General features: G+C 67.9%; 103 protein-coding genes and 2 tRNA genes (2 of these 105 cut by a window edge). 60 read left to right on the top strand and 45 right to left on the bottom strand.

Features of this window, described 5'->3' with window-relative positions:
- A protein-coding gene (locus tag ACFFGN_RS33810; RefSeq protein WP_380056559.1) for an ATP-binding protein crosses the window boundary here: on the top strand, positions 1-2,008 show its 3' portion. It extends 755 nt beyond the left edge of the window; the window shows 2,008 of its 2,763 coding nt (coding positions 756-2,763); its start codon lies beyond the left edge, outside the window; the stop codon is at positions 2,006-2,008.
- Between the two features lie 23 nt (positions 2,009-2,031).
- Here ACFFGN_RS33810 and ACFFGN_RS33805 read toward each other — a convergent pair whose 3' ends face one another.
- A complete protein-coding gene (locus ACFFGN_RS33805; protein WP_380056556.1) occupies positions 2,032-2,889 on the bottom strand; it encodes an alpha/beta fold hydrolase in 858 nt (285 codons plus the stop codon).
- Positions 2,890-2,974: 85 nt separating this feature from the next.
- Here ACFFGN_RS33805 and ACFFGN_RS33800 point away from each other — a divergent pair, with 85 nt between their 5' ends.
- Positions 2,975-3,724: a ParA family protein gene (locus ACFFGN_RS33800; protein ID WP_380056554.1), complete on the top strand. Its 750-nt coding sequence runs from the start codon at positions 2,975-2,977 to the stop codon at positions 3,722-3,724.
- On the opposite strand, the gene ACFFGN_RS33795 is transcribed toward ACFFGN_RS33800, so the two are convergent.
- Entirely contained in the window at positions 3,694-4,605 is a 912-nt protein-coding gene (locus ACFFGN_RS33795; protein ID WP_380056551.1) for a DUF4349 domain-containing protein, read from the bottom strand. The genes ACFFGN_RS33800 and ACFFGN_RS33795 overlap by 31 nt on opposite strands.
- Before the next feature lie 81 nt (positions 4,606-4,686).
- The gene (locus tag ACFFGN_RS33790) at positions 4,687-6,723 is read right to left on the bottom strand and encodes a DEAD/DEAH box helicase (protein ID WP_380056548.1); all 2,037 of its coding nucleotides are present in this window, start codon (positions 6,721-6,723) and stop codon (positions 4,687-4,689) included.
- 191 nt (positions 6,724-6,914) lie between these two features.
- Here ACFFGN_RS33790 and ACFFGN_RS33785 point away from each other — a divergent pair, with 191 nt between their 5' ends.
- Positions 6,915-7,598: a ferritin-like fold-containing protein gene (locus ACFFGN_RS33785; RefSeq protein WP_380056546.1), complete on the top strand. Its 684-nt coding sequence runs from the start codon at positions 6,915-6,917 to the stop codon at positions 7,596-7,598.
- Positions 7,599-7,654: 56 nt separating this feature from the next.
- On the opposite strand, the gene ACFFGN_RS33780 is transcribed toward ACFFGN_RS33785, so the two are convergent.
- From ACFFGN_RS33780 to ligD (ACFFGN_RS33765), 4 genes are all read right to left on the bottom strand, one after another.
- Entirely contained in the window at positions 7,655-7,927 is a 273-nt protein-coding gene (locus ACFFGN_RS33780) for a GlsB/YeaQ/YmgE family stress response membrane protein (RefSeq protein ID WP_380056543.1), read from the bottom strand.
- A gap of 150 nt (positions 7,928-8,077) precedes the next feature.
- Positions 8,078-8,305 carry a DUF3107 domain-containing protein gene (locus tag ACFFGN_RS33775; RefSeq protein ID WP_380056540.1) on the bottom strand — a complete coding sequence of 76 codons (228 nt, stop codon included), beginning with the start codon at positions 8,303-8,305 and terminating at the stop codon, positions 8,078-8,080.
- A gap of 108 nt (positions 8,306-8,413) precedes the next feature.
- Positions 8,414-9,043: a TetR/AcrR family transcriptional regulator gene (locus ACFFGN_RS33770; protein WP_380056538.1), complete on the bottom strand. Its 630-nt coding sequence runs from the start codon at positions 9,041-9,043 to the stop codon at positions 8,414-8,416.
- 95 nt (positions 9,044-9,138) lie between these two features.
- Positions 9,139-10,056: a non-homologous end-joining DNA ligase gene (gene ligD / locus ACFFGN_RS33765; protein ID WP_380056536.1), complete on the bottom strand. Its 918-nt coding sequence runs from the start codon at positions 10,054-10,056 to the stop codon at positions 9,139-9,141.
- Positions 10,057-10,105: 49 nt separating this feature from the next.
- On the opposite strand from ligD (ACFFGN_RS33765), the gene ACFFGN_RS33760 reads away from it, so the two are divergent.
- The 12 genes from ACFFGN_RS33760 (at position 10,106) to ACFFGN_RS33705 (ending at position 27,688) form a co-directional block, all read left to right on the top strand.
- Positions 10,106-11,032: an alpha/beta fold hydrolase gene (locus ACFFGN_RS33760; RefSeq protein ID WP_380056533.1), complete on the top strand. Its 927-nt coding sequence runs from the start codon at positions 10,106-10,108 to the stop codon at positions 11,030-11,032.
- Positions 11,033-11,168: 136 nt separating this feature from the next.
- The gene (locus ACFFGN_RS33755; protein WP_380056530.1) at positions 11,169-13,952 is read left to right on the top strand and encodes an alpha/beta hydrolase; all 2,784 of its coding nucleotides are present in this window, start codon (positions 11,169-11,171) and stop codon (positions 13,950-13,952) included.
- A 27-nt stretch (positions 13,953-13,979) separates the two neighbouring features.
- Complete coding sequence (locus ACFFGN_RS33750) at positions 13,980-16,757, top strand: alpha/beta hydrolase (RefSeq protein WP_380056527.1); 2,778 nt, start codon at positions 13,980-13,982, stop codon at positions 16,755-16,757.
- 69 nt (positions 16,758-16,826) lie between these two features.
- A complete protein-coding gene (gene moeZ, locus ACFFGN_RS33745; RefSeq protein WP_380056524.1) occupies positions 16,827-18,017 on the top strand; it encodes an adenylyltransferase/sulfurtransferase MoeZ in 1,191 nt (396 codons plus the stop codon).
- Between the two features lie 191 nt (positions 18,018-18,208).
- A complete protein-coding gene (locus ACFFGN_RS33740) occupies positions 18,209-18,397 on the top strand; it encodes a hypothetical protein (RefSeq protein ID WP_380056522.1) in 189 nt (62 codons plus the stop codon).
- A gap of 48 nt (positions 18,398-18,445) precedes the next feature.
- The gene (locus ACFFGN_RS33735) at positions 18,446-18,712 is read left to right on the top strand and encodes a DUF2277 domain-containing protein (RefSeq protein ID WP_380056520.1); all 267 of its coding nucleotides are present in this window, start codon (positions 18,446-18,448) and stop codon (positions 18,710-18,712) included.
- Between the two features lie 309 nt (positions 18,713-19,021).
- A complete protein-coding gene (locus ACFFGN_RS33730; RefSeq protein ID WP_380056517.1) occupies positions 19,022-19,351 on the top strand; it encodes an SH3 domain-containing protein in 330 nt (109 codons plus the stop codon).
- Positions 19,352-19,365: 14 nt separating this feature from the next.
- The gene (locus ACFFGN_RS33725) at positions 19,366-19,896 is read left to right on the top strand and encodes a hypothetical protein (RefSeq protein ID WP_380056514.1); all 531 of its coding nucleotides are present in this window, start codon (positions 19,366-19,368) and stop codon (positions 19,894-19,896) included.
- Positions 19,893-20,861: a hypothetical protein gene (locus ACFFGN_RS33720; RefSeq protein ID WP_380056511.1), complete on the top strand. Its 969-nt coding sequence runs from the start codon at positions 19,893-19,895 to the stop codon at positions 20,859-20,861. The genes ACFFGN_RS33725 and ACFFGN_RS33720 overlap by 4 nt, the downstream gene beginning before the upstream one ends.
- A 4-nt stretch (positions 20,862-20,865) precedes the next feature.
- Positions 20,866-21,162, top strand: coding sequence for an MGMT family protein (locus tag ACFFGN_RS33715; RefSeq protein WP_380056508.1), 297 nt, complete (start codon positions 20,866-20,868; stop codon positions 21,160-21,162).
- Between the two features lie 32 nt (positions 21,163-21,194).
- Positions 21,195-24,422, top strand: coding sequence for an ATP-dependent helicase (locus ACFFGN_RS33710; RefSeq protein ID WP_380056505.1), 3,228 nt, complete (start codon positions 21,195-21,197; stop codon positions 24,420-24,422).
- Positions 24,422-27,688: an ATP-dependent helicase gene (locus ACFFGN_RS33705; protein ID WP_380056502.1), complete on the top strand. Its 3,267-nt coding sequence runs from the start codon at positions 24,422-24,424 to the stop codon at positions 27,686-27,688. The genes ACFFGN_RS33710 and ACFFGN_RS33705 overlap by 1 nt, the downstream gene beginning before the upstream one ends.
- Here ACFFGN_RS33705 and ACFFGN_RS33700 read toward each other — a convergent pair.
- From ACFFGN_RS33700 to ACFFGN_RS33690, 3 genes are all read right to left on the bottom strand, one after another.
- Entirely contained in the window at positions 27,685-28,233 is a 549-nt protein-coding gene (locus ACFFGN_RS33700; RefSeq protein WP_380056499.1) for a Uma2 family endonuclease, read from the bottom strand. The two genes, ACFFGN_RS33705 and ACFFGN_RS33700, sit on opposite strands and share 4 nt — an antisense overlap.
- Before the next feature lie 136 nt (positions 28,234-28,369).
- Positions 28,370-30,127, bottom strand: a complete 1,758-nt coding sequence (locus ACFFGN_RS33695) for an IucA/IucC family protein (RefSeq protein WP_380056496.1) — start codon at positions 30,125-30,127, stop codon at positions 28,370-28,372.
- A complete protein-coding gene (locus ACFFGN_RS33690; protein WP_380056493.1) occupies positions 30,127-30,723 on the bottom strand; it encodes a GNAT family N-acetyltransferase in 597 nt (198 codons plus the stop codon). The genes ACFFGN_RS33695 and ACFFGN_RS33690 overlap by 1 nt, the downstream gene beginning before the upstream one ends.
- 308 nt (positions 30,724-31,031) lie before the next feature.
- Between ACFFGN_RS33690 and ACFFGN_RS33685 the strand changes: the two genes are divergently transcribed.
- The 3 genes from ACFFGN_RS33685 (at position 31,032) to ACFFGN_RS33675 (ending at position 33,037) form a co-directional block, all read left to right on the top strand.
- The gene (locus tag ACFFGN_RS33685; protein WP_380056490.1) at positions 31,032-31,322 is read left to right on the top strand and encodes a hypothetical protein; all 291 of its coding nucleotides are present in this window, start codon (positions 31,032-31,034) and stop codon (positions 31,320-31,322) included.
- Positions 31,323-31,633: 311 nt separating this feature from the next.
- Positions 31,634-32,314, top strand: a complete 681-nt coding sequence (locus ACFFGN_RS33680) for a GOLPH3/VPS74 family protein (RefSeq protein WP_380056487.1) — start codon at positions 31,634-31,636, stop codon at positions 32,312-32,314.
- A 57-nt stretch (positions 32,315-32,371) separates the two neighbouring features.
- Positions 32,372-33,037: a GOLPH3/VPS74 family protein gene (locus ACFFGN_RS33675; protein ID WP_380056485.1), complete on the top strand. Its 666-nt coding sequence runs from the start codon at positions 32,372-32,374 to the stop codon at positions 33,035-33,037.
- A 3-nt stretch (positions 33,038-33,040) separates the two neighbouring features.
- Here the strand turns inward: ACFFGN_RS33675 and ACFFGN_RS33670 are convergent, their stop codons facing one another.
- On the bottom strand, positions 33,041-33,538 hold the full coding sequence (locus ACFFGN_RS33670) for a hypothetical protein (RefSeq protein WP_380056482.1): 498 nt from the start codon (positions 33,536-33,538) through the stop codon (positions 33,041-33,043).
- An 86-nt stretch (positions 33,539-33,624) separates the two neighbouring features.
- Positions 33,625-34,338 (bottom strand): purine-nucleoside phosphorylase, encoded by a 714-nt coding sequence (gene deoD / locus ACFFGN_RS33665; RefSeq protein WP_380056479.1) that lies wholly within the window; start codon positions 34,336-34,338, stop codon positions 33,625-33,627.
- Positions 34,339-34,375: 37 nt separating this feature from the next.
- Between deoD and nudC the strand changes: the two genes are divergently transcribed.
- Positions 34,376-35,296 (top strand): NAD(+) diphosphatase, encoded by a 921-nt coding sequence (gene nudC / locus ACFFGN_RS33660; protein WP_380056476.1) that lies wholly within the window; start codon positions 34,376-34,378, stop codon positions 35,294-35,296.
- 1 nt (position 35,297) lies between these two features.
- Here the strand turns inward: nudC and ACFFGN_RS33655 are convergent, their stop codons facing one another.
- Positions 35,298-35,537 carry a mycoredoxin gene (locus tag ACFFGN_RS33655; RefSeq protein ID WP_380056474.1) on the bottom strand — a complete coding sequence of 80 codons (240 nt, stop codon included), beginning with the start codon at positions 35,535-35,537 and terminating at the stop codon, positions 35,298-35,300.
- Between the two features lie 100 nt (positions 35,538-35,637).
- On the opposite strand from ACFFGN_RS33655, the gene ACFFGN_RS33650 reads away from it, so the two are divergent.
- From ACFFGN_RS33650 to ACFFGN_RS33630, 5 genes are all read left to right on the top strand, one after another.
- On the top strand, positions 35,638-37,749 hold the full coding sequence (locus ACFFGN_RS33650) for an ATP-dependent DNA helicase UvrD2 (RefSeq protein ID WP_380056471.1): 2,112 nt from the start codon (positions 35,638-35,640) through the stop codon (positions 37,747-37,749).
- A 254-nt stretch (positions 37,750-38,003) separates the two neighbouring features.
- A complete protein-coding gene (locus ACFFGN_RS33645; protein ID WP_380056468.1) occupies positions 38,004-38,216 on the top strand; it encodes a hypothetical protein in 213 nt (70 codons plus the stop codon).
- A 145-nt stretch (positions 38,217-38,361) separates the two neighbouring features.
- Positions 38,362-38,646: a WhiB family transcriptional regulator gene (locus ACFFGN_RS33640; RefSeq protein ID WP_380056465.1), complete on the top strand. Its 285-nt coding sequence runs from the start codon at positions 38,362-38,364 to the stop codon at positions 38,644-38,646.
- A gap of 29 nt (positions 38,647-38,675) precedes the next feature.
- Complete coding sequence (locus ACFFGN_RS33635) at positions 38,676-38,903, top strand: putative WhiB-interacting protein (RefSeq protein WP_380056462.1); 228 nt, start codon at positions 38,676-38,678, stop codon at positions 38,901-38,903.
- 112 nt (positions 38,904-39,015) lie between these two features.
- Positions 39,016-39,177: a hypothetical protein gene (locus tag ACFFGN_RS33630; protein WP_380056459.1), complete on the top strand. Its 162-nt coding sequence runs from the start codon at positions 39,016-39,018 to the stop codon at positions 39,175-39,177.
- 121 nt (positions 39,178-39,298) lie between these two features.
- On the opposite strand, the gene ACFFGN_RS33625 is transcribed toward ACFFGN_RS33630, so the two are convergent.
- Together ACFFGN_RS33625 and ACFFGN_RS33620 are read right to left on the bottom strand one after the other, a co-directional pair.
- Positions 39,299-40,618, bottom strand: coding sequence for an ABC1 kinase family protein (locus ACFFGN_RS33625; protein ID WP_380056457.1), 1,320 nt, complete (start codon positions 40,616-40,618; stop codon positions 39,299-39,301).
- A gap of 85 nt (positions 40,619-40,703) precedes the next feature.
- Positions 40,704-40,862, bottom strand: a complete 159-nt coding sequence (locus ACFFGN_RS33620) for a DUF5679 domain-containing protein (RefSeq protein WP_012922897.1) — start codon at positions 40,860-40,862, stop codon at positions 40,704-40,706.
- 498 nt (positions 40,863-41,360) lie between these two features.
- On the opposite strand from ACFFGN_RS33620, the gene ACFFGN_RS33615 reads away from it, so the two are divergent.
- Entirely contained in the window at positions 41,361-41,909 is a 549-nt protein-coding gene (locus ACFFGN_RS33615; protein ID WP_380056452.1) for a M48 family metallopeptidase, read from the top strand.
- A gap of 180 nt (positions 41,910-42,089) precedes the next feature.
- A complete protein-coding gene (locus ACFFGN_RS33610; RefSeq protein ID WP_380056449.1) occupies positions 42,090-44,315 on the top strand; it encodes an MMPL family transporter in 2,226 nt (741 codons plus the stop codon).
- Positions 44,316-44,396: 81 nt separating this feature from the next.
- Here the strand turns inward: ACFFGN_RS33610 and ACFFGN_RS33605 are convergent, their stop codons facing one another.
- From ACFFGN_RS33605 to ACFFGN_RS33595, 3 genes are all read right to left on the bottom strand, one after another.
- Positions 44,397-46,649, bottom strand: a complete 2,253-nt coding sequence (locus ACFFGN_RS33605) for an FdhF/YdeP family oxidoreductase (RefSeq protein WP_380056446.1) — start codon at positions 46,647-46,649, stop codon at positions 44,397-44,399.
- Between the two features lie 36 nt (positions 46,650-46,685).
- Positions 46,686-49,439: a glycosyl hydrolase gene (locus ACFFGN_RS33600; protein ID WP_380056443.1), complete on the bottom strand. Its 2,754-nt coding sequence runs from the start codon at positions 49,437-49,439 to the stop codon at positions 46,686-46,688.
- Between the two features lie 144 nt (positions 49,440-49,583).
- Entirely contained in the window at positions 49,584-50,456 is an 873-nt protein-coding gene (locus ACFFGN_RS33595; RefSeq protein ID WP_380056440.1) for a GNAT family N-acetyltransferase, read from the bottom strand.
- A 129-nt stretch (positions 50,457-50,585) separates the two neighbouring features.
- Here ACFFGN_RS33595 and ACFFGN_RS33590 point away from each other — a divergent pair, with 129 nt between their 5' ends.
- The 9 genes from ACFFGN_RS33590 to ACFFGN_RS33550 all read left to right on the top strand — a co-directional run bounded on the left by ACFFGN_RS33590 (position 50,586) and on the right by ACFFGN_RS33550 (position 59,260).
- A complete protein-coding gene (locus ACFFGN_RS33590; protein WP_380056437.1) occupies positions 50,586-51,557 on the top strand; it encodes a helix-turn-helix domain-containing protein in 972 nt (323 codons plus the stop codon).
- Between the two features lie 265 nt (positions 51,558-51,822).
- On the top strand, positions 51,823-52,185 hold the full coding sequence (locus ACFFGN_RS33585) for a type II secretion system protein (RefSeq protein WP_380056434.1): 363 nt from the start codon (positions 51,823-51,825) through the stop codon (positions 52,183-52,185).
- A 2-nt stretch (positions 52,186-52,187) separates the two neighbouring features.
- Positions 52,188-53,282, top strand: coding sequence for a type IV pilus twitching motility protein PilT (locus ACFFGN_RS33580; RefSeq protein ID WP_380056431.1), 1,095 nt, complete (start codon positions 52,188-52,190; stop codon positions 53,280-53,282).
- On the top strand, positions 53,279-54,856 hold the full coding sequence (locus ACFFGN_RS33575) for a GspE/PulE family protein (RefSeq protein WP_380056429.1): 1,578 nt from the start codon (positions 53,279-53,281) through the stop codon (positions 54,854-54,856). The genes ACFFGN_RS33580 and ACFFGN_RS33575 overlap by 4 nt, the downstream gene beginning before the upstream one ends.
- 1 nt (position 54,857) lies before the next feature.
- On the top strand, positions 54,858-55,559 hold the full coding sequence (locus tag ACFFGN_RS33570) for a type II secretion system F family protein (RefSeq protein WP_380056426.1): 702 nt from the start codon (positions 54,858-54,860) through the stop codon (positions 55,557-55,559).
- Positions 55,556-55,996, top strand: coding sequence for a type IV pilus modification PilV family protein (locus ACFFGN_RS33565; RefSeq protein WP_380056424.1), 441 nt, complete (start codon positions 55,556-55,558; stop codon positions 55,994-55,996). The genes ACFFGN_RS33570 and ACFFGN_RS33565 overlap by 4 nt, the downstream gene beginning before the upstream one ends.
- The gene (locus tag ACFFGN_RS33560; RefSeq protein ID WP_380056421.1) at positions 55,987-56,586 is read left to right on the top strand and encodes a PulJ/GspJ family protein; all 600 of its coding nucleotides are present in this window, start codon (positions 55,987-55,989) and stop codon (positions 56,584-56,586) included. The genes ACFFGN_RS33565 and ACFFGN_RS33560 overlap by 10 nt, the downstream gene beginning before the upstream one ends.
- Complete coding sequence (locus ACFFGN_RS33555) at positions 56,583-58,529, top strand: type IV pilus modification PilV family protein (protein WP_380056418.1); 1,947 nt, start codon at positions 56,583-56,585, stop codon at positions 58,527-58,529. Before ACFFGN_RS33560 ends, ACFFGN_RS33555 begins: the two co-directional genes overlap by 4 nt.
- Before the next feature lie 83 nt (positions 58,530-58,612).
- Positions 58,613-59,260, top strand: a complete 648-nt coding sequence (locus tag ACFFGN_RS33550) for a response regulator (RefSeq protein WP_380056416.1) — start codon at positions 58,613-58,615, stop codon at positions 59,258-59,260.
- On the opposite strand, the gene ACFFGN_RS33545 is transcribed toward ACFFGN_RS33550, so the two are convergent.
- Positions 59,234-60,175, bottom strand: a complete 942-nt coding sequence (locus tag ACFFGN_RS33545; RefSeq protein WP_380056414.1) for an NADP-dependent oxidoreductase — start codon at positions 60,173-60,175, stop codon at positions 59,234-59,236. The two genes, ACFFGN_RS33550 and ACFFGN_RS33545, sit on opposite strands and share 27 nt — an antisense overlap.
- Before the next feature lie 105 nt (positions 60,176-60,280).
- On the opposite strand from ACFFGN_RS33545, the gene ACFFGN_RS33540 reads away from it, so the two are divergent.
- Positions 60,281-60,697 carry a winged helix-turn-helix transcriptional regulator gene (locus ACFFGN_RS33540; protein ID WP_380056412.1) on the top strand — a complete coding sequence of 139 codons (417 nt, stop codon included), beginning with the start codon at positions 60,281-60,283 and terminating at the stop codon, positions 60,695-60,697.
- Complete coding sequence (locus tag ACFFGN_RS33535; protein ID WP_380056409.1) at positions 60,694-61,302, top strand: DUF2064 domain-containing protein; 609 nt, start codon at positions 60,694-60,696, stop codon at positions 61,300-61,302. Before ACFFGN_RS33540 ends, ACFFGN_RS33535 begins: the two co-directional genes overlap by 4 nt.
- A 159-nt stretch (positions 61,303-61,461) precedes the next feature.
- On the opposite strand, the gene ACFFGN_RS33530 is transcribed toward ACFFGN_RS33535, so the two are convergent.
- The 3 genes from ACFFGN_RS33530 to ACFFGN_RS33520 form a co-directional block, all read right to left on the bottom strand.
- Positions 61,462-62,262 carry a ferritin family protein gene (locus tag ACFFGN_RS33530; RefSeq protein WP_380056406.1) on the bottom strand — a complete coding sequence of 267 codons (801 nt, stop codon included), beginning with the start codon at positions 62,260-62,262 and terminating at the stop codon, positions 61,462-61,464.
- Positions 62,263-62,353: 91 nt separating this feature from the next.
- Complete coding sequence (locus tag ACFFGN_RS33525; RefSeq protein WP_380056403.1) at positions 62,354-62,962, bottom strand: NUDIX hydrolase; 609 nt, start codon at positions 62,960-62,962, stop codon at positions 62,354-62,356.
- Positions 62,959-64,374, bottom strand: a complete 1,416-nt coding sequence (locus ACFFGN_RS33520; RefSeq protein WP_380056400.1) for a zinc-dependent metalloprotease — start codon at positions 64,372-64,374, stop codon at positions 62,959-62,961. Before ACFFGN_RS33520 ends, ACFFGN_RS33525 begins: the two co-directional genes overlap by 4 nt.
- A gap of 189 nt (positions 64,375-64,563) precedes the next feature.
- Here ACFFGN_RS33520 and ACFFGN_RS33515 point away from each other — a divergent pair, with 189 nt between their 5' ends.
- The 5 genes from ACFFGN_RS33515 to ACFFGN_RS33495 are packed head-to-tail and all read left to right on the top strand — an operon-like array spanning position 64,564 to position 69,982.
- On the top strand, positions 64,564-64,995 hold the full coding sequence (locus ACFFGN_RS33515; RefSeq protein WP_380056397.1) for a molybdenum cofactor biosynthesis protein MoaE: 432 nt from the start codon (positions 64,564-64,566) through the stop codon (positions 64,993-64,995).
- 16 nt (positions 64,996-65,011) lie between these two features.
- A complete protein-coding gene (locus ACFFGN_RS33510) occupies positions 65,012-65,266 on the top strand; it encodes a hypothetical protein (RefSeq protein WP_380056394.1) in 255 nt (84 codons plus the stop codon).
- On the top strand, positions 65,263-66,300 hold the full coding sequence (locus ACFFGN_RS33505) for a YlbL family protein (protein ID WP_380056391.1): 1,038 nt from the start codon (positions 65,263-65,265) through the stop codon (positions 66,298-66,300). The genes ACFFGN_RS33510 and ACFFGN_RS33505 overlap by 4 nt, the downstream gene beginning before the upstream one ends.
- A complete protein-coding gene (locus tag ACFFGN_RS33500) occupies positions 66,288-66,950 on the top strand; it encodes a PPA1309 family protein (protein WP_380056388.1) in 663 nt (220 codons plus the stop codon). Before ACFFGN_RS33505 ends, ACFFGN_RS33500 begins: the two co-directional genes overlap by 13 nt.
- A complete protein-coding gene (locus ACFFGN_RS33495; protein ID WP_380056385.1) occupies positions 66,947-69,982 on the top strand; it encodes a UPF0182 family membrane protein in 3,036 nt (1,011 codons plus the stop codon). Before ACFFGN_RS33500 ends, ACFFGN_RS33495 begins: the two co-directional genes overlap by 4 nt.
- A gap of 137 nt (positions 69,983-70,119) precedes the next feature.
- Here the strand turns inward: ACFFGN_RS33495 and ACFFGN_RS33490 are convergent, their stop codons facing one another.
- Positions 70,120-70,698 (bottom strand): hypothetical protein, encoded by a 579-nt coding sequence (locus tag ACFFGN_RS33490; protein ID WP_380056383.1) that lies wholly within the window; start codon positions 70,696-70,698, stop codon positions 70,120-70,122.
- A gap of 122 nt (positions 70,699-70,820) precedes the next feature.
- A complete protein-coding gene (locus tag ACFFGN_RS33485; RefSeq protein WP_380056380.1) occupies positions 70,821-71,789 on the bottom strand; it encodes a GNAT family N-acetyltransferase in 969 nt (322 codons plus the stop codon).
- Positions 71,790-71,902: 113 nt separating this feature from the next.
- Between ACFFGN_RS33485 and ACFFGN_RS33480 the strand changes: the two genes are divergently transcribed.
- The 3 genes from ACFFGN_RS33480 to ACFFGN_RS33470 all read left to right on the top strand — a co-directional run bounded on the left by ACFFGN_RS33480 (position 71,903) and on the right by ACFFGN_RS33470 (position 73,736).
- Positions 71,903-71,979 (top strand) — tRNA-Met (locus ACFFGN_RS33480).
- A 270-nt stretch (positions 71,980-72,249) separates the two neighbouring features.
- Positions 72,250-73,503 carry a lytic polysaccharide monooxygenase auxiliary activity family 9 protein gene (locus ACFFGN_RS33475; RefSeq protein WP_380056377.1) on the top strand — a complete coding sequence of 418 codons (1,254 nt, stop codon included), beginning with the start codon at positions 72,250-72,252 and terminating at the stop codon, positions 73,501-73,503.
- A 159-nt stretch (positions 73,504-73,662) separates the two neighbouring features.
- Positions 73,663-73,736 (top strand) — tRNA-Met (locus ACFFGN_RS33470).
- Positions 73,737-73,781: 45 nt separating this feature from the next.
- On the opposite strand, the gene ACFFGN_RS33465 is transcribed toward ACFFGN_RS33470, so the two are convergent.
- The 3 genes from ACFFGN_RS33465 to ACFFGN_RS33455 form a co-directional block, all read right to left on the bottom strand.
- Positions 73,782-74,564, bottom strand: coding sequence for an MBL fold metallo-hydrolase (locus ACFFGN_RS33465; protein ID WP_380056374.1), 783 nt, complete (start codon positions 74,562-74,564; stop codon positions 73,782-73,784).
- Positions 74,565-74,650: 86 nt separating this feature from the next.
- Positions 74,651-75,136: a GNAT family N-acetyltransferase gene (locus ACFFGN_RS33460; RefSeq protein ID WP_380056369.1), complete on the bottom strand. Its 486-nt coding sequence runs from the start codon at positions 75,134-75,136 to the stop codon at positions 74,651-74,653.
- 120 nt (positions 75,137-75,256) lie between these two features.
- On the bottom strand, positions 75,257-75,433 hold the full coding sequence (locus ACFFGN_RS33455) for a hypothetical protein (RefSeq protein ID WP_380056366.1): 177 nt from the start codon (positions 75,431-75,433) through the stop codon (positions 75,257-75,259).
- A gap of 334 nt (positions 75,434-75,767) precedes the next feature.
- Here ACFFGN_RS33455 and ACFFGN_RS33450 point away from each other — a divergent pair, with 334 nt between their 5' ends.
- Entirely contained in the window at positions 75,768-76,754 is a 987-nt protein-coding gene (locus ACFFGN_RS33450; protein ID WP_380056364.1) for a hypothetical protein, read from the top strand.
- On the opposite strand, the gene ACFFGN_RS33445 is transcribed toward ACFFGN_RS33450, so the two are convergent.
- Both ACFFGN_RS33445 and ACFFGN_RS33440 read right to left on the bottom strand, forming a co-directional pair.
- Complete coding sequence (locus ACFFGN_RS33445) at positions 76,734-77,399, bottom strand: nucleoside/nucleotide kinase family protein (protein ID WP_380056361.1); 666 nt, start codon at positions 77,397-77,399, stop codon at positions 76,734-76,736. The genes ACFFGN_RS33450 and ACFFGN_RS33445 overlap by 21 nt on opposite strands.
- Positions 77,396-78,442, bottom strand: a complete 1,047-nt coding sequence (locus ACFFGN_RS33440; protein WP_380056358.1) for a LacI family DNA-binding transcriptional regulator — start codon at positions 78,440-78,442, stop codon at positions 77,396-77,398. The genes ACFFGN_RS33445 and ACFFGN_RS33440 overlap by 4 nt, the downstream gene beginning before the upstream one ends.
- A 120-nt stretch (positions 78,443-78,562) precedes the next feature.
- Between ACFFGN_RS33440 and ACFFGN_RS33435 the strand changes: the two genes are divergently transcribed.
- From ACFFGN_RS33435 to ACFFGN_RS33420, 4 genes are all read left to right on the top strand, one after another.
- Positions 78,563-79,582 (top strand): substrate-binding domain-containing protein, encoded by a 1,020-nt coding sequence (locus tag ACFFGN_RS33435; RefSeq protein WP_380056355.1) that lies wholly within the window; start codon positions 78,563-78,565, stop codon positions 79,580-79,582.
- 1 nt (position 79,583) lies between these two features.
- Positions 79,584-80,576: an ABC transporter permease gene (locus ACFFGN_RS33430; protein WP_380056352.1), complete on the top strand. Its 993-nt coding sequence runs from the start codon at positions 79,584-79,586 to the stop codon at positions 80,574-80,576.
- Positions 80,573-81,331, top strand: coding sequence for an ATP-binding cassette domain-containing protein (locus ACFFGN_RS33425; protein ID WP_380056349.1), 759 nt, complete (start codon positions 80,573-80,575; stop codon positions 81,329-81,331). The genes ACFFGN_RS33430 and ACFFGN_RS33425 overlap by 4 nt, the downstream gene beginning before the upstream one ends.
- Positions 81,332-81,741: 410 nt before the next feature.
- The gene (locus ACFFGN_RS33420; RefSeq protein WP_380056346.1) at positions 81,742-81,954 is read left to right on the top strand and encodes a helix-turn-helix domain-containing protein; all 213 of its coding nucleotides are present in this window, start codon (positions 81,742-81,744) and stop codon (positions 81,952-81,954) included.
- A gap of 1 nt (position 81,955) precedes the next feature.
- Here ACFFGN_RS33420 and ACFFGN_RS33415 read toward each other — a convergent pair whose 3' ends face one another.
- The gene (locus ACFFGN_RS33415) at positions 81,956-82,735 is read right to left on the bottom strand and encodes an ABC transporter permease (protein WP_380056344.1); all 780 of its coding nucleotides are present in this window, start codon (positions 82,733-82,735) and stop codon (positions 81,956-81,958) included.
- Positions 82,732-83,655, bottom strand: coding sequence for an ATP-binding cassette domain-containing protein (locus tag ACFFGN_RS33410; RefSeq protein WP_380056341.1), 924 nt, complete (start codon positions 83,653-83,655; stop codon positions 82,732-82,734). Before ACFFGN_RS33410 ends, ACFFGN_RS33415 begins: the two co-directional genes overlap by 4 nt.
- 106 nt (positions 83,656-83,761) lie before the next feature.
- Between ACFFGN_RS33410 and ACFFGN_RS33405 the strand changes: the two genes are divergently transcribed.
- Together ACFFGN_RS33405 and ACFFGN_RS33400 are read left to right on the top strand one after the other, a co-directional pair.
- Positions 83,762-84,517, top strand: coding sequence for a TetR/AcrR family transcriptional regulator (locus ACFFGN_RS33405; RefSeq protein ID WP_380056338.1), 756 nt, complete (start codon positions 83,762-83,764; stop codon positions 84,515-84,517).
- A 90-nt stretch (positions 84,518-84,607) separates the two neighbouring features.
- A complete protein-coding gene (locus ACFFGN_RS33400; RefSeq protein WP_380056335.1) occupies positions 84,608-85,081 on the top strand; it encodes a carboxymuconolactone decarboxylase family protein in 474 nt (157 codons plus the stop codon).
- Between the two features lie 45 nt (positions 85,082-85,126).
- On the opposite strand, the gene ligD (ACFFGN_RS33395) is transcribed toward ACFFGN_RS33400, so the two are convergent.
- The 3 genes from ligD (ACFFGN_RS33395) to ACFFGN_RS33385 form a co-directional block, all read right to left on the bottom strand.
- Positions 85,127-86,095, bottom strand: coding sequence for a non-homologous end-joining DNA ligase (ligD, locus tag ACFFGN_RS33395; RefSeq protein WP_380056333.1), 969 nt, complete (start codon positions 86,093-86,095; stop codon positions 85,127-85,129).
- Between the two features lie 40 nt (positions 86,096-86,135).
- Complete coding sequence (locus ACFFGN_RS33390) at positions 86,136-87,239, bottom strand: branched-chain amino acid aminotransferase (RefSeq protein ID WP_380056331.1); 1,104 nt, start codon at positions 87,237-87,239, stop codon at positions 86,136-86,138.
- A gap of 67 nt (positions 87,240-87,306) precedes the next feature.
- A complete protein-coding gene (locus ACFFGN_RS33385) occupies positions 87,307-88,605 on the bottom strand; it encodes a helix-turn-helix domain-containing protein (RefSeq protein WP_380056328.1) in 1,299 nt (432 codons plus the stop codon).
- Between the two features lie 631 nt (positions 88,606-89,236).
- On the opposite strand from ACFFGN_RS33385, the gene ACFFGN_RS33380 reads away from it, so the two are divergent.
- Genes ACFFGN_RS33380 through ACFFGN_RS33370 form a run of 3 tightly spaced genes read left to right on the top strand, consistent with a single transcriptional unit; the run spans position 89,237 to position 94,194 of the window.
- Positions 89,237-91,027 carry a chitinase gene (locus ACFFGN_RS33380; protein WP_380056325.1) on the top strand — a complete coding sequence of 597 codons (1,791 nt, stop codon included), beginning with the start codon at positions 89,237-89,239 and terminating at the stop codon, positions 91,025-91,027.
- 57 nt (positions 91,028-91,084) lie between these two features.
- Entirely contained in the window at positions 91,085-92,749 is a 1,665-nt protein-coding gene (locus ACFFGN_RS33375; RefSeq protein ID WP_380056322.1) for an NAD(P)/FAD-dependent oxidoreductase, read from the top strand.
- The gene (locus tag ACFFGN_RS33370; RefSeq protein WP_380056319.1) at positions 92,749-94,194 is read left to right on the top strand and encodes an ATP-binding protein; all 1,446 of its coding nucleotides are present in this window, start codon (positions 92,749-92,751) and stop codon (positions 94,192-94,194) included. The genes ACFFGN_RS33375 and ACFFGN_RS33370 overlap by 1 nt, the downstream gene beginning before the upstream one ends.
- 20 nt (positions 94,195-94,214) lie before the next feature.
- Here ACFFGN_RS33370 and ACFFGN_RS33365 read toward each other — a convergent pair whose 3' ends face one another.
- Positions 94,215-95,156 carry a sugar kinase gene (locus ACFFGN_RS33365; protein ID WP_380056316.1) on the bottom strand — a complete coding sequence of 314 codons (942 nt, stop codon included), beginning with the start codon at positions 95,154-95,156 and terminating at the stop codon, positions 94,215-94,217.
- Positions 95,149-95,772: a bifunctional 4-hydroxy-2-oxoglutarate aldolase/2-dehydro-3-deoxy-phosphogluconate aldolase gene (locus ACFFGN_RS33360; RefSeq protein WP_380056313.1), complete on the bottom strand. Its 624-nt coding sequence runs from the start codon at positions 95,770-95,772 to the stop codon at positions 95,149-95,151. The genes ACFFGN_RS33365 and ACFFGN_RS33360 overlap by 8 nt, the downstream gene beginning before the upstream one ends.
- Before the next feature lie 120 nt (positions 95,773-95,892).
- Between ACFFGN_RS33360 and ACFFGN_RS33355 the strand changes: the two genes are divergently transcribed.
- Positions 95,893-97,686, top strand: a complete 1,794-nt coding sequence (locus ACFFGN_RS33355) for an exo-alpha-sialidase (RefSeq protein ID WP_380056310.1) — start codon at positions 95,893-95,895, stop codon at positions 97,684-97,686.
- A gap of 141 nt (positions 97,687-97,827) precedes the next feature.
- Here the strand turns inward: ACFFGN_RS33355 and ACFFGN_RS33350 are convergent, their stop codons facing one another.
- Complete coding sequence (locus ACFFGN_RS33350; protein ID WP_380056308.1) at positions 97,828-98,520, bottom strand: hypothetical protein; 693 nt, start codon at positions 98,518-98,520, stop codon at positions 97,828-97,830.
- 231 nt (positions 98,521-98,751) lie between these two features.
- On the opposite strand from ACFFGN_RS33350, the gene ACFFGN_RS33345 reads away from it, so the two are divergent.
- The gene (locus tag ACFFGN_RS33345; protein WP_380056306.1) at positions 98,752-100,110 is read left to right on the top strand and encodes an alpha/beta hydrolase; all 1,359 of its coding nucleotides are present in this window, start codon (positions 98,752-98,754) and stop codon (positions 100,108-100,110) included.
- Positions 100,111-100,974: 864 nt separating this feature from the next.
- Here the strand turns inward: ACFFGN_RS33345 and ACFFGN_RS33340 are convergent.
- The 7 genes from ACFFGN_RS33340 to ACFFGN_RS33310 all read right to left on the bottom strand — a co-directional run bounded on the left by ACFFGN_RS33340 (position 100,975) and on the right by ACFFGN_RS33310 (position 109,476).
- Positions 100,975-102,405, bottom strand: a complete 1,431-nt coding sequence (locus ACFFGN_RS33340; RefSeq protein ID WP_380056303.1) for a GH1 family beta-glucosidase — start codon at positions 102,403-102,405, stop codon at positions 100,975-100,977.
- 54 nt (positions 102,406-102,459) lie between these two features.
- The gene (locus ACFFGN_RS33335) at positions 102,460-103,470 is read right to left on the bottom strand and encodes an ABC transporter ATP-binding protein (RefSeq protein ID WP_380056300.1); all 1,011 of its coding nucleotides are present in this window, start codon (positions 103,468-103,470) and stop codon (positions 102,460-102,462) included.
- Entirely contained in the window at positions 103,467-104,522 is a 1,056-nt protein-coding gene (locus ACFFGN_RS33330) for an ABC transporter permease (RefSeq protein WP_380056297.1), read from the bottom strand. The genes ACFFGN_RS33335 and ACFFGN_RS33330 overlap by 4 nt, the downstream gene beginning before the upstream one ends.
- Before the next feature lie 2 nt (positions 104,523-104,524).
- Positions 104,525-105,505: an ABC transporter permease gene (locus tag ACFFGN_RS33325; protein WP_380056294.1), complete on the bottom strand. Its 981-nt coding sequence runs from the start codon at positions 105,503-105,505 to the stop codon at positions 104,525-104,527.
- Complete coding sequence (locus ACFFGN_RS33320; protein ID WP_380056292.1) at positions 105,502-106,581, bottom strand: ABC transporter ATP-binding protein; 1,080 nt, start codon at positions 106,579-106,581, stop codon at positions 105,502-105,504. The genes ACFFGN_RS33325 and ACFFGN_RS33320 overlap by 4 nt, the downstream gene beginning before the upstream one ends.
- Before the next feature lie 93 nt (positions 106,582-106,674).
- Entirely contained in the window at positions 106,675-108,345 is a 1,671-nt protein-coding gene (locus ACFFGN_RS33315; RefSeq protein ID WP_380056289.1) for an ABC transporter substrate-binding protein, read from the bottom strand.
- Positions 108,346-108,474: 129 nt separating this feature from the next.
- The gene (locus tag ACFFGN_RS33310) at positions 108,475-109,476 is read right to left on the bottom strand and encodes a LacI family DNA-binding transcriptional regulator (protein WP_380056286.1); all 1,002 of its coding nucleotides are present in this window, start codon (positions 109,474-109,476) and stop codon (positions 108,475-108,477) included.
- 333 nt (positions 109,477-109,809) lie between these two features.
- Between ACFFGN_RS33310 and ACFFGN_RS33305 the strand changes: the two genes are divergently transcribed.
- Entirely contained in the window at positions 109,810-111,057 is a 1,248-nt protein-coding gene (locus tag ACFFGN_RS33305) for an ROK family protein (RefSeq protein ID WP_380056283.1), read from the top strand.
- A 121-nt stretch (positions 111,058-111,178) separates the two neighbouring features.
- Entirely contained in the window at positions 111,179-112,516 is a 1,338-nt protein-coding gene (locus ACFFGN_RS33300; protein ID WP_380056280.1) for a GH1 family beta-glucosidase, read from the top strand.
- Positions 112,517-112,596: 80 nt separating this feature from the next.
- On the opposite strand, the gene ACFFGN_RS33295 is transcribed toward ACFFGN_RS33300, so the two are convergent.
- Positions 112,597-113,028, bottom strand: coding sequence for a VOC family protein (locus tag ACFFGN_RS33295; RefSeq protein ID WP_380056278.1), 432 nt, complete (start codon positions 113,026-113,028; stop codon positions 112,597-112,599).
- A 76-nt stretch (positions 113,029-113,104) separates the two neighbouring features.
- Here ACFFGN_RS33295 and ACFFGN_RS33290 point away from each other — a divergent pair, with 76 nt between their 5' ends.
- Positions 113,105-113,147: the start of a GntR family transcriptional regulator gene (locus ACFFGN_RS33290; protein ID WP_380056275.1), read on the top strand. It continues 611 nt past the right edge of the window; 43 of the gene's 654 nt are visible here — the first part of the coding sequence; it begins with the start codon at positions 113,105-113,107; its stop codon lies beyond the right edge, outside the window.

Below are 113,147 nucleotides of genomic sequence, written 5' to 3'. Positions count from 1 at the left end.
GCTGGATGCCCCGAGCCGCGATCAGATCGTCGCCATCTGCGAGCGACTGGACGGAATGGCTCTGGCCATCGAACTGGCTGCCGCGAGGTACCACACGCTCGGGCTGGACGGCATCACCGCGGCCTTGTCCCACCCACTCCGCATGCTCACGGGCGGCTTCCGGGCCGACGAGCGCCACCGTTCCGTGCGGGCGGCGCTGGACTGGAGCCACGCTCTGCTCGATCCAGGCGATCGGGCGCTACTGCGCCGGTTGGCCGTGTTCGTGGCGCCGTTCACCGCGCGAGCGGCGGCAGAGGTCGCGGGGGATATCAGCGCCCCTGACGAGATCGCGGAGGGCCTAGCCAGGCTGGCCGAGCAGAGCCTGCTGGTGGTGACGGCGACCCCGGCCGGTACGGCGTACCGCGCGCTCGAGACCATCCGCCAGTACGCGGCGGAACAACTGGCCGAAGCCGGAGAGCTGCACGACGTCCGGTCCCGGCACGTTCGCTGGTGCCTGGCCCAAGCCGCCGAGCTCGCGGTGGTAGGACCGGACTGGCGGGCAAAGTTCGACGCGGTAGCCGACGACCTACGCGCCGCACTGGCCTGGGCGGCGCACAAACAGCAGCCGGAGCGCCAGCCGCAGCAGGACCAGCAGCAGCGCAGCGACGCGTACAAGCTCGCCCACAACCTTGCCGAGCTGACCTTCACCCGCAACCTGATCGGCGAATCCCAGCAGCGGTACGAGCAGGCCGCCTCCCTCACCCAAGACCCGGACCTGGTCGCGGAAGCCCTTCGCCAAGCTGCGGCCGTGGCGGGCTGTCGTATGCGGGGCGACGACCTCTACCGGCTCCATCACGCGGCAGCGGACGCGGCCCGCAGCGCCGGGAACAACCCTGGCGCCGCGCGGGACCTGGCGACCATCGCCACCACGGCGTACCGGTTCGCGGGCAATTTCGTGCGCAAGCTGCCCACGGAGGAAACCGACGCCCTCATCGCCGAGGCACGGGAACTGGCCGGGAACGATCCGGCGGCTCTCGCCACGGTGGCGGTGGCCGAGGCCGGGCAGGCGCTCAACGCCGCGGTGACCACCGTCGAGGGCCATCCCGGTAACACTGTCGCGGACACGATCGCACGCGCCGAACGATCGGTTGAGCTGACCCACGGTGGCGGCGATCCACTTGCGGAATCCGCCGCCCTCGACGTACTGACCGGTGCCTTGAGCTGGGCCGGGGACACCTTCGCGGCAACGGCGACTACCCAGCGCCGGGTCACTCTGCTGGCGTCCGCGCCGGTTACGCCGTCCGCGACGTACGAGCTGGTCGAGGCATTGGCGGAGGCGGCCGAGGCCAGCCTTGGTACGGGCGATCTCGCGGCGGCTCGTCGGTGGGCCGGGAAGCTGGCCGATCACCCGTTGCTGGCGGAGGTTGGACATCGCGCCACGAGCTGGCTGCTGGTGGCCGACGCCTTCGCGGGCAACGTGGACGAGGTGCTGGCGAACAGCGTCCGCTTCCTCGACGCGTGGCGCCGGGCAGGCAGTCCCGCCAGAGCATCACTCGGTCCAGCTGTCTCCGCGGTGGCGATGATCCACGGCCTTCGCGGCGACGAGGACGCCCGGCGGGAATGGCTGGAAGCCTTGGAACAGCTTGGTGCTCCGCCCGAGCACACGTACGGCTATGGCGCGGTTTTCGACACCATGCTGCTGTTGCACCGCGGAGAGGTGTCCGCGGCCGTGGAGCGGATCGCCCCCGAGCCCGAACAGGTGTGGAAGTGGGTCACCTGGATCTGGCACCACTGGTACGTCGCTCTGCGCGCCGAGGCCGCCGTACTCGCGGGGAGTCCGGACGCCCGCGAACAGGTGGCAGCGGCCAAGACGATCGTGGCGGGCAATCCGGTCGCCGGTGCGATGGTGGCGCGGGCCGAAGCCCTGCTCGACGGGGACCGGGAGGCGCTGCTCGCCACGGTGGACGCGTTCGACGCGGCCGGCTGTCGCTACCAGTCCGCGCGAACGAGGTCGTTAGCCAGCGACTAGCGGCGGAACCCGTACGGCCGCAGTCAGCGCGCGTGGAAGAACTCCGTCAGCAAGCGCGCGGTGGCCACCGGCTGGTCGATGGCGGGGGAGTGGCCGGCGTCCGGGACCACCTGCGCGCTGATACCGAGGGCCTCGGCCATCGTGTCCTGGACCGGCCGGGGCCAGCCGTCGTCGGTCTCGCCGTACACGACCTGGGTGCGGACACCGGTCTTCGCCAGCTCGTCGGTACGGTCTTCGGCGTCGAGCAGCCGACGGGTGATCGACGCCAGGCTGACCGGCACGTTCGCGGTGAACCGGCGGCGCAGCCACGCGGCGATCTCCTCCGGCGGCGCCACCCAGGACGGGTCCTTGCTGTCGTGGTCGAGCTTGAGGTCGTACACCTGCTCGATCGGCAGGTTCTCCAGGCCGAACGCGAGCATCTCCAAGCCCTGGCGCTTCGCCTCGTCAGAGAAGCCTGCCGGGCCGGAACACAGCAGCGTGATCGTGGAGAACACCGATGGGTCGATCAGCACCGCCTCGCGCGCGACCAGTCCGCCGAACGAGTGCCCGACCAGCTGGCTGTAGCCACCGAGCGCCTTGCTCATCGCGACCACATCCGCGCCGAGCTCGGCCAGCGTGTACGCCGCGGGGTCCTCCGGGCCGGGGGTTTCGTGCTGGCCGCGCTGGTCCACCGCGACCGCGCGCCAGCCGAAGGCGGCCAGTTCGGCGACCAGCGGAGTGAAGTCCTCCTTGCTGCCGGTCCATCCCGGCACCAGCAACGCGGTGCCCAGCGGGATACCGATATCGGGCACCGCCTGCAGGGTCGCGAACGAACCCCGGTCGGTTTCGAGCGTGGCGGGAACGACCCCGCCCGGCAAGGTCAAACTGCGCGGCGTACTCACAGCCACCACGGTAGCCGGTCGCGGCAGCCGACTGGCCGCGCCGGGTCGTGCACCGGGCCGCGTTCCGTACGGCAGAATGTGCGCGATGGCCCGGGTACTCGCGGTAGCGAACCAGAAGGGCGGCGTCGCCAAGACCACGACCGTCGCTTCGCTGGGTGCTGCGCTGTCGGAACTCGGCCAGCGCGTGCTCCTGGTGGACCTCGATCCGCAGGCCTGTCTGACGTTCTCGCTCGGGTTCGATCCGGAGGACCTCGACAGCTCGGCCTATCAGGTACTGCTCGGCTCGGCGCGTTTGCCCGAGGTGGTGGTCCAGTGCGAGGAAGGCCCCGACCTGGTGCCGGCGACGATCCAGCTGGCGACAGCCGAGGTCAAGCTCGCCGGGGAGACCGGTCGCGAGCACGTGCTGCGTACGGCGTTGCGGCCCGTCGCACCAGCGTACGACTGGATTATCGTGGACTGCCCGCCAACCCTCGGCCTGCTGACGATCGCCGGGCTTTCCACTGCCACCGACGTGCTGATCCCCTTGCAGTGCGAGACACTCGCCCATCGTGGCGTGGGGCAGTTGCTCGACACCATTCACGACGTGAAGCGCCTGACGAATCCCGGCCTGCGAGTGCTGGGCGTGCTGCCCACGCTGTACGACGGACGCACCAACCACGCCCGGGTGGTACTCGACACCATCTCCGAGTCGTACGGCCTGTCCGTGCTGGCCCCGGCGATTCCGAAGTCGATCCGGTTCGCCGAGGCCCCGGCGGTCGGCCGCAGCATTCTCAGTACGGCGAGCCGCTCCGCCGGGGCGGACGCCTATCGCAAGGTCGCGGCCGGTTTGCTCTGACGGCGCCGGATCAGGAACCACACCGGTACGCCGATCAGCGCGAGCGCGATCGCGAACGGCAGCAGCGCACCGGCGGCAGTGGCGAACGCGGAAACCGTGCTGCTGAAGGCGTTCCAGCCCTTACCGAGGCCGACGAGGAAGCCACGGTCGTCCGCCTTGGGCGGCGGCGCCTCCCCGGGCCGGACCAGGGTGACCGTGATGGTGGCGAGTTCGGTTTGACCTTCGAGGGCCTTTTGTTTGGCCAGCAGGGCTTCGAGATCGGCCTCGCGACGGGTCAGTTCGCTTTCCACCGAAACGATCTCGCCGATGGTGTTCGCCTTGGTGAGCAGGGCCCGCATCCGGTTCAGGGCGGCCCGCTGGGTGGCGATCCGGCTTTCGACGTCGACCACTTGTTCGGTCACGTCGGCCGATTCCTGCCGGATCTGCTTGACCGCGCCGATCTCGGCCGTCAGCCGCCGCACGGTCGTGTCGTACGCGGCTGAGGGCACGCGCAAGACGAGTTCCGCCGAGGCGGGCTTGTCGTCGCGACCGGAGCCGCCTTGCTCGGAGGCGATCAGGCCGCGTTGTCCGGCGACGATGGTGGCGATCTTGTCCCGGGCGCTCGTGAGGTCGGGTGATTCGATGGTGAGAAAGCCTGTCCGGACGATCGAGCGCGTCAGGGTGGGCTGGTTCGCGCCGGTCTTGCCGGGGGCGGCCTCGGGTTTGCCGGTGTTCGAGCTGCCGTCGGCGGCTCGATCGGACTGGTCGGATTCGCGGGTGGAGGCGGTGTCCGCGGCGCCGGAATCGCTCATCGGGCCGGACGAACCACTACAGCCGGACAGCAGAACGGCCGCGGTGAGCATCAGCCCAGCCACCGCGGCCGGATATCTCTTCAGGTACATGGCCGGACCTCCGGGTCTCACTCGAATGGTGCCTTCGAATGAGGACGCCCGGAGGACGCCATTCGTTGCAGTGCGGTACTACTACTCCGGAGCGGTGAAGGTGACCTCGGTCGCCGCGGCCTTCTTACGGGTCCGCTTCGGCTTCTCCACCGCGGGTTCCGCCGGTTCAGCGGCGGCGTCGGCGAACTCCGGCGCCTCGACCTTGGCGGCCCCGGCCTTGGCGGGCTCGGTCTTGGCGGGCTCGGTCTTGGCGGGCTTCGCCTTGGTTGCGGTCTTCTTCACGGCCTTCTTCGCCGCTTTCTTGACCGGCTTCTCGGCGGCCGGTTCGGCCGGCTGGGCCTCTGCCGGAGCCGTTTCAGCCGCGGGAGCCGCCTTCTTCGTGGCGCGCTTGGTGGCCTTCTTGGCCTTGGCCGGCTTCGGCTCTTCGGTCGGAGCGTCCACGGCAACCGGAGCCGCCTCGACCTGGGGCGTGTCCGCCTCGTTGGAGCGACGGCGAGTGCGCGTGCGCGTCTTACGAGCGGGCTTCTCCTCGGTCGCCGCGTTCTCCGGAGTCGCCGCGACAGCCTCGGTCGCCGGGACAGCCTCGGTCGCTACCTGCGGAGCTGCTTCCGTCGCTGCGTTAGCCTCGGCCGCATTCTCCTCCGTACGGCGGCGGGTGCGGGTGCGGGCGCGCTTGGCGGGACGCTGCGAGGTGGAGTCGGTGCGCACCTCGGCGGCCGGCTCGGTCCTGGTGTCGGGGCGAGCCTCGACCAGCGTCGTACCGGATGCGTCGGCCGAGGCCTGGGTAGCGCCTTCGAGCGGCTCGCCGGCGCGCAGGCGGCGGCGCGTGCGGTTGCGGTTCCGGCTGGGACGGCTGGACTTCTCGCCGCCCTCGGACTGCTCCGTGCGCACGGGCCGATCAGAGCGCTCAGAGCGCTCCTCGACCTTGGCGGGCTTGATCCGGCCCTTGGCCTCGGTGGGAATGCCGAGGTCGTGGTAGAGCTCGGGCGAGGTGGAGTACATCTCCTGCGGCTCGTCGTACGGCAGGTCGAGCGCCTTGTTGATCGTCTTCCAGCGCACCAGGTCGGCCCAGTCGACGAAGGTGACGGCGATACCGCTGGCGCCCGCGCGGCCGGTCCGGCCGATCCGGTGGACGTAGGCCTTCTCGTCCTCGGGGCAGGTGTTGTTGATGACGTGGGTGACGCCTTCGACGTCGATACCGCGGGCGGCGACGTCGGTACACACCAGTACGTCGATCTTGTCGCCGCGGAACCGGGTCAGCGCGCGCTCACGCGCCTGCTGGTTCAGGTCACCGTGAATGGCGGCGGCCTCGAAACCACGGTCGATCAGATCGTCGGTCAGCCGCGAGGCCTCCCGCTTGGTCCGGCAGAAGATCATCACCCGGCCGCGGTCCTCGGCCTGCAGGATGCGGGCCACGACCTCGGGCTTGTCCAGCTCGTGCGCGCGGTAGACGAACTGCGCGGTGGTCGGCACCATCTCGGTCGAGTCGTGCGACTCGGCGCGGATGTTGAGCGGGTGGCGCATGTGGGTCCGGGCCAGGCCGATCACGGCCGACGGCATGGTCGCCGAGAACAGCATCGTCTGGCGCAGCTCCGGCGTCTTGCGCAGAATGCGCTCCACGTCGGGCAGGAAGCCCAGGTCGAGCATCTCGTCGGCCTCGTCCAGCACCAGCACCTTGATGTGGCTCAGGTCGAGCACACCGCGATTGGCCAGATCGAGCAGCCGGCCCGGTGTACCGACGACCACGTCGACACCGGACTTCAGCTTGTCCAGCTGCGGGTCGTACGCGACGCCACCGTAGATGGTCAGGATGCGCACGGTACGGACGGTCGAAGCCGTCTCGAGGTCCTTGGCGACCTGGATGGTCAGCTCACGCGTCGGGGTGACCACCAGCGCCTGCGGCTTGCCGGGCGCGGCGAGCTGCTCGTAGTCCGGCTCGCCGGGGGAGATGGTGCGCTGCAGCAGCGGGATACCGAACCCGAGGGTTTTACCGGTACCGGTACGTGCCTGGCCGATCAGGTCGGTCCCCATCAATGCGATGGGGAGCGTCATCTCCTGGATCGGGAACGGCTCGACGATGTTGACGCGATCGAGGGCGTCACAGATCTCGGGCAACACCCCGAGCTCTCGGAAGGTGGTCAGGCTGATCGCCTCTCACATCTGATTTCGGGCCTGTCCAGCCCTTGTTTCGGATACAGCGTTCGGACACAAAAAACCATGGCCGGGAGCAGCCGCGCAGGCGCGTCACCGGCGAATCACCGTCCAGTGTACCGGGACCGGCGCCCGGCCAGACGACTAGTCTGCTGGTCATGACCGAAACGACGGCCTTCGACGACCCCGCCTACCGGGCCGCGGCGGTGGATCTCCTGGGTGTTCTCGCGTACGGCGAGCTGACCGCGTTCGAGCGGATCGCCGAGGACGCGAAACTGGCCCCGACCCTCGATGACAAGGCTCAACTGGCCGCTTTGGCGACCACGGAGTTCGGCCATTTCCAGCAGCTGCGCGACCGGCTGGTCGAGCTGGGGGTGGACCCGATGGAGGCGATGCGGCCGTTCCAGGTACCGCTGGACGCCTTTCACGATCACACCGCGCCGTCGGACTGGCTCGAAGGCCTGGTGAAGGCCTACGTCGGTGACGGTCTGGCCAACGATTTCTACCGCGAGGTCGCGGCGTACGTCGATGCCGGCACCCGCGCGCTCGTACTCGAGGTGTTCGCCGAGTCGGGGCAGGCCGAGTTCGTGGTGGACCGGGTGCGCGCCGCCATCGAGGAGGACCCGAAGGTGGGTGGCCGGCTGGCGCTTTGGGGCCGTCGGCTGGTCGGCGAGGCGCTCAGCCAGGCCCAGCGGATCGCGGCGGACCGGGATCCGCTCGCGGCATTGCTGGCCGGCAGCGTGGATCGCCCCGGGCTCGACCTGGCCGCCATCGGCCGGATGTTCACCCGGTTGACCGAGGCCCATACCGCCCGGATGAACGCGCTCGGCCTGCAGGCCTGAAAGCCGAACCGGCCGCCATCCCGAGGGACGGCGGCCGGTTCGGCTTTTCAGTGCGGTTAGACGCGGGGCTTGGATCGGCCCGTGATCGTGGCTGCGACCATGACCAGCACCGCTGCGGCCAGAACACTGATCACCCAGCGCCACCAGTCGATGCCCGGAGTGTCGGTCCCGCCCAGAGCACCCCACAGCCAGTACCCGATCAGGGCACCACCGATGCCGCAGATCAGCGTCAGCCAGATCGGGATGTTGTCCTTGTTCTTCGGCGCGACCCACTTGCCCAACAGCCCGATAATGAGGCCGAAGATGATGGTCCCGATGATCTCTCCCATAGGGAGCCTCCTCGCGAGTGAAGTTCAGGTCACCTTTACAGGTGGCCACTCAACTTCATCGTGCCCCTTTGGTGGCGGAGAGCAACAAGGACACGCCAACCGGTTTGGCGTCAATACGGCTCAGGTGGCGCCGTCTGGGCGATCCGCGGCTCAGGAGGCGCCGAAGCCCACCGGCCGCACCGTCTCCGCGCCGATCTCGACATAGGCCAGCCGGTCGGCCGGAACGATGATCCGGCGACCCTTGTCGTCGGTGAGCAGCAGCAGACCTTCCTTGCCGCTGAACGCGTCCCCTACCGCCTGCTCGATCTCCGACGCGCTCTGTCCGCTCTCCAGCACCAGTTCACGATTGCTGTGCTGGACACCGATCTTGACCTCCACGAAACCCTCCGGGCACGTCATCACCGGCGGCTCTCGCCGGTCCTGAATCGAGCCTATCCTCCTGCTGCGACGGATCCCGCACGCGTCCGCCCAGAGCAGAAGTTCGGGTCAGCCCTCGGTGCGCGGGAAGCCGCGGATGCCGCGCCAGGCCAGGGCCGAGACCAGGTCGGCCGCCTGCTCCTGGGCCAGCGTCGGGTTGTCCGAGGCGAGCCAGTAGCGCGCGCTGACCTGGGCCATGCCGACCAGGCTGACCGCGAGCACCATCGATTGCTCCTTGTTCAGCCCGGCGTCCGCGCTGATCACCTCGGAACAGGCCTCGGCGCACGCGTGCGTGACCCGGTCGACCCGCTCGCGCACGGCCGGCTCGTTGGTCAGATCGGACTCGAAGACGAGGCGGAACGCGCCTTGGGCGTTCGCGACGTACTCGTAGAAGGCGTGAATGGTCGCCGCCACCCGCTGCTTGTTGTCCTCGGTCGAGCGCAGCGCTTCCCGCACGGAGGCCACGACCGCCTCGCAGGAGGTGTCCAGCAGCGCGAGATAGAGGTCGAGCTTGCCGGGGAAGTGCTGGTAGAGCACCGGCTTGGAGACACCGGCGCGTTCGGCGATGTCGTCCATCGCGGCGGCGTGATAGCCGTTCGCGACGAATACTTCCTGGGCGGCCTCGAGCAGCTGAGCGCGGCGGGCCAGACGAGGCAGGCGGCTGCCGCGCCTCGGCGCAGTCTCCGGTGACGTCGACACGACGTGCTCCTTCAGTGGTCGGCACCGGCGAGGTCGGTCACCGGGTCGTTCCGGCGAATCCTACCTAGCGGTAGACGCCCGGTCACCCGCGCAGGTCATTTGGGCAGTGGCTTCGGGTCGTCGTACAGGCTCGCGAGCACATCTCCGTACTGCTCGATCCGGGCCAGTACGTCGGCCGGATAGAACACCAGATCGGCCGGATCCGCCGCCTGCGCCACCTCGTCCCAGTCCAGCGGCGTGGACACCCGCGGCTCGTCGCTGCCGCGCAGGGAGTACGGCGCGAGGGTGGTCTTCGCGGAGTTGTTCTGGCTCCAGTCGATGAACACCTTGCCCGGGCGCAAGGCCTTGGTCATCGTCGAGGTGACCGTCTCCGGAATGGCCTCGGCGAGCTGGTCGGCGATCAGCTTGGCGAACTCGCTGGTCCGGCGCGACGAGGCCGGCTCGATCGGCACGTACAGGTGCATGCCCTTGTTGCCGGAGGTTTTCGCCCAGCAGTCCAGGCCGAAATGCCCGAGCAGATCCCGCACGGTCTGGGCCACGTCGCAGCAGTCGATGATCGTCGCGGGCGCGCCGGGATCCAGGTCGAACACGATCAGATCGGCCGTCGGGGACTGGCCGGATTCGGAGTCGGCGATGCGCCATTGCGGTACGTGCAACTCCAGCGCGGCGAGGTTGGCCAGCCAGACGATGGTGGCCGTGTCGTCCGCGACCACGAAATCGGCCTCGTCCCGGCCGGTGGAACTGCCCGGCGTGGGCAGGGTGACCGTGCGCACCCAGTCCGGCGTACCGCGTGGCGCGTTCTTCTCGAAGAAGTACGACGCGCCGGTGCCGTCGGGCCAGCGCTTGCGTGTCAGCGGGCGATCGCGCAGATGGGGCAGCAGGACCGGAGCCGCCTGGAGGTAGTAGTCGATCACCTCGGCCTTCGTGAAGCCAGTCTCCGGATAGAGGACCTTGCCGAGGTTGGTGAGCTTCAGCAGTTGGCCGTCCACCTCGGTTGTGAGTTGCTGCGCCATGCCCCCAGTCTTGCCCACGCGGGCTTGGAAGTGGGGTTAACCTGGACAGGTGGCAAGTTACTCCGAGGTAGTGGGGCGCGAGTCCGTCGCCCTCGCAGCGCGGGAATGGCCGTCGCGAACGGTCCAGGTGGCCGACGTGCCGATGCTGGTCCGCGACGTTCCGGACGCGCGTCCGGATGCGGAGCCGGCGCTGTTCGTGCACGGCCTCGGTGGTTCCTCCACGAACTGGACCGCGCTCGGCCTGTTGCTGAGCGACGTGGTCCGCGGCGTGGCGATGGACCTGCCCGGCTTCGGGCATACGCCGCCGCGGAACGACCTCGGTGGCATCAACGAGCATGCCGACACGCTGCTGGAGTTCATGGCCGGCGAGTTCGACCGGCCGGTGCATCTGTTCGGCAACTCGATGGGCGGCTCGATCGCCGTCGTACTCGCCGCGCGCCATCCGGAGAAGGTCGCCTCGCTCACGCTGATCTCACCCGCCATGCCGAATCCGAGGCCCTCGGCCGTGGCCGCCTGGTTCATCGCGCTGTCCGCGCCGCGGATCGGGCCGGCCGTCATGCGGCGAAGCGCGATGCTGCCGTTCGACCGCCGGGTGAAGACCGCGATGTCGATGGTTTTCGGCGATCCGCGCTCGCTGCCACCGGAGTTCGTCGCGATGTACGAGGCCGAGTTGCACCGCCGCGAGGAACAACCCTGGATCGCGGACGCGGTACTGGCCGGGGCGCGCAGCATCGTGCAGTCCCAGCTCGTACCGGCCAAGCGGTCCTTGTGGGCCGAGGCGGCGCGGGTGACGTGCCCGACCCTGCTGGTGTACGGCGGCCGCGATCGGCTGGTCGACTCGGGAATCCGGAACCGCGCCCAGCAGACCTTCCCGAACGCCCGCCTGCTCTATCTGCCGCAGTCGGGTCACGTCGCGCAGATGGAACATCCGGACCAGGTCGCGACGGCCTTCCGTCAGCTCCTCCCCGGCCGGTAACACCGTCGAGCGCTAATCGACGGGCAACCGAGACGTTCGGCGGCAACTTTCACTCGACGCTAGGAGTCCCTTCTACGACCGGTCTGCGCCGGCTCGGGGGCAACTGAAGACGAAGAGCTGAAAGTGAGGCACACCTGTGGGTGTTTTCGGCAGATCCGCCGGCGGGGTGGCACTTGTTGCCGCCGCCCTGCTCGGCACTGCACTGACCAGTCCGGCCGCCGCCGGTACCGTCGCGGCGCCGGCCGCGGACAACTGGTCGATCGTTGCCGCCAGCAATGGATATCGGATCACCCTGCGGTTGCCGGAGGCGGTCGCGATGCGGTCGGCCCTGCCGCTGCTGGCGGTCGACGGGCGCCCGATCGGCGCGGCCCGCCAGTCCGCCGACGGTAAGACCCTGACCGTGGTCAGCACCGATTCCTCGGTGCTCGGCGGCAAAATGGTCGAGCTGGTCTGGTCGACGGAGCTCGGTCAGGACAAGTCCGCCCGCCGCTCGCTCGGCACCGGCGCCGATTGGTCGAAGGCCCTGCAGGGCAAGGCGCTGGCGACCGATCCCGGCTCCACCGGCAAGTACAAGGTCGCCACCTCGGAGTACAACCTCGGTGATCAGGCCGTCTACCTGTCCGGCATCAAGGAGAAGTCCGAGGTCCGCGGCAAGGTCTACACCCCGCGCGGTGCGACCGGGAAGCGTCCGCTGGTCGTGTTCCTGCACGGCCGGCACAGCTTCTGTTACGGCAGCTGGCCCGAGCCCGGCCCGCAGAAACCGTGGCCGTGTCCCGCCGGCATGAAGCCCGTACCGAGCTTCCGGGGGTACGACGCCCCGGCGAAGGCCCTCGCAAGCCACGGGTACCAGGTGGTCTCGATCAGCTCGAACTCGATCAACGCCTACGACGGTGACGCCTTCGATTCCGGGGCACTCGCCCGCGCGCAGTTGATCCTCGCCCACCTCGACCTGTGGAAGAGGTGGTCCACGCTCGGTGGCGGCCCGTTCGGCAGGGCGTACGTCGGCAAGGTCGACCTCGGCCGCGTCGGGTTGATGGGCCACTCGCGCGGCGGTGAGGGCGTCGTACGGGCTGCTCTGCTGAACGCCGAACGCGGCGGGAAGTACGGCATTCGCGCGGTTCTGCCGTTGGCGCCCGTCGACTTCGCGCGGACCACCCTGCCCGGAACAGCCATGAGCGTGATCCTGCCGTACTGCGATGGCGACGTGTCCGATCTGCAGGGGCAGCACTTCCATGACGACACGATGTACGCCGCCGGCGGAGACCGGGCCGCGCGATCGACCGTGCTGGTGATGGGCGCGAACCACAACTACTTCAACACCGAGTGGACCCCGGGCCTGTCCGAGGCGCCGTCCGGTGACGACTGGTGGGGCGAGGAGAAGGCCGAGCCCTGCGGCGAGAAGGCCGCGTCGCGGTTGAAGCCGACCGAGCAGCAGGCCGTCGGCCGGGCGTACATCGCCGGCTTCTTCCGGCTCGAGCTTGGTCGCGAGACCGCGTTGCTGCCGCTGCTGGACGGTTCGAGCAGCCGCGCCGCCTCGGCCGGGCGAGCGATCACCCGCGTCGTCGCGCAGGCCCCTGCCGCCAATCGGTACGACCTGTCCCGGCTCGATCGCGCCCTGCCGGCGGGCGCCGTCAGCGGGAAGGCGACGGCGAAGGTCTGCACCGGGATGGCCTTCCCGCTGTCCGCGCCGGGTCTGACCAACACCAAGGCTGCCGCCAGTCCGTGCGTGGTGAACGAGGACAGCTCGCGCTTCCCGCACTGGACGCCCGCGCCGTATGCGTCCGAGGCGCCGACCACTTCGGTCACCCAGCTCAAGTGGACCGGCACCGATGGCCTCGTGCGTTTCCCCCTGCCGGTCGGCAAGCGTGATGTACGGCGCTTCGCCGCGCTGAGCTTCCGGACGGCCCCTGGCGTGGAGGTCAAGCACAAGACCGACTTCACCGTGCGGATCGTGGACGGCAAGGGTAAAAAGGCCGACCTGCCCGTCTCCGCGCTGAGCGACGCGCTGGTTCAGCTGCCGAGTGGCGAGGGCCCGATCCCGAAGACGATGTTGCGAACGGTCCGGATCGCCCTGACGGGGTTGAAGGGCCTCGATCTGAAGGACGTGCGTGCCGTCGAGTTCGGTACGAACAAGGCCGCCACCGGTTCGGCGTACATCTCCAATCTGGCCTTCTCGAAGCCCGCGCTGAGCGTTTCGGCGCCGTCGGCCTTGCCACGCGTGTCGGTGAACGATCTGGGCGCGATCAAGGAAGGTGACGGAGCCGCGAAGCAGCTCACCTACACGATCAAGTTGTCACGGCCGAGCCTCGTGCCGGTCACGGTGTACGCCGGGACCACGAGTGACGAGATTATGCAGCGCTCGGCTGGTGCCCTGGCGGGCGTGCAGCCCGTGCACAAGAAGCTGGTGTTCAAGCCGGGCCAGCTGAGCCGGCAGGTGTCGCTTCGGTTCACCGGTAATACCCGCGACAGCTACGACAACCGGGTCAGCCTGGTGCTGTCGGTGCCGACCGGCGCGATCGTGGGCCACTCGTTCGGTCAGGCGACGATCCTCGACGACGATCCGGAACCGGCCTTCACCCTCGGCAATGGCGAGGGAACCGAAGGCGGCACGGTTCGTTTCCCGATGAAGTTGTCGGCGCCGAGCGACAAGTGGATCTCCGCGTACGGCGAACTGGAGAGCGGTACGGCGATTCTGGGCAAGGACTTCCGTAGCTCCCAAGATGATGGGCAGGGCCCGTTGGAGTCGTTCGAGTACGGCTCGCTGCAGGCAGGCGAGACCGAGGGCTGGGTGGAGGTACCGGCGCTGGCCGATACCGAGACAGAGCCGGATGAGCAGTTCACCTGGAACATCACCGAGCTGAACGGCAAGGCCCTGCCGAAGCCGATCGTGCTGACCGGGACCGTTCACAACAAGTCCTGAGTCCCGCCCAGAAAGAGAGGCACACCTGTGGGTGTTTTCGGCAGATCCGTCCGGGCAGTGGCGGCGGGCGTCGCCGTACTGCTGTCGACTTCGGCGCTGGTGCCGGTGGCGAGTGCCACTGGTGCGGAGTCACCGGGGCAGAACAGGCAAATGGCGCAAGGCGGTGACTGGACGGTGACACCGGCCAGCGGCGGCTTCCTGATCACCAAGCGCCTCGGCGAACCAGTGCGGATGCGCGCAGCGCTGCCGTTGCTGGCCGTTGACGGCGTACCGGTCGGGGTGGCCCGTCAGTCCCGCGACGGGCGCACCCTGACCGCACTCAGTACCGATCCGGCCGTGCTCACCGCCAAGTCGGTCGAGCTGGTCTGGTCCAGCGAGGTCAACGAGCAGACCGGGCGCTCCACCGCGACCACGCCCGGGCCCGACTGGTCCAAGGCGGCCCAGGGCAAACCGCTCGCGGTCGATCCAGGTTCCACCGGCCGTTACCCGGTCGACCTGTCCGAGTACAACCTCGGCAACGAGGCGATCCTGTTGTCCGGGATCAAGCACAAGAGCGAACTGCTCGGCAAGGTGTACACCCCGCGCGGGGCCACCGGGAAGCGTCCGCTGGTCGTGTTCCTGCACGGCCGCCACTCGGTCTGCTACGGCAAGCAGACCGGCCCCGATCCGGCGAATCCGTGGCCGTGCCCGAAGGGCCAGCAGCCCATCCCGAGCTATCGGGGGTACGACGCGCCCGCGAAGGCCCTCGCCAGCCACGGCTATCTGGTCGTCTCGATCAGCGCGAACGCGATCAACGCCTACGACGCCGAGGTCTTCGACGCCGGTGCGCTGGCCCGCGCTCAGCTCGTGCTGGCCCACCTCGACCTGTGGAACAAGTGGTCGACCACCGGCGGTGGTCCCTTCGGCAAGCGCTACGTCGGCAAGGTGGACCTGCGCCGGGTCGGCCTGATGGGCCATTCGCGCGGCGGCGAGGGCGTCGTACGGGCCGGTCTGCTGAACGTCGAGCGGGGCCGGAAGTACGGCATTCGCGCGGTGTTGCCGTTGGCGCCGGTCGATTTCGCCCGGGCCACCCTGCCCGGAACGGCGATGAGCGTGATCCTGCCGTACTGCGACGGCGACGTCTCGGATCTGCAGGGCCAGCACTTCTACGACGACACCCGCTACTCCGTCACTGGTGACCGGGCGGCCCGATCGACCGTGCTGGTGATGGGTACGAACCACAACTTCTTCAACACCGAGTGGACCCCGGGCCAGTCGGTCGCGCCTTCATGGGATGACTGGGGTGGCGAGAACAAGACCACGCCGTGCGGGTCGAAGGCCGCGCCGCGACTCAAGCCGGTTGAGCAGCAGGCCGTCGGCCGGGCGTACATCGCCGGGTTCTTCCGGCTTGAGCTTGGTGGCGAATCGGCGTTGCTGCCGTTGTTCGACGGCTCGAACTCCAGGGCGGTGTCGGCCGGACGGGCCGTGGTCCGCGTGGTGTCGCAGGCGCCCGCTACCCGGCGGTACGACCTGGCCCGGCTGGATCGCGCGCTCCCGGCCGGTTCGGTGACCGGTAAGGCTTCGGTCCGGCTTTGTGCGGGTTTGGCGTTCACCCAACCGCGTGGCCTGGCCGCGCCGCCGTCGGCCTGTCGCGCGACGGATGACCCGGCGCAGTTCCCGCACTGGACGCCGGCGGCCTTCGCGGCGGCGAGCCCGACGACGACGGTGACCAACCTGAGCTGGACCGGGACCACCGGGGTGATGAAGATCCACCTGGCGCCGAAGCTGCGGGATGTGCGCCGCTTCTCGGCGTTGTCCTTCCGGGCCGCGCCGGATGCAAGTGTCCGGCTGAAGACGGATCTGACCGTCCGGGTTCGCGACGGTCTGGGCCGCGTGGTCGACGTACCGGTGTCATCGGTGAGTGACGCGCTGGCCAAGCTGCCCGGGCAGAACCGCGGTGGCCTGCCGAAGATGATGCTGCGCACGGTCCGGATTCCGCTCACCTCGCTGGCGAAGCTGGATCTGCGCGACATCCGGTCGGTCGAGTTCGTCACGAACAAGGCCGCGACCGGCTCGGTCTTCCTGTCCGACGTGGTCTTCTCCAAGCCGTGGCTGAGCCGCCCGGAGCCGCCGAGCCAGCCGGTTGTCTCGGTGAACGAGGTGACGCTGAAGGAGGGCAACACCGGGACCAAGTCGGCCGGCTTCACGATCAAGTTGTCGAAGGCCTCGCGCGTGCCGGTGACGGTGTTCGCCGAGACCGCCGGGTACTTCACCGACGTGGTCGGCGCGACGGCCCGCCGGGTGGTCTTCCAGCCGGGAGTCACCTCGGTCAAGTTCGCCGTGCCGATCCGGGCGAACACTAGCGACGGTGAGGACCAGCGCTTCGAGGTGGTGCTGTCGAACCCGACCCAGGCGGTCGTCGGTGATTCCTTCGGCGCCGGCAAGGTGCTGGACGACGATCCGGCGCCGGCCGTGACGATCGGCCCGGGCGTGGGTACGGAAGGGCCGCAGAAGATGGTCAGCTTCCCAGTGCGGCTGTCGGCGCCGTCCGACCGGGGTGTGGTGCTGATGGGTGAGCTGATCAGCGGTACCGCGGTGCTCGGCAAGGACTTCAAGAGCACGGAGGACGACGGCTCTGGCGCCCCGGAGAAGGAGGTCTACGTCTACATCTCCGAAGGCACGGCCAAGGGCGAGATCCTGGTGCCGATCACCGATGACCGGGTTGCCGAGCCCACCGAGAGCTTCGTGCTGAAGGTGACCGGGGTCGATGGCGGAGTGCTGAAACTGCCGGCCGGCTATCCGGGGGTGATTCATGACAATGACTAGGAATTGTCCGCAGTGTGGACGATGTGGACGGCGGCTGGAGGGCTTGGCGAAGTGCGGGACTATGGGGGTATGACACTTCCACCCCTGGTTGAGCCGGCTGATGAGCTGACCATTGACGAGGTGCGGCGCTACTCGCGGCACCTGATCATTCCCGAGGTCGGGATGGCCGGGCAGAAGCGGCTGAAGAACGCCAAGGTGCTGGTGATCGGCGCCGGCGGGCTCGGCAGCCCCGCTCTGCTCTACCTGGCGGCTGCCGGGGTCGGCACGCTGGGCATCGTCGAGTTCGACACCGTCGACGAGTCGAACCTGCAGCGCCAGATCATTCACGGCCAGTCCGACGTCGGCAAGTCCAAGGCCCAGTCGGCCAAGGAGTCGATCCTCGAGACCAACCCGTACACCAACGTGGTCCTGCACGAGACCCGGCTGGACAACGACAACGTCTTCGAGATCTTCGAGCAGTACGACCTGATCGTCGACGGCACCGACAACTTCGCCACCCGGTATCTGGTGAACGACGCGGCGGTGCTGCTCGGCAAGCCCTACGTGTGGGGTTCGATCTTCCGCTTCGACGGGCAGATCAGCGTGTTCTGGGCCGAGCACGGTCCCTGCTATCGCTGCCTCTACCCCGAGCCGCCGCCGCCCGGCATGGTGCCGTCGTGCGCCGAGGGTGGCGTGCTCGGCGTGCTGTGCGCCTCGGTGGGCGCGGCCCAGGTGACCGAGGCGATCAAGCTGCTCACCGGTATCGGCGACCCGTCGCTGGGCCGGCTGAACATCTACGAGGCGCTCGACCTGAACTGGCGCACGCTGAAGGTCCGCAAGGACCCGAACTGCGCCATCTGCGGCGAGAACCCCACCGTCACCGAGCTGATCGACTACGAGAGCTTCTGTGGCGCGATCACCGAGGAGGCGGCCGACGCCGCGGCGGGCTCGACCATCTCGGTCAAGCAGCTGAGCGAGTGGATCAAGCTCAAGGACAACGGCGAGAAGGACTTCCTGCTGGTCGACGTCCGCGAGCCCAACGAGTACGAGATCAACAAGATCCCGGGCTCGGTGCTGATCCCGAAGGCCGACTTCCAGACCGGCGTCGCGCTGGAGAAGCTGCCGCAGGACAAGCAGCTCGTCTTCCACTGCAAGTCGGGCGTGCGCTCGGCCGAGGTGCTGGCCATCGCCAAGGGCGCCGGTTTCTCCGACGCCGTGCACGTCGGCGGTGGCGTGGTGGCCTGGGTCGACCAGATCGACCCCTCCCAGCCGTCGTACTGAGCCTGACAAGGAAGCGGGCGCCGGCACCCTGCCGACGCCCGCTTTCTCGTGTACGCCATACCGCGCACGCTGCTGTCACTCTTGTTGTTGGCTTGACCATCTGGTTCAAGGCAAACTGACGGTGAGGAGTTTTGGTAGTGGGGAACTCTGTGGGCATCTGTCGTCGCGGCGGTCGTGGGGAGCGCTAGAGCATGAGCACAACCCGTGCTGAGGTGGTCTTCTTCGTTGTGGTGCTTGCGGCGAGCCTCACGTTTACCGTCTGGAGCCTCATCGATGGTGATGTAAAGGCAGGAGTCATCATCTTCGTCGCCGGCAGTTTGACCAGCGCGGCGCGGCTCTACCTGTACTTCCGTCAGAGGCGGGTTCAGCCGTCGCGGTGAGGTGCCAATTGCGGTTGTGGTGTCGGTGCGGCCGCGTAATCTCGGAGCATGTGCAGAAACATCACCCCGCTTCGGGGCCTTGAGCCGGCGGCCACCCCGGAGGAGATCCAGGCGGCCGCGATGCAGTTCGTTCGCAAGGTGGCCGGCGTGAGCAGCGTCAGCGCGGCCACCCGGGAGCCGCTGGAGCGTGCCGCGGCCGAGATCGCCAAGATCACCGCCGCCCTGCTGGCGGAACTGCCCGAGCGGCGCGTGCCACCGCAGACCGTGCCGCCGCTGCGTCGTCCCGAGGTGCGGGCCCGGCTTGGCCTGAGCTGATTTTGGACCGGGTTCCACTGGGCGAGAGCGCGGTGACCGTCGACCTGCCGCCGTTGAAGGAGCGGTTCGACCGGTTCGACGAGGGTGTCGAGACGATCATCGGCCTGCTCAGCGACGCCGTGACGAACTACTTGGGCCCAGCAGTGGAACGTGATCGTGCCCGGCCCGGAGGACTGGCTGCCGCTGAAGGAGATCCTCGCCAAGGCGCTGGAGTCCGTGGGGTAGCGCAAGTTTTCGCTGCGGTGCAATAGGTGGTGGCGGCCGCAGGACGTTGACAGGATTCGTCGCTCCCGACGAAAGGATCCGTTCATGCGACGTCTTCTGGCTGGTTTCGCTCTCACCGGTGCATTGCTGTCGACCACCGCGCTGACCGCTCAGGCGGCGCCCGCCCGCGTGCACGGCGAGCAGGCTGCCGCAGCTTGTACCTCCTGGGCGACGGTCAACGGCGACTCGGTGCGGATCCGGGCACACCACTCGACCAGCTCGACGGTGCGGGGCCTGATTCACCGGGGGCAGCGGTTCTGCTTCGACGGGGCCCAGTCGTGGCCGCAGCAGGACGGGTACGTGTGGGCCTACGGTCACAGCGCCGTCAGTGGCATCACCGGATGGGTCGTTACGAGATACCTAAACCTTCCCTGACCTAGGCTCGGGCCGTGGAGATCAGCCGCGAGGACCTTGACCCCTGGCACCGGGCGTTGGCGGATTTGGCCGACGTGCGTGACTGGAACCGGCTGTGGGGTCCGGACGGCGATGTCCTGGTACTGCGCGACCGGGTGGCTGCGGCGACTGGGTGGGTTCCGATGCCACCTGGACCGGTAATCGACGATCGCCAGCGCTCCTGGGGCTTCGATACGCCCAGGGGCACGGTGGTCGACGTACATCCGCAGAGTGTGCTGGTACGGCTCAAGCAGGCGTGGGTGGCCCGGGACGTCAGCAACGAGCAGGAGTTCGTTGAGGCGGTTGGGGTGGCTCTTCCCCGGTGGGATCGGCTAGTCGCGGCGGGAGCCGCCGTACTGGGGGAGGAGCCTTCGCAGGCCGAGCCGGATCTCGAAGACACCAGGAAACTGGCGGTGTGGCATAGCCCGGGTGCGGAGATCCGCCTGGCTTGCAAGGCGCCGCTGCACTACGACGAGGAGCTTCCGGGTATCACCTTCGCTCTAACCGTGGAAGCCTCGAATCGATGACCACCCGGCTTGCCGACGTACTGGGCGACCACCAACGTCTGGTGGCCCTGGCGCGTGCGGATGCCTCGGCCGCTGCTGGCGCTCGCCAACCCGGCAAGCCGCGCGAGGCGTTTGACGCGTTGCGGGACGACCTGCGCTCTCGAGGTGCGCGATTGGCCGACGGCTCTGAGGTACGAACCCGCGCCAAGGCCTTGCAGTGGTTGGCCGAGGGGATCGAGGCGAGCCGGGCGGGTAATTCGCCGTTCGAGCTGGGAGCACCCGTTGGCACGAGGCGCCTGCTGTACTCGGGCAACGTGATCGACCCGGAGACGAACCAGACCGTCGCCCTCGATCCGTCCAGACCCGCCGAACCCGGGAACGAGCTGCACTCCGGCGCGGTCGCCCGGGCGATCACCACCGAACTACCCGACACCATGACGCTGGAGCAGACGCGCGACGGCGCTTTGATGGATGGCCTTCGGCTGTACGAGAACGGCACGCGCGAGCTGATCGCGGATCTACGCGCCACCGACTCCGGCCTGGATGCCGCGATCAGCCGGATCGAGGGTCCGGGCGAGGACCCGAACGCGTTCGCCGACGCGACCTGGAACTGCCTGTCCGGGCTGTACGCCGAAGGTGCCGCCGCGGATATGCGGGCCGATCCGGCGTTGGAGTGCGGAGTGGTGACGAGCCAGCTGCGAACCAGCACCGTCTACGCGCGCAGCGAGTATCCCGCGCTGGCGGGTATGCCGGACCAGATCGTCTACTCAGGACAGGTCCGTACGACGGACGGCGCGCATTCGCCGCTGCCAGGTGGTTTGACCGACTCGGACCTGCGCCGGTTCGGACGTGGCGTGGATGGCGGCCAGCTGCGGGTGCTCGACGGACTGGCGCGACCCGGTAGCGCCGTACAGGTGGGAGCCGGGGAGCACGCGGTCGCGCATCAGCGTGGTGGACAGGCACGGCAGCAGATCGAGAGAGACTAGGCGGGTGGATCGGGAGGAATACGTCGAGGCGGTACTGGTCGCGGTCGAGTCCATTCCGCCCGGCCAAGTGGCCACCTACGGTGACATCGCGGCGTACGTCGGCCAGGGCGGTCCGCGGCAGGTCGGCGCGATCATGCGCGAGTACGGCGGAGGCGTGCCGTGGTGGCGGGTGATCCGTGCCAGCGGCGTGCCGGCCGAGGAAGTCGGCGACGAGCAGATCCAGCGCCTGCGGGGCGACGGCGTACGCGTCACGAACGGCAAGGTGGACCTGAAAAGCACCCGCTGGCGGCCCGGCTGGTGAACTTTGTCGGTGGCAGGTGATGGGATGTCCTGGTGACCGCCCGAACCAGCTCCCGCTATCGCCTGGTCCGGCCGTCCGCGCGTCCGGCCGGCGGCCTCGTGCAGGCGCCCGTGCTCGACGACGATCAGCAGGCCGTCGTGAACCACCCAGGCGGTCCGTTGCTGGTGCTCGCCGGGCCGGGCACGGGTAAGACCACCACGCTGGTCGAGGCGGTTGTGGATCGGGTGGCCAACCGCGGGCTGAACCCGGACGAGGTGCTGGTGCTCACCTTCGGGCGCAAGGCCGCGACCGAACTGCGGGACCGGATCACCGCGCGGCTGGGGCGAACCACCCGGGTGATGCCGTCGCTGACGTTCCACGCGTTCTGTTATGCGCTGTTGAGGCGGTTCACGCCGGCGGACGCGTTCGACGTACCGCTGCGGCTGCCGTCCGGCCCGGAGCAGGCCTCCCGGCTGAGTGAGGCCCTTGGCGGTAGTCGCGAGGTGGGGCTGGTCCGCTGGCCACCGAGCCTGCATGCCGCGCTCAAGACCCGGGGGTTCACCGACGAGGTCCAGGCGGTGATCGGCCGGGCCCGCCAGCTCGGCCTCGACCCGGAGGACCTGTCCGCGATCGGCCGGTCGGCGGATCGGGCCGAATGGGTTGCGGTCGGCGACTTCTTCGAGGAGTACCTGCAGATCCTCGACCACGAGCAGGTGCTGGACTACTCCGAGCTGATTCACCGGGCGGTGATCCTGGCGCAGCAGCCGGAGGTGCAGGCGCGGTTGCGGCAGGAGTTCAAGGTCGTTTTTGTCGACGAGTATCAAGACACCGATCCCGGTCAGACCCAGTTGCTGCAGGCCATCGCGGGCGACGGCCGGGACCTGGTCGTGGTGGGCGATCCCGATCAGTCCATCTACACCTTCCGCGGCGCCGACGTGCGTGGGCTGATGCGTTTCACCGAGGAGTTCCGGACCGCCTCGGGCGCACCGGCGGCGCAGATCGCGCTGGGAACCACCCGCCGGTTCGGTACGACGCTGCAGCGGGTCTCGCGCAACGTGGTGAACCGCCTCGGCGTCCCGGGCACGCTGGATCGCGACACCTTCGAGCGGTTCCGTAATCCCGACGCGAGTGGCTGCGTCTACGGCCCGGGCAAGGTCGAGGCCAACCTCTACTCGACCAGTGGCGCCGAGCTCGAGCACATCGCGGACCTGCTGCGCCGGGCCCATGTCCAAGACGGCGTCGGGTGGAACGAGATGGCCGTGCTGGTCCGCTCCGGCAAGCACTCGATTCCGCCGTTGCGTCGGGCTCTCGCGGCCGCCGGAATTCCGGTCGACGTGGCCGGTGATGAGCTGCCGTTGTCCCGCGAGCCCGCCGTCCGGCCCATGCTGCTCGCGCTGCGGGCGGTCGCCGATCCGGCGACCCTCACCGTGGACGTTGTGCGGGCGCTTGCGTTATCGCCGTTGGGCGCGATGGACGCGGGGCAGCTGCGGCGATTGGCGCGCGACCTGCGCAAGTTCGACCGCGAGCGCGCCGCGGGGCAGCGCCTGCCACGGCCGTCCGACGACCTGTTGCGCGAGGCGTTGCTGGATCCGCTGTTGCTGGACGAGCAGTCCTCGACCGCGGCGGCGCGGTTTGTCGCCCTCGGCGAAAGGTTGCTCAAGGCAAGGAACATCGTGACCGCCGGTGCCGCGCCCGACGAGGTGATGTGGTCGCTGTGGTCCGAATCGCCCTGGCTGCGCAGACTTCGCGCCCAGTCGAACAGCGGTGGCGAGGTGGCCCGCGCGGCGAACCGGGATCTCGACTCACTCTGCGCGTTGTTCGACGCGGCCAGCCGGGCCGAGGAGCAGGTCGGCTTCAAGGGCGTCAGCGCCTTCCTGGCCGAGCTGGAATCCCTCGACATCGCCGGGGACAACCGCTACGACTCGACGTACCGCGAAGCGGGTGTCCAGTTGATGACGGCCCACCGCTCCAAGGGTTTGCAATGGCGGCTGGTCGTGGTCGCAAGCGTGCAAGAAGGTCAATGGCCGAACCTGCGCCGCCGTGGATCCCTGCTCGAGCCGGACCGCCTCGGCCGTGAGGGCTTGATCGATCCGCTGTCCGCGGGCGCCCTGCTCGCGGAGGAGCGGCGGTTGTTCTACGTCGCGATCACGCGCGCTCGTCAGCGGCTGATCGTGACGGCGGTTCAGGCGCCCGAGGCGGATGGCGAGCAGCCTTCGCGATTGCTGGCCGAGCTGGATATCCCGCTCAAGCTGGTTCCGGGCCGGCCGCGACGGCCGTTGTCGCTGTCCGGTCTGGTGGCGGACCTGCGCTGCGTGCTGGCGGATCCGGCCTCGTCACCGGCGCTTCGCCGCGCTGCCGCGGACCGCCTCGCCCACCTGGCCGGGTCCTTCGACGAGCGGGGCAACGCCCTTGTGCCGACGGCGGATCCCTCCCGCTGGTGGGGTGTGCGCGAGCGGACCGAGGCGGAGCGTCCGGTGGTTGATCCCGACCTGCCGGTGCCGTTGTCGGGCAGTGCCCTGACCACGATCGTGGACTGCCCGCTGCGCTGGTTCCTGGAACGGCGAGCCGGTGGCGAGGCCGCGGGTACGACGGCCATCGGTTTCGGCATGGTGCTGCACACGCTCGCGGACGCGGTCGCCACCGGCACGTTGCCGGCGGATGCCGCCGAGCTGAGTGGCTGGCTCGACAAGGTGTGGAGTCAGCTCGACTTCGAGTCCAGCTGGATCTCCGATCGCGAGCGCGGTGAGGCCGAGCTGGCGCTGCGCCGGTTCGTCGCGTGGCACAAGGCCCGTCCGGATCGCACGTTGCTCGGGACCGAGGTGCCGTTCGAGGTGCTGCTGCCGGACGCGGACAAGCCGGTGGTCTCGGTGAAGGGCCGGATGGACCGGGTGGAGGCGGATTCGGACGAGGCCATTCGGGTGATCGACCTGAAGACCGGCCGGACGATGCCGACCAAACCCGCGCTCGCGCGACATGTGCAGCTGGCGATCTACCAGCGGGCGATCGAGTCGCGCCAGCTCAAGCAGCTGCCGGAGGACGCGCGCAGCGGCGGCGCCGAGCTGGTCCAGTTGCGCCATGACGACAGCGGCCTGCCCAAGGTTCAGGGCCAGGCGCCGCTGGAGGCCGACGAGAACGGCAAGACCTGGCTCGACGAGGCGGTGGACGAAGCCGCCGCGATGGTTCGCAAGGAGGAGTTCGTGGCGCAGCGCAACGACGGGTGCGCCCGTTGCCAGGTGCGCGCGATGTGCCCGATTCAGCCCGAGGGCCGGGAGATCGTCTGATGCGGGTGACCCTGACGACGCCGGCGGATCTGTGCGACCTGCTCGGCATCCCCTTCAGTGACCAGCAGCTCGAGGCCATCACCGCACCGCTCGCGCCTGGCGTGATCGTGGCCGGGGCCGGTTCGGGTAAGACCACCGCGATGGCCGCGCGCGTGGTCTGGCTGATCTGCACCGGACAGGTCAAACCTGAGGAGGTGCTCGGACTCACCTTCACCAAGAAGGCGGCAAACGAGCTCGACGTGCGGATCCGCGACGACCTGACCAAGGCGGGTGTGCTCGGGTTGTCGGCCACCCGTTCCGACGTACCGCCGATCCTGGCCGCGCATCTGCGCAGCGGCCGGGACGAGCTGGAGGAAGCGGGCGAGCCGGTCGTCTCGACGTACCACGCCTTCGCCGGCACGTTGATCGCCGAGCACGGGCTCCGGCTGGGCCTTGAGCCGGATGTGCGGGTTCTTGCCGACGCCACGCGGTTCCAGCTGGCCGGCCGGGTGGTTCGGCGGTCCGACGGGCCGATCCGGTTCGCGTCGCACCACGTGCCCACCCTGGTGAACAGCCTGCTCGCGCTCGACGGCGAACTGGCCGACCACCTCGTTCGCGCGGAGGACATCCGCGCCCACGACGAGGCCGTTCGGGCGGAGGTGGCCGCGGCGCGGAAGCAGACCGTCGAGGTGAAGAAGCTGGCCGAAACCGCGTTGAAGCGCGGGGAGATCCTCCAGCTCGTCGAGGAGTACCAGGCCTACAAGAACGAGCGCGGCGTGGTCGACTTCGCGGACCAGATGGCGCTCGGGGCGCGGCTCGCCGAGCAGTGCCCGGAGGTGCCGGTGATCGAGCGGGCGCGGTTCAAGGTCGTGCTGCTCGACGAGTACCAGGACACCTCGGTCTCCCAGCGGCGCATGCTGACGGCCCTCTTCACCGGCGCGACACCGGAGACCGGCCGCGGGCATGCCGTCACGGCGGTGGGTGACCCGTGCCAGGCGATCTACGGCTGGCGTGGCGCCTCGGTCGCCAACCTGGACGAGTTCCCCGCGCACTTCCCCCTGGCGGACGGTTCGCCCGCCCATCGGTACGTCCTGAGTGTGAACCGGCGGTCCGGCAGCGCGATCCTCGCCGCCGCGAACCAGCACGCCGCCGAGTTGTACGAGCGCCACCCCGGCGTCATTCCGCTCGAGGCCCCGCCGACCGCGCCCACCGGGGCGATCACCGTCGGGCTGTTCGAAACCCGGTCGCAGGAGATCGAATGGGTCGCGGACTCGATCGTCGCGGCGCACAAAACGACGGGCCGCCGGTGGAAGGACATCGGCATCCTGATGCGAACGAACGTCGACCTGAGCGCGGTGCACGAGGCCCTCATCGCGCGACGAGTACCGGTCGAGGTTGTCGGTCTGGGCGGTCTGCTGGCCCTGCCCGAGGTGGTCGACGTGGTGGCCACGTTGCAGGCGGTCAACGATCTCACGGCGAACGCGGCGATGCTGCGGATCCTCACCGGCCCGCGCTATCGCATCGGCCATCGCGACCTGGCCCTGCTGGCGAGCCGCGCCCGCCGTCTGGCCGACTCCGGTGACCGCCCGGCCGCGGACGATTTGGTGGCGGCACTCGACGCGGCCGTCGCCGGGATGGACTCGACCGAGGTCATCTCGCTCGCCGAGGCCGTTGATGATCCCGGGCCGGAGGCTTGGGGCTACTCGAGCGAGGCGCTGATCCGGTTCAAGGAACTCTCGCTGGAGCTGCGCGAGTTGCGGGCGCACGCGGGGGAGCCGTTGCTGGACCTGGTCCGCCGGGTGATCTCCACGATCGGGCTCGACGTCGAGCTGACCGCCACCCCGGCACACGTGGACGCGGGCCGCCGGGACCACCTGGCCGCGTTTTTGGATGCCGTGGGCAACTTCGTCTCGACCGACTCGAGTGGTTCGCTGGACGGCCTGCTGGCTTATCTCGCGGCCGAGGAGGAGTACGCGGCCGGTCTCGATCTCGCGGTGCCGAGCGAGGCCGATTCGGTCAAGCTGCTCACCACCCACCGGTCCAAGGGCCTGGAGTGGCCCGTCGTCTTCGTACCGACCTTGGTGAACAAGGTGTTCCCGAGCGACCGAGGCCGGGAGAAGTGGACCACCAACGCGAAGGTGCTGCCCTGGCCCTTGCGCGGTGACGCCGACACCTTGCCCGATATCCACGACCTCTCGAACGCTGGGCTCAAGGAGTTCACCGAGGCCTGCAAGGAGGTCAACTCCCTGGAGGAGCGCCGCCTCGGTTACGTCGCGTTCACCCGTGCCAAGGAGATCCTGATCGCCACGGGCCACTGGTGGGGCCCGACGCAAAAACGCCCGCGCGGCCCCTCGTCGTACCTGGAGCTGCTCAAGCGGCACGCGGGTGATCGCGTTGTGGCCTGGGCGGACACACCCGAGCCCGAGGTGGAGAACCCGGAACTGGCCGAGCAGACCCGGGCCGCCTGGCCCGCGCCGTTCGACGAAGAGGCCCGGGTCCGTCGGCTCGACGCGGTGAAGATGGTCCGGCACGCGCAGGCGTATGGCCCGGATCTCGACAACGAGGCGGACCTGCTGCTCGACGAGGCCGCCACGGTGGCTCGCTGGGATTCCGAGATCGAGCGGTTGCTCTCGGAGGCGCGCGAAAGCCGCAGCCGGAAGGCCTACGACGTGGAACTGCCCGCGGCGTTGTCGGCGACCCAGGTGATGCGGCTCGCCAAGGACCCGGACGGACTGGCCGCCGAACTGGCCCGGCCGATGCCGCGAAAGCCCAACCGGGCGGCGCGCTTCGGCACCCGCTTCCACGCCTGGGTCGAGACCTACTTCGGGCAGCAGCTTCTGCTCGATCCGGACGACCTGCCGGGCGCGGCCGACGAGGACATCGTGGACGACACGGACCTGATCGAGCTGATGGACGCCTTCCGCGAAGGGCCATACGGCGAACGCGTGCCACACGAGATCGAAGCGCCGTTCGCCCTCGCCATCGGTGGCCGGATGATCCGCGGCCGGATCGACGCGGTCTACCGGGTCACCCGGCCGGACGGCTCCCGCGGCTACGACGTGGTCGACTGGAAGACCTCTCGTAGCGAAACGGCCGATCCACTTCAGCTGGCCATCTACCGGATCGCGTGGGCGGAGCTGGTCGGCATCCCGGTCGAACATGTCGGCGCGGCCTTCTACTACGTACGCACCGGCGACGTGATCCGCCAGGACAACCTGCCCACGCGCGCGCAGCTGGTCAAGCTGCTCGACGGCGAAGCAGCTCCCGAGGACCAGGCGGCCGGTTAACGCACCATCTCCGCCGGGATTATCCGCACGTCGTACGGCGTGGTGGTCTCGAACGCGTCCTCGCCCTTGACCGTCGCCCGCTCGACGTACACCCCGTTGTCGAGTTCCAGCACGGTCAGTTCCTCGCCGATGGGGTCGAACAACCAGTACGACGGCACGCCCGCTTCCTCGTAGAGGCTGCGCTTGAGCACGAGGTCCTTCGACCGGGTGGCGCGCGACAGCACCTCGATGACCAGCAGCGGTGGTTTGGTGATGTGCGTCAGGCCCACGTCGACGCGACGCACCAGCATCAGGTCAGGCTGCAGCGACCTTCGATCGGTCGGCCGGTAGTCCAATGGCGCGAAGAACAGCTCGAACTCGTCCGGCGGCAGGTTGCGGTCGAGACAACGGAACAGCTGTGAGACCGCCCGCTGGTGGAGCGGTATGGGCGAGGGCGTCATCATCAACATGCCGTCGACGAGTTCGTACTGCTTGCCGTCGTCGGGTAGCGCGTCGAGATCCGCGAGCGTGAAGTCGCCCGGCTCAAGTGTTTGCACGGTTTCCATGGTGCCTCCTTTGGTGTCACGCAGGAAGGATGCACGCGTTTCAGCCGCCATCAGAGGTTATCCACAGAGAATTTCGGGCAATCGACGATCTGCCCGCGCATTCCCCAGCATGCCCCTGCGCGGGCAGATCGTCGGGTCAGGTGGCGATCGGGTTTTCCAGCGTGCCGATGAACTGCAGGCTGCCGGCGATGTCGGTCAGGTCCACCATCTGCTGGTTGTTGCGCAGCTGAAGGCGGTTCAGGCAGGACAGGGCGAACTCCGGCGCGAACATGTCGTAGCGCGCGAACGCCTCGGCGAGTTCCGGATGGCCCTGCTGGTAGTCGCGGACCGACTCACCCACGACCGCCCAGAACTCGTCCGGCGTGAGCAGTCCTTCGGCGTCGAGCTGCGGGCCGAGGAACCGGAAGATGCAGTCGAAGACGTCGGTGAAGATGCTCAGCAGCTTCTCGTCCTCGGGTACGTCGGCGCGGACCCGCTCGGCCGCCTCGGGCAGCGGGGTGTCCGGGCTGAGGACGGCGATCTCCTCGGCGATGTCCTTCATGATCACGCGAGTGGGGACGGCGTCCTTGAGCACGAGGATCAGGTTCTCCCCATGCGGCATGAAGACCAGCTCGTAGCTGTAGAAGCAGTGCAGCAACGGCACCAGGTAAGCGTCGAGATAGGTCCGCAGCCACGCCCGCGGGGTCAGGCCCGACTCGCGGATCAACGCGGCGGCCAGCGAATGGCCGTGCCGGTCCACGTGCAGCAGGCTCGCCATCGTGGCGAGGCGCTCGCCCTCGCCGAGCTGGGGGATCGGGCTCTCGCGCCACAACGCCGACAGCATCTTGCGGTACGGCGAGGTCTTCGGCGTCGCGGCCTCGTAGTAACTGTTGTGGTAGCCGATGGCGGCGATCTCGCGCAGTACCGAGAAGCCGTACTGCTTGAGCACGAGGTCGTTCTCGACCACGCCGTACACCCAGTCGTTGATGGCCGGCGTGGCCTGCATGTACGTCGGGCTCAGGCCGCGCATGAAACCCATGTTGAGCACGGACAGCGCCGTCTTCACGTAGTTCCGCTCAGGGTGCGACCGGTTGAAGAAGGTCCGGATCGACTGCTGCGCCTGGTAGTCGTCGTCGCTGTCGCCCAGGTGGACGATGTGCCGCTGGGCCACGTCCGCCGCGAAGGTGATCGAGGTCTTGTTCTCCCACTGCCACGGGTGCACCGGCATCAGGTGGTAGTCGGCCGGATCGCCGCCGACCGCCGAGATGCGGGCCGCGAACCGGGCCAGCACCCCGGGCCCGAGCTCGGAACGTAACAGCTGCTCATAATCGAGAGCAGTGCTCACGGAAACGCTGGTCCGGTCCCGGCGTACGGCGATCCAGGTCAGCCGCACGGCCGCTCCGGCCTCGGGCGCGAACGCGCGATAGTCGGCCACGCCGAAACCGAGCCGCCCGTTGTTCGCGACGAAGCACGGATGGCCCTCGGTCATCGCGGACTCGATCGTCTGGAAGTCGGCCGTGGCCAGCTGTGCGGCGGTCAGATCCGCCTTCGACAGCTTGTACGCCGAACTGGCGAGCGTGCTGGAGATCTCCTCCAGGTACACCGGCAGCATGTCCGCGCCGATACCGAGCTGCTGGTGGAACTCGGTGATGAAGTCCAGCGCGTCGATCCGCGCCGCCGCGCCGTCGACCGTGCGGGTGATGCTCGGCGCCGAGACCTCCCAGTGGTTCAGCGGATACCGCCCGGCGCTGAACCGGTAGACGCTCACCGGCCCGGTCACGACGTACTCGTCGCCATCGGCAACAGGCTCGAACAGCCGCTCGTGAGTGAACTCGGCGAGCGCCTTGCGGACCAGGGCCCGGTTCGCGATCGCCCAGTGCTCCGGCGTCAGGTGGTCGGTCTCGCTGAAGGTCATCAACCTGCCTCGTTCATCCGTACGGCGTTCAGGTACTGCTCACGGGTACAGAAGCTCAGCCAGGCCTTCTTATCCCCCGGCAGCTCGACGATGCTGTCCTTGCGGAAGCCCATCCGGTCATTGAGGGCGTGGATCTTGGTGTTGTGCACGTCCGGCTCCACCACCACCCGGTCCACCGCCGGATCGCTGAAGAGGAACTCCATGATCGTGCCGAACACCGCCGTGGTGAAGCCGGCGATCGGCTGCTCGGCCGGACCGACCAGCACGTGCATGCCGACGTCCCCGGGCAGTGGTTCGTACGTCTGCCCGACCGGGTCGTGCGCGGGCGCGTACCGCTCCATCAGGAAGGCGGGCTCGCCGTCGTGCAGGCCGATGAAGGCCTCATGGTGGGCCGATCGCTCGATCCGCTCGTACTCCGCGCGCACGTCGGCGATGCTCGCGGTCAGCAGGCCCCAGTACTTCGCGTAGGGCTGGGTCACCCAGCTGTGCAGAAGTTCCGTGTGCTGGTCCAGATCGAACGGGCGAAGCCCCAGCGACCCGACCCCGGCCACGTAGTGGCGGAAATCCGGCTCGGGCAGGGCGGCAGCACGAGTCATCGTCTTCTGCTTTCGAGGTAGGCGGTACCCGGTTAGCTAAGGCTTACCTTAGTAGACACTCGCCACCCCGCCAAACCGCTGATCGGCTTCTTGCTTCTGTGATCTGGCCGGAACGCAATCTGAAGGTTCGGTGGGTACGTGTGGATGGCCCGGCAGTGAGGCAGCTGTACGGACGGGCGCGTTGAGCGTTGACCTAGTGCCTCAGAAGGGTGTTATCAATGACCGAGACAGCGTTCAGAACCCGGGCACGACCACGACGGCTGCACGGTCCGGCGGCACCTCAGCGCCCTCGGGGGTCGCTGAGCGTCGTGCCCACCACCGAGACACCGCCCGGGCCCGTGCTCGCGCCGCCGGCGGCCGAAGTGGTGACCGAAGTCATCGCGAGACCGGTATTCGATCCGCGCGCGTTCACCCGGCTGGAGCTACCGGCTCACGTGAGCGCCTGGGTCCGCGGCGCCTGGTGCCGCGGCTGGCTGATCGGCCGCGTGCACTGCGCCGACGGCTGGATCGGCCTGGTCCAATACGACGACGGCACCGGCCGCGAGATCACCACCCGAATCCCCGCCGACCTGATCACCCTGCCGGCCTCGCCGCGCTGACTGGTCGCGTGGACTGAGCGCTGCGTAGGTTCGCGGCCATGACGACAGTGCTCTGTGTGCCGCAGTGGCAGGGCTCAGGTCTGGGCGATTCGCCGAGGCTTGCCGACGGCGCCCGGGTCTAGACGACCTGGTCATCACGGCCGGGGCTGCGATCACAGAGCACCTGCCGACTGGAGTGCCGGGGATAGTCGTGATGCCGATGTCGTGAGGCAGTTGGCGTCCGCTCTCTGCGAGGTACTGCTTGAGGGTGAGGTGGGGGATCGGTCGTGGGGATGATGCCGGGCGTGGCGTGTGGGCGATAGCGTCGGGACATGTTGATCGCGGAAGACCTGCTGCTGCTGATTTACGACGACGAGACCGGCAAGCCGATGGTGGGCAATCCCGGTCTGGACTACGCGCTGGCCGGGGCCGTGCTGATCGAACTGACCATGCTCGGCAAGGTGGACTCGGCAGGTGCGGGCGAGGCCGTCAAGAAGGACCGGCTGATCGTCCGCGACGAAACACCCACGGGCGACTTACTGCTGGACAAGCGGCTGGCCCTGCTGGTCGGCCGCGAAGGCGCCAAGCCGAAGAACGTCATCGACAAGGTCTCGAAGAAGCTGCGGCCGGAACTCCTGGAGCGCTTGAACGCGAAGGGTGTTCTGACGGCGGACAAGGGCAAGGTGCTCGGCTTGTTCCCGGTAACGCGCTGGCCGGCTCAGGACGCGTCGCACGAACTTGAGGTCCGCGCGAGCCTCGAGAGTGCGCTCAAGCTCGGTATGCAGCCCGACGACCGTACGGCGGCGCTGATCGCGTTGCTGCACGCGCTGAACGTCGTACCGAAGGTGGTCACGGACGCGGTCGACAAGAAGGCCCTTAAGCGTCGTGCCAAGGAGATCGCCGAATCGGCGTGGGCAGCGGAAGCTGTGCGCCAGGCGGTCGCAGCGGTGCAAGCCGCGCTTACCGCCGCGATCGTGGCCAGCACGGCTGCAGGTGCTTCGGGCGGTTCCTGACGGCACACCCGGCTCAGACTGTTCGCTGAGGGACCCTTAGGCAGTAGCGTCTATCGCATGCTGATCGCCGAGGACCTGCTACTCCTGCTGCACGACGACACAAGCGGCGAGGCGGCCGCGGGATCACTCAGCCTGGATTACGCGTTGGCAGGCGCTGTACTGATCGAACTGACTCTGCTCGGCCGGTTGCGGGTGGTCGCTCACGAGACGGGGGACCGGCTTGTGGTGATCGACGACTCGCCGACCGGTGACGCCGTTCTCGACACCCGGCTCGCGTTGCTGACCGGCAAGCCGGTGAAGGGCAAGAACGGCGTGCGGCCGGTACGGATGGTGCCCAAGCTGGCAAAGGACCTCCGTGCGGAACTGCTCAACCGCCTGGAATGCAAGGGCATCGCGCACATCGACCGGGAGAACGTACTCAGCCTGTCCCCGGTCAGCCGGTGGCCCGCCCGCGACGCCAGTCACGAACTGGAGGTCCGGGCCGGGCTGGAAAGCGCGCTCAAGCTCGGCAATACGCCGAACGACCGGACCGGCGTTCTGATCACGCTGCTGCACGCGCAACACGTCGTACCGAAGGTGATCACCGGACCCATGGGCCGCAAGGCGCTGCGGCGCCGGGCCGAGCAGATCGCCACCGCGGCGTCCAGTACGCGCGAAGCGGTGGACGCGATTCAGACCGGCGTCAGCGCAGCCCTATCGCAGACCGCGCCGACGCCGGCATAGCAACTACTCCGCCTGGCAGTTCGCCGTGCAGAACTTGTCGGTGAGGGTGAGGTGGACGCCCGGCTCCTCGGAGTCGGCCTCCGCGTAGAGCTCGACCTTCCAGTCACCGATGGTCGTCTTCGCCGCGGTTTTGCCCGCCTGCTTGGCGAACCAGTCCGCGACCAGCCAGACCTCGTTCACGTGCGCGGTCTGCAGGGCCTTCGGCAGGGCCTTCTCGATCGCGGCGTGCGCCTCGGCCATCTTGCCGATCGAGTGCAGCGAGACGACCGGAACCCGCTTGTGCTTACCGGTGAGCACCCAGACCGCGACGGGACCCGACTCGCAGATCGCGTACGTCGAGTCCTTGCCGCAGGTGTAGCCGGCGCCGGTAAGAGCCGTCACGACCTGCGCCGCGCTGAGCTGCGCCATCGGCGGTGTCACCAGCGCGGGCTTACCGGCCGGCTTGGTGGTCGCCGCGTCGTCGGGCGCGATGCTGACCGAACTGGAGGCGCTGGCCGGCACCTTGGACGAGGCGTCGGGCTTGTCCTCGGCCGAACAGGCCGTCGCGGTGAGCAGGGCGACGCTCAGGCACGCGACGGCGACCCGCTTCAGACCGGCACCTCGATCGCCGCGTCGAGGGCGATCGTGATCATCTCCGAGAAGGTGGTCTGCCGCTCTTCGGCGGAGGTCTCCTCCTTGGTGATCAGGTGGTCCGACACCGTCATGATGCCGAGCGCGCGACGGCCGAACTTGGCGGCCAGCGTGTACAGCGCGGAGGCCTCCATCTCGATCGCGAGCACGCCGTACTGCGCGGTGCGGTCGACCAGGTCTGGCCGGTCGTTGTAGAACAGGTCACCCGAGAAGACGCCACCGACGTGCACGTTCAGCCCGGCGGCCTCGGCGTTGTCGACGGCGGCACGCAGCAGCTTGTAGTCGGCCGTCGGCGCGTAGTCGATGCCGTGGAAGCGCAGCCGGTTCATCTGCGAGTCGGTGCTGGCCGACATCGCGATGATGACGTCGCGAATCCGCACGCTCTCGGAGATGGCACCACACGTGCCGACCCGGATCAGCGTCTGTACGTCGTACTCGGCGAAGAGTTCGTTGGCATAGATCGCGGCCGACGGCTGGCCCATGCCGGAGCCCTGCACGGAGATCCGCTCACCCTTGTAGGTGCCGGTGAACCCGAACATGTTGCGGATCTCGGTGTAGCAGGTGACGTCGGACAGATAGGTCTCGGCGATCCACTTGGCCCGCAGGGGATCCCCGGGGAACAGCACTCGCGGTGCGATCTGCCCCTTCGATGCGGCGATATGAACACTCATGCCGCGATGCTCTCACGGCAGGGGATACGTTGAGCTCGTGCCGTATTCGATCACCCCTTCCTGTCTTGCCCTGTCCCGATCCGTGCTCGACCGTGCGGCCGACCGCCGCCGCGACACCGCGTGGCTGAAGCAGGCCTGGGCCGCGCCGGACACCCAGGTCGCGCTGGTCGCCGGTGACCGGGTCGCGGTCAGCGCCGATCGCACCGCGCTGGCCTTCGTCAGCCCGGACGAGGCGCCCGCGGGGGAGCGCATCTTCCTCGGTATCGACCGGGAGGCCGGGGCCGGCCGGACCGCCGATGGCCGTGCGGTGTTCGGGATCATGATGGAACAGGCCATCGACGGTTTTGCGACGCTGCGCGAGGCCGGGGTCGTCCTGGACGATCGGGAGGCGGGAATCGCCGTCAACCTGGTCGGGCTGTCGAACTGGCACGGCACCCACCCGCACTGTGCCCGTTGCGGCGCGCGGACCGACATCGTGGACGCGGGCCACGTCCGGCGCTGCCCGGTCTGCGGCGCGAGCCACTTCCCGCGCAGCGATCCGGCGATCATCGTCCTGGTCACCGACGACCAGGACCGCGCGCTACTCGGCCGGGGCGAGAACTGGCCCGAAGGCCGGTATTCCACGCTGGCGGGATTCGTCGAGCCGGGGGAGAGCCTTGAGGCCGCCGTACGGCGCGAGGTGCTGGAGGAGTCCGGCGTGGTGATCGGGGACGACGTCCAGTACGCCGGGAGCCAGCCGTGGCCGATGCCGTCCAGCCTGATGCTCGGGTTCTACGCCGTGGCCACGGGTACGGCGATCGACGTCGACGATGACGAGATCGTCGACGCGCGCTGGTTCAGCCGGGAGGATCTGAAGGCGGCCGCCGACACCGGGGAGGTGGTCATCCCCGGCTCGGTCAGCATCTCGCGGCGGTTGATCGAGGGCTGGTACGGCGACGATCTGCCGGGCTCCTGGTAGATCAGGCCGCGAGCTTGCCGGCGATCTGCGCCAGGCTCGGGTTGGTCATCGCGGTGCCGTCGGGAAAGACCACGGTCGGCACGGTCTGATTGCCGTTGTTGACCTTCTCGACGATCTTCGCGGCTTCGGGCTGCTGCTCGATGTCGACCTCGGCGAACTCGATTCCAGCCCGCTTGAGCTGGCCCTTGAGGCGGTGGCAGTAACCACACCACGGGGTCGAGTACATCGTGAAGGCGGCCATCAAGGTCACTCCGTCTCTGAGCTGTCGGGCACTGTCGGTCGGCCCGTCTACTGTTGCTCTCGAAGTATCCGAACCAAGCCCCTGGTGGTGCTGTTCCCGTATGTCTCAGTCCGTGAGCGATCTCACACAGCTAGCCGCCGCCCAGTCGGCCGAAGCCCTGCTGGCGGCCCTCGACCCGGAGCAGCGCGCCGTCGCGATGGCGCTGCACGGGCCGGTCTGTGTGATGGCCGGCGCCGGTACGGGCAAGACCCGCGCGATCACCCACCGGATCGCGTACGGCGTGCGCACCGGGACGTTCGATCCGGCCCGGGTGCTCGCGGTGACGTTCACCCAGCGGGCCGCCGGTGAGATGCGCGGGCGGCTGGCCCAGCTCGGCGCCACCGGCGTGCAGGCCCGCACGTTCCACTCGGCGGCGCTGCGGCAGGCCCGGTTCTTCTGGCCGAAGGTGTTCGGCGGTGAGCTGCCGCCGATCATCGACCGGAAGTTCCCGCTGCTGACCGAGGCGGCCGCACGCTGCCGCGTCCGGGTGGACACGCCCGCGCTGCGCGACCTGGCCGGTGAGATCGAGTGGGCCAAGGTGAGCAACGTCCGGCCCGACGACTACGCGAAGGTGGCGCCCGCTTCGGCGCGATCGCTCGCCGCGTTCGATCCGCAGACGATCTCGCACATCTTCGCCGCCTATGAGGACGTGAAGCACGAGCGCGGCCGGATCGACCTGGAGGACGTGCTGCTCTGTGCGGTCGCCCTGCTCGCGGAGGACGAGCGGACCGCCGCCGAGGTGCGTAAGCAGTACCGCCACTTCGTCGTCGACGAGTACCAGGACGTCTCGCCGTTGCAGCAGACCCTGCTCGAGCTCTGGCTCGGCGGCCGCCAGGAGGTCTGCGTGGTCGGTGACCCGGCGCAGACCATCTACTCCTGGGCGGGCGCGGACCCGGCGAACCTGGTCCAGTTCGCCGCCCGTCATCCCGACGCCGCCGTGATCAAGCTGGTCCGCGACTACCGGTCCACCCCGCAGATCGTCGAGGTGGCCAACAAGGTGCTCGACGCCACCGGGGCCGCCGGTCTGCCCGGCCGGGTCGAGCTTCGCAGCCAGCGCGAGTCCGGGGCGGCGCCGACGTTCCGGGAGTTCTCCGACGAGGTGGCCGAGGCCGGCTCGATCGCCCGGACCATCGACCGCCTGCGCGACGGTGGCGTGCCGCTGCGCGAGATCGCCATCCTGTTCCGCATCAACGCCCAGTCGGAGAACTTCGAGCAGGCCCTCGCCGAGCGGCGTATCCCGGCCGTGCTGAAGGGCGCCGAGCGGTTCTTCGAGCGGGCCGAGATCCGCCAGGCCGCCGTACTGCTCCGGGGGCAGGCCAAGTCCGGCGACAACCGGGAGTCGTTGCCGGAGACCGTCAAGGCCGTGTTGAGCGGTGCCGGCTGGAGCGCCGAGCCGCCCGCCGGCGTCGGAGCGGTGCGGGATCGCTGGGAGTCCCTGGCGGCCCTGGTCACGATGACCGAGGACTTCGCCGCGCAGCACCCGGCCGCCGGGCTGGCCGAGCTGATGGCCGAGCTGGACCGGCGAGCCGCGATCCAGCACGCGCCGGTCGCCGAGGGCGTCACCCTGGCCACGCTGCACGCCGCGAAGGGCCTCGAATGGGGACACGTCTTCATCGTCGGGGCGCACGAGGGCACGCTGCCGATCAGCTACGCCCAGACACCGGCTCAGATCGAGGAAGAGCGGCGGCTGTTCTATGTCGGTGTCACCCGGGCGAAGGACGGGCTGTGCGTCAGCTGGTCTCTGTCGCGCTCACCGGGCGGCCGGGGCCAGCGCGGCCCGAGCCGGTTCCTGGATCCGATCGGCGTGCGCAGTTCACGGCAGGCCGCGAGTAACGAGCCGCGCTTCAACCGGGAGACCCGGGAGGCGAAAACCGTCGCGCACTGCCGGGTCTGCGGGCGCGGGCTGGTCGATCCCGCCGCGCGCAAGCTCGGTCGCTGCGAGGACTGCCCGTCGACGATCGACCAGGACCTGTTCGACCGGCTGCACGCCTGGCGGGCGGAGCGGGCCGAGGCGGATCGGGTGCCGGCGTTCGTCGTACTGACCGATGCCACACTCACGGCGGTCGCCGAGGCGCGCCCGAGCGACGAGCTGGCGCTGCTGCGGATCGCCGGCATCGGCCGCGTGAAGGTCGACAAGTACGGCGCGGACGTACTGCGAATCTGTTCGGTTTAATGCCTGTCGCGGTTGGCTTCCCGCCGATAGAGTGACCAGGCAACGATCGCCGAGCGTGCTCGCGCGGTTGCCCGAAAGGGCACTTGGAGGGCAGCTTCCGGACTTGGCCGGAAGTTCCCAATAAATAGTTTGCAGCCTGGTCGAGGGTCGGCGTAGTCTTCTTGCTGCGGCCACGTTCTGGCCGAAAACTTCATCCGAACCATAGCGACGAGCTTCACCGCCCGTTTGCCACAACGAGAGGAGGTGCCCCGGAAATGATCACTCTGAAGGACATGCAGATGACGACGAACGTTTGCTTTAACGATGCGTTGGTGAAGCACGCCCTGATCCTGGGCGCCGCCCCGTCGCGCCTGCGCGTCGCGACCGTTGTGAAGCCGCTTTTGCAGGACACCCAGGTTGTGGGTGCACCGATCACGGATGGCGGCTACGGCGGTCTGGGTTCTCGAGCATGGAGTCCACCGGTCTGACTTTCACAGTCAGCCGGCACCTCCAAGGCCGCGGAACCCGCTAAGGGTCCCGCGGCCCTTTTGTTTGTCGGCCACCATCCGGTGGTCGGTTCCGACGACAAGAGACAAGCAACAACAGCACGAAAGTCACTAGGAGGTGACCGGAATGAGTATCAGCTTCCTCGATGCGTTTACCGAGGTTGCAGCGTCGCAGGACCTGCCCTGTCGGTCCTACGCGCCGGAGCTCTTCTTCGCCGAATCCCCGGCGGACGTTGAGTACGCGAAGTCCCTCTGCACCACCTGCCCCTTGATGGAGCAGTGCCTGGCCGGAGCGCTCGAGCGTTCCGAGCCGTGGGGTGTCTGGGGTGGGCAGCTGTTCGTCCAGGGCGTGGTGGTTGCACGCAAGCGGCCGCGAGGCCGTCCACGTAAGAACGACATCGCCGCCGCCTAACCCATCCATCCGAAACGAGACGACTTCCGATGACGACTTTGAAGAACCAGATTCACCCCAGGAGAACTGAAATGCATTTACTTCAAGAAGATCTCGCGCGTGCCCACTGTCGGCAGGTGCTGATCGACGCCGAGCAGAGCCGCCGTATGCACCTGGCCAACCAGCTGGCCCGTGCCCAACGACAGCTCGACCGGGCCAGGCGACGCGCTGACCGCGCCTCCGCCAAAGCGAGGCTCGCAGTAGCCCGTCTGGTCTGATCCACCGGTACCCGCACAGGGTTCCGGCATTCATAACGAGTCCAAGGGGCGGCATCCCATCGGGGTGCCGCCCCTCGGCGTTGCCGCGCTCTACCGGGTGCAGAATGGATTCATGGAACAAGCGGTATGCGGGTTCTGCGGCCAGACCGCCGACGAATTCCCGCTCACCTGGATCGTCTCCGTCGAGAACGGCCGAAAGGTCGCCTACTGCGACCGCTGCGCCCGCGAAAACCTCCGCGCCATCGAAAGCAAACTAGACCCCGCCTGGTGGTAGGACCCGCCGTATGGCCGGCTGGGCCAACGCCGCGACAGAGGTCCCGGCGTTGGGCGGATCGGCCACTCGACGCAGGGCTGAGGTGGGTGCGGATCGCGACAGTGCTCCGGTGTTGGAGTGGTTAGTCCTGGAAGCCGGGGAGGAATTCTTCTAGGACGGAGCGGAAGGGGGCTTCGGCTTCCAGTTGGGAGAGCACGGCCACGCCGCCGATCCAGACTCGGTGGATGAGCAGGTACGAAGGTGGCAGGTTGAGCTTGAGCGCGAGGGCGGCGTTGGGGGAGCGGAAGTCGCTCGTCCGGTTGGCTTGTTCGCGCATCCAGGCGCGGTTGAACTGGAACACCTCGGCGCGGGCCGGTTCGGCGAAGGGCGCGAGGTAGTCGATCAGCTGCTGTGGGTCGACCTCCATCCGCGGCTTGATGAACCCGACCTCGCGCAGACCGGCCACCACCTGGTCACCGTCGCCCTGCAGCGAGATGCGCAGCAGGCTGCCGATCTCCGGCGGCAGGCCGTCGGGCAGGCGGGCGCAGAGGCCGAAGTCGACCACGCCGAGCCGCCCGTCCGCCATCACCCGGAAGTTGCCGGGATGCGGGTCGGAATGCAGCAGCCCGGCCAGCTTCGGCCCGCTGAACATGAACCGGACGTACTTCAGGCCGATCTCGTCGCGCTCCGCCTTCGTACCGTCGGCGATCACCCCGGACAGCGGAGCACCCTCGATCCACTCGCTGACGATGGCCTTCGGGGAGTGCTTGATCACCCGCGGTACGACGAACTCGGGGTGGTCCGCGAACGCGTTCGCATACGCCTGCTGGGCCTGGGCCTCGCGGTCGTAGTCGAGTTCCTCGCCGATGCGCTCCTGCAGTTCGGTGATGAGCGGTTTGATGTCCAGCCCGGGCACCCACGAGCCGAAGGTCCGGGCCACCCGGCCGAGCTGGCGCAGATCCGCGCGCAGGGCCTCGGCGGCACCCGGGTACTGCAGCTTGACCGCGACCTCACGGCCGTCCTTCAGTACGCCGCGGTGGACCTGGCCGATCGACGCCGCAGCGGCCGGGATGTCGTCGAACTCGCTGAACCGGTCGCGCCACTTGGAGCCCAGTTCGCGGGCGAGGATCGTGTGCACGGTCGCGGCCGGCATCGGGGGCGCCGAGTCCTGCAGCTTGGTCAGCGTGGCCCGGTACGGCGCCGCGAACTCCTCGGGCATCGCCGACTCCATCAGGCTCAGCATCTGCCCGAACTTCATCGCGCCGCCCTTGAGCTCACCCAGGACGGAGAACAGCTGATCGGCCGTGCGGCGCTGGAACTCGGCCATCACGGCCTCGGCCGGCGCACCGCCGATTCGCTTGCCCAGGCCGACGGTGGCACGTCCGGCCGCGCCGAGCGGTAGCGAGGCCAGTTTCGCGGTACGGCTCAGGGCTTTGCGGGGGAGGTCCGACACATCGTCCATTCTGACTCCCCACCCAAGCGGGGAACGAGGCAGGGGCGGCGGAGGGCCGGATCCCGGTCCTGCCGCCGCCCCTGTCAGCCGTGCGTCAGGCCTTACCGAGGATCCGGTTCAGGTTCGTACCGCACTCGGGGCACTTGGCCTTGGCCATGCGCGTGCCCTTGTCGTTGACCTTGACCTCGCCGTCGGCGGTGCGCTTGGCCTTGCACTTGACGCAGTAGAACTCGCCGCTCCAGGTCTCTGCCATGAGGGCCCTCTCCTTGCTCTGATACCAGCCGGGGCGCCAGGCCCCTGGCCGTTGTGGATGCTAACGGCAGACCGTCCTGCCGTAGGCCGTTCGGCCCAGTCGGGATTCACCCTACGGCAGGCGGGGAGCCGCTCAAGCGCAACCGAGGGCCTGCGTGCCGCGTGGCCTGCCGCGTGGAGCCGTCGAGCCGGCTCCCGGCGGGCCGCCTGGAAAGCGCTCGCCTTCCCCTGCGAACACCCCGCGCGGACCGGCCGGGAGCCTGCTCATCTCGACGCTAGGCAGCCGGACCCGCACAGGCAAGCCGAAGTTGTCCACCCCTGTGGATAACTCTGTGAACAAACTGTGCGCCGCGCCGCGTGTCGGTGTGGACGGGCAGGGGACGGCGCTGTGAACAAAAGGTGTCCAGATCTCGGCCAACAGGCCTCTGACCTGCGAAAACGTCTCTGCACAGGCTGGGGACGGAAAAAATCCGTCGACGCCGCGCGGTACCGTCGGCTCATGGCCGAATCTCCCCAGCTGCCGATCCCGCCGTATGTGGATATCCGGCGCAGCAAGCGGCGTAAGCGGACGGTGAGCGCCTACCGCGACGGCGAGCGCGTGGTCGTGCTGATGCCCGACCGGTTGTCCGCCGCGGAAGAGGCGCGCTGGGTGGAAACCATGCTGCAGCGGCTGGAGAAGCAGCGCAGCAGATCCCGCGTGTCGGACGAGAAATTGTTGGCCAGAGCGCGCGATCTGGCGTGTCGCCACCTGCCGGAGGCGCCCGAGCCGGCCTCCGTGCGCTGGGTCGGCAACCAGAACCGGCGCTGGGGCTCCTGTACGCCGGCCGACCGCTCGATCCGGCTCTCCAGCCGCCTGCAGACGATGCCGCAGTGGGTGATCGACTACGTGATCGTGCACGAGCTGGCCCATCTGCTGGAGCCCTCCCACTCGGCCCGGTTCTGGAAGCTGGTGCACCGCTACCCGAAGGCCGAGCGCGCCGAGGGCTACCTCGAAGGTGTCTCGGCGGCGGCCCATCTGGAGATGGAAGACGACCTGCCACCGGGCTAGCTCCCTCCTTGGGTGGGGTTTACCACCAGGGCAGAGGTGGGGTTTACCCCAGGGAAAGTGGGGTGCTTCCTGCATACCGCTGCCCTGTTCCGATGGCCAAGGCTTGAGCCCATGACCAGCGACCGGCGGAGGGGCCGGGCTGGCAGGGTGCGCCGAGGCCGGCGCGGAGGGGTAGGACCGATGTCGAAGTCCAGAACCGGGGGAGCACCAACAGTGCGGATCGCGCGCTGGAGTGCCACACATCCCTGGCGGGCGATCGCCGGTTGGCTCGTGTTCGTGGTGGCTTGTTTCGCGCTCGGCTCGGTGACGGGCGTGAACAAGGTCGAGAGCGGCGACGAGAACATCGGCGAGGTCAGCCGGGCGGACGCGATCTACGAGTCGGGCGATTTCAACGACCCGGACGTCGAGAGTGTGCTGATCACCTCGCCGTCGGGCCGGTTCGACCGGGCCGAGGCGGACAAGGCGGCGAAGGCCGTGACCCAGCGGATGAAGTCGCTGGACGGGGTGACCGAGGTGGCGCCCCCGATGCCGTCCCCTAAGGGTGATGCCCTGATCGTCCGGGTGACGCTCAAGGAGTCCGAGGCGGACTCCGCCGAGCGGGTGCAGCCGTTGCTCGACGCGACCGGCGCGGTGCAGGGCCAGTTCAAGGACCTCCGGGTCGAGCAGGTCGGCGGTGAGTCGATCGGCATGGCGCTGAACGAGACACTCGGCAAGGACTTCAAGCGGGCCGAGCTGTTCAGCCTGCCGGTGACCCTGATCATTTTGCTGGTCGCGTTCGGCGCACTGATCGCGGCGGCCGTGCCGGTGCTGCTCGCGCTGTCCGCGGTGGCAGCGGCGATCGGGTTGTCCACCGCCGCGTCCCACCTGGTGCCCGCAGTCGAGGCCGGTAACAGCGTCATTCTCTTGATCGGTATGGCGGTCGGCGTCGACTACTCGCTGTTCTACCTGCGCCGGGAGCGGGAGGAGCGGGCCCGCGGCCGGAACCACCTGGACGCGGTGGAGCTCGCCGCCGCCACCTCGGGTCACGCGGTCGTGGTGTCCGGTATCGCCGTCATCATCTCGATGGGTGGCCTGTTCCTGGCCCAGGACTCGACCTTCTCGTCCTTCGCGGTCGGCTCGATCCTGGTGGTCGCCGTCGCGGTGATCGGTTCGCTGACCGTGCTGCCCGCCATCCTGGGCAAGCTCGGTCGCTGGGTGGACCGCCCGCGCGTTCCGCTGCTGTGGCGCATCTCCGCCCGCAACGGCAAGCCCCGCTTCTGGCCGGCCGTGCTCAAGCCCGCGCTGAAGCACCCCGCCGCCACGCTGATGGTGTCGGTTGTCGCCCTGCTCGCGGTGGCCTCGCCCGCCCTGGGCATGACGCTGAAGTTCCCGGGCACGGAGGACCTGCCGCGCGACACCGCGGTGATGCAGGCCTACGACCGGCTGACCGCCCAGTTCCCCAGCACGGGAACGAGTCACCAGCTGGCCGTGCGCGCCCCGGCGGACCAGCAGCCGGCGGTCGCGGCGGCGCTGACCAGCCTGGTCAACCGCAGCAAGAGCAGCGGCCTGTTCGCTCAGGACGGCCTGTCCGAGCCACGCGTCTCCGCGGACAAAACCGTCACTGTGCTGGAGGTGGCCACGCCGTTCGACGGCGGCAGCCAGCAGTCCCGCGACGCCCTCGCGCTGTTGCGGTCCGAGCTGATGCCGCAAACCGTCGGCCAGGTGCCCGGCGCGACGTACGCCGTGGGTGGGTTCGTGGCGGCCGATGTCGACTACGCGGCCCACATCCGGTCGAAGCTGCCGCTGGTGATCGGGTTCGTGCTGCTGCTGACGTTTGTGGTGATGGTGGTGACGTTCCGGTCGGTGGTGGTCGCCGTCACCGCGATCGGGCTCAACCTGCTCTCGGCCGGCGCGGCGTACGGCGTGGTCACCGCGGTCTTCGAGGGGACCTGGGCCGAGGGCCTGCTGGACTTCCGGTCGAACGGCGCGGTCGTTTCGTGGCTGCCGCTGTTCCTGTTCGTGGTGTTGTTCGGGCTCTCGATGGACTACCACGTGTTCGTGGTGAGCCGGATCCGCGAGGCCGTGCTGCGGGGCATGCCGACCAAGCAGGCGGTCGCCGAGGGCATCACCGGTTCGGCGGGTGTGGTCACCAGCGCGGCGGCGGTGATGATCGGGGTGTTCGCGGTCTTCGCGACGCTGAGCACGCTCGACATGAAGCAGCTCGGCGTCGGCCTGGCCGCGGCGATCCTGATCGACGCCACGATCATCCGGGCGGTCGTGCTGCCGTCGGTGATGACGCTGCTCGGCGATGCGAACTGGTGGGCACCGAAGTTCCTCCGCCCGAAGGCAGCGCCGCGGCACGCGGCCGATGCGCACGAAACCGAGGCGCCGGAGGGGGAGCCGGAGCGCGAGCTGACCTCGGTTTGAGTCAGCGCCAGAACGTCCGAAGCACCTTGTGCGCTGGGGCCGCAAGGTGCTTCGGCACGTTCGGACCTCGAGCCAAGCTGTTCAGCTCGGTTGGAGGCGGATGGTCAGGCCCTTGGCGACCGGGGTCTTGCTGCCCTTGGCGAGATCGTCGGCCGACATCAGCACGTTCGTCTCCGGGTAGTACGCCGCCGCGCAGCCCCGGGCCGTCGGGTAGGACACGATCCGGAAGGCGTTCGCGCGGCGTTCCACCCCGGCGAACTCGCTCACGATGTCCACGGTCTGGCCGTCGCTGAGGCCGAGTTCCGCCAGGTCTTCGGGATTGACGAATACCACCTGCCGGGTGCCGTGCACGCCGCGATACCGGTCCTCGTACCCGTAGATCGTGGTGTTGAACTGGTCATGGCTGCGCATGGTCTGCAACAGCAGTCGCCCTGGCGGTACGTCGAGCCACCGCAGCTCGTTCGTACTGAACTGCGCGCGGGCATCCGACGTACGGAACTCGCGGCGGTCCCGCGCGGCGTGCGCCAGCAGGAACCCGCCCTTCACCGAGACGCGCTCGTCGTAGTTCTCGTAGCCGTCGGCCACCCGGCCGATGCGATGCCGGATGAGGCTGTAGTCCCGGGCGAAATCGGACCACGGGATCTCGCCCACCTCCGGCACGGTCGCCTCGGCGATACCGCACACGATCCCGATCTCGGAGCGCAGATCCGCGGCCGGCGGTTGCAGCTTCCCGGTGGACAGGTGGACCGCGCCTTGTGAGTCCTCGACGCTGACCGCCTGCACGCCCATCTCGGTGACATCCCGGTCGGTCCGGCCGAGCGTCGGCAGGATGAGCGCCTCCCGCCCGGTGACGGTGTGGGACCGGTTGAGCTTGGTCGATACCTGCACGGTCAGATCGCACTTGCGCAGGCCGGCGTGCACGACTGGGGTGTCGGGGGTCGCCATTGCGAAGTTGCCACCCATACCGACAAAAACCCGGACGCTGCCGTCGCGCAGCTTGTGCACGGTCTCGGCCGCGTCGACCCCGTGCTTGCGCGGCGCGATGAACGAGAACTCCGTTTCCAGCCGGTCGAGGAAGACGTCCGGCATCTTCTCCCAGATACCCATACTGCGATCGCCCTGCACGTTCGAGTGGCCGCGGACCGGGCACGGACCGGCGCCGGGTTTGCCGATATTGCCCTGCAGCAGCAGGACGTTGACGACCTCGGTGATGGTGGCGACCGCCTCGCGATGCTGGGTCAGGCCCATCGCCCAGGCGATCACCGTCGCCTTCGAGTCGATGAAGCGCCGCGCGAACCGCTCGATCTCGGCGCGGTTGAGACCGGTGGCCTGCTCGATCGTGGGCCAGTCCAGCTCGGCCACGTGCTCGGCGTACGCCTCGAAACCGCTGGTGTGATCCGCGATGAAGGCCTGGTCGACAACCGTGCCCGGCGCAGCCGCTTCCGCCTTCAGCAGCAGGTGGCCGACCGCCAGGAAGAGGGCTTGGTCGCCGCCGATGCGGATCTGCAGGTGCTGTTCGGCGAGCGGAGTGCCCTTGCCGACCCAGCCCGCGGCGCGCTGGGGGTTCTTGAAGTTCATCAGGCCTGGTTCGGGCAACGGGTTGACCGCCACGATGGTGGATCCGTTGCGCCGGGCAACTTCCAGGTGGCTGAGCATGCGCGGCGCGTTCGTGCCCGGGTTCTGCCCGACGACCACGATCAGTTCGGCCTCTTCGAGCATGTCGAGAGTGACCGCGCCCTTGCCGCTGCCGATGACCCGGGTGAGCGCCGTACCCGATGACTCGTGGCACATGTTCGAGCAGTCCGGCAGGTTGTTGGTGCCGTAGGCCCGCACGAACAGCTGGTAGAGAAAGGCCGCCTCGTTACTGGTTCGGCCTGACGTGTAGAACACCGCATCTTCGCGCCGTTCGAGGCCCTTGAGATGGCGGCCCACCACGCGGAAGGCCTCGTCCCAGCCGATCGGCTCGTAATGGGTGGCGCCCTCGCGCAAGTACATCGGCTCGGTGATCCGCCCGAGCCGGCCGAGTTCGTACTCGCTGATCTCGTTCAGCTGATCGATCGAGTGCTCCGCGAAAAACGATCGCGGCACGCGTTTGCGGGTGGCCTCCCAGGCGACGGCCTTGGCGCCGTTCTCGCAGAACTCCGCGTGGTGCTTGTCCTTGCCGTGGGGATCCGGCCAGGCGCATGACGGGCAGTCGAAGCCGCCGTCCTGGTTCAGCGCGGCGAAGACCCGGCCGGTACGGGCCACGCCCATCTCGCCCAAACCGTGCTTGAAGGACGAGACCACGGCCGGCGGACCGGCGGCCTTCCGCTTCGGTGGGTCGATGTCAACCATGCACCCAGCGTAGGTCGTCGGTCCGCCAGAAGCGGTTTACGGTGCGAACAGGAACGAGTCCACGTTCACGAAGTCGGACGGCTGTCCGCTGGTGAAGGTCAGATAGACGTCCTGCTTTCCGGTCAGTCCGCTCACGTTCGCGGGAACCGTTCGCCAGGTCTGCCAGCCGCCGGTGTTCGCCAGCGCGAAGGAGCCAGCCACCGCCGCGGTCGGGCTGCCGATCCGGACCTCGACCAGTCCGCTGACACCACCAGCCGCGCCACTGGCCACCTTGGCGCTGAACTGGCGTCCGGTCTGCGTACCGAAGTCGACTCCGCGATACAACGCCCAGTCGCCGTTGCGCAGTGCCGCGAGGTGCTGGCCGCCGTCACCACCCGAGTGGATCTCGACACCGTTGTGCTGGTCGAACGACTCCGCCTGGATCGCCGCGAAGGCGTTCCGGCTGGTGGGCGGAGGCGTCGTCGGTGGCGTGGTCGGTGGGGTCGTGGGCGGGGTGACACCCGTGCCGGCGTCCACGCCCGATCCCGACGGCCCGTTCCAGGCCGTGGATCCGGCCGGGACCGACAGGGAACCGCCGTCGCTGAAGTTGACCGTCACGGCGGCCGTGCCCGGGTTGTACGCGACGTACGTCTTGGCGCCGGCCTTGTTCAGTACGGCGTACGTCGGGGTGTTCGCCGTGACCGAGTGGTCGGGCGTTCCGAACCGGTTGAGCGAGGTGATCCAGTGGTACGTGTGGGCCCGGGATTCACCGGCCTCGGGTTCGATACCGCCGCCGTACAGGTTCTGCGCCTGAGCCGGATCCGCGATCGCCAGGTAGTTCCAGATGATGTCGCGCCACTCGGTCTCCGGACCGCCGTTGCTGGCACGCATCTCGTTGATGTTCTGGATGATGTCGCTCTTCCAGGCGCCGTGGTAGAGCGAACCACCGGTGATCGGCAGCATGTTGATGCCGTGGATCTCCTCCGGGTTGGCGGTCCACCAGGTGCCGTAGGTCGCGCCGCCACCCCAGACGATGCCGACGGTGTCGTGGCCGAAGGACGCCGGGAAGACCGAGTTGTCCTTGTCGAACCAGTACTGGCCGATCGCCTGCTGCTGGGTCGTGTAGAGGTAGATGCCGGAGTCGCGCAGCGCGGTGTCACCGACGGCCTGGCCGAACAGGATCGAGGCCGTCGCGTACATCATCGACTCCGAGGACGATTCCTCGTTGTTGCCGTGGGCAAAGCCCGCATGGCCCGAGGCCCAGCCCTGACCGGCGTACGCGTCGAAGCTGCGCAGGAACGGGAACTGGGTGTCGCCGCGTACGTGGCTGTTCGCGTCCCGGGCAAGCAGTTTGAGCATGCCGCCGTACCGCGAGTCGGAGGCCCAGGCTGGATCGTGCTGAGCGACTACCGAGGCCGCGAGCAGGAAGTAGCCGTAGTGGAAGTGGTGATCGTTCAGTTCCTGGTCGGACCCGAAACCGGCCGGGTAACCGATCAGAGTCGTCCAGGTCGAGTCGTACGCGAACATCCGGCTGGCCTCGCCATTACCGGCGGTGAGCCAGTCGGAAAGCCTGTCGCGCACCATGGTGATCAGGCGGTCCCGCCCTGCGGTGTAGCCGATCTGGTTCGCAACTCGGGCAAGAGCCGCCAGACGCCACATGGCCTTGCCAGTCCAGTAGGTGTCGGCTGCGCCCTTCCACGGGTCTGCCGCGTTCAACTCGGCGTCGATGTCGGCGCGAAGCCTGTTTGCGTCAGCCTGGTTCGAAAGCGGTAGAGCCGGCAGTACGCCGCTGAAGTTCGACCGCGTCGTAAACGCGCCTCCCTCGCGCAGGCGCATCTCCCCACGCGGCGAGTTGTACCGGTACGCCGTAGTCGGGTCAGTCGAGTTGAGCCACTGGTGCCGGTACAACGCCTGCAACGTGCCGGTCTGCGTTCCCTGCTTCGCAACAGTTGTTGCCGTGTAGGTGGACGAAATACGCGCGGCACCGGCGTCGTACGACCAGGACACCTTGGTATCGGTCACGAAGGAGTACGCGTACTTCTGGAACAACGGAAGCGCGTCCCGCGACGGAAGCAGTGCCACCGAGTAGAAGCCGGCCGGGGCCGTGGCCTCGGAAGTACCGTTCAGGGCCCAGTTCACCCCGCTAGGTGCGAACAGGGCGTACTCGTGGCCGTTGATCGTCACGCCGAGGGTGTTACCGGTATTGCTCCACACCGTGGTGGGACCGTTGAACCCGACGCGGGCGTTGCCGCCGGTGACCTCGGCGTACACGAAGGGCAGACCGTGGCCGATCGTCGTGCGCAGTGTGCGCGCGCCATCGCTCCAGTACGGGGTGACGGTCCAGTCGGACCAGCCGTCGACCTTGGTATCGGGGGAGTTCAGCCCGCTGATACCGACAAAGAGGTCGTCCTTGTGCAGCATCTCGTACATCCGGCCGTCCGGCGTGATGGTCGCGGTGTTGGGATAACCGACGCCCAGGCCTTGCGAATACGCGTGATAAGTCATCGGATGGCCGTACAGATTCTCGGAGTACGGATTGCCGGGGTAGCGCTTCCAGATCAGCGAGGACCACCACTCGTTTGTCGGCACGGGCTTGCCGGCCATCCGGGCGGTGACCTTCGGAGCGACGGGGGCGCCGTTCTGATCGGTCGGGCCGTTGGTACCGGCGGGCCGGCTGGTGGCGTAACTACCGGAGCCAACCGGTACGGCGCTGGCGGCGGTCGGCAGGACGAGGGGGATCGCCAGAACGGTCGCGAGAGCACCTGCGATCAGGGCCATTCGCTGGTTCGAGCGGGGGATACGGGAGCGCACAGAACACCTCCAGGGCGGCGGAGTTGAAGAGAAGTCAGTGAGAGCGCTCTCACATGTGCACGAAAGGTAACCCGCCTGTAGCAACCTGTCCATAGCTCTGTGCTAGAAGGCCTTGGTTCCGCAACAGATCGGAGCGGACGGCAACTAGTTGGGCCGGCTCCGGGCGTAGCTCGTCAGGTGCACCACGCTGGTGAAGCCCACTCGGTGGTACATCGCGATGGCGGCGCTGCGGCCTCGATCGTCGTCCGCCGCCAGGTTGTGGTCGTCGACGTGACAGACGAGTTGATCGGCTCCAAGCGTCCGGGCGTACTGCAGGCAGGCGTGCAGCAGCCGTCGGCCCAGTCCGTGTCGGCGGTGCTCAGGTTCTACGCCGATCCAATGCAGTACGGCGTGCCGGGGATACGGCAACGACAAGGTGGCGTCGGCAAGGGTGGCCCCGGTCGGCCCAACCACCTTGAGTTGGTGGAGTCCGTCGTAGAGTTCGTAGCGGATTCCCTCGTCTCGTCTGGCTGTAGCCGAAGGCAACCGCCTGTGCAGGTATCGCCCGCACGGGCGGCTCGTGAACCCCCGGCTCAGCAAGGCCCCGGCGGTCACTGGACGGCGAAGCGCGGCAAGTCCCGGTACGGCGAGCGGGTCGAGCACTGTCGGCAGGTCGAAGGCCTCGACCACCGAACAGTCGGCCAGTTGGTGCAGAGCGTGGTCGAGCAGCCTGCCGATGATGCCGGGCTGTTCCATGCCGTGCAGCCACAGGATCAGGCCGGTGTCCTCGCTGCGGCGACGGGCGTACGCCACCAGGCCCTTGATGCCGTCGTTGCCGACCACATCGATACAGGTGTCGAGATCGTTGCGGCCAAGGGGATCCGGATCGACCCGGCCCACCAGGGCGTCGAACAGCGACTGCACCGTGCAGGGTGGTTGCCCGGGCAAACCGTCGGTGTTGATCAGGCCGGCCGCGGCCGCGAGATGCCCCACCACCATCCGCCGGACGAAGAGCTGACCGCGTGCCGTGACCGTCACCGTTCCTCCCCAGAATCGAGCGGTGGACGGGAAAACCCTAGGGTCTACACGACGGGCATGGATGTCTTCTTAACGACATTGGCGTCAATTGGCTATCGCGTCCGGGCCTAGCGGGACTACCGTCCAGACATGAGTCATCTGCTCGAGCCGGTCGGTCTTTCGCAGGCCGACAGTGAGATCTACCTGCGTTTGCTCGGCCAGGGCGCCAGTACGGCGGCGGACCTGTCGGAGCAGACGCGGGTGCCGGTCGCCCGGCTGCGGCGTAGCCTGCAGCGGCTCACCGAGGCGGGCCTGGTGAACCGGATCGTGGGCTCACCGCCGCGCTACGTGCCGACGCCGCCCGAGGTGGCCGTCGACGCACTCGTGCTGCACCGCCAGCAGACCCTGGACGAGCTACGGGCCCGCGCCCGCGACCTGGCCCTGCACCTGCACAACGAGCCGACCCGGCCGGCCGAACTGGTCGAGCTGATCGAGGGGCACGACGCCCTCTTCAGCACCCTGACCCGGTTGGAGCTCGGGGCCCGCGACGAGGTGGTGATGATCGACGCGCCGCCGTACATCAACTCCTCGGTGGACCTGAACGAGCGCGAGATCAAGGCGCTCGAACGCGGCGTGGCCTACCGCTGCATCTACCACGCGCCGATCCTGACCCAGTCCGATCGCATCTATCACCTGGCGAAGTACCTGGCGGCCGGGGAGAAGGCACGCGTGCTGCCGGAGATCCGGATGAAGATGATGATCGCGGACCGCCGCCGGGCGCTGATCCCGCTGAGCTTCCAGGGTGCGCAGCAGTCGACTCATCTGCTGGTCCATCCTTCGCCGCTGCTCGACGCGTTGATCATGTGCTTCGAGAGCTTGTGGGAGCGCGCCACCCCGATGTCGTCCGAGGGAGCCGTGCTGACCACGCCCGAGCGGATCGACGACCGGGACCGGGCGATTCTGCGGCTGCTCGCGGCCGGCCAGAAGGACGCGTCGATCGGCCGGGCCATCGGCGTCACGCAGCGCACGGTGGTCCGCCGGATCGCCGAGCTGATGCGCACGCTGGACGCCGATACCCGCTTCCAGGCCGGTGTGCAGGCGGCCCGTCGCGGCTGGCTGTAGCGCACCGAAGGCCGGGCGCAATCGGGTGTCCGGCCGACAGCTGTCGGGTGAATGGCGGACATCTGTCGTCCGTTCACCCGCTGTGACGATCGCCGCGCAGGGACCAATCTGGGTCAGGCGAAGCGACACCGACCGTGACGAAGGGTGCTCGTTCCGCTGATCTCCGTGGGGTCCGGGATCAGTGGGAGGTTCCGGCCCGAATGCCGCTTCGCAGTCAGGTGGACCCTGTCTCCGGCTGGACCGGAGCATCTGCGAAGGACGGACCATGATCGAGCGCATCCGCGCGAAACACACCGAGGCCAGGCGCAACCAAGCCGGCTTCACCCTGATCGAACTGCTGGTTGTCATCGTCATCCTGGGCGTGCTGTCCGGGATCGTGGTATTCGCCGTCGGCGGCATCCAGGACCGCGGCAACACGGCCGCCTGTAAGACCGACAAGAAGACGGTGCAGGTCGCGGTCGAGGCCTACTTCGCGAAGACCGGCGCGTATCCGGACGCCGGCGCGGCCGGCTGGACCCAGCTCACCTCCGGCCTCAACCAGCTGCTGCGGGAACAACCCTCCGGCTCCGGTTACGTCATCGTGCTCGGCGCGAACGGCGCGGTCACCGCGACCGGCGCCTGCACCTGAGCATGGAAATCCCGGTTCGCGGCAGCAGGGTGGACCTGCTGCTGGAGGAACTCTGGAACGCGGGCGGTACGGATCTGCTGCTGACCGTCGGCATGAAGCCGCAGATCCGGGTGCACGGCGATCTGCGGCCGGTCCGCCACGCCGAGGCGCTGACCCGCAAGGACACCGACGCCATGCTGGCCGAGGTACTGCACCCGCATCGCTCGAACGTGTGGCAGACGACCTACGAGCACGATTTCTCGTTCTCCTGGCGCAACGACGCCCGGATCCGGGCGAACGCGTTCACGCAGCGCGGGGACACCGCCATCGCGCTGCGCATCATTCCGCGCAACATCCCGACCATGTCCGAACTGGGCCTGCCGAAGACGCTGCACCGGTTCACCGAGCTGCACCAAGGCCTGGTGCTGGTGACCGGCCCGACCGGCTCCGGCAAGTCGACCACGCTGGCCTCGCTGATCCACCAGATCAACACCGAGCGGGCCTGCCACATCATCACCATCGAGGACCCGATCGAGTATGTGCACGAGCACCGCCGGTCGGCCGTCAACCAGCGGGAGGTGGGCAGCGACACCGCGTCGTTCCCCGACGCCCTGCGGGCCGCGCTGCGGGAGGACCCGGATGTGCTGCTGGTGGGGGAGATGCGGGATCTGGAGTCGATCCGGTTCGCGCTGACGATCGCGGAGACCGGCCACCTGGTCTTCGCGACCCTGCACACCAACGACACCGCGCAGTCGCTGGCCCGGATCGTCGACGTGTTCCCGCCGGAACAGCAGTCGCAGGTTCGGGTGCAGCTCGCGGCGGCGCTGAGCGGGGTGGTCTACCAGCGATTGCTGCCGCGTACGACGGGTGGGCTGGTGGCCGCGTTCGAGGTGATGCTGGCGAACGCCGCCGTGCGCAACCTGATCAAGGAGGGTAAAACGCACCAGCTGCGCAACGCCTTGGTGACCGGCCGCCGCGAAGGCATGATCACGCTCGAGCAGTCGTTGTCCGGGCTGGTCCAGGCCGGTGACGTGACGTATGCCGACGCGATCGGGCGCAGCCTCTATCCGAAGGAGATCGAGACCCGCGCGCGGGGCCGGGCGGTTGTGCCGATATGAAGCACCGTGGTCGTCACCTCACACCCGAGGACCTGCGGATCGAGCGTCACCGCGCCCGTCGTACGGCGGAACGGCTCGGGCTGCCGACCGCGGACCTTCGATCGGTCACCCCGGCGCCGGAGGCGACGGCCCTGATCGGTGAGGCCGTCGCCCGGGCGCTGACCGCGATTCCGCTGGAGATCCGGGACGACGCGGTGGTGGTCGCGGTCGCCGATCCGTCGGTGGGCTCCGAGGTGGCGACCGCGATCGGCCGGCCCGTGCTGCTCGCGGTCGCGTCGGCGCCGGACATCCGGCAGGCGATCGGCAACGCTTTCCGGGCCTTGTCGGAGGTGGACTCGCGGGTTCGCCAGTTCGAGGCGACGGCGCGTAAGGAGACCCGGGCGCCGGCGCCGATCGCGAACGAGGGCGCGCCGGTTGTCCAGGTGGTCCAGCTGATCATCACCCAGGGCCTGCGCGACCGGGCCTCGGACATTCACATCGAGCCGCACGACGACCGGGTCCGGGTGCGATTCCGGGTGGACGGCGCGTTGCGCGACCAGCTCGAACTGCCCGGGTCGATCGGGCCCGCGGTGGTGAGCCGGATCAAGGTGCTGGCGAATCTCAACATCGTCGAACGGCGTCGTGCCCAGGACGGCCAGATCCGGATGGAGATCGAGAATCGCTCGGTCGATATCCGGGTCTCGACCGCCGCCGTGGTCGGAGGCGAGAAGGTGGTGCTCCGGCTGCTCGACCGGAGCCGGCCGTTGTACCGGCTGGAACAGCTTGGCATGCCCCCGGACCTGGCCAACCGGTATTCGGGCCTGCTGCGAACGCCGTACGGCATGGTGATCTGCGCGGGTCCGACCGGCAGCGGCAAGACCACCACGTTGTACGGCTCGCTGGGGGAGCTGGACACTCCCGAGCGCAACATCATGACGATCGAGGACCCGGTCGAGTACTCGTACTCCTCGATCAACCAGATCCAGATCAACGAGGCGGCGGGCATCACCTTCGCCGGTGGGCTGCGGTCGATCCTGCGGCAGGACCCGGACATCATCTTGGTGGGCGAGGTACGGGACGTCGAAACGGCCCGCATCGCCGTACAGGCCGCGCTGACCGGGCACTTCGTGCTCTCGTCGTTGCACGCCACCGACGCGGCCACCGCGTTGTACCGCCTGCTGGACATGGGCATCGAGAGTTTCCTGGTCGCGTCGTCGGTGCTGGCGGTGATGTCGCAACGGCTGGTTCGTCGGGTCTGCCCGGACTGCCGCGAGTACTACGAACCGCCGCCCGAGGAGATCGCGTTTCTGCGCGACGCCGGCGGCGAAGTCCCGATCGAAGGGCTGGTCCGCGGCGCCGGGTGCAACTTCTGCGCGCAGACGGGCTACCTGGAACGGACCGGCGTGTACGAGCTGATGCCGGTCACCGACGCGATCCGCGAACTCGTGGTGCATCGCGCGCCGCATGACGAGATCCGCAAGACCGCCCGGTACGAGGGCATGCGGACCTTGCCCGAAGAGGCCGCCCGGTTGATCCAGTCCGGCGTGACCACCGTGGCCGAGGTCGTGCGATCGATCTACCTGGCAGGGAGCTGAGTTGACCAGATACGCGTACGTCGCGATCGATGCCGACGGCAACGCTACGAGGGGTATCACCCGGGCCCAGAGTCGTGAGGACGCCGAACTGGCCTTGTACGAAAAGGAACTGCGCGATATCCAGGTGAACGAGAAGCCCGGGTTGTTGCAGCTGGAGCTGACCGCGCGGCGGGTCAAACGCGAAGAGGTGATGCACCTTTCGCGGCAGCTCGGCGCCTTCGTCCGGGCCGGATTGCCGTTGACCGAGGCGGTGCAGAGCCTCGCCCGCGACGGCAAAACCGTGCGTTTCGCGTTGATCGAACGGTTCTGCCGGATCCTCTCCTCGATGGTGAGCGCGGGCGTGCAATTGCCCGAGGCGCTGCGGGTCGCCACCGGTTCGCTGCCCAACCTGGTCTACCGGCGGTCCTTGTCGAAGGTGGGCGAGGCCTTGCTCGAAGGCGAAGGCCTGGCTCGGCCGCTTGCCGCGACCGGGCTGTTCCCCGGCGCGGCCGGGCAGATGATCCGGGTCGGCGAGGACACCGGCACGCTCGAGGCTCAGCTGGTGGTCACCGCCGAGTTCTACGAGAGCGAGCTCGATCACAAGCTGAAGAAGCTGATCGGTCTGTTCGAACCGGCTGTCATTTTGCTGATGGGTGGTGTGGTCGGGTTCGTCGCGATCGCCTTGGTCTCGGCGATGTACGGCATCTTCCGGCAGGTCCAATGAGACGGAACGAACGAGGCGAAAGCCTGCTGGAACTGATGATCGCCGTCGCGTTGATGGGCGTGGCCCTGGTCGCGCTGATGGCCGGGGTGGCGACCACCATCATCGTCTCGGACACCCAGCGCAAACAGGCGACGGCTGCCACCACCGTGCGGGACTACGCCGAGGCCTTGCAGGCGTACGTAGGCGACGGGAACTACCGGAACTGCGCCACCACCTACGCCGTACCGGGCTTCGCTCCACCGCCGGGATTCACCGCCAGGGTCGTACCGGGCTCTGTGCAGTACTGGACGGGTTTGCTCTGGTTACCGCTCTGCCTGCCCGACAGCGGCCTGCAGCGGTTGAAGGTGGTCGTGTCCAGTGCCGACGGCCGAGTGGAGGAACGACTCGACCTGGTACTGCGAAAACCTTGCCGGGTGGAGGACCCACTGTGCGGATAAGGCGTCAGACGGGGTTCACTATGCTGGAACTACTAGTAACGATCGTCATCATGGGCATCATCTCGCTGCCATTGGCGGACCTGCTGATCGGTGCGCTCAAGCAGATGTCCGAGACCTCCGAGCGAATGGACCGCACGGACGACGCGCGCTTGGCCTCCGTGTACTTCGCGCGAGACGTCGCGTCGGTTGGACTGCGGGACTACGGCAATGCCGTGACTGGAGGCACCTTGCCCTTCAAGCCGTCCGTACAGGTCGGGTCCTCCGCAGGCGCGGTTTGTGGGCCCTTGCCGACTCCGGCCTTGCGACTGTTGTCGGACAGCTGGGACATGTCGGTACATCCTCCTGTGCGCCGTACTGACGTCATCGTCTACTACGTCGCCGCGGGCGAGTTACACCGCGCGGTGTGCCGAGGACCCGGCACGACGCCCGTGTCGAATCTAGTCATCGCAAGGAAGGTCCAGCCCGGCACTACCGTCGTGAGCTGCTCAACGCCTTGTGAACTGGCTGCGGTTCCAGAGCGAATCACCTTTCAGTTCGTGACAGGTGAGGACCACGTGGTCACTCTCGTCGGTCAGCGGCGGCAATCGTGAGAAAGCGCGACGAACGCGGTTCCAGCCTGCTGATGGTGCTCGTAACCATCACGATCATCTCGATCGGCCTGGCCGCACTCCTGACCAGGTCGGACGCGTCGATGCGGGTGGCCGGGGCGTTACGCGAGCAGGCTGTCGCGTCCTACGAGGCCGACGCGGCCATGCACGCGGCGATCAACAACCTGCGCAACAGTGGCTACCGGAACGCGCCGGGCCAGCACTGCTTCGGTTTGAGCGATTCGTTGAGTTTGCCCGCCTTCAACGGCTTGCGCTCGGCCGCGGTGAGTTGCAGCGCGGACGCGCTCGGCGCGATCGTCCAGTGCGCCGAGCCCACCCGATGCAACAGACCCGAGAACGCGATCCTCACCCTGGGTACGGCGGCCGATGACGGCCTACACATCCAGCAGCCGGCCGGAGCGGTCATGCCGGTTGACGGGCCGATCTTCTCGAATTCGACCATCAACGTGCCGGTGGGAGAACTCCGAGCCGATGGAGGCCTTTGGGCGCGTTCCGCCTGCGCTGGAACGATCCTGACGGCCATATGCGACCTCGGGTCGGTTGCGAACGCGCGAGGCGACGACCCGGCGTACGCACCGGCTCTCGCGTCCGCACCGGCTAGGCGGTCCTTGCCCGCCTGTACGACGCCAGGGTCGCTGGTTACGTTCTTGCCCGGGTACTACGACGATGCCGTCGCGTTGTCCGACCTGATGAGTAGTGTGAGCCCTTGCCGGGGGAGTACCTGGTGGTTCAAGCCGGGCGTCTACTACTTCGACTTCCACAACAGCGGGGCCAACGCGAATCCCCTGCTGCCCGCGGGGTCGAACCAGTGGGTCGTCGAAGGTGGTCACCTGGTCGCCGGTACTCGCGCTGGTGCGACCTGCGTGGACCCGACCGAGGATGCGTCCGCTGCGGGCGTCCAGTTCATCTTCGGCGGGAGTAGCCGACTGAAGTTCGTTGGCGCCGAGGCGGACATCTGCGGGACTTACTCCGCGTCGAAGCCGCCTGTCGCGGTCTTTGGCCTCAAGAGCGGTAGCGAGACCGACACCTATGCCTTGTTGAAACCGACGGCTACACCGTTGCTAGGCGACTTCGGGCTGTCCGCGACTCCCGCGCGGCTTGCGACGGTTGATGGCGTCGCTGCTTCGTGGAAGAGCGCGACGGCTGGGGACACCGCCGTATTGACGGTCAGCGGTTTTGCGCAGGCAGGGGCGATTCCGGCGGGCTCGGTGTTGCAGTCGGCCGCTGTACGGGTCACCCATCGGCATAGCGATCCGGGCTCGTCCGACCAGCTCGACATCTCGGTAGCCACTGATACCGGTCCGAACCTCACCGGGTCGGTTGTGGGCGCTGCCGGCGGTACGGGCTTCCAGACCGACGTCATCGTGCTAGACCCGTCTCGGACCGGGACACTCGCCAAGGCCATTCACGACGGCACCTTCGGCGGCGCGACGATCGCTGTCACCACGAAACTGGCCGCCGCTGGTGACACCGAGGACATCGACGCCATCCAGCTTGAGCTCACGTACACGCGGCCGGCGTTCAGGGCGGCCGATGGCTGTCTCACCATCGGCCCGTACGGTTCGGCGGGCTGTGCTCTGGTGGTGGGGAATCACCTTCGGATCAAGGGCACGGTTTATGCCCCGGCCAGTGTGCTCGACCTCGGCGACGGATCGTCCGTTCGATCGGGTGTGGTGGCCCGCTCGCTGTGGTTGCGCCGGTCGAGCGCCACCGCGACCGCGCCGGTGCTCTCGATACCGGACGATTCGCCCGGATTCACCTTCACCGTGTACCTGAGCGTTTACCGCTGTCCCGACGCACTGCTCTGCGGACCTTCGGGACAACCCGTGCTGCGGGCGAAGGTGGCGCTGATCGACGCGGATCCGGCCGCACCCGACCCCGGCGCGAGGCGGGTAAGCGTTCTCAGCTGGTGGCGGCCGGGCTGATCCACGAATTCCTTGACAGTTGCCCTATACCGAGACCGCCGCGCTCCGTAACGTGGCCTCCGGAGGGGTAGGGGGAGAGGGAAATGGGGCAGGCGGTCAAGGTCGTCGTGGTCGACGGCGACACACTCATTCGGTATGGGCTGCACCGGCTGGTCGGTGCGGAACCGGATATCGAGATCGTCGGGGAGACGGGGCTCGGTGCGCGGGCGGCACCGATGGTCGCGTCGTCCCGGCCGGACGTCGTTGTGCTCGACGCGGAGCTGCCGGACGGCGACGGGCTGGGCATAGCCCGGGAACTGCGCGAGCGCCATGCCGACTTGGGTCTGGTGGTGCTGGCTTCAGGTAGTCGCGACGACATGTTGTTCCGGGCGCTCGATTCAGGCGTCTCGGCCTTCGTCAGTAAGAGCGCGCCCACTACGGAACTGCTGGCGGCCATCCGGCACTCGGCCGTCGCCGCGACTTCGTTCACCGCGACCGGCCTCGCGCCCGCGATGGCCCGGCGGAAGCAGGCGTCCGCCGAGCCACTGCTGAGCCCCCGGGAGACGCAGGTGCTACGCCTACTCGGCCAGGGCTTGTCGGTCCGGGCGATCGCCACGGCCTTGTCGGTGAGCGTTTCGACGGCCAAGACCTACGTGGCCAGGTTGTACGAGAAGCTGGGCGCGTCCAACCGGGCGCAGGCGATCATGGCCGCCATGAGGCTGGGCCTACTCGCTGCCGAGGCGCAGGTCTAGAACGACCCGGCCGCGAACGCCACCCTGGGCAAGGTGCTTGTAGGCGGCTTCACCGTCTTCGAGCCGGTAGGTGGCCGCCACGCGGGTGCTGAGCACGCCCGCCTCGACCAGCGCGACCAACTCGTCCAGCTCCTTGCGGCGGGCCGTGGCGAAGATCTGGTAAACGGAGATCCCGCGCAGGGGAGTGGGCGGCGTGCCGGCTACGACGTGGGCGTGCACGCCTCTGTTCCGGACGGCCTCTTGGGTACCTATGCCGATGACCGCTGCGTCCACGACGCCGTCAACGCCTTGCGGGTATAGCGCTCGTACAGCCGTTGCGAGGTCCGCCGACCGTGGTACGAACTCGTCCGCGCCGAACCGTCGTCGTACGAGCTCTTCATCGGCTTCACCCGCTGAGGCGATCACCTCGAGTCCGAGGTGCTTCCCGAGTTCGACGGCGTATCCGCCGACTCCACCGGCTGCACCCGTCACAAGTACGGTCTGACCCGCGCGGAGGTTGAGCGCGTCGTACGCCTGCAACGCGGTCAAGGCGTTCAACGCGAAGGTGGAGGCCTCAGCCGGGTCAAGCCCGCGCGGGGCTCTTGCGATGGCGTCCGCGTCCAGTACGACGTACTCCGCGTGGGTCTTGAGCGAACGGCCTAGGAGGTCCGCGACGCCGACAACGGGCGTACCCGGCTCAAGGTCCACGCCGGGCCCGGTGGTGTCGATCGTGCCGGCGACGTCCCAGCCGAGGCCGAACTGCTCGCGCGGTGCGGTGATGTCGTACGTGAGCAAGGTGCCGTCAGTCGCGGCAAGGTCCACCGGGTTGATCGCGGCCGCATCCACCTTGATCCGGACCTGGCCTTTGGCGGGCTCCGGCAGCTCCGCCTCGATCAACTCGGGGCCGTTGAGCTGTCGGGACACCAATGCGCGCATTCTTGTTTCTCCCTTGGTGATTGGGTTGGTCCTATCACTGTGGGAGAGTTGCTCTCTGTTGGGAAGTACGCACTTTTGGGTGCCTACCGAACTCGGAGGAGAGCCATGACCCGTACTGCCGCCCAGTTGCGTCAGGAGGCCGCCCGGTCGTACGACGCGTACCTGGCGTCGTGCCCGGCACGTCAGCTGGTCGATCGGATCAGCGACAAGTGGGTGACCCTGATCCTGCCGGCGCTCGCGGACGGCCCGCAGCGCTACTCGGACCTGTCGCGCCGGATCGCCGGGGTCAGCCAGAAGATGCTCACCCAGACGCTGCGCTCGCTGGAACGCGACGGGCTGATCTCTCGCCACGTGACGGCCTCGGTGCCCGTGCGGGTCGACTACGAGCTGACGGAACTCGGGATGAGTCTGATGCCGTTGATCAAGTGCATCAAGAACTGGGCCGAAACCCATATGGATGAGGTCACGACCGCCCGGACGGCGTATGACTCGTCTGTGACTTCCAAGGTGGCAGGCAAATGACGGACCGTCGGGTGGTTGTGCTGGTAGTACCGGCGTCCGGGGACTGGGCGCCGCCCGGCCGCGATCCGGAGGCCTGGCGCCTCGCGCTGGCCGAGGACACGTACGAGGTCTTGGCCGGCCTGGACCGGGTCGACGTTGCGGTAGCGGTCGTAGGTGGTGACGAGGCCGCCCTCGCGGAGATCGCGGCCCTGACCTGGCCCGGCACTGCGGTCTATCCTGCCGATCCGGCCCGGCCGATCCTCTCCGCCGTCGAACAAGCCGGTACGGCGGCCGCGGTGGTCGCGGTCAGCCACGACGTACCGGATCTCCCGGGCCTCCTCATCGGCAAGCTCTTCCGGGCGCTTGGTTCGGCCGATATCGCGGTTTGCCCGGCCGACGACGGCACCCTGGCCGCGATCGGCGTGCGGTTCCCGGTCGCCGAGTGGGTCGAGGCGTTCTCGCCGGGCTTCGGAACTCGGCTATCGGAACTCGAAGACGCCAAGCCGCGACGGCACGCGGTGGGGGTCGGACCGGGCTGGCACCGGCTGCAGGGGCCAGCGGATCTAGCGCGGCTGGATCCGGGCCTCGAAGGCTGGGACGTCACCCGGTCGATGCTGTCGAAGTAACCTTCGACGCCCGCGCTCGTTTGACTGATCAACGGGACAGATCCCTGGCCATCGTCGCCGGGGCTTCTGCCGGTGCCGTTCAGGGGCGGTGATATCGGCAGAGGCTCGCGGCGATGGCCCGGGTGATCCCGGTCAGCGAATCCACTCAGCGGATCTCGGTCAAGCGGCGGCGATCACGCCGTACTTCTTGAGCTGGTTCTCCACCAGGTGCAGGCCGCGCTGACCAGGCAAGCCGTCGATCTTGGCGTCCACCCGGCGCACCTCGGCCAGGCCGTCCGGCCCGCCGTACAGGTAGCCGAGCATGTGCTTGACCTCGGGCGCCGGCATCAGCGTCGAACCGACGATGCCCCACGCCTTGCTGAGCGCGAACCGGGCGATGCGCTGCGCCTTCTTGCTGCGCTGCAGCCGCTCCCGGGCCTGGCTGTTGTAGAACGCGACGTGCCGGGTCTCCTGCTTCGCGATGCGTCGCAGGATCTCGGTCAGCACCGGGTGGTTCTCCGAGCGGATCAGCCGGGTGTACGCCGAATGCGCGCACCACTCGTTGATCGCGCCCCACGCCATGTGCGTGGCGACGAAGTCCTCACCGATGAGGTTGGCCAGCAGCGACTGCTTGATCGGGGCCACCCGGTCCCGCCAGCCGAGCCTGGTCCGCACCGCGCGGGTGTGCTCTGGGCCGGTCGGCACGCCGTGGCGTTCGAGCACCTCGTCGAGCACCTCGCCGTGCCAGTACTCCTCGAGGTTCCACATGGTCAGGAAGACCGTGACCTCGGGGTCGGCGTGCGAGGGCGTGACGAGCAGGTCACGCAGGTAGCAGACGGTATGGGTTTCGACATCGCTCATGTAGCTGAGGCAACGGAGCGCGTCTTCGGACAAGGGATTGGTCGCGAAGCTGTCCATGTCGAGGTCGTCCCAGGTGATCCTGGTGGAGGTCTGGGCGTAGTGATCGATGTCGAAGCTCACGTGAGTCCTTCGGCACTGTCAGGCGACCGGATGGGTCGCAGTCCGACGATGCCATCGAGGGTAATCCGTCGATCGATGAAAGCGCTATCAACTAACCGACGAGCTCGCGTGCCCGCCGGGCCAGTTCGGCGACGCTGGCGTCGATACCGGCGGGCAGCCGCTCGATCGGGAACCAGGCCAGATCGCTCGACTCCGAGCTCACCACAAACGCCTCGTCGGCCCCCGAACGCACCAGATACTGCACGTCGAGATGGAACGCGTCGTCCCGTCCGCCGCAACGCACTTGATGCCGTGACAGCAGCAGTGGTTGGTCGCCGATCGTCAGACCGGGGAGCCCGGACTCCTCCGTCGCCTCGCGCAACGCCGCGCCCGCGAGCGTCTGGTCACCGGGCTCGCAATGCCCACCGAGTTGCAGCCAGCGGTGGATCTTGCCGTGCAGGGTCAGCAGCACCCGCTCGCCCGCCCGGTCCACGACCAGCGCGGAAGCCGTCAGATGCTCCGGCAACCGCGCCCGCGTCATGGCATCGTCGTACGCCGCCAGGTGGCGCTGGTAGTACTCGCGCAACCTGGCCTGCTCCGCATCGGGCGGTGTCCAACGGCCGAGCACGCCAACCGCGTCGGCGTGCAACACCCCTGCAGCGGGTAGCCCGTCGTCTGCTAGCCCGTCGTCAGGCAGCGCGTTCCCGTCCGCCAAAGTCACCGGTGGGAATCGCCGTCAGCCGGACCGTCCTGCGCGCCCTTGTCCGGGCCGTCCTGCGTGTCTTCGCCTGGGCGGTCCGACGCGGTCTTGTCCTCGGTCTTGTTCTCGGCCTTGCTTTCGGCGGCCGGGTCTCCTTCGAGGCCCTTGCGGTCGTTCTCGTCGAAGAAGTCGCTGATGTCGATGTCCAGCTCGGCCGACTGGCCCGAGGTGGTGGCGAAGCCGATCGGGTCGTCCAGGTCGGTCGCCGTCGGCAGCAGGTCCGGATGCGACCAGTGCTCGTCGCGGCCCTCGATCCCCCGGGCGTCGCGCACGGCGGCCCAGAGGTTGGCGGCATCGCGCAGCCGGCGAGGCCGCAGCTGCAGCCCGACCAGCGTGGCGAAGGTCTGCTCGGCGGGACCACCCGCGGCCCGGCGGCGCCGAACCGTCTCGGCCAGTTGCACCGCGGCGGGCATCCGGTCCTTGGTGGCTTCGCGGACCACGTCGTCGACCCAGCCCTCGACCAGGGCGAGCGCGGTCTCCAGCCGAACCAGCGCGGCCTTCTGCTGCTCGGAATCCTCCGGCTCGAACAGGCCGCCGGCCAGCGCCGCCTGCATCGCCTCGGGGTTCTGCATGTCCACGTCGGCCATCGCGCGCTCGATCTTGCCCGGGTCGACCTCGATTCCCGCGGCGTAGTCGGCGACCGTGGCGAGTAGGTGCTGCCGCAGCCACGGCACACCAGCGAACAGCCGCTGGTGCGCGCACTCGCGCAGCGCCAGGTACAGCCGGACGTCCTCGTCGGTCAGTCCCAGCCCCTCGGCGAACTTGGCGATGTTGTCCGGCACCAGCACGGCCTGCCCGGCCGGGCCGAGCGGAAGGCCGATGTCACCGGCGCTGACCACCTCGCCGGCCAGCTCACCGAGCGCCTGGCCCACCTGGGCACCGAAGATCGATCCGCCGAGCTGGCGCATCATGCCCGCCATCGGCCCGGCCAGCTGCTGGGCCTCCGCGGGCAGAGCGCTGCCCATCGCTCCCGCGACGTGCTCGGCGACGGGGTCCACGAGCGTCTGCCACACCGGCAGGGTGTTCTCGATCCACTCAGCGCGGCTCCAGGCGGCGGACGTCGCCGAGGCCTCGGGCAGCGTTGTCACCGGGTCGAGCCAGTGCTCGGCCAGCCGCACCGCGTCGGCCACCCGCTGCTGGTCCGTGGCCGTCATCGACCGATCGCCGACGGCCGCCGCGGTCTTGCGGGCGATGTCCTTGGCGAGATCCCAGTTCACCGGCTTGCCGTCGCCCGATCCACTCAGCAGCTGCTGCACCTGCTGGAAGATCGCGTTCAGATCGGGCATACCGGCCTGACCGGCCTGGCCGGAGAACTGCTGGAACATGGCCTCGAACGGAGTTCCCTTGAACGGGTTGTCCGGTTCGTCGCTCATCGGTCGGCCTTTCTGCTCTTGCGCCTGCGGTCGAGGGGCTACACCTCCTAACGTACTGCCCACCACGTACCGTTCTTCTCTAGGCGAAGAACTGAGAGAAGATCTCAGTGAAGATTCAGGTAGAGGCCTTAGGGTCTCGCCGGGACCAGTCAGTCGAGAGTTTCCAGCCGAAACAGAAGGGTCACCCAGATGACGCAGGCAGTGATCCGGCTGCTCGACATCCGCGCGGAGGCCCTGTCCGCGGACGAGGTGCTGGCGGCGATCGTCGATCCCAGCGCCGGCGGAACGGCGCTGTTCATCGGCACGGTGCGCAATCACGACCACGACCAGGCCGTCGACGCGCTCGGTTACGAGGCGCATCCGGATGCGCTGGCCCGGCTGCGCGAGGTCGCCGAACAGATCATCGCCGCGGACCCGCGGGTGATCGCGCTCGCGGCCGTGCATCGCACCGGTGACCTGGTGATCGGGGACGCCGCGGTGATCGTCGGCGTGGCCGCCGCCCATCGCGACGCGGCCTTCGAGGCGAGCCGCCGGCTGATCGACGAACTGAAGGCCAAGGTCCCGATTTGGAAACACCAAAGGTTCTCCGATGGTGCGACAGAGTGGGTCGGCGCTTGCTGACCCGTACGCTGGGCGCATGAAGGTTCTGGCCTGGCTGGCGTTCCCCGTGGTCGCCACCGTGCTCGCGATGTGCTGGGCTGCCTGGCGTGGCCGCGGTCGCGGGCCCCGCCGGTCCAGTGCCGCCTTCGGGTCGGTGGAGGACTTCCGCCGCTTCAGTGAGGCCATGATGGCGCCCGGACCGCAGGCCACGCCGGTGAAGCGCCGGTTGTTCGGCCGCCGCGCGGCATCCCGCCGGGCCAAGGACACTTCGATCGTGGGGCAGGGTTCGTGACACGTCGTACCGCCACGCTGGTCACTTCCATCATCACGCTGGTGCTCACGCTCGGCCTGGTGTCGCTGTTCCCGGTCAACTTCGTCTCGTTCAGCCCCGGGCCGGTCAAGGACACCCTCGGCCAGGCCAAGGACCAGCCGGTGATCGAGGTGAAGGGCTACGAGACCTTCCCGACCAACGGCCGGCTCGACCTGACCACGGTCTCGGTGACCTCCCCGGGCCGGGACCTGACCTTGCCGCAGGCGATGCGCAACTGGCTCGACCCGCATCGCGACCTGTTCCCGCGCGACGTGATCTATCCGCCGGAGCAGACCGAGGCCGAGGCCGAGCAGGAGAGCACGGCCGAGATGACCGGATCGCAGGACAGCGCGGTCGCCGCCGCCCTGCAGGAGGCCGCCGTTCCGTTCCACCCGAAGGTCTCGTCGGTATCCAAGGACAGCCCGGCCGACGGCAAGCTCAAACCGAACGACGTGATCTACAAGGTCAACGGCGTCGCCGCGACCAAGGTCCCGCAGGTCGGTGAGCTGGTTCGCAAGAACAAGGTCGGCGACCCGATCACGTTCCTGATCCGCCGCGGCGGTAAGGAACAGACCGTGACGCTGAAGGCCGCGGCCACTCCCGGCGACCCGAAGCGCCCGATGGTCGGCATCACCGTCGGCGTCGACTCGCCGGTCAAGGTGACGGTCAATCTGGGCCAGGACATCGGTGGCCCGAGCGCCGGTCTGGCCTTCGCGCTCGCCATCTACGACAAGCTGACGCCCGGCCCGCTGCTGGACGGCAAGCACGTCGCCAGCACCGGCACGATCGACGCGCTCGGGCAGGTCGGCGCCATCGGCGGTATCCAGCAGAAGATCGCCGGCGCCCGGGACGCGGGTGCCACGGTCTTCCTGGTGCCGGGATCGAACTGCGCCGCCGCGATGCACGCCGACGTCGACGGTATCCAGCTGGTGAAGGTAGAGACGCTGCATCAGGCCGTCACCGCCCTCACCGCACTCGCCAAGGGAAGTGGAGAAGTCCCCGCATGCACCCCGTAGGCCATCCCGCCGACGAGCCTGGCCACACCGGTCCGGACGCCGGTGGTTCTGACGTCGCAGCGTCCACCCCGAGCGGACAGGCTCTCGCGGATGCCGTGGTGGAGATCGAGCGCCACGTGGCTGGTTCCGGCTGGGACCAGCCGGTGCAGTTGTTCGCGCTCGTGCCGACCGCTGACCTGCTGGCCGCCGAGCCGGGCCTGGCCGCCCAGCTCGGCGCCGACGCCGGCTCCACGCCGCTGACCCCGGTCGCCCAGGGCGATCTGCCCGACGGCATGAACGACGACCACCTGGCCGAGGCGCTGGCCGGGATCGAATGGCCCGACAGCGTCAGCGGTTGTGCCGTCGCGGTCGAGCGGATCGTCTTGCCGGCCGCCGTCGAGGCGGACCTGCCGGAAGGCGCCGAGGCCCGCGACGAGGAGATCCGCCGGATGGCCGGTAGCGACCCTCGCCGGCACGAGGTCCGGATGGTCGCGGGCGTGTTGCGGGACGGCGCGCGTTTCGGCGCGGTCCGGTTGCGCAACCATGATGAGGATTCCGCGGTGCTCACCGGCACCGAGTTGGTACCGACGTTGTGCGAGGTGCTGGCCCTGACCTTCGCGCCGTCGGCCGAGGGTGAAGACCCGTACCGGGACGAGGAGAGGAAAGCATGAGCGAGGGCATCTACGACCTGCCGGAGGAGCGCCGGCGACCGCCGCGCGGCTCCGGGCAGCGGCCCCGGGCCTTGGTGCCCACCATCGCCACGCTGGTCCTGCTGGTGATCCTGTTCAGTGTCTTCACCGATATCTGGACCCAGCGCCTTTGGTACAAGTCGATCGAGCTGGGCTCGGTCTTCTCGACCGTGCTCGGCACCCGGGTGCTGTTGTTCCTGGTGATCGGCGTGCTGATGTCGGCCGCCGTTGTCGCGAACGTGATCATCGCCTACCGCACCCGGCCACGGGTCGCCCTCGCGCCGTCGCCCAGCCCGGGCTTCGAGCGCTACGGCGAACTGCTGCAGCTGCGCGGCAAACTGACAATCGCCGTGCTGGCCGCGGTGATGCTGGTCTTCGGTGGTTCGGCGGCCTCGGGTGAATGGAGGGTCTTCCTCGCCTGGCGCAACCGCACGCCGTTCGGCGTGAACGACCAGCACTTCGGCAAGGACATCTCGTTCTTCGTCTTCGACTACCCGTGGATGCGGGTGCTGCTCGGCTTCGGCTACTCGATCGTGCTGCTGTCGATCGTCGCTGCCGTGGTCACCCACTACCTGTACGGCGGCTTCCGCCCGTCGGCCAAGGGCCAGAAGGCCTCCGCCGCGGCGCAGGTGCAGTTCTCCGTTCTGCTGGGCGTGCTCGTGCTGCTGAAGGCCTTCAGCTACTGGCTCGACCGGTACGGCCAGACCACCACGGACAGCCGGTTGTTCACCGGTATCTCCTATACGGGTGACAACGCGATCCTGCCCAGCAAGGAGATCCTGGCGGTCATCGCGGTGATCTGCGCCGGGTTGTTCTTCGCCAACGTCGTTCGCAAGACCTGGCTGCTGCCCGGTGTCGGCACCGTCGTGCTGATCCTGTCGGCCGTACTGCTGGGTGCGCTCTGGCCGGCCGCGTTGCAGCAGATCCGGGTCCGTCCGAGCGAGCCGGACCGCGAAGGTCCGTACATCACCAAGAACATCACCGCGACCCGGCAGGCCTACGGTCTCGAGAACGTCAAGGTCAACGAGTACGCGGCGACGACCACCACCAGCCCGAACCAGCTGGCCAAGGACGCCGAGGTTCTGCCCGGCATCCGCCTGATCGACCCGAGCGTGGTCGGCCCGGCCTTCGAGCAGCTCCAGCAGGTCCGTGGTTTCTACTCGTTCCCGCCGGTACTCGACGTCGACCGCTACAAGATCGGCAACGAGGTCCGCGACACCGTCATCGCCGTTCGCGAGGTGCAGATCAGCGGCCTGCCGCAGGGTCAGCGCAACTGGAACAACGACCACACGGTCTACACCCACGGCTACGGCGTGGTCTCCGCCGACGGCAACAAGCGCGATGCCGAGGGCGAGCCGGTCTGGTCGTCGCAGGACATCCCGCCGAAGAGCCAGCTCGGTACCTACGAGCCGCGGATCTACTTCGGTGAGCAGTCCCCGGACTACTCGATCGTCGGCGGTAACAAGGACAACCCGGTCGAGCTGGACACCCCCGAGGGCTCGGCCAGCGACCAGCCGAAGATGTTCAACTACGCGGGCAAGGGCGGCGTCCCGGTCGGCTCGTTCTTCAACCAGCTGCTGTTCGCCACCAAGTTCCGCGACCTGAACGTCATGCTGTCCGGCCGGGTCACCGACACCTCGAAGATCCTCTACGATCGGCACCCGCGGGACCGGGTCGAGAAGGCCGCACCCTGGCTCACCGTCGACGGCGACCCGTACCCGGCGGTCGTCGACGGCCGCGTGGTCTGGATCGTCGACGGCTACACCACCAGTGCGAACTACCCGTACTCGCAGAAGGTCTCGCTGGAGGACAGCACCGACGACGCGCTGACCGATCGTGGCGCCGTCGCGGTCCAGGCCAGCCAGGACATCAACTACATCCGCAACTCGGTCAAGGCCGTGGTCGACGCCTATGACGGTTCGGTCGACCTGTACGGCTGGGACGAGTCCGACCCGCTGCTGAAGACCTGGTCCAAGGCGTTCCCGGGCTCGATCAAGCCGCGCTCGGAGATCTCGCCCGGACTGATGGCGCACCTGCGCTACCCGGAGGACATGTTCAAGGTCCAGCGGGACCTGCTCGCGAAGTACCACGTGACCAACCCCGGTACCTGGTACTCCAACAGCGACCTGTGGCGGGTCCCGGTCGACCCGACCCAGGGTGCCGCCGCGGAGAACGCGCGCAAGCAGCCGCCGTTCTACCTGTCGCTGCGGATGCCGGATCAGAAGGACTCGAAGTTCTCGCTGACTTCGGTGTACGTACCCAACCAACGGGATAACCTCGCTTCCTTCCTGGCGGTTGACGCCGAAGCGTCCTCACCGGACTACGGCCAATTCCGGATCCTGCGATTGCCCGACACCAACCAGATCGATGGCCCGGGCCAGGTGGCGAACCAGTTCCAGACGAACGAGCAGATCCGGCAAGCGCTCTTGCCGTACACCGGGCCTACCTCAGGCGCTCGCGCCGAATACGGCAACCTGCTGACCCTTCCGGTCGGCGGCGGTCTGCTCTACGTCCAGCCGGTCTACTCCAGCCGCGCGGCGGCCTCGGGTTCGTACCCGGTGCTGCGGTTCGTTCTGGTCGGCTTCGGTAACAAGGTCGCCTTCGGCACGACGCTGCAGGAGGCGCTGGACAAGCTCTTCAGCGGTGACGCCGGTGTGGACGATCCGAACGACCCGAAGGATCCGAAGGACCCGAAGCCGGACCCGGAGGATCAGACGGTCAAGGCGGCACTGGCCGAGGCGCAGAAGGCCTTCACCGACGCGGACCAGGCCCTCAAGCGCGGCGACCTCGCGGCGTACCAGGCGGCGATCCGCAAGGCACAGGCCGCGATCCAGCGGGCCACCAACGCCAACAACGCGAGCCCGCCGCCGACCAACGGCACGCCCAACCCGACGCCGACCGCGCCGCCCTCCACCCCGACGGGTGGGGGAGGCCCGGCCGCGATAACGCCGCCGCTGTCGCGCCCGAGTGGCGGTGGCACGGTGCCGCCGCTCAGCATTCCCTCCGGGGGCTGAGCCGCAAGGCACCGAGCCACACCTGAGCGGTCACGTCCGGGAAACCTGCGCCAATTCGGCAGGTCTCCCGGACGTTCCGCATTTCCAGGCTCCTGCCGGCGCGCCAGTGGCGACCTTCGGCCGGAAGGTCGTACGACTTAGGCGCTGATCTCTGGGCGGAAGCCGGCCGCCGTCTGCAGCAGGTCTTGCTCGCTGTAGCGGTCGCGGTCGATCGTCGCCTCGGCCGCGAGTCCGGGCGCGAGGAACCAGAACACCTGGCTGTCGACCGTGTAACCGCTGAACGCGCCGACCTGCACAGGTGTCAGCTTCCAGTCGGCTGGATCCTTCTCGTGGTACTCGGTCAGGAAGTCGCGCAGCGCCTCTAGATCGGTGAGGGTGTCACCCCGGATCGTCTTCAGCATCAGATCGACCTTGGTCGCGCCCTCCGGATCCGGCCCGGTCTCCCAGACCCGGCTGTGAAAGTGCACGTCCTCCCACTCGGACTGAAAGTCGCTCGGCTTGCCGAGGCCGGTGGGCAGGTGGGTGATCGCGAAGCCGTCCAAAGGGTTCACCGGTTCTGATTCGTGGGCGCTCGACGCCCAGTGCGGGACTGCTGCTGACGCTGTCGGCGCCGGGGCCGCTGACGCCGTTACCGCCGGGCCGGTCGCCTGGGCGGCGAACACGGTCAGACCGAGCGCGACGCCGGTCAGGATACGACGACGAGGACTGATCACCATGGCACTACCTCCTCAGAATGGCGCCCCGCCGCCGGATGCGGCTGAACCACCGTGCAGAGAAGATGCCGTCATCTCGCCCTGATCGGCCGTCCACTTTGAGGCCTGTGGACAAGGTGGAGAAGTCAGTAGCCGAGGTGCCGGTGAACGCGGAGAAACGTCTGGCGGTAGCCGAGTTTCGGCCAGGTCCGGGATGAGAGCAGGTTCGTCACTCGCCAGTCGGTCACGAGCGTCTCGAATCCCTCGTCCGCGGCCCACCGCCCAACCGCCCGGCCGAGAGCCTGGCCGGCGCCTGAGCCACGCGCGTCGGGAAAGACCGCCGCGAAGCCGAGAATCGCGGAATGCTCAGGCCGGGACAGCCCCTGGTGGGTGGAGGACTTCTCCAATGGACAGCCCACGGCCGCACCGATCACCTGGCCGTTCCTCTCCGCGACAAAGCTCGCGTAGTAATCACTGTCGATGTCCTCTTCCCACTCCTGCCGAGCCTCCTCCAGCGTCCCGACCGGCCCTGCGGAGAAGACAGGGGACAGGCCTTGGTGTGCGGGTAGCGCGAGGTCCAGTTCCGCCAGGGCGTCGAGGTCCCGACGCCCGGCTCGCCGTACGGCTAGACCACCAGGAACCACTGGTGGCTCCGTAGGTGGCGTCATGACGGCATGAGCGTGCTGAGCGCCGAACCCAAGCCGGAACCAGGCATCGATCAGCGCAACGTCGTCGGACGGTATGAGCGCGTAGTGGGCGGTTTTGCCCTCGTCGTACCAACGAGTGGCCGCGGTGCCGTACAAGTCGCGCATCGTCTCGGGATCACGTGTGGCCATCCCAGCGGCCTCAACCCAGATGTTCGGGCCCCAGACAGTAGACGTCTTCGGAGCGCCCAGCAGATAGCCGACAACCTCATCGCCATCGAGTGCGACGCAGCCGGACGCGCCTTCGGTTTCCCAGGCGTTGGAGACCTCGGCCAAAGTAGTTGCCTCGTCCTCGTATCTCGGCGAGAGCAACGGACTGGTCCGCCGGTGCCGGCGATGCCGCTGAGCGAGAAGCCGTGCGGCAGCAGGAAGATCGGCCGCCGCGAACGGCCGGATGAACGCAGGTGCCATAGCGTGAAGTTACGCCTGCCCGATTCCGTTCGGCACTCGATTTTGCACTGCCCGGCGGTAATCGATTTGGTTGCGCCGCACTGATCGACTAGGCTGAAGTCGCAAGACAGCGGCGCGGGGTGGAGCAGCTCGGTAGCTCGCTGGGCTCATAACCCAGAGGTCATAGGTTCAAATCCTATCCCCGCTACCAAAGAAGGCCCCTGACCAAGTAATTCGGTCAGGGGCCTTCGCTATGTACTTCGAATCGCGCTGAGCCGCAATCACCGTCGACCGACGCTCGCGTACCCATCGGGTGCGTGAGTGTGACGCAGCCGACGAGGCCGGGGGTTGATTTTTCGGTGTCTATCGTCTGTACAGGCTGTGTCCAGCGGCTTACCATCGGTTGTGGGAGCGCTCCCAAATGTACCGCTGCCCCGACCGTCTTGTCGGTGCGAGAGACGGTCCATGGAGGAGGATCATTGTGAGGCTTTTTCGACCCATTGCACTGAGCGCTGCCCTGCTCGGTGTCACCGGCGCGCTTCTGGTGGCGTTGCCGGCACCGGAGGCTCAGGCTCATGGCGCCTTCACGTTTCCCGGTAGCCGCACCTACCTGTGTTACGTGGACGGCAAGGAAGGCGGTAACGGAGGCGACCTCAAACCGACGAACCCCGCCTGCGCGGACGCCTGGAACAACGGCGACCGTTATCCGTTCTGGAACTGGTTCAGCAATCTGATCGGCAACGCGGCCGGCCGGCACCGCGAGATCATTCCGGACGGCAACCTGTGCGGTCCCGATCCGCGATTCGCCAAGTTCCGCGCGGGGCGATCGGACTGGCCGACCACCACGCTGAAAACCGGTTCGACCATCACCATTCGCTACAACGCGTGGGCGCCGCACCCGGGCACGTGGACGCAGTACATCACCCGGGACGGCTGGAACGTCAACGAACCACTGCGCTGGTCCGACCTGGAACCAGCACCCTGGAACGAGATCACCAACCCGCCGCTGAACGGCAACGGCGCCGAGGGGCCGGAGTGGACCTGGCCGGCCACACTGCCTTCCAACAAGACCGGACGCCACATCATCTATTCGATCTGGCAACGCAGCGACAGCCCTGAGGCGTTCTACCAATGCGCGGACGTGAACCTGACCACCGGGTCGGGTGACCCCACGCCCACGCCGACGCCTACCCCCACACCGACGCCTCAGCCACCGACCAGTTGTACGGTGACCTATTCGACGCCGAGCCAGTGGAACAACGGGTTCACGGCCAGCGTGAAGGTGACCAACACAGGTAAGAACCCAGTCGGCGGCTGGACCGTTCGCTGGACGTGGCCGAACGGCCAGAAGGTCGTCGGCGAAGGATGGGGCGCCACCGTGGTGAACAACGGAGCCACCGGGGTGATCGCCTCCAACGCTTCATACAACTCGGTGATCGGGCCAGGGGAGTCGGTGACCTTCGGCTTCAACGGTTCGCACACCGGTACGAACGGGCCGCCGACCGACTTCGTCGCCTGCCAACCGGCAAGTGCGGCGGTGGCAGTTCAACCTGCCGGCAGCGACAGTGTCATGACCCAGATTCTGAACCTGTTCCAGAGTTTCGGGCCCTTCGTTTCCGGCCACTCGGCCCACGACCATTCGGCGCACGATCACTCGGCCCCCGACAAGGGCTCGCACGACAAGGAGGCGCACGACAAGGACTCCGGTTCCAGCCACGCACACCCAACGCGGTGACCGGAACCGGTTCTCGGTGACGCCGGTCGGGCGGACCTCCTCGAACCACGAGGGTCCGCCCGATCGTGCGCCCGGCTTCTCGCCGCGTGGCCATCTTCCTGGGGCCTCAATTTGGACGCTTAGCGGCCATGATCTAGACTCGAGCTCGTAAGACAGCGGCGCGGGGTGGAGCAGCTCGGTAGCTCGCTGGGCTCATAACCCAGAGGTCGCAGGTTCAAATCCTGCCCCCGCTACTGATAGAAGGCCCGGACCATATCGGTCCGGGCCTTCTGCGTTCGTCAGTGGGTGAGGGGGACGGATTCGCCGCGGATCGGGGTGCTCACGTGCCAGCGGGTGGCGTCGCCGTCCAGTGCGGCGAGGAAGTCGCCGAGCGGTGAGCGGAAGATCCGGTAGTCGTCGTAGTGCACCGGCACGACCACCCGGGGGCGGACGCGTCGTACGAAGTCGAGGCCTTGGGCCGCGTCCATGGTGACCGTGTGGAACAGCACGCGCGTACCGCCCAGGTGGGTGACGGCCGCGTCGATGTGCGGATGCCGCTCGTGAATGGCGTCGAGGTGGTCGCCGGTCAGGGTGTCTCCGCTGATATAGATCTTGCGTTCGAGCCCGTTCCCGGATCGGTAGGTGAGCATCGACCCCATCACCGGCGGCAGCAATGCGCCCAGCAGGCCGCGCGCGTGAATTCCGGGCAGGGATTCCACGGTGAGCGTCTCTTCGCCACGCGTCTGCTGATAGCTCTGCCAGGTCGACAACGGATGCGTTGCGAAGCCGTAGCGGGACAAGCGCGAGGCAGCGGGCTCCGTGGTGACCACTGGGACCGCCCGGTCGAGGCCACGCCGGGCCACTCGATCGAAGTGATCACCATGCAGATGCGACAGCACTACCGCGTCGAGCGCGGGCAGCTCGTTGATGCCCATGGCAGGATCGGTCAGCCGTCGCGTCCACAAACCCTTGCCGAGATAGGCGCGTTGCCCCCTGCGCAGGAAGTTGGGATCGGTGAGCAAGGTGAACGAGCCCAGCCGGATGATGGTCGTCGCGTTGCCCACGAACATGATGCTGTCCATCGATCGTCACCTCCACCAGTGCGGATCGTCGCGCACTGGTACCCCGCCGGCCTCCAAGTACTCGATCGCAGCCGGATTGGCCCGGGTCAGACCGTAGTGAGGTCCAAGGTGTACGTGAGACCCGGCAGTCCGTCGAGGGTGGTTCGCCCGGTTCGGGTGAAACCGACGCGGGTGAGCACAGCCTGGGAGGCGGTGTTGACCTCGGTGGTCGCGGCGCGCAGGGTGTGCAACCCGTAGTCGCGGACGGCGAGTTCGCACAACGACCGGACAGTGCCGGTGGCTAGGCCCTTGCCCGTCGCCCTCTCCGCCAGCCGGTAACCAAGGTGCGCAGCGCCATCCACCAGGTCCATCAGGTTGAAGCGGCCGAGCACCTCGCCATTCTCAACCAGCACGTGGAACTGGCATATCCCCTCGGCCTGCTCAGCCAGCAACGCTTTGTGCCGTACGTCGAACTCCTGGAAGTAGTCGTCGCCACGGTCCGGGACGAGCGACGCGAAGAACTCCCGGTTCTCCCGTTCGAAAGCCAGTACGGCCGGTCCGTGGTCCAAGCGAAGTCGTTCCAACTCAGGCATGCCTAGACCTTAAGTGCGCCCGCAACCGAGTTCGCGAGCGCATCAGCTGACTCCGCTCGGCACTGGGCTCTACGAGGCGCTCAGTCCGCTTCAGGCTTGGGCGGATCGGTGGGCCAAGGCTCAGGCGGCGGAGCGGTAGAGGGCTTTGCGGAGTTTGGTGCGGTCGGGGTAGCCGGCGGCTCGGCCGATCAGGTAGACCTCGTGGCTGCTCTTGTGCACCATGCCGGCGACGAACCAGACGGGATTGCCTTCGGCCAGCATGGTGACGATCATCTGGCGTTCTGCGTTCTCGGACATGCTGACCTCTCCTTGGCTGGTTCCGGCTCTCACTGCTACGTCGAACCAGCCAGGTCGTTTTGGACATGCGCGACCAAAGAACTTTGAGAAGAACTGAGCGCCCCGGCCAAGAAAGGCCGGGGCGCTCAGGTGTGGGTCCCGGGGGGTGGGACGCTCCACACTTTGGGGGGGACCTAAAACGTAACAAGCGGATCGGGTCATGTCAGCTCCTGACACCTGGATCGAAAAGCCACTGTGATGAACCAGCGACGTGACAGGCTCAGCGGGCCCTCCAATGACGTCGCAGCGAGCCCGCGTGAGTAGACCAGAACCGCAGGCGTTCTACGATCCGCGAATGGGAATCTTCTCGCGCAGGCCGAAGCTGGACGTGACCGCGGGCGTGGTGGTGGACCGTGCCTGGGTGGACCCGGAGTTGGACCTCGCCGACAAGGCCACCCGCGCTGGAGACCTGGACGCGGGATTGGCGTTGTTGAAGGCGACCGAGCAGTGTTCGGACCTGCGTTGCCTGCGGGTCGCTGCACTGGGCCGGGCGGCCGTAGGGCAGTGCGAGCAACTCGAAGCACTTGTGGCGGCGTCGCCCGAAGATCCTGACTTGCTGGTCTGGCTCGGACAGACGAAGGTCTTCGAGGCCTGGGCCGTCCGCGGCTCGTATACGACCGAGCACGTCTCCGCGCAGGTGTTCCAGCGATTCCACGCCATGCTCGAAGAGGCGCGGCTCGTGCTGTGGGACGCGATTGAGGCGGCTCCGGACGACTCGGCGCCTTGGTCGGTGTTGCAGTGGGTTGCGATCGGCCAGGAGGTTACGGCGGAGGACAAGCAGTACGTTTTCAATCAAGGCCTAGTTCGTCAGCCAGACTGTTACGCCGTGCACTCCGGCCGGATCCAGGTGCTCGCGCCGAAGTGGGGCGGCAGCCTGGACGCGCTGATCCAGTTCGGCCGGGAAACAGCAGCCCGGGCCAAACCCGGCCGGACACTGATCGCTATCACCGCTCTGGTCCAAGCAGAGATCCACCTAGCCGCGAGCAAGCCGGCCAAGCCGTACGAGCTGGACACCTACTTCACTAGGTACAAGCCAACGGTCCTGGCGGCTCGCGAAACCTGGCTGCAGCCTGAACGACAGAGCGAGCCGTACGACATCGAGGCCCACGGCGCCTTCGCGTACGCCCTGCGGCTCTACCGCGAGCCGGAACTCGCCATGGAACACGTCGAGGCGATGCAAGGCCGAATCACCACACTGCCCTGGGCCTACGAGGGTGACGAGACAGCCGTCTTCGGCGAGGCCCTGGCCCGGCGGATGCGTCTACCCGGTTTGCTCGGCTGATCGAAGTAAACCCGGCTCGGAGGTTCGCAGTACGGCGTCCGCCCTCGCGGCCGTCGCGGCGATGAGCCGGGCGTTGGCCTCGTCGCTGCCCATGGTCCGCTCATGCGCCTCGGCCGGCGAACGCCCGAACCGGCGATGGCGAGCCTCGAGCCGCTCGTGCCGGACCTGCTCGTCGAGATCGAGGTACCAGCACTCGTCCAGCAACGACCGGACCGTTGCCCAAGCCCCCTGGTCATACAGCAGATAGTTGCCTTCGGTAACCACCAGCGTCACCTCGGGCCCAACCGGAATGTCCGCGGCGATCGGATCCTCCAACGTGCGGTCGAACCGTGGCGCCCAGACCACCGAGCCGTCCGGTTCGCGCAACCGCCGCAGCAGCGCGACGTACCCCTCGGCGTCGAACGTGTGCGGCGCGCCCTTGACCGGACCGAGCCCACGTTCGTCGAGCGCCGCCTGCGACAGGTGGAACCCGTCCATCGGAACCAGCGCCACGGCGTACCCGGCGGTGCTGAGGTCCCGTACCAGCCGTTCGGCGTACGTCGACTTGCCCGCGCCGGGTGATCCAGTGATGCCGAGGATCGTCCGGCCGCGGGTCAGTTCGACCGCCCGCGGGAACGCCGTGGACAGGTCCAGTCGCAAACTCATCGCGGGGCCACCTCGGGGTAGGTCGGGCCGGCCGAGCGACAACCGCAACTCTCGCGGTGTTCGATCTCGGCGGGCAGTCTTTCGGTACGGCGCGGGGCGAACGGATCCTGCAACCGGCGCAGCAGCAACTGCACCGCCCGCGCGCCCATCGCATGGAACGGCTGCGCCACGGCCGTCAGTGCGGGCGAGATCGCGGAGGCCCACTCGAAGTCGTCGAAGGTGACCAGCGCCAGATCCGCCGGGATCCGCAGACCCGTCTCCTTCAATGCGAGCAGGGCCCCGATCGTCATGGCGTTGTTCGCGCTGAAGATCGCGGTAGGTGGATCGGGCCGGCGCAGCAGTGAGCGCACTCCCGCGCGGCCGCCGTCGACCGTGGACCCGGCGGCCACCACCAGTTGCTCGTCGCGGGGGAGACCGGAACGTTCCAGCGCGCGGTAGTACCCGGTCACGCGCTCGCTGCTGGTCGACAGCCCGGCGAGACCTGCGAGCATGCCGATGCGGCGATGACCCGTCTCGATCAGGTGGTCGACCAGGGCCATCGAGACGGACTCGTTCTCGGTGCCGACCTGATCGCAGCGCACGTCGCTCATCCGGTCCACCAGCACGAACGGTGTCTGGTGTTTGCGCAACGCGGGCAACGTCGCCGCCTCCCAGCCCGCGGTGGGCGCGAGGATGACCGCCTCGACGTGATGCGAGAGCAGAGTCGCGACCGCGTTGGCCTCGAGCGCGGAGTCGTCGTGGGTGTCGCACAGCAGCAACGCGAAACCGGCCCGGCTCGCCTCCGACTCGACGCCCGCGATCAGATCACCGAAGTACGGATTCGAGGCTCCGGTGATGGCCAAACCGATGGCCCGGCCGGAGGATTTCGCGGCCACCGGCGCGGGCGGCGCGTAATCCAGGGACGCGAGGGCCTCCCGGACCCGTTCACGCGTGGCGGGGGCGACGTACCGGGTGCCGTTCACCACGTGCGACACGGTCGTGATGGACACGCCCGCCAGGCCGGCCACGTCGGCCAGCCGGGCCCGCCGACGGGGAACGGTCATGTCTGGATGATGGCCAGTGGTTCCGGCTTGCGCAACGGTTTGCGCAAATCCTTTCCTCACCCTTGCGTCGTTCCTAGTGTCAGTCGACAGACATCAAGAGCTTCACAGGAGGTCCCACCCATGAATCGGTCCAGCATCATGGCGTCGGCGCTCGTCTGCGCCGGTGCGCTCGCGCTGAGCGCCTGTACGACGACCAAGACCTCCGGGCCCGGCTCGTCGTCGGACACCGGCGACACCGGTCCGGTGAAGATCGGGCTGGTCACGAAGACCGAGTCCAACCCGTACTTCGTCAAGCTGCGCGAATCCGCGAAGGCCGCCGCCGAGGCCAAGGGTGCGACGTTGATCGCGCTGGCCGGCAAGTTCGACGGCGACAACGAGGGCCAGGTGACCGCGATCCAGAACCTGGTCCAGCAGGGCGTGAAGGGCATTCTCATTACCCCGAGCAACTCCGCCGGCGTGATCGGCGCGGTCAAGCAGGCCGAGGAACAGGGCGTACTGGTGGTCGCCCTCGACACCGCGACCGTGCCTGCCGACGCCGTCTCCGCGACGTACGCGACCGACAACGAGCAGGCCGGCCGGCTGCTCGGCGCCTACGTCAAGGCACGCCTCGGCTCGACCCCGCCGCAGCTGCTGATGATGGACCTCGATCCGAGCGCCTCGGTCGGCATCGCCCGGCACAACGGCTTCCTGCAGGGCATGGGCCTACCGCTGGAGACGCCGGCCGTGATCGGCAGCGCGCTCACCCAGGGCGATCAGACCAAGGCCCAGCAGGCGATGGAGAACCTGCTCCAGCGGGCCGGTGACAAGGTCAACGCCGTCTACAACATCAACGAACCGGCCGCGCGCGGCGCGTACCAGGCGCTGAAGGCGCGCGGTCTGACCGGCAAGGTGCTGGTAGGCGCGATCGATGGTGGTTGCCAGGGCGTGCAGGACGTGAAGAACGGCTTGTTCGTCGCGACCGTGATGCAGTTCCCGAAGAAGATGTCCGAGGACGGTGTCACCGCGGTGATCGACTACGCCAAAACCGGCAAGAAGCCGTCCGGGTTCGTCGACACCGGTGCCACCCTGATCACCGACAAGCCGGTCGCGGGCCAGGAGTCGAAGGACACCGCCTGGGGCGCAGAGAACTGCTGGGGCTGAGATGTCGACGACTCTGAGTCTGGAAACCACCAGAGGTGATCGGGCCCGGGCGATGTTCGCCCGGAACCCGGTGCTCGGGCCCACCGCGGCGCTGGTGGTGGCGATCGTGTTCTTCTCCCTCGCCACCAGCACCTTCGCCAGCGTCGACAACTTCTCGATCATCATTCAGCAGTCGGTTGTGGTCGGCACGCTGGCTCTCGGTCAGACGCTGGTGATCCTGACCGGCGGCATCGACCTGGCCAATGCCGCCATCGCGGTCTTCGGTACCGTGCTGATGACCCGCCTCGTCACCGGCGATATGCCCGGGCCGCTCGGCCTGTTCATGGGCCTGATCGGCTGTGCGCTGGTCGCGACCGTGTCCGGCCTGCTGGTCAGCCGGATCAAGCTGCCGCCGTTCATCGTCACCCTCGGCATGCTCGCGGTGATGACGGCCATCACGAGTCTCTACAGTCAAGGCACCACTTGGCCGGTGCCGGACGGCCTGCTCACCTGGCTGGGCACGTCGCTCTACCTGTTCGGGCGGATCCAGTTCACGATGGGCATGGTGCTGGCGGCCATGCTGTTCGCGCTGCTCTGGTTCGTGCTCGCGAAGACCGCGTGGGGCCGCCATGTATATGCCGTCGGCAACGAACCCGAGGCGGCCCGGCTCACCGGTATCCACATCGATCGCACCCTGATCAGCGTGTACGCCGTAGCCGGCGTGATCTACGCCTTCGCGGCCTGGATGGCGCTCGGACGGACCCCGACGGCCGATCCGAACGCCTACCAGACGGGCAATCTCGACAGCATCACCGCCGTGGTCATCGGTGGTACCAGCCTGTTCGGCGGCCGGGGCGGCGTCGTCGGCACGGTGGTCGGCGCGCTGATCGTGGCGGTGCTGCGCAGTGGCCTGACCCAGATGGGCATCGACTCGAACTACCAGAATCTCGCCACCGGCGTACTGGTGATCGCGGCCGTGGCGTTCGACCAGGCGACCCGAAGGAGGAGCGCATGAGTACGGTGCTGAGCGCGCGCGGACTGGTCAAGCGCTACGGGTTCGTCACCGCCATGAACGGCGCGGACTTCGATCTCGAAGCCGGTGAGGTGCTGGCGGTCGTCGGCGACAACGGCGCGGGCAAGTCGACGTTGATCAAGGCGCTGACCGGCGCGGTGATTCCGGACGCCGGCACGATCACGCTGGACGGCGAGGAAGTCCGTTTCCACTCGCCCTTGGACGCCAGGCGTGCCGGGATCGAGACGGTCTACCAGACGCTGGCGGTGGCGCCGGCCCTCGACATCGCGACCAACCTGTTCCTCGGCCGGGAGATCCGGCGGGAAGGGCTGCTCGGGATGTTGCGGGTGCTGGACAAGAAGGCCATGCGAACCGAGGCGCGCAGCCAGCTCGACTCGCTCGGCATCGCCACCATCCAGGACATCACCCAGACCGTCGAGACCCTGTCGGGCGGCCAGCGCCAGGCGGTCGCGGTGGCCCGGGCGGCGATGTTCGGCAGCAAGGTGGTGATCATGGACGAACCGACCGCCGCCCTCGGCGTACGCGAGACGGCCCAGGTGCTCGAACTGATCAAGCGAATCAGCAACCGCGGCCTGCCGGTGGTGCTGATCAGCCACGACATGCCCGCCGTCTTCGAAGTGGCCGACCGGATCCACGTCCACCGGCTGGGCAAGCGCACCGGCATCGTCAAACCATCCGACGTCTCCATGAGCGATGTCGTCTCCTTCATCACCGGCGCCACCGAGGTCCCTGCCTAACCGTGATGGGGTGACCCCGGTACGGCGGCTCGGCGCGCTGGCCAAGACGCCGTACGGCCGAATGCCGAGCTGCCGCTCCGATACCCCCACCTCCCCGCGAGTCATGCGCTGCTCTGGCGTCGGGCTGGCGGGTTGTGGTGCCGCTCCCCGGTTGTAGCCGGGTAGTCGGTACAAGACCCGGTAGTGGGCTTGCGGAAAGCCGGTAGCGGAGCTGAAACCCGGCAGCCAGGCCCAGGGGAAGCTGTGCGGTGGGGTGGCCGAGTGGCTTGCGCGAGTGGTCGCGGACGCGTGCATACGCGACGACTCGCGTGCAGTCGGGTCGACTGGCGAGTGAAGACGCACGATCCCGTCGCGCCGGGCCCTGCTGATCAGGCCCGGCCACATCCGGGAGGCTGGCGAACCTCGATCTGATGCCGATCGTGGTGCGGATCGACGTCGAACTGGCCAAACGCAAGATGTCCGTGGGGGAGTTCGCCGAGCGGGTCGGGCTCACCCCGGCGAACGTGGCGGTGCTGAAGAACGGCCGCGCCAAGGCCGTTCGGTTCAGCACGCTCGAGGCGATGTGCAAGGTGCTCGACTGTCAGCCGGGCGACCTGCTCGAGTGGGTGGACGAAACTCCCTGAGTCATTTGCGGGTGCGGTGGCGGTAGAGGGTGGTTGCCAGCAGGAAGGATGCGACCAGTAGCGCGGCGCACCAGATCAGGGCGGTCCAGCCGCGGGTGACGGGCATTCCGGTGAGCAGCGCCCGTACCGTCTCGATCACCGGCGTGAGCGGCTGGTGCGCACTGAAGCCGCGCAGGGCGGACGGCATCGTGTCGGTTGGTACGAACGCGCTGCTCAGATACGGCAGGAACAGCATCGCGAAACTGAGCGCGCTGGCTGACTCCACCGATCGGGCGATGACGCCGAGGCCGGCCGCGAGCCACGACATCGCCAGCACGTACAACATGAGCAGGCCGCAGGTGAGGATCCAGTCGAGCACGTTTGCGTTCGGCCGGAAGCCCATGGCGATGGCCGCGCCGATCACGATCGTGGTGGAGACGGCATTTCGCGCCACGCTCGCGGTGACATGGCCGGTCAGCACGGCGAACGAGCGGATCGGCATGGACCGGAGCCGGTCGATCATGCCCGAGTTCATGTCGTCCGCGACGGCCATCGCGGTCGAGGCCGCGCCGTACCCGGTGCAGAGCAGGATGATGCCGGGCACCACATAGTTGATGTACGCCGTGCCGGTGTTGATCGCCCCGCCGAAAACGTACACGAACAACGCCATCATCAGCAGTGGCAGCAGAACCGACATCAGCATCACGTCGGCGTTGCGCCGGTTCAACCGGATGCACCGGCCGATCAGGGTCAGGCTGTCGGTCAGGCCGTTGATCGGCCGGTCGTGGCTGAGGGCGGTCATGCGGGCACCTTCTCGCGGCTGGTCAGGGTCAGGAAGACGTCGTCAAGGGTCGGCCGATGGGTCGAGACCCGGTCAACTTGGATGCCTGCGGCAACCAGTTCGCCGAGGATGTGGTGCACGTCGGCGGCGGTGCCATCGGTGGCGAGACCGAGTTCGAGGTCGGTCAGTTGTTGCGCGTCCGCGAGCAGGATCGACGCTTTCTCCAGCTGGTCCGGGCTGGGGAATCGCAGAGTGAGCCGCTCGCCACCGACCTGCGCCTTCAGCGCGTCGGCGGTTCCGGCCGCGACGATCCGCCCGTGGTCGAGCAGCACGATCCGGTCGGCCAGCCGGTCGGCCTCCTCCAGGTACTGCGTGGTGAGCATGATCGTCGTGCCGCCCCGGACCAGTTCGCGAATGGCGTCCCACATCGTCGTACGGCTGACCGGGTCGAGGCCCGTCGTCGGCTCGTCGAGAAAGATCACCCGCGGCTGCGCCACCAGGCTCATCGCCAGATCGAGCCGCCGCCGCATACCCCCGGAGTACGTCGCCACCCGGCGGTCCATCGCGTCGGTGAGGTCGAACCGTTCCAGCAGTTCGAGCGCCCGGCGGCGCGCCGCGATCCGCCCGAGGTGCATCAACTGGCCCACCATCACCAGGTTCTCCCGGCCGGTCTGCTGTTCGTCCACCGCCGCGGACTGCCCGGTCAGGCTGATCACGCCGCGCACCTTGCCCGGTTCGCGTCGTACGTCGTACCCGGCGACCTCCGCGTGGCCGCCGTCCGCCTTGGTGAGCGTGGTCAGGATGCGCACGGTGGTGGTCTTGCCGGCGCCGTTCGGTCCGAGCAGGGCGAACACCGAGCCTTCGGCCACCTCGAGATCCAATCCGGCCAGCACCACGGTCGGGCCGTACGCCTTCCGGAGTCCTGCTGTCACAACGATCATGCCGCTCCTTCCTTACTGCGTATGAGCTACGCTTTATAGCGTAGAGGCTACGCAGTAAAGGCCGCAAGTGGGTGTTCCTAAACTGTCGGGCGACGAAAGGTGCTGGATGACTGACGACGCGGGCATGGTGACGCACGCCGAGCTGCTGTGGGGTTTGCGCGACGGAACACGGCGAGGGCCGAAGCCGTCGCTGACCGTTGAGGACATCACCCGCACGGCCATCGCGATCGCGGACGCCGAAGGGCTGGCGGCGGTGTCGATGGCCCGGGTGGCCGCGGATCTCGGCAACTCCACGATGGCGCTCTACCGGTATGTGAAGAGCAAGGACGAGTTGCTCACGTTGATGTCCGACGCGGCGCTGGAACTGCCTCCGCAGGCGCCACCGGCTCAGGGCTGGCGCGAAGGCCTGACCGATTGGGCGCACAACGTGCTCGCGGCCATCCGCCGGCATCCCTGGTACGCCCAGCTCCCGATCACCGCCCCGCCGATCGGCCCGCACAACCTGGCATGGTTCGACAAAGGGCTCGGCGCCCTCCGCGATACCGGCCTGAGCGAACCCGAGAAGGTCGGCATCGTGATGGGCCTGATCACCTATGTTCACGGCGAAATCCGGCTGGGGCTGGAGCTGGCCCAGGGGTTCGCGGACAACCCCGAGGCGTTCAGCTCGCAGTACGGGCAGGTCCTCGCGCGGGTAGTCGATCCGCGGAAGCTGCCGGCCTTGCATGCGGTTGTCGCGGCAGGTGTCTTCGCGGCCGAGGTGCTGTACGACGAGGAGGAACAGGCGGGCGAGTTCGATTTCGGCTTGAACCTCTATCTCGACGGTGTCGCCGCCTTCATCGACCGCCGTACGGCGAAGGCGTAGCGCGACGCAGGTCACATTCGCTCGTGTCACAGCTCGCCGGTCTGCCGTGTCTTAAGGGTGTAAACGTCAATCACGGCAAGGAGTTGCACGATGGATGCACGCCTGAACCTTTTCGCCAACGAGAACGCGGCCAAGTACCTGAAGTTCTTCCTGGGCGCGAGCAAGGCGATCTCCGGCTCAACGCTGCCCGCTGCGACCATGGAGCTGGTGAACCTTCGGGCCAGCCAGATCAACGGCTGCGGCTTCTGTACGGATATGCACACCAAGGACGCCCTGGCGGCAGGGGAGAGCGTGACCCGGCTCAACCTGGTCGCGGCCTGGCGGGAGGCGACGGTCTTCACCGAGGCCGAGCGCGCCGCGCTGGAGCTGGCTGAGCAGGGCACCCGCTTGGCCGACGCCGCTGGTGGTGTTCCGGACGAGGTGTGGGCGAATGCCGCCAAGCACTACGACGAGGACCAGCTCGCCGCCTTGGTGGCGCAGATCGCCCTGATCAACGCATTCAACCGGATCAACGTCATCGTTCAGCAGCCGGCCGGCGACTACCAGCCGGGCATGTTCGGCTGAACCGTCATCACGAAGCCCGGGCGCCGAAACCAAGGCGCCCGGGCGCTAGTCCTCCTCGGGTGGGACCTCGGCGCCTTCCTTCTCGTCCCGTTCGGCCCACTCCAGCAGGGTGTCGAGGGAGTGCGCTTTGTCGTCGATCGTGGCGTGCAGATCGCCCAGTTCCGCGAAGCGCTCCGGAACCGTGGCGATCGTGAACGCCTTCGGGTCCACGTCGTCGATCTCGTCCCACCGGATCGGCGTCGAGACCGTGGCCTCGGCATTGCCACGCACCGAGTAGGCGCTCGCGATGGTGTGATCGCGGGCGTTCTGGTTGTAGTCGACAAAGAGCTTCGCCGGGTCGCGGTCCTTGCGCCACCAAGTGGTGGTGACGTCGTCGGGTGCGCGCCGTTCCACCTCGCGAGCGAAGGCCAGCGCTGCTCGCCGTACGTCGCCGAAGCCGTGCTCGGGTTTGATCCGGACGTAAACGTGCAGGCCGGAACCGCCGGAGGTCTTGGGATAGCCGGTGATGCCGAGCTCGTCGAGCACCTCCTTGGCGACGTGCGCGACCTGGCGGACCCGGTCGAACGGGCAGTCCGGCATCGGGTCCAGGTCGATGCGCCACTCGTCCGGCTTCTCCGTATCGGCGCGGCGGGAGTTCCACGGATGGAACTCCACCGTCGACATCTGCACCGCCCAGGCCACGTGCGCCACCTCGGTGACGCACAGCTCGTCGGCGGTGCGGTTGTACCGCGGGAAGTGCACGCGGACCGTCTCCATCCACGGCGGAGCACCATGGGGCAGGCGTTTCTGGTGCACCTTCTCGCCGCTGACGCCCTCGGGAAAGCGATGCATCATGCACGGGCGCTCTCGCAGCGCGCGCACGATGCCGTCACCCACCGACAGGTAGTAGTTGACCAGGTCGAGCTTGGTCTCGCCCCGGGCCGGGAAGTACACCCGGTCAGGGTTCGAGATACGCACGGTCCGGTCGCCGATTTCCAGCTCCACCGCCGGGGTCTTGCCCTTGGACGTCGCCATGCACCCGAGACTAGCCGGGTCCACCGACAAGCCGGGGAGTTCAGGCCAGGCGGGTGAGCCAGGAGCGGGTGTCCTCGGTGCGACCGTACTGAAGGTCGAGCAACGTACGACGGATCTCGGCGGTGACCGGGCCGATGCCCTCGTTGACGTCGTGGTCGCCGATCACCTGGTCGCCGCCGTCCCAGACGAGCCGGCCGATCGGCGTGATCGCGGCAGCAGTGCCACAGGCGAACACCTCGGTGATCTCGCCGCCGGCCACGCCCTCGCGCCACTCGTCGATGCTCATCCGGCGCTCCTCGACCTTGTGGCCGAGATCGGCCGCGAGCTCCAGCACCGAGGCCCTGGTGATACCGGCGAGGATCGTGCCGGACAGTTCGGGCGTGACGATGTGGCCGTCCTTGTGCACGAAGAAGAGCAGCATGCTGCCGATCTCTTCCAGCCAGCGCCGTTCGACCGCGTCGAGAAAGACGACCTGCTCGCAACCGTTGGCAAGTGCCTCCGCCTGTGCGACCAGGCTGGCGGCGTAGTTGCCACCGGTCTTGGCTTCGCCCGTGCCGCCCGGCGAGGCGCGGGTGTAGCGGGTCGAGAGCCAGATCGAGACGGGCTTGACGCCGGATTGGAAGTACGGCCCGGCAGGGGAGGCCAGCACGCCGTACAGCACTTCGCGGGAGGGGCGGACGCTCAGGCCGGCCTCGGTCGCCATCATGTAGGGCCGCAGGTACAGGCTGGATTCACCGCCGGTTGGCACCCAGCGCTCGTCGACGCTGACCAACGCCTGCAGCGATGCGACGAACTCCTCCTCCGGCAACACGGGTAGTGCCAGTCGCCTGGCACTACCCGTGAAGCGGGCCGCGTTGTCCTGCGGGCGGAAGGCCCAGACCGAGCCGTCCGCGTGCCGGAAGGCCTTGAGTCCTTCGAAGATCTCCTGCGCGTAGTGCAGCACGGCGGCGGCCGGAGAGACCTTGAGCGGCGCGAACGGCGTCACGCGCGGGTTGTGCCAGCCGGAGTCGGCCGTCCAGTTCGCGAGCACCATGTGGTCGGTGAAGGCCTGTCCGAAGCCAGGGGCGGCAAGGATCGCCTCCCGGACCTCGTCGGCGGCCGGATCGGCCCGCAACTCGACCTCGAACTTCCACGCGTCTGCCACTGCTGACTCCCGGCTAGAACTTCTCGCTGATCCCGGCACGTTACCGCCGGTTGCACCCTCGCCATACTCAACGGCCAAGGAGTGGGCGGGTCACCAGCAGCTCGCGGTAATCCCGCACCACGGACTTCGCCAGATCTGCCGGCCGGACCGCGGCCAGCACTTGACCCGCCACGACGTACAACCGTTCGTTGTGGCAGTGGCTGGGAAGTTCCACCAGGACTCGCATGGCATAACCGAGGCCGATCAACTCGCCGTTCGCCACCAGGCAGGCCGCGCGATGCAGCTGAACCATCGCCAGTTCACCGGCCAGCTCGGCCGGGTACAGCGCGAGGGCCTGGTCCTGCGCGGCGAAGGCCGCCGCGTAGTCGCCCAAGGTGGTGTAGACCAGGCTCTCCGCATGCCGCCAGCGATACTCGGGCCAGCCGAACAGCGACCGCTCATCCGCCGTCCACGGCACCTCGGCCAACCGGGCCATGGCCGCCCGCGCCTCGTCCTCCCGGCCGAGCTGCGCCAAGGCCTGCGCATTGCCCAGCAGTACGGCGGCTCCGCTCCCGGTGGCGGGCCCGTTCGTCGCCGCGAGGGCCTGCTCACTCAGCTGGAGCAGCTCAGCGACGGGACGACGCTCGGACCAGCCGCTGAGGATCTCCCAGCCGCGAGCCAGTAGACGCAGCTCCGGATCCCCGGTGTGGTCGGCGGTCGCTCGGGCGGTCCGCCACCAGCGTCGGGCCTCCCGAACCCGGCCGAGCCCGGCGAGCGTCAGCGCCATCACCACGGCTAGCCGGGTAGCCGGATCGGCCAGTGCCGTCAGAGCCTCGGACGGGTCGCCGCGATCGGCCGCGACGGCTTGGCGCAGGAGCTCCAGGTCCGCGGTCAGTTCGGTCAGTAGGTCGGCCGGATCCGTCGTGAAGATGTCCTGCCCGTACGCCGCGGCGACAGCCTGCCACTCCTGCGCGCCGGCCACCTGGGCGAACGAGAAGGCCAGGCCATGCCGAGTTGCCTCCAGACTCGGTGGCATCGGCTCCGGGGGAGCTCCGGACGGCCGGCTCGCGTCCGGCGGACTTGAAGCGGTGGCAGTCAGGTGGGCTTGCTGGTAGGCGGCCGTGAGCTCCCCGCGGCGACCGAGCCGCTGGTCGCACAACGCCGCCAAGTGCGCGGATCCGGGTCGCAGGCCGCGCTCGACCTGCGACAGGTAGCTGTGGTCATATCCGACTTGAGCCGCGAGCTGCCGCAGGCTCAGCCCGGCTGCTCGCCGGCACTCGCGGAGGCGCCCGCCGAAGGTCGGCTCCGGCCCTGACGCGGTGCTGGCCGTGCCCGCCGGGGCAGCCGGCTCGGGTCGGGTGCTGGTTTGGGTCCTTGTCGCTGTCATGGCAGCCGTCAGTGAATCCGGACTGGGAATCGTCACAGGAACCTCCGCACACTCGAGGACGTGTTGCGCCTGGTGGTTGCGGTGCGCGATGACGAAGATACAAGTCCCGACCGACAGAACAGGACGTAGTGGATGGCTCCAAGATCCCTTGTGGGCTTGAAGTCTGTGGGCTGTCGGAACAGCCCACAGATCACGCCTGGTGGCGGTGAGCGCGCCGGGAGAGGCTGGTTGCCATGAAGCGAATCACCGAACCTGCCGAGCACTTGCCGGCCGTGTCCAGCTCAAGCAGTTCGACCCCGTCAATCACGTCAACCAGCCCAACCGGTTCCGTCGGGTTGCCGAGGGTGCCGGTGCCGGGCCCCGACGGCTTGTGCAGCCGGTGCGGCCGTCCCTGGCCGTGCCTGCGTTGCCCGGACGACTTGAAGCCGTCCGGGCAGCAACCAGCTGCCGGGCAGCCGAACGCCGGGCAGCCGAACGCCGGGCAGCCGGCCGCCGGCGAACCGGGCGTGCTGGAACCGGACGAGCCGGACCCCGACACTGACGGGTTTCCGACAGGGGCAGAACGCGTGAATCCATTGACGATCAGTTATGAAGTCTCTCTACTAAATGGACCCGTCCCGGAGGTCCCACCATGAAACGCTCGCGTCTGCTTGCCGCCGTCTCCGCCCTCGCGCTGACGGCGGCGGCTCTTGTCACCGGCGCTGCACCGGCCCAGGCCGCGAACCTGCTCGCCAATCCCGGCTTCGAAGCCGGTTCCCTGTCCGGCTGGTCCTGCTCCGGCGGCACCGGCTCGGTGGTGAGCAGTCCGGTTCGTTCCGGCAGCCACGCCCTCGCGGGAGCCGCGAGCAGCTCCGACCAGGCGTTGTGCACGCAGACCGTCTCCGTGCTGCCGAACACGGCCTACTCGCTCAAGGCCTGGGTGCGCGGTAGCTACGTCTACCTCGGTGTCACCGGCGGCGCGTCCACCTGGACGCCCGGCGCCTCGTCGTACTCGGAGCTGGCGGTGACCTTCACCACCGGCGCGAGCCAGACGACCGCCCAGGTCTTCCTGCACGGCTGGTACGGCCAAGGCACGTACTACGCCGATGACGTCAGCCTGGATGGCCCGGGCGGTGGCGACCCGCCAACCGGGGGAGTGCCCGGCGCACCGGCCAATCCCGGTGTCACCGGCACGACGGCGAACTCCATCTCTCTGTCGTGGACGGCCGCTACTGGCACGGTGACTGGCTATCGCGTCTACGAGGGTTCGCAGGTGGTCAAGGCCGTCACGGGTACTACGGCCACGATCGACGGCCTCGGCGCCTGTACGTCGCACTCGTACTCCGTCGCGGCGTACAACACCAATGGCGAGTCGGCGAAGTCCGGCATCGTCTCGGGAACTACCACCGGCTGTACGAACACAGGCCTGCCAAAGCACGCGTTGATCGGATATCTGCACGCGAGTTTCGCCAACGGCTCGGGCTATGTCCGGATGGCCGATGTGCCCGCTGCGTGGAACATCATCAACCTGTCGTTCGGTGAACCCACCTCGGTCACCTCGGGCGATATCCGCTTCAACCGTTGCCCGATCGCGGAATGCCCGAACGTGGAGAGCGAGGCGGAGTTCATCGCGGCGATCCGGGCCAAACAAGCCGCGGGCAGGAAGGTGCTGATCTCGATCGGCGGCCAGAACGGACAGGTCCAGCTCACCACCACGGCCGCGCGGGACGCCTTCGTCAGCTCGGTCGGCGCGATCATCGACCGCTACGGGCTGAACGGCCTCGACATCGACTTCGAAGGCCACTCGCTGTACTTCAACGCCGGTGACACTGACTTCCGCAACCCGACCACGCCCGTGATCGTGAACCTGATCTCGGCGCTGCGCACGCTCAAGGCCAAGTACGGCGCCAACTTCGTGCTCACGATGGCGCCGGAGACCTTCTTCGTCCAGGTCGGCCACAAGTTCTACGGCGGCGCGGGCGGCGGGGATAACCGCACCGGGTCGTACCTGCCGGTGATCCACGCCCTGCGGGACGCGCTCACCGTGCTGCACGTGCAGGACTACAACTCGGGCCCGGTGATGGGCCTCGACGGGCAGTACCACAACATCGGCAACGCCGACTTCCACATCGCGATGACCGACATGATGAAGGCCGGGTTCACCGTCGCGAACACCGGACACACCTTCCCGGGCTTGAGGCAGGACCAGCTGGCCTTCGGGCTTCCCGCGGCCGTGAGCGCCGGTAACGGCTATACCGCGCCGGCGGCCGTGCACCAGGCCCTGGACTGCCTGGTCAAGGGAACCAACTGTGGTGGCTACACGCTGCGCGGAGGTGCCTCACCGTCGTTCCGGGGCCTGATGACGTGGTCGATCAACTGGGACCGTTATTACAACTGGGAGTTCCAGAACAGCCACGCGCCGTACCTGGCCGCCCTGCCCTGACCACCGGGGTCGAATTACCCGCACCCGGATTAGCCGGGTGCGGGTAAGAATGTGGGCATGACAGCGCCTACGGTCCGTCCGGTCATTCTGACGGTGGACGACGATCCAGGGGTCTCCCGGTCGATCGCCCGCGACCTGCGCAGGCGATACGGCGAGCAGAACCGCATCGTCCGGGCGGAGTCGCCCGAGCAGGCTCTAGAGGCGCTGCGCGAACTCAAGCTGCGGGGAGAGCCGGTCGCGGTGCTGCTGGCCGACTACCGAATGCCGCAGTTGTCGGGCATCGAGTTTCTCGAGCAGGCCATGGACTTGTTCCCGCGCGCTCGCAGGGTCCTGCTCACGGCGTACGCCGATACCGATGCGGCGATCCAGGCGATCAACGTGGTCGACCTGGATCACTACCTGCTGAAGCCCTGGGATCCACCAGAGGAGAAGCTCTACCCGGTCGTCGACAGTCTGCTGGAGGCGTGGCTGGCCGCACCCGAGCGTCCGGCCGACGAGGTCCGGGTGATCGGCCACAGGTGGTCCGCCGCGTCGTACACCGCTAGGGACTTCTTGGCGCGTAATGCTGTGCCGTACCGCTGGTATCGGGTGGACGACGATGACGAGGGTTGCCGGCTTCTAGCCGCTGCAGGCGTCGACGGCAGCGACCTACCGGTAGTGATCTGCCCGGACGGCACTGTGCTCGTCTCGCCGTCCGAGAGCGAACTAGCCGCGAACGTCGGTTTGACGACCAACCCGGCCGAAGAGTTCTACGACCTGGTCGTAATCGGTGGTGGCCCGGCTGGACTAGGTGCCGCGGTGTACGGCGCCAGCGAAGGCCTTCGCACGGTACTGGTGGAACAACTCGCCACAGGTGGTCAGGCCGGCCAGTCGAGCCGGATCGAGAACTACCTGGGCTTTCCCGACGGTGTGTCCGGTGCGCAGCTCACGGATCGAGCCCGTCGCCAGGCGGTTCGGTTCGGCGCGGAGCTGTTGACGGCCCGCCAGGTGGTAGAGCTCGAATCCGTTGGATCAGCCCGGCGCGTCAAGTTCTCCGACGGCAGCGAACTCTCGGCGCATGCGGTCATCCTGGCGACGGGAGTGGCCTACCGAACGTTGGACGTGCCAGGGCTCGGTGAACTCGCTGGACGAGGTGTCTTCTACGGCGCCGGCTCTACCGAGGCCCCGAACTGCGCCGGGCAAGACGTCTACATCGTGGGCGGAGCGAACTCGGCCGGGCAAGCCGCCGTCCACTTCTCCAGGCATGCCCGCCGGGTGCACCTGCTAGTACGTGGACCGGGGCTCGAGGCAACCATGTCGAGCTACCTGATCGCCCAGATCCGGGAGATCCCTGGTATCGAGGTGCACACTTGTACCGAGGTGGTCGGCGGCAAGGGCGGTGACCACCTCGAACGCCTCAGCTTGTTCAACAGTGCCACCGGAGAAACCCGCGAGGTCAACGCTGAATGGTTGTTCGTGTTCATCGGCGCGGCCCCACGGACGGACTGGTTGCCGAACGACCTGCACCGGGATGCACGCGGATTCGTGCTGACCGGGCCCGACCTGCGCGGACGTCCGGCGGGCTGGTCCCTCGATCGCGAGCCGTACCACCTGGAGACCAGCCTGCCCGGGGTTTTCGCCGCGGGTGACGTCCGGGCCGAGTCGGTGAAGCGGGTCGCCTCGGCGGTCGGCGATGGCGCCATGGCGGTCACCCTGGTCCACCGATACCTGGAGATGCTCTGATGACGACGACCGAACCTCCGGCGCGAATCGGCATCGACGAGCTGCGCACGCTGTTCCTGTTCGAGAGCCTCGAGGACGATCAGCTCGAGTGGCTCGCGCGCGAAGGGCACGTACAGACGATCGAGGAGGGCATCGTCTTCGCCGAGGGCGATCCGGGCACCTGCTGTTACGTGCTGCTCGAGGGTGAACTCCGGCTGTGCAAGCTGTCGCACGGTCATGAGGTGGAGGTCAACCGCACTTCGCAGCGCGGGGTCTACGCCGGCGCGTTCACGGCCTTCCTGGGCGCCGACGAGCGCACGGCGTACACGGCGACGATGCGGGTGACCAAACCCTCCGTCTTTTTTGTCGTGGACGCCAAGACAATGGCCACGATGATGAACACCTGGTTCCCGATGGCGGTGCATCTCATCGAGGGCTTCGTGATGGGCATGCGCCGTACCGGCCAGACGATGGCCCAGCGCGAACGCCTGCTGGCCCTCGGCTCGTTGTCGGCCGGACTGACCCACGAGCTGAACAATCCGGCCGCCGCCGCGGTACGGGCCGCCGCGACCCTGCGCCAGCGCGTCGCGGGAATGCGGGCCAAGCTCGCGATGCTCGCCGACGGCACACTTGACGCCACCAATTTGCACGCGATCGTCGAACTGCAGGAGGCTGCCGTCGAGCGGCTGGCCAAGGCGCCCGAGCGTTCGCCGATCGAGCTCAGTGACGCCGAGGACGCCTTGTCCGACTGGCTGGACCGCCACAACGTCTCGAACAGCTGGGACGTGGCGCCGGTCTTCGCCGGTGCGGGCGTGGACGAGGCCTGGATGGACGAAGTGCTCGCGGCCGTTGGTCCGGAGTACCTCGAAGGCGCCGTGCGCTGGCTGATGTACACGATCGACACCGAGTCGCTGATGAACGAGATCGACGACTCGGTGACCCGGATCTCCACCCTGGTCGGCGCCGCCAAGCAGTACTCGCAGATCGACCGCGCGCCGTACCAGACGATCGATCTGCACGAGCTGCTCAAGTCCACCCTGGTGATGATGTCGGGCAAGCTCACCGGCATCGAGGTGGTCAAGGACTTCGACAAGTCCCTGCCCGACATCCCGGCCTACGCGGCGGAGCTGAACCAGGTCTGGACCAACATCATCGACAACGCCGTCGCCGCCATGCAGGGCTCCGGCATCCTCACCATCCGCACCCGCCGCGATGGCGACGACGCCGTGGTCGAGATCGGCGACACCGGCCCGGGCATTCCGGCCGACATCCGCAACCGCATCTTCGACCCGTTCTTCACCACCAAACCGATCGGCGAAGGCACCGGCCTCGGCCTCGACATCTCCTGGCGCATCGTGGTCAAAAAGCACCACGGCGACCTCCGCGTCGAATCCGAACCCGGCAACACCGTCTTCAAAATCGTCCTCCCCCTAGACCCCGACACCACCCCCGACCCCCTCGCCTGACCAGTGCCCCGACGTCGCCGCTAGCGGAGGGTGGTGCCGGGGGAGTGGGATTGCAGGAGTAGGTCGGGGCGGGTGGGGAGCGATTCCCAGTCGCCGTGGGCGCCTACGCAGAAGGCGCCGCAGGCGGTGGCGCGGTCGAGGCGGGCGGGTAGGTCCAGGGCGTCGAGGGTGGCGCTGAGGTAGCCCGCGACGAAGGCGTCGCCTGCGCCGATGCTGTCCACCACCGCGACGGGGAGGGCCGGGCGATGGGTGGTGCCTTCGGCGGTGTGGGCCGAGGCGCCGGCGCCTCCCGCGGTGACGACCACCTCTGTCACGCCGGACTCCAGTAGAGCCGGGACCGGGTCCGGCGCAGAGCTGAGGATGTCGAGTTCGTCCTCCGAGGCGAAGACCGTCGCGACGTCGGGCAGCAGCGGGCGCAGGCACTCGGCCGCCTCGGCGCGGGACCACAGCCGGCCGCGGTGGTTGACGTCCAGACAGACGTGTACGCCGGCCGACGCGGCGGCCCGTACGACGTACGCCGTCGCCTCGCGGGCGCTGTCCGAAAGCGCCGGGGTGATTCCCGTGACGTGCAGGATGCGCGGCCGGGCTGCCGCCAGGGCCTTCTCCGCGTCCGCGACGGCCAGTTCCGAACCAGCCGAACCGCGCCGGTGGTAGCTCACCCGGGTGACGTCGTACGTCGGCTGGTCGAACGCGATGAACCCGGTGAAGGAGGTCTCAGACGATCGAGCCAGGCTGACGTCGACGCCTTCGGCCCGTAGCGTGCGCAAGACGAGTTCACCGGGCTGATCGTTGCCTACGGCACCTACCCACGCGGCGCGATGGCCGAGCCGGGCCACGCCGATCGCGACGTTGCTCTCCGAACCCGCGATCGACAGCGACGCCTCGCCACCCAATCGCAAGGGCCGTCGCGACCGGATCGCCACCATCGCCTCGCCCAGCGTGAGCACCTCGACCTCAGGCATTCGCGACCGCCTTGAGGAAGTCCGCGGCCCGCGCGGCCAAGGCCGATTGCGAACCGCCCTGGCCGGCGTCGCCGAGCAATGGCGAGCCAACGCCGACCGCGAGAGCACCGGCCGCCAGGTACTCCGGAGCGGACGTCGCGTCGACGCCACCGACGGCGATCAAAGGGGCCGTGGGCAACGGTCCGCGCAGTTCGCGCAGATAGCCGGGGCCGTGCAACTTGGCGGGGAAGAGCTTGACCGCGAGGGCGCCGAGGTCGAGAGCGGCGATCACCTCGGTCGGGGTCAACGCGCCGCACAGCAGCGGCAGGCCCAGCTCAACACTTCGCTGCGCGCCTCGCGTGATTCCTGGCGTCACCACGAACCCGACCCCGGCGGCGGCCACTTCGTCGGCCTGTTCCGGAGTCAGCACCGTGCCGGCGCCGAGTATCACCTCTGGGCCGAATTCCGCGCGGGCGGTTCGCACTGCCTCGGTCGCGTCGGGGGTGGTCAGCGAAATCTCAAGCGCGGTCACTCCGGCCTCGACCAGAGTTCGCACGCTGCTGAGCGCGAAGTCGGCGCTGTCCGCCCGGATGATCGCGAGCACCCGCCGCCGGGCCAGCTCTGCCAGTAGTTCCACGTCCGTTCCTCTCCTCGACACGTCCCACCGTAGTGCCGTCACGCTCGGTCGTGGTTAAATCACCGAGCGAGTCGATAGATAGGTAACAAAGTTCCGAACCGCCCGAATCGGAAGGTCACCATGCGCAGACTCCTTGTCCTCGGCCTGCTCGCCGCCGGCCTGATCGCCACTCCTCCCACCTCGACAGCGGCTCCGAGCCAGACCACGGCGGTCAGCCAGCTGGTGCTGTTCGACAAAGGCGTCGCCGGCTACGGCTGTTACCGCATTCCAGCCATCGTGCGGACGAAAACCGGAACGTTGCTCGCCTTTGCCGAGGCCCGCCGAAACTGGTGTGGCGATTCCCAGGAGATCGACCTGGTGATGCGCCGTTCCACCGACAACGGCCGGACCTGGAGTCCGCAAAAGGTGGTTCTGTCCGGCACCGATGCCAATCCGGGTGCCGTGGCGACCCGGGGTAACCCGACGCCGATCGCGGACCTCGAGACGGGCCGGGTGGTTCTGCTGACCACGTTCGACCCGGGTACGACGACCCGCCCGCGCACGCCGTACGTGCAGACGAGCGATGACGACGGCCTCACCTTCTCCACCGCGCGGAGCCTGGCGACGGAGATCGATGATCCGGCTTGGGGCTGGTACGCGACTGGTCCGGGTCATGGCATCCAGCTGACCAGGGGAGTGCACAAGGGCAACCTTGTCGCGGGTACCAACTACGACGACGGCGGGCGGCGTGCCGGTCAGCTCGTCTACAGCACCGATCACGGTGACACCTGGCACAAGGGTGCGACCGATGTGCGGAGTGACTCGGCGGTCCCGCAGGAGATCAGTGTGGTGGAGAAGACCAATGGCGGAATCTACGCCGCCGCCAGGAACAACGCGGGCGCGGCCGGTGCCAGCCGGATGGGGGCCGTCAGCAACGATGGCGGCCGGACCTTCGCGGCGCCGTTCGCCACGATCGCGGGTCTCACCACGCCGGTAGTGCAGGGTGCCGTGCAGCGCTTGCGGGCCACCGATGAGGGGGACCGCTACAACCGGATCCTCTTCTCGGCGCCGGCTGATCCCGAGCGTCGCCGGTACATGACCGTGCACTCCAGCTTCGACGAGGGCAAGACCTGGAACGGCGGTACGCGGATCACCGCGGACTGGTCCGGTTACTCCGACATGGCCGAACTGGCGACGGGTGAGATCGGCCTGCTGTACGAGGCGGGCACGGTCGACGCGCGGGACCAGATCCGGTTCGCGCGCTTCACCGAAACGGATCTCGGCCTGCCGGACGGCGCGACCGGTCCGACCACGCCGGACACCTCCGGGCTGGGCAATCACGCCTACCTGCGCGGTGGTCCCGTTGTCGCCGCGGGCAAGTTCGGGCAGGGCCGGGATCTCGACGGGGTGGACGATCACCTGCAACTGCCGTTCGCCGAATCCCTCGCGTTCGGCGCGGGTGACTTCACCGCGATGACCTGGATCAAGTACGGCGTCTCGACCGCGAACCAGGCCATCTTCTGGGGGTACGGCATCGACCAGTACTCGCAGTTCTGGTTGCGCGCCGAGCCGGGGTCGAGCCGGATCCGCGCCCTGATCACGAGCAACGGCAACACCGGCACGGTCGCCACCACCAAGGCGTACAACGACAAGGCCTGGCATCACGTCGCGCTGCAGCGCAAGGCCGGCACGTTGTCCATCTGGGTCGACGGTGTGCAGGTGGCGACCGCGACCGCGCCCGCCGGGTCGATCAGCCCGGCGCGCCCGTTCAAGATGTACGTCGGCCAGCGGCTGGACGGTCTGCACCGGTTCGACGGCACGCTCGACGAGGTCCGGATGTACCGCCGGGCGCTCACCGCGGACGAGCTGAAGCGGATCCACGCGACCAACGCGACCGACGTGCCCGGCGCCGTACTCAACCTCCCACTCGGATAACCGAACCACCCGGATACTCGCGCCCCCCGGATAGTCGCGCCCCCCGGATACTCGCGCCACCCGGATAACCACGCCACCCGGATAACGGCGGCATCCGGATATCCGCGTCACCTGGATAACCACGTCATCCGGATGGCGTGATCATCCGGAACTCAGGGTCAGCCGCCAGGTGATCTCGCCGGCCGGACCGACGACCGCCGCGTCGGCCGGTCCGGCCTCGGCGAGGTCGAAGATCCGGCCCAGCATCGGGCCGACCACCAGGCCGTCGTGCGACAGCCCGTCGCGCCATATCGCGAACGAGGTCGGTTGCCCTAGGCAAGTAACCGCGAGCCGTAGCGTCTGCCCCCGATCGACCACCGAGGCCGACGCGCACCCGGGCAGTACCGTGTCGCCGTCCAGCTCAGCCGCCGGAAGATCGTCCGGTACGAGTTGGGCGCCCGCCTCGCAGTCGAGCGAGGCCCGCGCCGCCCAAATGAACCGGTAACCCGGTTCGGCCAGCAGCCGATAGTCGGCCCAGATCGTCTGCGGCCCGAGCTCGTCCGGCGCATCCCCACCGTTGAGCCGGCGCAAGAAGACGGCTTCCTCGGTCTGTACGACGTCCCACTCATCAGCCTCGTCGACAACACCCCACGGCTGGTTCCACAACACCCCGTGATCGGGCCGCACGGTCGGGAAGCACTCGTCGAGACCACCTGAGTCGACGTACGTCGTGAGGCCGTTCCGGTCGCCGCCGCCCGCGCTGGTCCGGAACCACTCCCGTCCCCCGAGCTGCAGGGAGGTCCAGCGGCCGCCGTCGTCCAGATCGAGGCCAACCTCGTTCTCCGGGATTCGCATGGCGGCATCATGCCAACCACCGCTCGCGCCGAAGGCCCGGGGCCGGCCCTCAAGCTAGAAGCGGCCTGAAGACCGAAGGACCGGGCCGCCCGCCCGGCCCTTCGGTGGTTCAGGTAGCTGGTTTATCGCCAGCACGCGGCATACGTTACGGCTCGAAGGTAGCGCGAACACTACCGACTAGGGGGCGCTCAAGCTGCTGACGCCAAAGCGAGACCTTTCTAGCGTCGGGGCATGAAGCTGATCGCGATACTCACCATGCTCGGTGCAACCCTGACAGCGGCTCCAGGTCCGACCTGGACGGCATGCGACGACAAGGACCTCGACGAGGCGAATGCCCGGTGTACGACGGTGAGGGTGCCTCTGGACTACAGCGATCCCACCGGCCGCCAGATCGAGCTGACGGTCTCCCGGATTCCCGCGAAGCACAAGCGCGGCGTACTGCTCGTAAATCCCGGTGGCCCGGGTGGACCCGGGCTGAACTACCCCTTGCAGCTCAAACCGCTGTTAGGTGAGGTGGCCGACCAATACGACCTCATCGGGGTCGACGTACGTTTCACCGGCAGGAGTACGCCGCTGACCTGCGGGCCGGTCGTACCGGCGGACCTGTTCGGTACGCCGAAGACCCGGACCGAGTTCGCCCAGGCCACTCGACGGGCCAAGGCCTACGCTGCGGGTTGTACCGACGACAGGCTGAAGCACGCGAGTATCACCAATGCGGCCCGGGATCTGGACGCCATCCGCCAAGCCCTGCAAGAGCCGAAGATCTCGTACTACGGCGTCTCCTGGGGCGCGGACCTCGGAATCGTCTACAGCCAACTGTTCGGCCGATACGTCGATCGCATGGTGGTCGACAGCGTCACGAACGTCGAAGGCTCGGAGTACGACCACCTGAACACGGGACATCGCAAAGAGATCGCCTTCGACGAATGGGCCGCCTGGGTGGCCTGGCGGCATGACCAGTACCACCTCGGTGAAACGGTCGCGGCCGTACGAAAGACGGTCGAGCGACTACGGGACAAGCCGTTCACGCTGGGCGCCTACCGGATCAAGCCGGTGGATGTGCCATTCCTGGTACAGGGTTCCCTCGGCGACGAGAGCGACTACCCGGCAATGGCCGAGAACGTTGCCGCGATGGTCTATCGCAAGACCCCGCCCGAGTCGCTGGCCGGACTCCTGCAGCTGTACTACGAGGGAGCCGACGGGCTCGACAGCTACTTCGCGGCGTCCTTCGGCTACCTCTGCAACGACCGCGGCTGGCCGACCGGCCCAGCGCCGTACTGGCGTGAGATCACCAGGACGAAGCAGCGGATCTTCAGCCCGGGCATCCTGCCTTGCGCGTTCTGGCCGCACCACACCAACGAAAAACCCATCACGATCGGCAACGACGTACCGCTACTGATCGTGCAGGCCGAACGCGACGACATCCCCCTGCAATGGGCCCGCTCCCTACACCGAAAGCTGTCCCGCTCGTCCTTGGTCACCACGGACCGCCGGGCACACGGCGTGTACGACGAGCGAGTCCCTTGCATCGTCAAGACGGTGAACACCTACCTCACCACCGGCACCCACCCAGCAGACACCTGCCCCTGACCCCGAATCCACTCGACGCCTCTTGCCCACCCGGAGGCGCCTAGGGCCGGGACCCCGCAACGGTCGACGAGATGACCGCCAGGAGAGGTCGGTGGGAGAGGTCGGTGGGAGAGGTCGGCGGGAGAGTGGCTGGCCACTCGCGTGGTGGGTTACCACCTGGGATTCCGAGGTGGTAACCCACCGGCGCAGTGGCCGGCCACACCCAGGACACCGCAACAGCTGGCCACGCGCGGGATCGGGAGGGCCGGCCAGGTGCGGGAGTGCGACAGGCGCCCTTTGGGTGGTCTGGACGGGCGCGCGTGCCGGGTTTTCGTGCGGCCACCGGATTTCGGACTGCCTGCCGGGTTCTAGCGTGCCCGCTGCCGAGTTGTTTGACCGCTACCCGGTTGCAGCCGGGTAGTCGTACCAAAAGTCGGCAGCCGACCCGTCCAGGCCACCCGCCGCCAACCACCCGGCCAAAACGCCGCAAACCTGACGCGATAACCCGACGCCGACGGCACAACCAGACGCGGCAACCGACGTGGAACCCGACGCGACAGCCCGCCGAACCCGACGCCGAACCACGACGTGGCGAGCTGACGCGACAACCCGACGCGACAGCCCGCCGAACCCGACGCCGAACCCGACGCCGAAGCCCGACGGTCAACCCGGCGCGCAGCGCACGGAATCCCCCCGATCCCGGGCAGACCTCACCCGTCCCCCTGATAGCTGCCGCCTTTGGTTGGTTCGGGCCGGGTCAAGGGCGCGCATGCGTCACCGCAGGTGATTCCCAAACCCTTGACGCGGCCCGAACCAACCTGACAATTCGAAAGACTCAGGGGGACGGGTGCCCACCGATGACCACCGGCCTCGGCAGATCGGAGACTAAGCCCCACGAACCGCCCGAATCGTGTCGCGCAACCACAGCGCACTCTTCTTGGGAGTTCGCTTCTGAGTGTCGTAGTCGACCCGAACTATCCCGAACCGCTTGTCGTATCCGTAAGCCCACTCAAAGTTGTCCAGCAACGACCACGCGAAATACCCGCGCACGTCAGCTCCCTGTTGACGAGCCGCCGCCACAGCCGCGACATGCGACACGAAATAGGCCGTCCGCCCGTCGTCGACGACAAAGCCGTTCTCATCGGCCTCATCCGCAAAGGCGGCCCCGTTCTCCGTCACCACCAACGGAATACCCGGATAGTCCTTGCTGACCCGAACCAGCAGATCGGTGAAACCCTCCGGCACGATCTCCCAGTCCATCGCGGTCTTGTCCCGCCCGAGCGGCAACACCCGGCTGATCGGAAAGCCCTCGTCGTCGGTGGTCCGGCCGTTCTCGTCGCTACCGCTGAACTGCTGACTGAAGTAGTAGTTCAGCCCGAGCACATCGATCGGCGTCGAGATGATCTCCAGATCGCCGTCCTGAACCGGAAACTCGATGCCACGCTTGCCCAGATCGGCGACGACGTCAGCCGGATAGCGCCCATGCACCAGCGGATCAAGATAGATCCGCGCACCCATCCCGTCGGCCCGGTGCGCCGCCGCGATGTCCTCGGGCGCGTCCGTCGCCGGATATGCCGTGGCGGCGTTCAGCACGATGGCCAGGTCGATCGGGCTCTTCGCCGCCGCGCGCATCGCCTGAGTCGCGAGGCCGTGACCGAGCAGCAGATGGTGTACGGCGTTCATAGCGGCCGGGAAGTCCTGCTTACCCGGCGCGTGCAGACCATAGGCGTAACCGAGCATCGCGGAGCACCACGGCTCGTTCAGCGTGGTCCAGTTCTTGACCCGGTCCTGCAACGCGTCGAACACCAGCATCGAGTAGTCGGCGAACCGGTACGCCGTGTCCCGCGCCGGCCAGCCGCCCGCGTCTTCCAGCTCCTGCGGCAGATCCCAGTGGTAGAGCGTCAGCCACGGATCGAGGCCCTTGGCCAGCAGTTCGTCGACGAGCCGGTCGTAGAAGGCGAGCCCCTTCGGATTGACCGGCCCGCGCCCGTGCGGCTGGATCCGCGGCCACGCCACCGAGAACCGGTAGCTGTCGACTCCGAGTTCCTTGATCAGGGCAACGTCCTCGGGCATCCGGGTGTAGTGCTCGCAGGCGATATCGCCGTTGTCACCCTCGTGCACCGCGCCGGGCACCCGGCAGAAGGTGTCCCAGATGGACGGCGTACGGCCGTCGACGTCCACCGCGCCCTCGATCTGGTACGACGAGGTGGCGACGCCCCAGCGGAAATCGGTCGGCAGACTCGCGATCAGGGCCCGGTCGGATTCTGAGACCGGAACGGTGACCGGCGGCGTGGTCGTGGCGGCAACAGTGTTCATAGGCTGAAGTACGGCGCACGCGGAACGCACGCCGTACGGGCTCCCTTCGAAAGGTCAGGCGACCGGAGTGAGATTGGTGTCGTGCAGCCAGCAGGCGACCGACCGGGTGGCATCCGGACGGACGGTCGGATTGCCCAGCAGCGGGATCTCCGCCGAGCACCGGTCGAACGCGTGCGGGCACCGCGGGTGGAACGAGCAGCCCGAGGGCATACCGCGCAGGTCCGGCGGCGAACCGGGAATGCCGGCCAGTTCCTTCTTCGGTCCACGCAGCGCGGGGAACGACTTCAGCAGGCCCTCGCTGTAAGGGTGCAGGCTGTCGCGGTACAGATCGGCCGCCCGGGCCTCCTCGACGATGCGGCCGCCGTACATGATCGCGATCCGGTCGGAGAACTCGACCAGCAGGGACAGGTCGTGGGTGATGAACAGCACGGAGAAGTCGAGCCGCTCGCGCAGTTCGACCAGCTGGGCCAGGATCTGCCGCTGCATCACCACGTCGAGCGCGGTGGTCGGCTCGTCCATGATGACAACCTGCGGTTCGAGCGCGAGCGCCATCCCGATCATCACCCGCTGGCGCATACCGCCGGACAGCTGGTGCGGATAGGCCTCCATCCGGTCGGCGGAGATGCCGACCAGCTTGAGCAGTTCCCGCGCCCGCGCCTCGCGCGCCGCCGGGGTGGTGTGCGGCTGGTGGGCCTTCAGTACGTCGAGCAACTGGGTCGACACCTTGTGGACCGGGTTGAGCGAGTTCATCGCGCCCTGGAACACGATCGACGTCTCGGCCCAGCGGAACTTGCGCAGATCCGAGTCGGACAGGCTCATCACGTCGTACGGCTCGCCGTTCGGCGGGTGGTAGATGACCGAGCCGCCGCTGATCACGCCTGGCGGCGGAAGCAGCCGGGTCACGCCGTACGCGAGGGTCGACTTGCCACTGCCGCTCTCGCCGGCGAGGCCGAGCACCTCGCCCTTGCGCAGGGTCAGCGTGACGTCGCGAACCGCCTGTACGGCCTTCTCGCCGAGGCCGTAATCGACGTTCAGGTTCTTGATCTCCAGCACGGGCGGCTTCATCGCACCCCATCCTTCACCAGGTCGTCGGTCTCGGCGGGCCGCAGTACCGGCGTCGCGAGAGGCTTGGTTCCGAGCACGGGCGTGAAACCGACCCGCATCCGCACGGTCCGGCCGTCGTTCGTCTTGAGCTTGGTCTTGCCGCTGTTGCGCAGGCGCGGGCTGACGAACTCGTCGATACCGAAGTTGATCAGCGACAGGGCGGTACCGAGGATCGCGATGGCCAGACCGGCCGGTACGAACCACCACCAGGCGCCCTGGGCAAGGGCCTGCTGGCTCTGCGCCCAGAACAGGATCGTGCCCCAGTTCCATTCGGAGATGGTGGAGATACCGATGAAGGCCAGCGTGATCTCGGACATCACGGCGAAGATCACCGTGCCGACGAAGCTGGAGGCGATGATCGCGGTCAGGTTCGGCAGAATCTCGACACACACGATGCGCCAGGTGCTCTCGCCGGTGGCGCGCGCCGCCTCGACATAGTCACGCCGTCGCAGCGACAGCGTCTGCGCCCGTAGTACCCGCGCACCCCAGGCCCACGAGGTCAAACCGATGACCAGGGCAACCATCAGGTCACCCGCGCCCGGAATCGTGGAGGCCACGATGATGATCAGCGGCAGGGCCGGAATGACCAGGAAGACGTTCGACAACGCGGACAGGCCCTCGTCGGCGGCACCGCCGAGAAAGCCCGAGCTGACCCCGATCAGCACGGACAACACGGTCGCGATCACACCGGCCAGCAGACCGACGAACATCACGCCGCGAGTACCGACCAGGATCTGGCTGAAGATGTCCTGACCCAGATGGGTGGTGCCGAACCAGTGCTTACCGGACGGCCCCTGCAGGATGTCGCTACTGCGCGCGGACGGGTCGTACGGCGCGATCCACTCGCCGATGATCGCGATCAGGACGAAAAAGGCGAGTACGACGAGGCCGGTGGCGGCCTTACCGTTCGCGACGAAGCGCAGGCGCTGCCGTTTCGCGGCGGGCCCGGTACCGGCGGCGGCGACCGGGCCGTCCGGTCCGACCGTGGTGGCGGTGCTGGCGGAGACGGACATGCTCAGCCCTCCTTACGGGTGCGCGGGTCGAGGACGAGATAGGCCACGTCGGCGATCAGGTTGGCGACCAGTACCGACAACGTGATGACCAGGAAGACACCCTGCATCAGTGGGTAGTCCTTCGAACCGACCGCCTGGAAGAGGTTGAAGCCGATGCCGGGATAGGAGAAGACGATCTCCACCAGCAGCGTGCCGCCGACGATGAAGCCGAGCGACAACGCGAAACCGGCCACGTTCGGCAGCAACGCGTTCCGGGCGGCGTAGCCGACCATCACCCGGCGCTCGGACAGGCCCTTGGCGTGCGCGACCGTGATGTAGTCCTCGGAGGCGACCGTGATCATCATGTTGCGCATACCGAGGATCCAGCCGCTGACCGACGAGATCAGGATCGTGATCGCGGGCAGCAGACTGTGCCGGATCGCGCTGCTGATGAACTCGCCGTCCCAGCTCGGCACCAGGCCGGGTTCGTAACCACCCGAGGACGGGAAGAAGCTGCCCTGACCGGCGAACAACGCGATCGCGATCAGGCCGAGCCAGAAGTACGGGATCGACGACAGGAACGTTGTCGCCGGCAACAACCCGTCGATCCAGGACCCGCGCCGCCATCCGGCCAGGACGCCGAGGAACGTGCCGATCATGAAGCTGGCGAAGGTGGTGATACCGACCAGCGCGACGGTCCACGGCAGGCTCTGCCCGAGCACACTCGCGACCGGCGTCGGGAAGAACGTGAACGAAAGCCCCAGGTCACCGCGGAACAACTGGCCCCAGTAGTCGACGTACTGGCTCCACATGCTGGCGTCTTTGTCGAGGCCGAACAGCACGTACAGCGAGTCGAGCGCCTCGGTACTGATCTGGCCCTGGTACCGGTTGATCAGCGAGGTGACCGGGTCACCCGGGATCATCCGGGGAATGAAGAAGTTGATCGTGATCGCGGCCCACGCGGTGAACGCATAGAAGGCGATCCGCTGCAGCAGGAACTTCATCGGGTGGCCTCCTGCTTCGGCTCGGCCGGCTTGTGGGTGATCTCGTACAACCAGCAGGCGGCCCAATGGTCTTCGCCATCAGGCAACTCGAACCGTGGCGGTAGTTCGGTCGAGCACTTCGGCATCGCGTGCACGCAGCGCGGGTGGAACCGGCAGCCGCTCGGTGGCTTGATCAGGCTGGGCGGTTCACCACCGGCCTTGTCCTGCGGGACCTCGTCCGGGCCGACGGCGGCCATCCGGTCCGGATCGGGCGCGCTCTCGATCAGCAGCCGGGTGTACGGATGGGCCGGGCGTTGCGTCACCGTCTCGGAGTCGCCACCTTCCACCATGCGCCCGGCGTACATCACCAAAGTCTCGTCGGCGAAGTACCGGGCCGAGGCGATGTCGTGGGTGATGTAGAGAATCGCCAGATCGAGGCGGTCCTTCAGATCGCGCAGCAGGTTCAGTACGCCGAGGCGGATCGACACGTCCAGCATCGACACCGGCTCGTCGGCCAGCAGTGCCTCGGGATTGGCGCCGAGCGCGCGAGCGATCGCGACCCGCTGGCGCTGGCCACCGGACAGCTCGTGCGGGAACTTGTCGATATAGCGCTCGGCCGGAACGAGCTGCACCCGCTCCAGCAGAGTCTGCAAGGCCTTCTCCAGTTCGGCCGAACCCTTACCGGCGTTGCCGTGGATCTTCAGCGCGCGGGTCAGGTGGTACCGCACCGTGTGCACGGGGTTCAGCGACGCGAACGGGTCCTGGAAGATCATCTGGACCTTGCGGACGTACCGGCGGAAAGGCCGGCCGCCCTTCACCTCGACGCTTTCACCGTGCAGGCGGATATCGCCGGCGGTGCGCGGGTACAACTGAGCGAGCAGTCGCGCGACGGTCGACTTGCCGGAACCGGACTCGCCCACGAGGGCCGTCACGCGGCCGCGTCGCAGGGTCACGGTGACGTCGTCGACGGCGTGCACCGCGCTCTTCTCCCGGGTGAGGAGATCGCGCAGGCCGCGTCGTACGGCGAAGTGTTTGGTGAGGCCTTTGGCCTCGAGGACCACATCGGAGGTGGTCTGAGCCGTGGGGGTGGCCGTCATGCCTGGACTCCTAGCTGGAACTCAACGTGGCGGTGAAGAGCGCCCGGAAAGGGAATCGGAGGGCGGTCCGATTCCCTTTCCGGACGGGCTAGGTTATGAACCGGCGGGCTTCAGGTTGAGGACGATGTGCAGAGCGTTCTGCTGCGTCGGCTGGGCCGGCGCGTACTGGTTCTGCTCGTCGGGCCAACCGACCCAGTTCTTCGTGTTGTACATACCGCCGACGTTCGAGGCAGAGGTGGGAATGACCGGCATCTGCTCGACCATGATCTTCTGCAACGTGTTCAGCGCCTTGGTACGAGTGGCGTCGTCGGTGGCGTTCGCGTACTCATCGAGGGCCTTGGTGGCCTCGGCGTTCTTGAACCGGCCGTAGTTGCCGGAGACGCCACCCTTGCCGATCGGCTTGTAGATCTTGCCGTCCATGATGTTCTGGTAGATGTCGTACGGCGTCGCGCCACCGTTGGTCCAGTGCATGGTGGCGTCGAAGCGGCCCTCGTCAACGGCCTTGAACCAGGCGTCCTGGTTGGCCTTGTCCACCGTCGCCTTGATCCCGATCGTGGACAGGTTGTCCTTGATGATCTCGAGGTCGGTGATGTAGTCGGACCAGCCGGCCGGGTCGGTCAGCGTGATCGTGACGGGCTTGCCGCTCGGGTCGGACAGTACGTCGCCCTCGAGCTTGAACCCGGCCGCGGCCAGTTCCTGCTTGGCGCCTTCGAGGTCGACCTTGTGCAGCTTGCCCTCGAATTCCGGCGCGATGAAGGCATCGCCGGCCGGGGTCGGGATACCGGTCACGCTCTCGATCTTCGGGTAGAAGTACCCGGCCTCACCCTGCAGGAAGATGTCGTCGCGGTTGATCACCTTGTCCATCGCGCGACGCAGGGCGGGGTTGTCGAACGGCTTCTTCTCGGTGTTGATCCACAGGCCGTGAATACCGAGGTTCGCCGGGAACCAGAGCTTGTGGTGCACAGGGTCCTTGTCGACGTACACGGTCTTGTAGTTCGGGATGAAGACGAAGCTCCACTCCGAGGCGCCGTTGGCCAGGGCGGTGGTCTGCGCGTTGTTGTCGTTGTACGACGTGTAGCGCAGTTCCTTGACCTTCGGCAGGTCCTGCCAGTACTCGTCGCGCACGGTCAGGGTGGTGGTCTGCGGGGTGAACGACTTCAGCGTGTACGGACCAGTGCCGATCGGGTTCTTCACCACGTCGGTGGTGGGGTCCTTCAGCACCGACCAGATGTGCTTCGGAATGACGAAGGTGGTCAGCACCTTGGCCTGGTTGACGAACTGCGACTTGGTGAAGGTCAGGTCGATCTTGTTACCGGTCTGCTTGATCTCACCGTAGGGAATCGCCTCCGGGTTCAGCCCGGCGTTCGTCTTGCGCAGCTGGAACGAGAACGCGACGTCCTCGGCGGTCATCGGCTTGCCGTCGGACCACTTCACGCCGTCGCGAATGGTCAGCGACAGCTTGGTGAAGTTGTCGGCCCACTTCCACTCGGTCGCCAGCCAGGGCTTGCCTGGATCCTTCGGTGCGATCGAGTTCAGCATCACCAGGGGCTCGTAGATCATCCACCGGTAGCCGAGCGAGGCGCCCGACGACGACCCGAGGAAAGGGTTGTGGTTCTCGGTCTGCGGGCCGTTCGGCATGCCGACGTTCAGCACGGTGGCGGGGCCGCTCGAGCCGCTGTTGTTCTTCGATTCACCACTACAGGCAGCCGTGGCTACCGCAAGCACGCCCGCTAGGGCGAGAGCGACTGTACGTCGAGCTCGCATGACGTTCCTCCTGTTGATCGGTCACAACTTCTGGGCGGATGACTGACGGTTACTTGACTAGGTGATGCAGGGGTGAGGCGCGGAGGGCGAGGTACGGGCAGGCACCTCGCCGTCCGGCGACTCGTAGGGCTACGCGGGAGCGGTCGAGCTGCGCACGATCAGCGTCGTGGGCAGTACGGTCGGTTCCTCGGGCAGCGGTTGACCGTTGAAGTAGCCCATCAGCATCCGGGCCGCGGTCTGACCCATCTGGCGCATCGGCTGATGCACCGTGGTCAGCGGTGGTTCGGTGTGCTGGGCGTAGGGGATGTCGTCGAACCCGACCACCGAGACGTCGCCGGGAACGCTGCGGCCCGACTCCCGGACGGCTTGGATGGCGCCGCCGGCGGACAGGTCGTTGTGCGCGAAGATCGCGTCGAACCCGAGTTGGGCGTCGATCGCGTACTGCACCCCGCGCCGGCCGCAGTCGTGGGTGAAGTCACCCTCGAAGACCAGGCGGGGATCCAGCTCGATACCGGCGGCCGCGTAGGTGTCGCGGAAACCGTCGAGCCGTTCTTGCGTGCAGCCGAAGCGCTCGACACCGGTGATCACGAGCGGCCGCTTTCGGCCGAGCTCGATCAGGTGCCGGGCCGCTGCCTCGGCCCCGTCGACATTGGTGGTGGCCACCGACGGGAAGACTGGTTGCTTGCTGCGGTCGTCGATCATCACGACCGGAAGCCCGCGGGCGTGCAGTTGCTCGATGTAGGCCAGCGTGCCCTCGGGCTCGATCACCAGCAGGCCGTCGAACGACTGGGCCGAGACCTGCGAGGCGAACTGCTGCATCGACTCCTCACCGCGGTTGCAGGTGAACAGCAGCAGGCCGTAGCCCTCGGTCTCGACCACGTCGACGGCACCCTGCAGCACCTCGCCCATCCAGGGCCAGGTCAGCGAGGGCACCAGCATGCCGACGATCCGGGTCCGGCCGCGGGCCAGTCCGACGGCTCGCGCGCTGGGCACGTAACCGAGTTCGGCGATCACCTGGCGGACCCGTTCGGCGGTGCGCAGGTCCAGTTCGCCTTTGCCGTTCAGCACCCGCGAGACGGTGGTCTTGCTGACTCCGGCTCGGGCCGCGACATCGGCGATCGTGATCGACACGTGAACTCCCCTCGGGCGGTTGGGGTTTTGTTTCCGAACCACCTCCGGAATGTTCGGAACCGGTTTCGGAAGCGGTTCCGAGAACTAAAGCCGAGTGGTTCAGGTCACGTCAATCACGGTCCGATAACGAAGTTGACGGCGTGATCGAACTGTGTTGCAAGGTCCATCGTTGTCACGCTCAGAACCGGCCGGCCGGTGTGTAAGAGCGCTCTCATGCATGGGAGTTAGCGTGGCAGAGCGCTCTCATGCGCGCCAGTGTTCGAAGGCCGAACACTTAAACCCCGGCCGCTGGTGCATGATGGCTGGGCAGATCCAGCCGGGCAGGGTGCGGACATGACAGGTGGGGCGAACAACGCGATGGAGTCACGTCGGACCACGGTCCGCGACATGCGCCGGTCCAACCGGTCGGTCATCCTGACCAGCATCTACCGATCCGGTCCGTTGAGCCGGTTCGAGCTGGTCCGCGAGACCTCGCTGAGCGCGGCCAGCGTCAGCAACCTGGTTGGCGAACTGCTCGAGGAAGGTGTTGTCGAGGAGGCCGGTTCGGTCGAATCCGACGGCGGCCGGCCACGGGTACTGCTCCGCGTCGCGCCGGGTTTCGCCTCCGTCGCCGGGGCGGAAGTGGGGGAGACCCGCGTCCGCGTCGAGCTGTTCGACCTGGCGATGCAGGTGCTCGCCACCGTCGAGTATCCGATCGAGTCGCCCACGCCCGAGCCGTCCCTGGTGGTCGATCGCGTCCTGCAGGGCCTGGCCGAAGTGACCGCCCAGGCCGGTGTCGCGCCCGCGCAGGTCCTCGGTCTCGGCGTGGCCGTCGCGGGCATTGTCGAAGGCCCGGCCGATGCCGTCGTACACGCGCAAACCCTTGGCTGGGACGCCGTACCGCTTGGCGCGATGCTGCAGGCCGGTACGACGGTCCCGGTTCAGGTGGACAACGGCGCGAACACGTTGGGCCAGGCCGAGATGTGGTTCGGTGCGGGCCGTGGCGCCGAGCATGCCGTCATCGCCCTGGTCGGATCCGGTGTCGGTTCGGCCCTGGTGGCCAACGGCGTGAGCTATCGCGGTGCGCGCAGCAGCGCGGGCGAATGGGGTCACACCACCATCGCGTACGGCGGACGGCAGTGCCGGTGCGGGTCATCCGGCTGTCTCGAGGCGTACGCCGGTGCCGAGGGCGTGCTGGACCGGTTCCGCCAGGCCAACCGGGGCAAGGCCGCGCCGGGTGCCGACGAGGAGTCCGCCTTCAGCGCGTTGCTCGACCTGACGGGTTCGTCGAAGGTGGCGGCGCAGGTGATCGACGAGACGATCGGCTATCTCGGCGCGGGTTTCGCGAACCTGGTCAATCTGTTCAATCCCGAGCGGATCGTGCTCGGTGGCTGGGCCGGTATCGCCATCGGGGAGCGGTATCTGCCGCAGTTGCGCGAGGCGACGGCCCGGCATGCGTTGCGGCAGCCGTTCGCGCAGGTTTCGATCGAGCTGTGCGAACTCGGCCAGGACGCCGTCGCGCTCGGGGCGGCGACGCTGCCGGTCTTGCGGTTGCTGCGCGAGGGTGGCGCGCGTCGTCCGGACACCTTGGCCGCGCGCTGATCGTCCGCGGTCGTCCGCTGGCTTGTTTCAGGGGATGTTTCACGGGTTGGACGTTGCCGCTAGGTCGGATTCACGACTTCAACTATCGTGTGTAAAAAGTTCTTTCCCGTGGGGGTTGCAGATGCCTGACTTGACCGCGCTCGGCCCGGATTTCGTCTGGGGGAGCGCCACTTCGGCGTACCAGATCGAGGGTGCCATCGACGTCGATGGCCGCCTGCCGTCGATCTGGGACACCTTCTGCGACCAGCCCGGAGCGATCGACAACGGCGATTCCGGTGAGGTCGCGTGCGACTCGTACCACCGCTGGCCCGAGGACATCGCCTTGCTGAAGCAACTCGGCGTCGACGCTTACCGGTTTTCGGTGGCCTGGCCGCGGGTGATTCCGGCCGGCTCCGGCGCGGTCAACGCGGCGGGCCTCGACTACTACGACCGTCTGGTTGACGGATTGCTTGCCGAGGGCATCAAACCGTTCTTGACCTTGTATCACTGGGATTTGCCGCAGGCGTTGCAGAACCTGGGTGGTTGGGCCTCGCGTGACACGGCGTACCGCTTCGCCGAATACGCGACGGTGGTCGGCGAACGTCTCGGCGATCGCGTACACGACTGGGTCACGCTGAACGAGCCGCTGTGCTCCGCGTGGATCGGCCACTGGGAAGGCCGGATGGCACCGGGCATTACCGATCCGGCCACCGCCGTGCGGGCGTCGTACCACCTGTTGCTGGCGCACGGTCTCGGCGTACAGGCCTTGCGTGCCGCCGTACCGGATGCCTCGGTCGGTCTGGTGGTCAACCTCAGCCCGGTAGAGCCCGCGAGTGAGTCCGCCGAGGACGTGCGCGCCGCCCAGCTCGCCGACGGCCACATCAACCGCTGGTGGCTCGACCCGGTCAACGGGCGTGGGTTCCCGGCCGACATGGTCGGGCAGTACGGCGTGGAACTGCCCGAGCGGCCGGGAGATGCCGACATCATCGCGGCGCCGACGGACTTCGTGGGCTTGAACTACTACTTCCGCCAAATCGTGAAGGCCGACGAGACCGTGCCGGTTCTCGGTTTCAGTCAGGTCGACGGGCCGAACTCCGAGCGCACCATGCTCGACTGGGAGGTCCACCCGGCCGGTCTGGAGGAGTTGCTGCTCCGCCTGACCAAGGAGTACGGCGCGGAGAAGATCTACGTGACGGAGAACGGCTCAGCCTGGGTCGACGCGCCCGACGAGACGTTCTTCGTGACCGACGAACCACGTGCGCGGTACCTCGAGCAGCACATCGCCGCGTGCGCCCGGGCGGTCGAACAAGGCGCGCCGCTGGCCGGGTACTTCGCGTGGAGTCTGCTGGACAACTTCGAATGGGCGTATGGGTATGCGCCGCGTTTTGGTCTCGCGTACGTCGACTACCCGACGGGGACTCGCGTGATGAAGACCAGCGGTCTGCGGTACGCCTCGTTGATCGAGGCGCACCGGGCCTAACCCCTTGTGGCAGCGCGGCCGAGCTGGGGTGGCGCGGCCGCGTGACGAGGCTGGGTTGGCGCGGCCGTGTGGCGAGGGAATTAGGCGGCGAAGACCTGGGAGTCGTCGGCGAAGGCCTTGAACTCGAGGGCGTTGCCGGCCGGGTCCAGCAGGAACATCGTCCACTGTTCGCCGGTCTGGCCTTCGAAACGCACGTACGGTTCGATCACAAACTTCGTGCCGGCGGTCCGGAGGCGATCGGCCAGCTTCTGGAACTCCGGCACCGTCAGGATCAAGCCGAAGTGCGGCACCGGTACGTCGTGCCCGTCGACGGGGTTGGAAATGCGCTCGGCGCGAGTCGGGGCCAGGTGCGTCACGAACTGGTGGCCGTGCAGGTTCCAGTCGATCCAGGAGTCTGAACTGCGGCCTTGTTCGAGGCCGAGCACCTCGCCATAGAAGTGGCGCGCGGCGACCAGGTCGTCGACCGGCATCGCCAGGTGGAAGCGCGGAATCGGCGAATCGAGAACGGTCATGGCTGCAGTCCTGCCTTCCATCGAGGTTGCTGGATCGTCCTAATGTTAACATTGCGACATCCGGTACGATCGGTGCATGGTCGATCAAGGCGGCATGGCTCCGGCGCGCAGGCGAGGTC

This window comes from Kribbella deserti, from assembly GCF_042434725.1.
Classification (GTDB): domain Bacteria; phylum Actinomycetota; class Actinomycetes; order Propionibacteriales; family Kribbellaceae; genus Kribbella; species Kribbella deserti.
Note: the sequence above shows the minus strand (reverse complement) of the source record. Positions and strands in the feature narration are given on the sequence as shown.

Coding starts and splice junctions, on each gene's coding strand:
- ACFFGN_RS33800 (WP_380056554.1), top strand. CDS start 2,975: ATGGCCCGGGTACTCGCGGTAGCGAACCAGAAGGGCGGCGTCGCCAAG.
- ACFFGN_RS33795 (WP_380056551.1), bottom strand. CDS start 4,605: ATGTACCTGAAGAGATATCCGGCCGCGGTGGCTGGGCTGATGCTCACC.
- ACFFGN_RS33785 (WP_380056546.1), top strand. CDS start 6,915: ATGACCGAAACGACGGCCTTCGACGACCCCGCCTACCGGGCCGCGGCG.
- ACFFGN_RS33780 (WP_380056543.1), bottom strand. CDS start 7,927: ATGGGAGAGATCATCGGGACCATCATCTTCGGCCTCATTATCGGGCTG.
- ligD (WP_380056536.1), bottom strand. CDS start 10,056: ATGGCGCAGCAACTCACAACCGAGGTGGACGGCCAACTGCTGAAGCTC.
- moeZ (WP_380056524.1), top strand. CDS start 16,827: ATGACACTTCCACCCCTGGTTGAGCCGGCTGATGAGCTGACCATTGAC.
- ACFFGN_RS33740 (WP_380056522.1), top strand. CDS start 18,209: ATGAGCACAACCCGTGCTGAGGTGGTCTTCTTCGTTGTGGTGCTTGCG.
- ACFFGN_RS33735 (WP_380056520.1), top strand. CDS start 18,446: ATGTGCAGAAACATCACCCCGCTTCGGGGCCTTGAGCCGGCGGCCACC.
- ACFFGN_RS33730 (WP_380056517.1), top strand. CDS start 19,022: ATGCGACGTCTTCTGGCTGGTTTCGCTCTCACCGGTGCATTGCTGTCG.
- ACFFGN_RS33720 (WP_380056511.1), top strand. CDS start 19,893: ATGACCACCCGGCTTGCCGACGTACTGGGCGACCACCAACGTCTGGTG.
- ACFFGN_RS33705 (WP_380056502.1), top strand. CDS start 24,422: ATGCGGGTGACCCTGACGACGCCGGCGGATCTGTGCGACCTGCTCGGC.
- ACFFGN_RS33700 (WP_380056499.1), bottom strand. CDS start 28,233: ATGGAAACCGTGCAAACACTTGAGCCGGGCGACTTCACGCTCGCGGAT.
- ACFFGN_RS33695 (WP_380056496.1), bottom strand. CDS start 30,127: ATGACCTTCAGCGAGACCGACCACCTGACGCCGGAGCACTGGGCGATC.
- ACFFGN_RS33690 (WP_380056493.1), bottom strand. CDS start 30,723: ATGACTCGTGCTGCCGCCCTGCCCGAGCCGGATTTCCGCCACTACGTG.
- ACFFGN_RS33680 (WP_380056487.1), top strand. CDS start 31,634: ATGTTGATCGCGGAAGACCTGCTGCTGCTGATTTACGACGACGAGACC.
- ACFFGN_RS33675 (WP_380056485.1), top strand. CDS start 32,372: ATGCTGATCGCCGAGGACCTGCTACTCCTGCTGCACGACGACACAAGC.
- deoD (WP_380056479.1), bottom strand. CDS start 34,338: ATGAGTGTTCATATCGCCGCATCGAAGGGGCAGATCGCACCGCGAGTG.
- ACFFGN_RS33655 (WP_380056474.1), bottom strand. CDS start 35,537: ATGGCCGCCTTCACGATGTACTCGACCCCGTGGTGTGGTTACTGCCAC.
- ACFFGN_RS33650 (WP_380056471.1), top strand. CDS start 35,638: ATGTCTCAGTCCGTGAGCGATCTCACACAGCTAGCCGCCGCCCAGTCG.
- ACFFGN_RS33645 (WP_380056468.1), top strand. CDS start 38,004: ATGATCACTCTGAAGGACATGCAGATGACGACGAACGTTTGCTTTAAC.
- ACFFGN_RS33640 (WP_380056465.1), top strand. CDS start 38,362: ATGAGTATCAGCTTCCTCGATGCGTTTACCGAGGTTGCAGCGTCGCAG.
- ACFFGN_RS33635 (WP_380056462.1), top strand. CDS start 38,676: ATGACGACTTTGAAGAACCAGATTCACCCCAGGAGAACTGAAATGCAT.
- ACFFGN_RS33630 (WP_380056459.1), top strand. CDS start 39,016: ATGGAACAAGCGGTATGCGGGTTCTGCGGCCAGACCGCCGACGAATTC.
- ACFFGN_RS33625 (WP_380056457.1), bottom strand. CDS start 40,618: ATGGACGATGTGTCGGACCTCCCCCGCAAAGCCCTGAGCCGTACCGCG.
- ACFFGN_RS33620 (WP_012922897.1), bottom strand. CDS start 40,862: ATGGCAGAGACCTGGAGCGGCGAGTTCTACTGCGTCAAGTGCAAGGCC.
- ACFFGN_RS33615 (WP_380056452.1), top strand. CDS start 41,361: ATGGCCGAATCTCCCCAGCTGCCGATCCCGCCGTATGTGGATATCCGG.
- ACFFGN_RS33610 (WP_380056449.1), top strand. CDS start 42,090: ATGTCGAAGTCCAGAACCGGGGGAGCACCAACAGTGCGGATCGCGCGC.
- ACFFGN_RS33605 (WP_380056446.1), bottom strand. CDS start 46,649: ATGGTTGACATCGACCCACCGAAGCGGAAGGCCGCCGGTCCGCCGGCC.
- ACFFGN_RS33590 (WP_380056437.1), top strand. CDS start 50,586: ATGAGTCATCTGCTCGAGCCGGTCGGTCTTTCGCAGGCCGACAGTGAG.
- ACFFGN_RS33585 (WP_380056434.1), top strand. CDS start 51,823: ATGATCGAGCGCATCCGCGCGAAACACACCGAGGCCAGGCGCAACCAA.
- ACFFGN_RS33580 (WP_380056431.1), top strand. CDS start 52,188: ATGGAAATCCCGGTTCGCGGCAGCAGGGTGGACCTGCTGCTGGAGGAA.
- ACFFGN_RS33575 (WP_380056429.1), top strand. CDS start 53,279: ATGAAGCACCGTGGTCGTCACCTCACACCCGAGGACCTGCGGATCGAG.
- ACFFGN_RS33565 (WP_380056424.1), top strand. CDS start 55,556: ATGAGACGGAACGAACGAGGCGAAAGCCTGCTGGAACTGATGATCGCC.
- ACFFGN_RS33550 (WP_380056416.1), top strand. CDS start 58,613: ATGGGGCAGGCGGTCAAGGTCGTCGTGGTCGACGGCGACACACTCATT.
- ACFFGN_RS33545 (WP_380056414.1), bottom strand. CDS start 60,175: ATGCGCGCATTGGTGTCCCGACAGCTCAACGGCCCCGAGTTGATCGAG.
- ACFFGN_RS33540 (WP_380056412.1), top strand. CDS start 60,281: ATGACCCGTACTGCCGCCCAGTTGCGTCAGGAGGCCGCCCGGTCGTAC.
- ACFFGN_RS33535 (WP_380056409.1), top strand. CDS start 60,694: ATGACGGACCGTCGGGTGGTTGTGCTGGTAGTACCGGCGTCCGGGGAC.
- ACFFGN_RS33520 (WP_380056400.1), bottom strand. CDS start 64,374: ATGAGCGACGAACCGGACAACCCGTTCAAGGGAACTCCGTTCGAGGCC.
- ACFFGN_RS33515 (WP_380056397.1), top strand. CDS start 64,564: ATGACGCAGGCAGTGATCCGGCTGCTCGACATCCGCGCGGAGGCCCTG.
- ACFFGN_RS33510 (WP_380056394.1), top strand. CDS start 65,012: ATGAAGGTTCTGGCCTGGCTGGCGTTCCCCGTGGTCGCCACCGTGCTC.
- ACFFGN_RS33500 (WP_380056388.1), top strand. CDS start 66,288: ATGCACCCCGTAGGCCATCCCGCCGACGAGCCTGGCCACACCGGTCCG.
- ACFFGN_RS33495 (WP_380056385.1), top strand. CDS start 66,947: ATGAGCGAGGGCATCTACGACCTGCCGGAGGAGCGCCGGCGACCGCCG.
- ACFFGN_RS33490 (WP_380056383.1), bottom strand. CDS start 70,698: ATGGTGATCAGTCCTCGTCGTCGTATCCTGACCGGCGTCGCGCTCGGT.
- ACFFGN_RS33485 (WP_380056380.1), bottom strand. CDS start 71,789: ATGGCACCTGCGTTCATCCGGCCGTTCGCGGCGGCCGATCTTCCTGCT.
- ACFFGN_RS33465 (WP_380056374.1), bottom strand. CDS start 74,564: ATGGACAGCATCATGTTCGTGGGCAACGCGACGACCATCATCCGGCTG.
- ACFFGN_RS33460 (WP_380056369.1), bottom strand. CDS start 75,136: ATGCCTGAGTTGGAACGACTTCGCTTGGACCACGGACCGGCCGTACTG.
- ACFFGN_RS33455 (WP_380056366.1), bottom strand. CDS start 75,433: ATGTCCGAGAACGCAGAACGCCAGATGATCGTCACCATGCTGGCCGAA.
- ACFFGN_RS33450 (WP_380056364.1), top strand. CDS start 75,768: ATGGGAATCTTCTCGCGCAGGCCGAAGCTGGACGTGACCGCGGGCGTG.
- ACFFGN_RS33445 (WP_380056361.1), bottom strand. CDS start 77,399: ATGAGTTTGCGACTGGACCTGTCCACGGCGTTCCCGCGGGCGGTCGAA.
- ACFFGN_RS33440 (WP_380056358.1), bottom strand. CDS start 78,442: ATGACCGTTCCCCGTCGGCGGGCCCGGCTGGCCGACGTGGCCGGCCTG.
- ACFFGN_RS33435 (WP_380056355.1), top strand. CDS start 78,563: ATGAATCGGTCCAGCATCATGGCGTCGGCGCTCGTCTGCGCCGGTGCG.
- ACFFGN_RS33430 (WP_380056352.1), top strand. CDS start 79,584: ATGTCGACGACTCTGAGTCTGGAAACCACCAGAGGTGATCGGGCCCGG.
- ACFFGN_RS33425 (WP_380056349.1), top strand. CDS start 80,573: ATGAGTACGGTGCTGAGCGCGCGCGGACTGGTCAAGCGCTACGGGTTC.
- ACFFGN_RS33420 (WP_380056346.1), top strand. CDS start 81,742: ATGCCGATCGTGGTGCGGATCGACGTCGAACTGGCCAAACGCAAGATG.
- ACFFGN_RS33415 (WP_380056344.1), bottom strand. CDS start 82,735: ATGACCGCCCTCAGCCACGACCGGCCGATCAACGGCCTGACCGACAGC.
- ACFFGN_RS33410 (WP_380056341.1), bottom strand. CDS start 83,655: ATGATCGTTGTGACAGCAGGACTCCGGAAGGCGTACGGCCCGACCGTG.
- ACFFGN_RS33405 (WP_380056338.1), top strand. CDS start 83,762: ATGACTGACGACGCGGGCATGGTGACGCACGCCGAGCTGCTGTGGGGT.
- ACFFGN_RS33400 (WP_380056335.1), top strand. CDS start 84,608: ATGGATGCACGCCTGAACCTTTTCGCCAACGAGAACGCGGCCAAGTAC.
- ligD (WP_380056333.1), bottom strand. CDS start 86,095: ATGGCGACGTCCAAGGGCAAGACCCCGGCGGTGGAGCTGGAAATCGGC.
- ACFFGN_RS33385 (WP_380056328.1), bottom strand. CDS start 88,605: ATGACAGCGACAAGGACCCAAACCAGCACCCGACCCGAGCCGGCTGCC.
- ACFFGN_RS33380 (WP_380056325.1), top strand. CDS start 89,237: ATGAAACGCTCGCGTCTGCTTGCCGCCGTCTCCGCCCTCGCGCTGACG.
- ACFFGN_RS33375 (WP_380056322.1), top strand. CDS start 91,085: ATGACAGCGCCTACGGTCCGTCCGGTCATTCTGACGGTGGACGACGAT.
- ACFFGN_RS33370 (WP_380056319.1), top strand. CDS start 92,749: ATGACGACGACCGAACCTCCGGCGCGAATCGGCATCGACGAGCTGCGC.
- ACFFGN_RS33365 (WP_380056316.1), bottom strand. CDS start 95,156: ATGCCTGAGGTCGAGGTGCTCACGCTGGGCGAGGCGATGGTGGCGATC.
- ACFFGN_RS33355 (WP_380056310.1), top strand. CDS start 95,893: ATGCGCAGACTCCTTGTCCTCGGCCTGCTCGCCGCCGGCCTGATCGCC.
- ACFFGN_RS33350 (WP_380056308.1), bottom strand. CDS start 98,520: ATGCGAATCCCGGAGAACGAGGTTGGCCTCGATCTGGACGACGGCGGC.
- ACFFGN_RS33345 (WP_380056306.1), top strand. CDS start 98,752: ATGAAGCTGATCGCGATACTCACCATGCTCGGTGCAACCCTGACAGCG.
- ACFFGN_RS33340 (WP_380056303.1), bottom strand. CDS start 102,405: ATGAACACTGTTGCCGCCACGACCACGCCGCCGGTCACCGTTCCGGTC.
- ACFFGN_RS33335 (WP_380056300.1), bottom strand. CDS start 103,470: ATGAAGCCGCCCGTGCTGGAGATCAAGAACCTGAACGTCGATTACGGC.
- ACFFGN_RS33330 (WP_380056297.1), bottom strand. CDS start 104,522: ATGTCCGTCTCCGCCAGCACCGCCACCACGGTCGGACCGGACGGCCCG.
- ACFFGN_RS33325 (WP_380056294.1), bottom strand. CDS start 105,505: ATGAAGTTCCTGCTGCAGCGGATCGCCTTCTATGCGTTCACCGCGTGG.
- ACFFGN_RS33320 (WP_380056292.1), bottom strand. CDS start 106,581: ATGACGGCCACCCCCACGGCTCAGACCACCTCCGATGTGGTCCTCGAG.
- ACFFGN_RS33315 (WP_380056289.1), bottom strand. CDS start 108,345: ATGCGAGCTCGACGTACAGTCGCTCTCGCCCTAGCGGGCGTGCTTGCG.
- ACFFGN_RS33305 (WP_380056283.1), top strand. CDS start 109,810: ATGACAGGTGGGGCGAACAACGCGATGGAGTCACGTCGGACCACGGTC.
- ACFFGN_RS33300 (WP_380056280.1), top strand. CDS start 111,179: ATGCCTGACTTGACCGCGCTCGGCCCGGATTTCGTCTGGGGGAGCGCC.
- ACFFGN_RS33295 (WP_380056278.1), bottom strand. CDS start 113,028: ATGACCGTTCTCGATTCGCCGATTCCGCGCTTCCACCTGGCGATGCCG.